Origin of the sequence: Streptomyces sp. NPDC006294, assembly GCF_042870895.1 — a bacterium.
Taxonomy (GTDB): domain Bacteria; phylum Actinomycetota; class Actinomycetes; order Streptomycetales; family Streptomycetaceae; genus Streptomyces.
This window is the reverse complement of sequence record NZ_JBIAHV010000001.1, coordinates 57,672-170,006: the sequence shown is the minus strand read 5'-3', so window position 1 is coordinate 170,006 and position 112,335 is coordinate 57,672. Positions and strand designations below refer to the sequence as shown.

General features: G+C 70.1%; 104 protein-coding genes, 2 tRNA genes, 1 other RNA gene, 2 pseudogenes and 1 riboswitch (1 of these 110 cut by a window edge). Of the genes and pseudogenes, 37 read left to right on the top strand and 72 right to left on the bottom strand.

All coding sequences use genetic code 11. The annotated features are described in order from the left end of the window. Positions 1-195: 195 nt before the first annotated feature. Complete coding sequence (locus ACFYOP_RS00755; protein WP_356889468.1) at positions 196-1,311, top strand: substrate-binding domain-containing protein; 1,116 nt, start codon at positions 196-198, stop codon at positions 1,309-1,311. A gap of 21 nt (positions 1,312-1,332) precedes the next feature. On the opposite strand, the gene ACFYOP_RS00750 is transcribed toward ACFYOP_RS00755, so the two are convergent. Further along, positions 1,333-2,100 carry a class E sortase gene (locus ACFYOP_RS00750; protein WP_356889466.1) on the bottom strand — a complete coding sequence of 256 codons (768 nt, stop codon included), beginning with the start codon at positions 2,098-2,100 and terminating at the stop codon, positions 1,333-1,335. A gap of 126 nt (positions 2,101-2,226) precedes the next feature. Between ACFYOP_RS00750 and ACFYOP_RS00745 the strand changes: the two genes are divergently transcribed. Continuing rightward, positions 2,227-3,246 (top strand): SEC-C domain-containing protein, encoded by a 1,020-nt coding sequence (locus tag ACFYOP_RS00745; RefSeq protein ID WP_356889464.1) that lies wholly within the window; start codon positions 2,227-2,229, stop codon positions 3,244-3,246. A 273-nt stretch (positions 3,247-3,519) separates the two neighbouring features. Here the strand turns inward: ACFYOP_RS00745 and ACFYOP_RS00740 are convergent, their stop codons facing one another. Together ACFYOP_RS00740 and ACFYOP_RS00735 are read right to left on the bottom strand one after the other, a co-directional pair. Further along, a complete protein-coding gene (locus ACFYOP_RS00740; RefSeq protein WP_356889462.1) occupies positions 3,520-4,611 on the bottom strand; it encodes an MrcB family domain-containing protein in 1,092 nt (363 codons plus the stop codon). Positions 4,612-4,672: 61 nt separating this feature from the next. Next, the gene (locus tag ACFYOP_RS00735; RefSeq protein ID WP_356890212.1) at positions 4,673-5,311 is read right to left on the bottom strand and encodes an ATP-binding protein; all 639 of its coding nucleotides are present in this window, start codon (positions 5,309-5,311) and stop codon (positions 4,673-4,675) included. A gap of 183 nt (positions 5,312-5,494) precedes the next feature. Between ACFYOP_RS00735 and ACFYOP_RS00730 the strand changes: the two genes are divergently transcribed. The 3 genes from ACFYOP_RS00730 to ACFYOP_RS00720 are packed head-to-tail and all read left to right on the top strand — an operon-like array spanning position 5,495 to position 7,126. Further along, the gene (locus ACFYOP_RS00730; protein ID WP_356889460.1) at positions 5,495-6,343 is read left to right on the top strand and encodes a helix-turn-helix transcriptional regulator; all 849 of its coding nucleotides are present in this window, start codon (positions 5,495-5,497) and stop codon (positions 6,341-6,343) included. Then, positions 6,340-6,558, top strand: coding sequence for a DUF397 domain-containing protein (locus ACFYOP_RS00725; RefSeq protein WP_356889458.1), 219 nt, complete (start codon positions 6,340-6,342; stop codon positions 6,556-6,558). Before ACFYOP_RS00730 ends, ACFYOP_RS00725 begins: the two co-directional genes overlap by 4 nt. A gap of 46 nt (positions 6,559-6,604) precedes the next feature. After that, positions 6,605-7,126 (top strand): HD domain-containing protein, encoded by a 522-nt coding sequence (locus ACFYOP_RS00720; RefSeq protein WP_356890210.1) that lies wholly within the window; start codon positions 6,605-6,607, stop codon positions 7,124-7,126. Here ACFYOP_RS00720 and ACFYOP_RS00715 read toward each other — a convergent pair. Both ACFYOP_RS00715 and ACFYOP_RS00710 read right to left on the bottom strand, forming a co-directional pair. Continuing rightward, positions 7,114-7,581 (bottom strand): NUDIX domain-containing protein, encoded by a 468-nt coding sequence (locus ACFYOP_RS00715; protein ID WP_356889456.1) that lies wholly within the window; start codon positions 7,579-7,581, stop codon positions 7,114-7,116. The genes ACFYOP_RS00720 and ACFYOP_RS00715 overlap by 13 nt on opposite strands. Further along, the gene (locus tag ACFYOP_RS00710; RefSeq protein ID WP_356890208.1) at positions 7,568-8,341 is read right to left on the bottom strand and encodes an XRE family transcriptional regulator; all 774 of its coding nucleotides are present in this window, start codon (positions 8,339-8,341) and stop codon (positions 7,568-7,570) included. Before ACFYOP_RS00710 ends, ACFYOP_RS00715 begins: the two co-directional genes overlap by 14 nt. A gap of 95 nt (positions 8,342-8,436) precedes the next feature. On the opposite strand from ACFYOP_RS00710, the gene ACFYOP_RS00705 reads away from it, so the two are divergent. The 7 genes from ACFYOP_RS00705 (at position 8,437) to ACFYOP_RS00675 (ending at position 14,178) form a co-directional block, all read left to right on the top strand. Next, positions 8,437-9,162, top strand: coding sequence for a haloacid dehalogenase-like hydrolase (locus ACFYOP_RS00705; RefSeq protein WP_356889454.1), 726 nt, complete (start codon positions 8,437-8,439; stop codon positions 9,160-9,162). Between the two features lie 73 nt (positions 9,163-9,235). Continuing rightward, entirely contained in the window at positions 9,236-10,138 is a 903-nt protein-coding gene (locus tag ACFYOP_RS00700) for a radical SAM protein (RefSeq protein WP_356889452.1), read from the top strand. Further along, on the top strand, positions 10,131-10,772 hold the full coding sequence (locus ACFYOP_RS00695) for a hypothetical protein (RefSeq protein WP_356889450.1): 642 nt from the start codon (positions 10,131-10,133) through the stop codon (positions 10,770-10,772). The genes ACFYOP_RS00700 and ACFYOP_RS00695 overlap by 8 nt, the downstream gene beginning before the upstream one ends. Further along, positions 10,690-11,367, top strand: a complete 678-nt coding sequence (locus ACFYOP_RS00690; protein ID WP_356889448.1) for a class I SAM-dependent methyltransferase — start codon at positions 10,690-10,692, stop codon at positions 11,365-11,367. The genes ACFYOP_RS00695 and ACFYOP_RS00690 overlap by 83 nt, the downstream gene beginning before the upstream one ends. Then, positions 11,364-11,951 (top strand): class IV adenylate cyclase, encoded by a 588-nt coding sequence (locus ACFYOP_RS00685; RefSeq protein WP_356889446.1) that lies wholly within the window; start codon positions 11,364-11,366, stop codon positions 11,949-11,951. The genes ACFYOP_RS00690 and ACFYOP_RS00685 overlap by 4 nt, the downstream gene beginning before the upstream one ends. Positions 11,952-12,542: 591 nt before the next feature. Continuing rightward, the gene (locus tag ACFYOP_RS00680; protein ID WP_356889444.1) at positions 12,543-12,917 is read left to right on the top strand and encodes a DUF1304 domain-containing protein; all 375 of its coding nucleotides are present in this window, start codon (positions 12,543-12,545) and stop codon (positions 12,915-12,917) included. A 61-nt stretch (positions 12,918-12,978) separates the two neighbouring features. Then, positions 12,979-14,178, top strand: a complete 1,200-nt coding sequence (locus ACFYOP_RS00675) for a damage-control phosphatase ARMT1 family protein (protein WP_356889442.1) — start codon at positions 12,979-12,981, stop codon at positions 14,176-14,178. Between the two features lie 173 nt (positions 14,179-14,351). Here the strand turns inward: ACFYOP_RS00675 and ACFYOP_RS00670 are convergent, their stop codons facing one another. Beyond that, a complete protein-coding gene (locus tag ACFYOP_RS00670) occupies positions 14,352-15,314 on the bottom strand; it encodes a hypothetical protein (protein ID WP_356889440.1) in 963 nt (320 codons plus the stop codon). A gap of 151 nt (positions 15,315-15,465) precedes the next feature. Here ACFYOP_RS00670 and ACFYOP_RS00665 point away from each other — a divergent pair, with 151 nt between their 5' ends. Continuing rightward, positions 15,466-16,290, top strand: coding sequence for an excalibur calcium-binding domain-containing protein (locus ACFYOP_RS00665; protein ID WP_356889438.1), 825 nt, complete (start codon positions 15,466-15,468; stop codon positions 16,288-16,290). A gap of 25 nt (positions 16,291-16,315) precedes the next feature. Here the strand turns inward: ACFYOP_RS00665 and ACFYOP_RS00660 are convergent, their stop codons facing one another. Next, positions 16,316-16,930 (bottom strand): hypothetical protein, encoded by a 615-nt coding sequence (locus ACFYOP_RS00660; protein ID WP_356889436.1) that lies wholly within the window; start codon positions 16,928-16,930, stop codon positions 16,316-16,318. Positions 16,931-17,191: 261 nt separating this feature from the next. Between ACFYOP_RS00660 and ACFYOP_RS00655 the strand changes: the two genes are divergently transcribed. Together ACFYOP_RS00655 and ACFYOP_RS00650 are read left to right on the top strand one after the other, a co-directional pair. Beyond that, positions 17,192-18,130 (top strand): CHRD domain-containing protein, encoded by a 939-nt coding sequence (locus tag ACFYOP_RS00655; protein WP_356889434.1) that lies wholly within the window; start codon positions 17,192-17,194, stop codon positions 18,128-18,130. A 140-nt stretch (positions 18,131-18,270) separates the two neighbouring features. Next, on the top strand, positions 18,271-18,573 hold the full coding sequence (locus ACFYOP_RS00650; protein ID WP_356889432.1) for a hypothetical protein: 303 nt from the start codon (positions 18,271-18,273) through the stop codon (positions 18,571-18,573). A gap of 331 nt (positions 18,574-18,904) precedes the next feature. On the opposite strand, the gene ACFYOP_RS00645 is transcribed toward ACFYOP_RS00650, so the two are convergent. Beyond that, entirely contained in the window at positions 18,905-20,359 is a 1,455-nt protein-coding gene (locus ACFYOP_RS00645; RefSeq protein ID WP_356889430.1) for a DUF445 domain-containing protein, read from the bottom strand. A 113-nt stretch (positions 20,360-20,472) separates the two neighbouring features. Between ACFYOP_RS00645 and ACFYOP_RS00640 the strand changes: the two genes are divergently transcribed. Beyond that, positions 20,473-21,717, top strand: a complete 1,245-nt coding sequence (locus ACFYOP_RS00640) for an SGNH/GDSL hydrolase family protein (protein ID WP_356889428.1) — start codon at positions 20,473-20,475, stop codon at positions 21,715-21,717. 350 nt (positions 21,718-22,067) lie between these two features. On the opposite strand, the gene ACFYOP_RS00635 is transcribed toward ACFYOP_RS00640, so the two are convergent. Next, the gene (locus tag ACFYOP_RS00635; protein WP_356889426.1) at positions 22,068-22,769 is read right to left on the bottom strand and encodes a DUF1707 domain-containing protein; all 702 of its coding nucleotides are present in this window, start codon (positions 22,767-22,769) and stop codon (positions 22,068-22,070) included. 170 nt (positions 22,770-22,939) lie between these two features. Here ACFYOP_RS00635 and argG point away from each other — a divergent pair, with 170 nt between their 5' ends. Further along, the gene (gene argG, locus ACFYOP_RS00630; protein WP_356889424.1) at positions 22,940-24,388 is read left to right on the top strand and encodes an argininosuccinate synthase; all 1,449 of its coding nucleotides are present in this window, start codon (positions 22,940-22,942) and stop codon (positions 24,386-24,388) included. A gap of 82 nt (positions 24,389-24,470) precedes the next feature. Here the strand turns inward: argG and ACFYOP_RS00625 are convergent, their stop codons facing one another. Genes ACFYOP_RS00625 through ACFYOP_RS00615 form a run of 3 tightly spaced genes read right to left on the bottom strand, consistent with a single transcriptional unit; the run spans position 24,471 to position 27,031 of the window. After that, a complete protein-coding gene (locus ACFYOP_RS00625) occupies positions 24,471-25,427 on the bottom strand; it encodes an ATP-binding cassette domain-containing protein (RefSeq protein WP_356889422.1) in 957 nt (318 codons plus the stop codon). Positions 25,428-25,434: 7 nt separating this feature from the next. Beyond that, complete coding sequence (locus tag ACFYOP_RS00620) at positions 25,435-26,238, bottom strand: ABC transporter permease (RefSeq protein WP_356889420.1); 804 nt, start codon at positions 26,236-26,238, stop codon at positions 25,435-25,437. After that, positions 26,231-27,031, bottom strand: a complete 801-nt coding sequence (locus ACFYOP_RS00615; RefSeq protein ID WP_356889418.1) for an ABC-2 family transporter protein — start codon at positions 27,029-27,031, stop codon at positions 26,231-26,233. Before ACFYOP_RS00615 ends, ACFYOP_RS00620 begins: the two co-directional genes overlap by 8 nt. A gap of 224 nt (positions 27,032-27,255) precedes the next feature. On the opposite strand from ACFYOP_RS00615, the pseudogene ACFYOP_RS00610 reads away from it, so the two are divergent. Continuing rightward, positions 27,256-29,784: pseudogene (locus ACFYOP_RS00610) on the top strand (transglycosylase domain-containing protein); the annotation flags it as partial. 50 nt (positions 29,785-29,834) lie between these two features. Here ACFYOP_RS00610 and ACFYOP_RS00605 read toward each other — a convergent pair. The 3 genes from ACFYOP_RS00605 to ACFYOP_RS00595 all read right to left on the bottom strand — a co-directional run bounded on the left by ACFYOP_RS00605 (position 29,835) and on the right by ACFYOP_RS00595 (position 31,038). Beyond that, positions 29,835-30,155 carry a multidrug efflux SMR transporter gene (locus tag ACFYOP_RS00605; RefSeq protein ID WP_356889416.1) on the bottom strand — a complete coding sequence of 107 codons (321 nt, stop codon included), beginning with the start codon at positions 30,153-30,155 and terminating at the stop codon, positions 29,835-29,837. Positions 30,156-30,195: 40 nt separating this feature from the next. Beyond that, positions 30,196-30,262: riboswitch (guanidine-III (ykkC-III) riboswitch) on the bottom strand. Positions 30,263-30,317: 55 nt separating this feature from the next. Next, entirely contained in the window at positions 30,318-30,674 is a 357-nt protein-coding gene (locus ACFYOP_RS00600; RefSeq protein ID WP_356889414.1) for a co-chaperone GroES, read from the bottom strand. 43 nt (positions 30,675-30,717) lie between these two features. Beyond that, positions 30,718-31,038, bottom strand: coding sequence for a DUF3618 domain-containing protein (locus tag ACFYOP_RS00595; RefSeq protein ID WP_356889412.1), 321 nt, complete (start codon positions 31,036-31,038; stop codon positions 30,718-30,720). A 144-nt stretch (positions 31,039-31,182) separates the two neighbouring features. Between ACFYOP_RS00595 and bcp the strand changes: the two genes are divergently transcribed. The 3 genes from bcp (at position 31,183) to ACFYOP_RS00580 (ending at position 32,413) form a co-directional block, all read left to right on the top strand. After that, positions 31,183-31,650, top strand: coding sequence for a thioredoxin-dependent thiol peroxidase (bcp, locus tag ACFYOP_RS00590; RefSeq protein ID WP_356889410.1), 468 nt, complete (start codon positions 31,183-31,185; stop codon positions 31,648-31,650). A gap of 420 nt (positions 31,651-32,070) precedes the next feature. Next, positions 32,071-32,286, top strand: a complete 216-nt coding sequence (locus ACFYOP_RS00585; RefSeq protein ID WP_356889408.1) for an HNH endonuclease — start codon at positions 32,071-32,073, stop codon at positions 32,284-32,286. A 54-nt stretch (positions 32,287-32,340) separates the two neighbouring features. Further along, a tRNA-Leu gene (locus ACFYOP_RS00580) sits at positions 32,341-32,413 on the top strand. Positions 32,414-32,474: 61 nt separating this feature from the next. Here the strand turns inward: ACFYOP_RS00580 and rdgB are convergent. The 4 genes from rdgB to ACFYOP_RS00560 all read right to left on the bottom strand — a co-directional run bounded on the left by rdgB (position 32,475) and on the right by ACFYOP_RS00560 (position 34,855). Continuing rightward, positions 32,475-33,077: an RdgB/HAM1 family non-canonical purine NTP pyrophosphatase gene (gene rdgB, locus ACFYOP_RS00575; RefSeq protein WP_356889406.1), complete on the bottom strand. Its 603-nt coding sequence runs from the start codon at positions 33,075-33,077 to the stop codon at positions 32,475-32,477. Between the two features lie 8 nt (positions 33,078-33,085). Continuing rightward, on the bottom strand, positions 33,086-33,472 hold the full coding sequence (locus ACFYOP_RS00570; RefSeq protein ID WP_356889404.1) for a hypothetical protein: 387 nt from the start codon (positions 33,470-33,472) through the stop codon (positions 33,086-33,088). A 222-nt stretch (positions 33,473-33,694) separates the two neighbouring features. Beyond that, positions 33,695-34,429, bottom strand: coding sequence for a ribonuclease PH (gene rph, locus ACFYOP_RS00565; RefSeq protein ID WP_356889402.1), 735 nt, complete (start codon positions 34,427-34,429; stop codon positions 33,695-33,697). Between the two features lie 93 nt (positions 34,430-34,522). Next, a complete protein-coding gene (locus ACFYOP_RS00560) occupies positions 34,523-34,855 on the bottom strand; it encodes a PTS glucose/sucrose transporter subunit IIB (protein WP_356889400.1) in 333 nt (110 codons plus the stop codon). 154 nt (positions 34,856-35,009) lie between these two features. On the opposite strand from ACFYOP_RS00560, the gene ACFYOP_RS00555 reads away from it, so the two are divergent. Then, entirely contained in the window at positions 35,010-36,281 is a 1,272-nt protein-coding gene (locus ACFYOP_RS00555) for a PTS transporter subunit EIIC (RefSeq protein ID WP_356889398.1), read from the top strand. Positions 36,282-36,540: 259 nt separating this feature from the next. Next, positions 36,541-37,809 carry a PTS transporter subunit EIIC gene (locus ACFYOP_RS00550; RefSeq protein ID WP_356889396.1) on the top strand — a complete coding sequence of 423 codons (1,269 nt, stop codon included), beginning with the start codon at positions 36,541-36,543 and terminating at the stop codon, positions 37,807-37,809. An 83-nt stretch (positions 37,810-37,892) separates the two neighbouring features. Here ACFYOP_RS00550 and ACFYOP_RS00545 read toward each other — a convergent pair whose 3' ends face one another. The 8 genes from ACFYOP_RS00545 to clpS form a co-directional block, all read right to left on the bottom strand. Continuing rightward, positions 37,893-38,645 (bottom strand): MBL fold metallo-hydrolase, encoded by a 753-nt coding sequence (locus ACFYOP_RS00545; protein WP_356889394.1) that lies wholly within the window; start codon positions 38,643-38,645, stop codon positions 37,893-37,895. Positions 38,646-38,836: 191 nt separating this feature from the next. Continuing rightward, on the bottom strand, positions 38,837-39,787 hold the full coding sequence (locus ACFYOP_RS00540; protein WP_356889392.1) for a cysteine synthase: 951 nt from the start codon (positions 39,785-39,787) through the stop codon (positions 38,837-38,839). A gap of 6 nt (positions 39,788-39,793) precedes the next feature. Continuing rightward, positions 39,794-40,081: a MoaD/ThiS family protein gene (locus ACFYOP_RS00535; RefSeq protein ID WP_356889390.1), complete on the bottom strand. Its 288-nt coding sequence runs from the start codon at positions 40,079-40,081 to the stop codon at positions 39,794-39,796. Between the two features lie 104 nt (positions 40,082-40,185). Further along, positions 40,186-40,308 carry a putative leader peptide gene (locus ACFYOP_RS00530; protein ID WP_356889388.1) on the bottom strand — a complete coding sequence of 41 codons (123 nt, stop codon included), beginning with the start codon at positions 40,306-40,308 and terminating at the stop codon, positions 40,186-40,188. Between the two features lie 87 nt (positions 40,309-40,395). Next, complete coding sequence (locus ACFYOP_RS00525; protein ID WP_356889386.1) at positions 40,396-40,818, bottom strand: M67 family metallopeptidase; 423 nt, start codon at positions 40,816-40,818, stop codon at positions 40,396-40,398. Between the two features lie 180 nt (positions 40,819-40,998). Next, positions 40,999-42,585 carry an alanine/glycine:cation symporter family protein gene (locus ACFYOP_RS00520; protein WP_356889384.1) on the bottom strand — a complete coding sequence of 529 codons (1,587 nt, stop codon included), beginning with the start codon at positions 42,583-42,585 and terminating at the stop codon, positions 40,999-41,001. Between the two features lie 415 nt (positions 42,586-43,000). Beyond that, the gene (locus tag ACFYOP_RS00515) at positions 43,001-43,594 is read right to left on the bottom strand and encodes a DUF2017 domain-containing protein (RefSeq protein WP_356889382.1); all 594 of its coding nucleotides are present in this window, start codon (positions 43,592-43,594) and stop codon (positions 43,001-43,003) included. Next, a complete protein-coding gene (gene clpS / locus ACFYOP_RS00510; RefSeq protein WP_356890206.1) occupies positions 43,594-43,890 on the bottom strand; it encodes an ATP-dependent Clp protease adapter ClpS in 297 nt (98 codons plus the stop codon). The genes ACFYOP_RS00515 and clpS overlap by 1 nt, the downstream gene beginning before the upstream one ends. A 145-nt stretch (positions 43,891-44,035) precedes the next feature. On the opposite strand from clpS, the gene ACFYOP_RS00505 reads away from it, so the two are divergent. Together ACFYOP_RS00505 and ACFYOP_RS00500 are read left to right on the top strand one after the other, a co-directional pair. Beyond that, on the top strand, positions 44,036-45,364 hold the full coding sequence (locus tag ACFYOP_RS00505) for a nicotinate phosphoribosyltransferase (RefSeq protein WP_356889380.1): 1,329 nt from the start codon (positions 44,036-44,038) through the stop codon (positions 45,362-45,364). 179 nt (positions 45,365-45,543) lie between these two features. Further along, positions 45,544-46,128, top strand: coding sequence for an isochorismatase family protein (locus ACFYOP_RS00500; RefSeq protein WP_356889378.1), 585 nt, complete (start codon positions 45,544-45,546; stop codon positions 46,126-46,128). 250 nt (positions 46,129-46,378) lie between these two features. On the opposite strand, the gene ACFYOP_RS00495 is transcribed toward ACFYOP_RS00500, so the two are convergent. Together ACFYOP_RS00495 and ACFYOP_RS00490 are read right to left on the bottom strand one after the other, a co-directional pair. Then, positions 46,379-46,684, bottom strand: a complete 306-nt coding sequence (locus tag ACFYOP_RS00495) for a hypothetical protein (RefSeq protein ID WP_356889376.1) — start codon at positions 46,682-46,684, stop codon at positions 46,379-46,381. A gap of 122 nt (positions 46,685-46,806) precedes the next feature. After that, positions 46,807-49,224 (bottom strand): immune inhibitor A domain-containing protein, encoded by a 2,418-nt coding sequence (locus tag ACFYOP_RS00490; RefSeq protein WP_356889374.1) that lies wholly within the window; start codon positions 49,222-49,224, stop codon positions 46,807-46,809. A 376-nt stretch (positions 49,225-49,600) separates the two neighbouring features. Here ACFYOP_RS00490 and ACFYOP_RS00485 point away from each other — a divergent pair, with 376 nt between their 5' ends. After that, positions 49,601-49,912: a hypothetical protein gene (locus ACFYOP_RS00485; protein WP_356889372.1), complete on the top strand. Its 312-nt coding sequence runs from the start codon at positions 49,601-49,603 to the stop codon at positions 49,910-49,912. Here ACFYOP_RS00485 and ACFYOP_RS00480 read toward each other — a convergent pair. After that, positions 49,898-50,590 (bottom strand): RDD family protein, encoded by a 693-nt coding sequence (locus tag ACFYOP_RS00480; RefSeq protein ID WP_356889370.1) that lies wholly within the window; start codon positions 50,588-50,590, stop codon positions 49,898-49,900. The genes ACFYOP_RS00485 and ACFYOP_RS00480 overlap by 15 nt on opposite strands. A gap of 86 nt (positions 50,591-50,676) precedes the next feature. Beyond that, positions 50,677-52,254 carry an RDD family protein gene (locus ACFYOP_RS00475; RefSeq protein WP_356889368.1) on the bottom strand — a complete coding sequence of 526 codons (1,578 nt, stop codon included), beginning with the start codon at positions 52,252-52,254 and terminating at the stop codon, positions 50,677-50,679. A 224-nt stretch (positions 52,255-52,478) separates the two neighbouring features. Here ACFYOP_RS00475 and ACFYOP_RS00470 point away from each other — a divergent pair, with 224 nt between their 5' ends. Further along, on the top strand, positions 52,479-52,949 hold the full coding sequence (locus ACFYOP_RS00470; RefSeq protein ID WP_356889366.1) for an SsgA family sporulation/cell division regulator: 471 nt from the start codon (positions 52,479-52,481) through the stop codon (positions 52,947-52,949). Between the two features lie 34 nt (positions 52,950-52,983). On the opposite strand, the gene ACFYOP_RS00465 is transcribed toward ACFYOP_RS00470, so the two are convergent. Next, positions 52,984-54,351, bottom strand: coding sequence for an FAD-linked oxidase C-terminal domain-containing protein (locus ACFYOP_RS00465; protein ID WP_356889364.1), 1,368 nt, complete (start codon positions 54,349-54,351; stop codon positions 52,984-52,986). Positions 54,352-54,460: 109 nt separating this feature from the next. On the opposite strand from ACFYOP_RS00465, the gene ACFYOP_RS00460 reads away from it, so the two are divergent. Beyond that, positions 54,461-56,089 (top strand): tetratricopeptide repeat protein, encoded by a 1,629-nt coding sequence (locus ACFYOP_RS00460; protein ID WP_356889362.1) that lies wholly within the window; start codon positions 54,461-54,463, stop codon positions 56,087-56,089. 191 nt (positions 56,090-56,280) lie between these two features. On the opposite strand, the gene hppD is transcribed toward ACFYOP_RS00460, so the two are convergent. Next, entirely contained in the window at positions 56,281-57,426 is a 1,146-nt protein-coding gene (gene hppD, locus ACFYOP_RS00455) for a 4-hydroxyphenylpyruvate dioxygenase (protein ID WP_356889360.1), read from the bottom strand. A gap of 121 nt (positions 57,427-57,547) precedes the next feature. Between hppD and ACFYOP_RS00450 the strand changes: the two genes are divergently transcribed. Further along, a complete protein-coding gene (locus ACFYOP_RS00450) occupies positions 57,548-58,027 on the top strand; it encodes an Lrp/AsnC family transcriptional regulator (RefSeq protein ID WP_356889358.1) in 480 nt (159 codons plus the stop codon). A gap of 37 nt (positions 58,028-58,064) precedes the next feature. Then, a complete protein-coding gene (locus ACFYOP_RS00445; protein ID WP_356889356.1) occupies positions 58,065-58,712 on the top strand; it encodes an MFS transporter in 648 nt (215 codons plus the stop codon). Here ACFYOP_RS00445 and ACFYOP_RS00440 read toward each other — a convergent pair. The 6 genes from ACFYOP_RS00440 to ACFYOP_RS00415 form a co-directional block, all read right to left on the bottom strand. Continuing rightward, the gene (locus ACFYOP_RS00440; protein WP_356889354.1) at positions 58,651-59,439 is read right to left on the bottom strand and encodes a S16 family serine protease; all 789 of its coding nucleotides are present in this window, start codon (positions 59,437-59,439) and stop codon (positions 58,651-58,653) included. The genes ACFYOP_RS00445 and ACFYOP_RS00440 overlap by 62 nt on opposite strands. Positions 59,440-59,836: 397 nt before the next feature. Continuing rightward, positions 59,837-60,478, bottom strand: coding sequence for a helix-turn-helix domain-containing protein (locus ACFYOP_RS00435; RefSeq protein ID WP_356889352.1), 642 nt, complete (start codon positions 60,476-60,478; stop codon positions 59,837-59,839). Positions 60,479-60,747: 269 nt separating this feature from the next. Continuing rightward, on the bottom strand, positions 60,748-62,532 hold the full coding sequence (locus tag ACFYOP_RS00430; protein WP_356889350.1) for a DEAD/DEAH box helicase: 1,785 nt from the start codon (positions 62,530-62,532) through the stop codon (positions 60,748-60,750). A 191-nt stretch (positions 62,533-62,723) separates the two neighbouring features. After that, positions 62,724-63,092 carry a Fic family protein gene (locus ACFYOP_RS00425; protein ID WP_356889348.1) on the bottom strand — a complete coding sequence of 123 codons (369 nt, stop codon included), beginning with the start codon at positions 63,090-63,092 and terminating at the stop codon, positions 62,724-62,726. Then, the gene (locus tag ACFYOP_RS00420; protein ID WP_159691605.1) at positions 63,092-63,289 is read right to left on the bottom strand and encodes an Arc family DNA-binding protein; all 198 of its coding nucleotides are present in this window, start codon (positions 63,287-63,289) and stop codon (positions 63,092-63,094) included. Before ACFYOP_RS00420 ends, ACFYOP_RS00425 begins: the two co-directional genes overlap by 1 nt. 32 nt (positions 63,290-63,321) lie before the next feature. Then, positions 63,322-64,830 carry an MFS transporter gene (locus tag ACFYOP_RS00415; RefSeq protein WP_356889346.1) on the bottom strand — a complete coding sequence of 503 codons (1,509 nt, stop codon included), beginning with the start codon at positions 64,828-64,830 and terminating at the stop codon, positions 63,322-63,324. A 172-nt stretch (positions 64,831-65,002) separates the two neighbouring features. Between ACFYOP_RS00415 and ACFYOP_RS00410 the strand changes: the two genes are divergently transcribed. From ACFYOP_RS00410 to ACFYOP_RS00400, 3 genes and pseudogenes are all read left to right on the top strand, one after another. Continuing rightward, positions 65,003-65,077 (top strand) — tRNA-Cys (locus tag ACFYOP_RS00410). Positions 65,078-65,262: 185 nt separating this feature from the next. Next, positions 65,263-66,183 carry a serine/threonine protein kinase gene (locus tag ACFYOP_RS00405; RefSeq protein ID WP_356898157.1) on the top strand — a complete coding sequence of 307 codons (921 nt, stop codon included), beginning with the start codon at positions 65,263-65,265 and terminating at the stop codon, positions 66,181-66,183. Positions 66,184-66,247: 64 nt separating this feature from the next. Then, a pseudogene (locus tag ACFYOP_RS00400) lies at positions 66,248-66,726 on the top strand (protein kinase); the annotation flags it as partial. Between the two features lie 501 nt (positions 66,727-67,227). Here the strand turns inward: ACFYOP_RS00400 and ACFYOP_RS00395 are convergent. From ACFYOP_RS00395 to ACFYOP_RS00385, 3 genes are read right to left on the bottom strand one after another with little or no spacing between them, the layout of a single operon-like run. Beyond that, on the bottom strand, positions 67,228-67,917 hold the full coding sequence (locus tag ACFYOP_RS00395; protein WP_388450457.1) for a hypothetical protein: 690 nt from the start codon (positions 67,915-67,917) through the stop codon (positions 67,228-67,230). 8 nt (positions 67,918-67,925) lie between these two features. Then, positions 67,926-70,265, bottom strand: coding sequence for a hypothetical protein (locus ACFYOP_RS00390; protein ID WP_356898155.1), 2,340 nt, complete (start codon positions 70,263-70,265; stop codon positions 67,926-67,928). 11 nt (positions 70,266-70,276) lie between these two features. Next, the gene (locus ACFYOP_RS00385; RefSeq protein ID WP_356898154.1) at positions 70,277-70,702 is read right to left on the bottom strand and encodes a hypothetical protein; all 426 of its coding nucleotides are present in this window, start codon (positions 70,700-70,702) and stop codon (positions 70,277-70,279) included. Positions 70,703-71,020: 318 nt separating this feature from the next. On the opposite strand from ACFYOP_RS00385, the gene ACFYOP_RS00380 reads away from it, so the two are divergent. Both ACFYOP_RS00380 and ACFYOP_RS00375 read left to right on the top strand, forming a co-directional pair. Continuing rightward, on the top strand, positions 71,021-73,177 hold the full coding sequence (locus ACFYOP_RS00380; RefSeq protein ID WP_356898153.1) for a PQQ-binding-like beta-propeller repeat protein: 2,157 nt from the start codon (positions 71,021-71,023) through the stop codon (positions 73,175-73,177). 41 nt (positions 73,178-73,218) lie between these two features. Beyond that, on the top strand, positions 73,219-75,273 hold the full coding sequence (locus ACFYOP_RS00375; protein WP_356898152.1) for a PQQ-binding-like beta-propeller repeat protein: 2,055 nt from the start codon (positions 73,219-73,221) through the stop codon (positions 75,271-75,273). A gap of 15 nt (positions 75,274-75,288) precedes the next feature. Here the strand turns inward: ACFYOP_RS00375 and mycP are convergent, their stop codons facing one another. From mycP to ACFYOP_RS00315, 12 genes are all read right to left on the bottom strand, one after another. Beyond that, on the bottom strand, positions 75,289-76,500 hold the full coding sequence (mycP, locus tag ACFYOP_RS00370) for a type VII secretion-associated serine protease mycosin (RefSeq protein WP_356898151.1): 1,212 nt from the start codon (positions 76,498-76,500) through the stop codon (positions 75,289-75,291). Positions 76,501-76,523: 23 nt separating this feature from the next. Further along, positions 76,524-78,026 carry a hypothetical protein gene (locus ACFYOP_RS00365; RefSeq protein WP_356898150.1) on the bottom strand — a complete coding sequence of 501 codons (1,503 nt, stop codon included), beginning with the start codon at positions 78,024-78,026 and terminating at the stop codon, positions 76,524-76,526. 42 nt (positions 78,027-78,068) lie between these two features. Then, positions 78,069-78,590, bottom strand: coding sequence for a hypothetical protein (locus ACFYOP_RS00360; RefSeq protein WP_356898149.1), 522 nt, complete (start codon positions 78,588-78,590; stop codon positions 78,069-78,071). A 97-nt stretch (positions 78,591-78,687) separates the two neighbouring features. Then, positions 78,688-81,003, bottom strand: a complete 2,316-nt coding sequence (locus ACFYOP_RS00355; RefSeq protein ID WP_356898148.1) for a molybdopterin cofactor-binding domain-containing protein — start codon at positions 81,001-81,003, stop codon at positions 78,688-78,690. Beyond that, positions 81,000-82,649 carry a 2Fe-2S iron-sulfur cluster-binding protein gene (locus ACFYOP_RS00350; protein WP_356898147.1) on the bottom strand — a complete coding sequence of 550 codons (1,650 nt, stop codon included), beginning with the start codon at positions 82,647-82,649 and terminating at the stop codon, positions 81,000-81,002. Before ACFYOP_RS00350 ends, ACFYOP_RS00355 begins: the two co-directional genes overlap by 4 nt. Next, positions 82,646-83,542, bottom strand: a complete 897-nt coding sequence (locus tag ACFYOP_RS00345) for an FAD binding domain-containing protein (RefSeq protein ID WP_356898146.1) — start codon at positions 83,540-83,542, stop codon at positions 82,646-82,648. Before ACFYOP_RS00345 ends, ACFYOP_RS00350 begins: the two co-directional genes overlap by 4 nt. Before the next feature lie 293 nt (positions 83,543-83,835). Next, complete coding sequence (locus tag ACFYOP_RS00340) at positions 83,836-85,476, bottom strand: beta-N-acetylhexosaminidase (protein WP_356898145.1); 1,641 nt, start codon at positions 85,474-85,476, stop codon at positions 83,836-83,838. 4 nt (positions 85,477-85,480) lie between these two features. Then, entirely contained in the window at positions 85,481-86,332 is an 852-nt protein-coding gene (locus ACFYOP_RS00335) for a carbohydrate ABC transporter permease (RefSeq protein ID WP_356898144.1), read from the bottom strand. Then, the gene (locus ACFYOP_RS00330) at positions 86,329-87,306 is read right to left on the bottom strand and encodes a sugar ABC transporter permease (protein ID WP_356898143.1); all 978 of its coding nucleotides are present in this window, start codon (positions 87,304-87,306) and stop codon (positions 86,329-86,331) included. Before ACFYOP_RS00330 ends, ACFYOP_RS00335 begins: the two co-directional genes overlap by 4 nt. A gap of 4 nt (positions 87,307-87,310) precedes the next feature. Further along, positions 87,311-88,615 carry an extracellular solute-binding protein gene (locus ACFYOP_RS00325; RefSeq protein ID WP_356898142.1) on the bottom strand — a complete coding sequence of 435 codons (1,305 nt, stop codon included), beginning with the start codon at positions 88,613-88,615 and terminating at the stop codon, positions 87,311-87,313. Positions 88,616-88,843: 228 nt separating this feature from the next. Further along, positions 88,844-89,143 (bottom strand): DUF3039 domain-containing protein, encoded by a 300-nt coding sequence (locus ACFYOP_RS00320; protein ID WP_264243803.1) that lies wholly within the window; start codon positions 89,141-89,143, stop codon positions 88,844-88,846. 89 nt (positions 89,144-89,232) lie between these two features. Beyond that, positions 89,233-89,793, bottom strand: coding sequence for a YqgE/AlgH family protein (locus ACFYOP_RS00315; RefSeq protein ID WP_356898141.1), 561 nt, complete (start codon positions 89,791-89,793; stop codon positions 89,233-89,235). Positions 89,794-90,083: 290 nt separating this feature from the next. Here ACFYOP_RS00315 and murA point away from each other — a divergent pair, with 290 nt between their 5' ends. Next, entirely contained in the window at positions 90,084-91,424 is a 1,341-nt protein-coding gene (gene murA / locus ACFYOP_RS00310; RefSeq protein WP_356898140.1) for a UDP-N-acetylglucosamine 1-carboxyvinyltransferase, read from the top strand. Between the two features lie 512 nt (positions 91,425-91,936). On the opposite strand, the gene ACFYOP_RS00305 is transcribed toward murA, so the two are convergent. From ACFYOP_RS00305 to ftsE, 17 genes are all read right to left on the bottom strand, one after another. Continuing rightward, positions 91,937-92,218 (bottom strand): HU family DNA-binding protein, encoded by a 282-nt coding sequence (locus ACFYOP_RS00305; protein ID WP_004571953.1) that lies wholly within the window; start codon positions 92,216-92,218, stop codon positions 91,937-91,939. A gap of 353 nt (positions 92,219-92,571) precedes the next feature. Continuing rightward, positions 92,572-94,005 carry an NAD-dependent malic enzyme gene (locus ACFYOP_RS00300; protein WP_356898139.1) on the bottom strand — a complete coding sequence of 478 codons (1,434 nt, stop codon included), beginning with the start codon at positions 94,003-94,005 and terminating at the stop codon, positions 92,572-92,574. A gap of 388 nt (positions 94,006-94,393) precedes the next feature. Beyond that, entirely contained in the window at positions 94,394-96,811 is a 2,418-nt protein-coding gene (locus ACFYOP_RS00295) for a UvrD-helicase domain-containing protein (protein ID WP_356898138.1), read from the bottom strand. Between the two features lie 188 nt (positions 96,812-96,999). Continuing rightward, positions 97,000-97,839: a zf-HC2 domain-containing protein gene (locus ACFYOP_RS00290; RefSeq protein WP_356898137.1), complete on the bottom strand. Its 840-nt coding sequence runs from the start codon at positions 97,837-97,839 to the stop codon at positions 97,000-97,002. Further along, a complete protein-coding gene (locus tag ACFYOP_RS00285; RefSeq protein WP_356898136.1) occupies positions 97,836-98,429 on the bottom strand; it encodes a sigma-70 family RNA polymerase sigma factor in 594 nt (197 codons plus the stop codon). The genes ACFYOP_RS00290 and ACFYOP_RS00285 overlap by 4 nt, the downstream gene beginning before the upstream one ends. Before the next feature lie 92 nt (positions 98,430-98,521). Continuing rightward, positions 98,522-99,154, bottom strand: a complete 633-nt coding sequence (locus ACFYOP_RS00280) for an ABATE domain-containing protein (protein ID WP_356898135.1) — start codon at positions 99,152-99,154, stop codon at positions 98,522-98,524. A gap of 89 nt (positions 99,155-99,243) precedes the next feature. Beyond that, the gene (locus ACFYOP_RS00275; RefSeq protein ID WP_356898161.1) at positions 99,244-100,395 is read right to left on the bottom strand and encodes a uroporphyrinogen-III synthase; all 1,152 of its coding nucleotides are present in this window, start codon (positions 100,393-100,395) and stop codon (positions 99,244-99,246) included. A gap of 128 nt (positions 100,396-100,523) precedes the next feature. Beyond that, the gene (locus ACFYOP_RS00270) at positions 100,524-101,876 is read right to left on the bottom strand and encodes a nitrate/nitrite transporter (protein ID WP_356898134.1); all 1,353 of its coding nucleotides are present in this window, start codon (positions 101,874-101,876) and stop codon (positions 100,524-100,526) included. 73 nt (positions 101,877-101,949) lie between these two features. Next, a complete protein-coding gene (locus tag ACFYOP_RS00265) occupies positions 101,950-103,107 on the bottom strand; it encodes an acyltransferase (protein ID WP_356898133.1) in 1,158 nt (385 codons plus the stop codon). Further along, on the bottom strand, positions 103,104-105,299 hold the full coding sequence (locus tag ACFYOP_RS00260; RefSeq protein WP_388450440.1) for a glycosyltransferase: 2,196 nt from the start codon (positions 105,297-105,299) through the stop codon (positions 103,104-103,106). Before ACFYOP_RS00260 ends, ACFYOP_RS00265 begins: the two co-directional genes overlap by 4 nt. Then, positions 105,300-105,938: a hypothetical protein gene (locus ACFYOP_RS00255; RefSeq protein ID WP_356898132.1), complete on the bottom strand. Its 639-nt coding sequence runs from the start codon at positions 105,936-105,938 to the stop codon at positions 105,300-105,302. Between the two features lie 407 nt (positions 105,939-106,345). Beyond that, positions 106,346-107,443, bottom strand: coding sequence for a class I SAM-dependent methyltransferase (locus tag ACFYOP_RS00250; RefSeq protein ID WP_356898131.1), 1,098 nt, complete (start codon positions 107,441-107,443; stop codon positions 106,346-106,348). Positions 107,444-107,647: 204 nt separating this feature from the next. Continuing rightward, positions 107,648-108,017: a transfer-messenger RNA gene (ssrA, locus tag ACFYOP_RS00245) on the bottom strand. 101 nt (positions 108,018-108,118) lie between these two features. After that, positions 108,119-108,598 (bottom strand): SsrA-binding protein SmpB, encoded by a 480-nt coding sequence (gene smpB, locus ACFYOP_RS00240; protein WP_356898130.1) that lies wholly within the window; start codon positions 108,596-108,598, stop codon positions 108,119-108,121. 18 nt (positions 108,599-108,616) lie between these two features. Next, entirely contained in the window at positions 108,617-109,771 is a 1,155-nt protein-coding gene (locus tag ACFYOP_RS00235) for a S41 family peptidase (RefSeq protein WP_356898129.1), read from the bottom strand. 67 nt (positions 109,772-109,838) lie between these two features. After that, on the bottom strand, positions 109,839-110,756 hold the full coding sequence (gene ftsX / locus ACFYOP_RS00230; protein ID WP_356898128.1) for a permease-like cell division protein FtsX: 918 nt from the start codon (positions 110,754-110,756) through the stop codon (positions 109,839-109,841). 40 nt (positions 110,757-110,796) lie between these two features. Beyond that, positions 110,797-111,486 (bottom strand): cell division ATP-binding protein FtsE, encoded by a 690-nt coding sequence (gene ftsE, locus ACFYOP_RS00225; RefSeq protein WP_005316903.1) that lies wholly within the window; start codon positions 111,484-111,486, stop codon positions 110,797-110,799. Positions 111,487-111,740: 254 nt separating this feature from the next. Here ftsE and ACFYOP_RS00220 point away from each other — a divergent pair, with 254 nt between their 5' ends. Then, complete coding sequence (locus ACFYOP_RS00220; RefSeq protein WP_356898127.1) at positions 111,741-111,932, top strand: hypothetical protein; 192 nt, start codon at positions 111,741-111,743, stop codon at positions 111,930-111,932. Positions 111,933-112,034: 102 nt separating this feature from the next. On the opposite strand, the gene ACFYOP_RS00215 is transcribed toward ACFYOP_RS00220, so the two are convergent. Further along, on the bottom strand, positions 112,035-112,335 hold the 3' portion of the coding sequence (locus ACFYOP_RS00215; protein WP_356898126.1) for a hypothetical protein. Its footprint extends 539 nt past the window's final position; the window shows 301 of its 840 coding nt (coding positions 540-840); the start codon falls outside the window, past its right edge; it ends in the stop codon at positions 112,035-112,037.

Sequence of the window (112,335 nt, the reverse complement as noted above, 5' to 3'; positions counted from 1 at the left end):
CACACCCCGCCACCCCCCCCGTCACGCCGCGCGGCGACCGACCCTCGAACACAATTGTTTGAACGGTTGATTACGCAGAATCACGTTGCGGTCACGTTCGTCATGCAGCCCTTGACGCTTCCATCCCCACAGAGTTGGCTTTCGGCCACCTTGGCTGCAAATGATGCAGCCTGTCAGGGAGGTTGGATTCAACCAATGAACGCATTTCTGCGTCGTGCCGCCGTCGCAGCCGCCGCCACCGCCGTGCTCATACCGCTCTCCGGCTGCGGTGGCACCGACGCGGAGCCTGGTGTCAGGCTCACCGACGACATCGTCGTCGGGCTGCTCCTTCCGGAGAACCAGGCCGCTCGCTACGAGCAGTTCGACAAACCGGTCATCGAGGAACGTATTGCCCGCCTCACCAACAACAAGGGCAGGGTCCTCTACGCCAACGCCGGGCACGACGCCGGTCTGCAGACGCAGCAGCTCGAAGCCATGATCGAGGACGACGTCGACGTACTGATCGTGGACGCGGTGGACTCCAAGGCCATCGCCGGCGCGATCGAGAAGGCCGACGAGGCCGCCATCCCCGTCGTCGCGTTCGACCGCCTCGCCGAGGGCCCGATCGACGGTTACGTCTCCTTCGACAACGAACAGGTCGGCCACATCCAGGGCAAGGCCCTGCTGGAGGCCCTCAAGAAGCGAGGCGAGGCCGGCTCAGGCGCCGCGTCCGGCAAGATCGTGATGGTGAACGGCGCCCTGACCGACCCGAACGCCGCCATGTTCAAGAAGGGCGCCCACACCGAGCTCGACGGCAAGGTGGAGATCGGCCTCGAGTACGACACCGAGGACTGGAAGCCCGAGAACGCCAAGGCCAACATGGAGACCGCGATCGCCTCCCTCGGCAAGGACGCCATCACCGGCGTCTACTCCGCCAACGACGGCATGGCGGGCGGCATCATCGAGGCCCTCAAGTCGGCCGGCGTCACCGACCTCCCGCCCGTCACGGGCCAGGACGCCGAACTGGCCGCGGTGCAGCGCATCGTCGCCGGTGATCAGTACATGACGGTCTACAAGCAGTACGCGCCGGAGGCGGCGGCCGCCGCCGAGATGGCCATCCTGCTCGCCCGGCACATGTCGCTCGGGGCGGCCGCGCACACGGACATCGACACCCCGACCGAGGAGTCCGTCCCGACCGTGCGCATCCCGGTCATCGCGCTGACACAGGAGAACATCGAGGAGACCGTCGTCAAGGACGGCCTCTACACGGTGGACCAGATCTGCGTCCCCGAGGTGCGCGCGGCGTGCAAGGAGATCGGGCTCACGTCGTAGCCCGCCGGGCGCCCACCGTGCTCACCGCGGCCGTACGGCGGCCAGCCGCCCCCACACCACCAGCCGGTATCTGGAGCTGAACTCGGGCGTGCACGTCGTCATCGTCAGGTAGTGGCCCGCCGCTCGGTATCCGGCGGCGGGCCGCACCGAGCTGCGCGGGACCGGGTCGATCACACCCGTGTCGCCGGGCAGGGTCCGCGCGAGCGTCCGGCCGACGGCGTACACGTACACCCCCTCCCGGGTCTCCACCTCCACGGTGTCGCCGGGGCGGAGCCGGTCGATGCGCCGGAAGCGCTCGCCGTGGGTGTTGCGGTGCCCGGCGACGGCGAAGTTCCCGGCCCGGCCGGGCTGCGCGGTCGCCGGGTAGTGCCCGACGTACCCCTTGTCGAGGACACGGCGCTTGCCGACGCCCTCGGCGACGGGGGCGACGACGCCGAGCCGGGGAATGCGGAGGACGGCGTACGCCTGGTCCCAGCGGGGCGCGTGCGAGGGTTCACGCTCCCGCGCGGGGGCGGGGCCCGGTTCGGGGGCGGCCTCCGGGGGCTCCCGCACCCTTCCCCGCTCCGCCGGCTCCCGATCCTGCGCCCAGCGCTGCTCCAGGGCCCGCACCTGCCGCTCGGCGCCCCGGTCGGCCTGCCGGTTGGTCCACCACAGCTGGTGGACGACGAGGAGCAGCACGACGACCCCGAGCGTGACGGCGGCCTCCGCGGCCGTCCACAGCCCGCGCGCCAGCCACACCCGCCTGCGCTCCCGATGCCGTGCCCGCCGCCGCTCCCGCTGCCTCCGCACGCGCGCAGGGTAGGGCCGCGGCCCTCAAGTCACCAGCATCGCGACCCGCGAGGCAGCCGGGCGTGCCCGTCACCGGGACCGGGTCGGCCTGCCGGCCGTACCCCGTACGGCAGTACGGTGTGCTGCATGCGCCCCGACACGCCTGCTGACCACATCGCCGAAGCCGAGCGCCTGCTGCGTACCGCCGAGCAGTATCCGGAAGACGCCGAGCCGCTGCTCCTCCAGGCCGCAGCCCACCTGGAACTCGCCGGCGAACGCGGCCGAGCCTCCACCCTCTACGACCGCCTCCTGGCCTCCGTGCTGCCCGGGCAGCCCGAGCACCCTCAGCTCGTCAAGGCGCTGCAGGCCGCCAACCTCTGGGAGTACGGCCACGAGGCCGAGGCCCGCGCCCTGATCGACGGGGTCCGCGCGGCCGCTCCGACCGAGGCCGCGCCGTGGGAGATCATCGCGGAGACGCTGGAGCACCACGACGAACTCGAGGCGTCGCACGACTGCTTCACGACGGCGCTGACGATCCTCCTGGCCGACGGCGACGAGGACGTCCCGTACGCCACCCGGTCCCTCCTCTCGGGCCGCCACCGCGTCCGCCGCCTGCTGGGCCTGCCCCACGACGACTGGGACTCCACGGCCGACCGGGTCCACGCCGCCCACACCCCGGACGTCACGCTCGACGAACTCCACGACCCCAACCGCCTGTGGGCGCTGGGCTCCGACAACCCGGCCGAGTTGAAGGCGGAGATCACCCGCCTCCGCTCCGAACTGGGCTCCTACCGCTCGGCGCTGTCCCGCCCCTTCCCGGTCGCGGTCCTCCACTGGCCGGAGGCGGAACTCACCGAGCTGCTGGAGGCGTACCCCCAGCTCGAGTCCGAGTACCCGAGCCACAAGGCCCACCTGTCGGACATCGAGGCGTCCCTGCGCGACCTGTCGGCGACGGGCACGGAGAACCTGGGCATCGTGACGGCGACGGTCCCCTCCTACGAGGCCTTCGCGGCCTCCGAACAGTCCTCCCCCGCGAACACGGACCTCCTCCCCCAGTACGCCACCACCCTCGCGGCCCGCGGCCGCGCCACCTCCTGGCCCCCGGCCAAGGGCGCACCGTGCTGGTGCGGCTCGGGGACGGCGTACCGGGGGTGCCACGGGGGGTAGTCACAGCCACGACGCGTCCCCACCGTGGCAGCACACCGGCAGCGGCCACGGCTTGGGGCGCCACCGTCTCCGGTCCACGGCGGCGAAACCCCTCGGCCCGCCGGTGAGCTACGGCTTCAGTAAGGCAGCCTCATCCGGGCCGAGGGCCAGCAGGCGCGCTAACACGTCATCCCTGAAGAAGGCCACGCACACCCTCAAGGTCCAGCGCTCTCGTTCATACCGACGAACACACCCGTGCCCCGGACACAGTGATCACGTTCTGTGCTTGAAGTGCTAGCCGGAGGTCATCCCCCACCCCTGCGCTGTGGAGGAGCCGCCCCATCCGGCACCATCCCGCCAGATTGAAGCGATTCCTCGCTCCTCGAGGTACGGTGCGTAAACGCCGATCTCCTCAGAGAACAGCCCTATGAGGAACGGCTCAAGCTGTCTCTGATAGAGGAAGTGGCGGTACTCGTAGAGCTGTCCGACCGCCTCGCGGACCGCGGTAGTCGAGTTTCCGTTGCGAACGACTTTGGCTTCGACCAGCCACTCTGCGCCCTGCTCCGTCGCGGGTTGCCGGAGCACAAGGTCCTTGGGGTGCTGCCCCACCGTTATGGGGGCATATCCACACTGTTTGATGTAGTGGCCGAAGTCCTCGATGAGCTTTTCGTGACTGCGCTGCTTGACCTGTTGGCGAGCCTTGATCTGTACCACGTACTCGCTGCTGCTCTTGGGCTGGAAGCCGGCGAGCGGATCGGGGGTCGGATGGGCGTGGCCGCCAGGATCGTAGGACATTTGGAGGGCGTCTGAGTCGTCGCTCATCCACCAGATGCGATCGGCCTCCTCTGCTCGCCGTAGCGCCTCGATGGCGACCAGCAGGTCCTCCATCAACGTGACGTCACTAGGAAGGGCAGTCGTGTCGTAGGGCTTAGCGATGACACTGGCAGCCTCGTAGGCTCGGGGGCGCGCAGCCCTATCTCGAAGCTCCGGCTCGTTTATCCAGCCCTGCCGGTCCTGCCGCCTCACGGCCCGACGGAGCCGGGTCGCGTGACGGCGAAGGTGCGCCTCGCGGGCGATGCCCTTACCCAATCGCTCTTCCAGCCAGGTAATCCCTTGCTGCAGGGTGAGAGTCACGTTCCTGAGATCAGCGCTGAAGATATAGGCAAGATACAAGCCCATCTTGGGATCGCTCTCGCCACGCTCATCGAAGATGCCGATCCAGGGGGTGGCCGCCGGAGTCGTTTGTCCCCCGTGCCCCTTGGCGATGAAACCTGGTGGCAGCGCCAGATCGGTACGGCTCGCGACCTCACGCAATAGCTGCTGCCCCTTCACATCGCGCCTCGAACCCGCAGTGCGGTCGTACGTGTTCGCGACCTCGCTGAGCATGTCTCTAATCCCCATGTGGAGAATCTAGATCAAGTACGTGCGCCGCACACTGAATCTCGCCTCATCTCGTCACGCACCACAAGCCGGACTCGAACCGTGCCTGAGCCATGTCCAGCACATCATCAGCGTCGAAGCCGTGGGCCACCATCCAGTGGAGGAGATCCACGACCACATCGATCGCCGCGTCCTTGGCCACAGTCACGGTCAGCCGACTCGCGTTCGCCGCACGAGGGGATGCCACCGCCCCGTACAGGGAGATCATCGCTTCCGCCCGCGTGACACGAACACCTCCCGAGTGCCCGTTCGGCGTGGACAGATCGGTCGCGATCTCGCACCACGTCACCTTGTGGTCGGACCCGAGCAGAACACCCCAGCGGTCAGCCACCGCATCCACGAGCGCTAACCCACGTCCCGACTCAGCGTCAGGGCCAACCGCGATCAATGTCGGCAGCGCCCTGGAGTCGGGATCGCGTACCTCAACGCGCAGGTATGTGCCGCTCATAGAGAGACGGAGCGCAGTCGGCGTCCCGGTGCCCACGTGCCGGATTACGTTAGCGACGAGTTCACTGACACAGAGTTGAGCCACTTCTTCCTGCCGTGGCAATCCCCACGCCTTCAAGTGGAGCCGCACGATGCGCCGAAGCGCTGCCACTTCCTGGGGCTCAGCCAAGAAGGGAAGCTCCCACGACCTCCGAACCATGCACCCGTCCTCGTTCACACCAGTCCTCCAAGCCTCTCACCATCACGCAGCGCTCCGACTCGCTAGCATTGCGCCGCGTATCCCCCCATGCAATATGCATCAGGGGATTCCCACCATCGAGTGATTGGCAAGCCCGCACTGTGGCGCGGAGACTGAACGCCCGCTACCGCAAGGAGGCATGACATGGCTGGTTCGCCTACGGCACGTCGCCGACGACTATCGATCGAGCTGAGGAAGCTTCGTGAAACCAACGGATTCACGTGTACCCAGGTCGGAGAGGCGCTCGACTGGAGCGGGTCCAAGGTCAACCGCATGGAGACGGGCACTGGTCGGGTGCAGCCCTCAGACGTCGATGCGCTCTGCCGCTTCTACAACACCAATGACGAACTTCGGGACTTCCTCAAGTCGCTGGCACGACAGGCGAAGACGAAGGGTTGGTGGCAGGTCCACGGCAACGGGATCCCCTCCTGGTTCTCCATCTATATCGGCCTGGAACAGGACATCTCCACGTTTCGGCAGTACCAGTGCGAATTCCTGCCTGGGCTCATGCAGACGCCCGCCTACGCTGTCGAGCTACATCGCGCCACGAACCAGATGACGGCGGACGACATCCAACGAGCCGTACAGGTACGGATGGAGCGCCAAACGATGCTCACCAGGACGGACGCGCCAGACGCCTGGTTCGTCGTCCACGAGAGCACACTGCGGAATGTCATCGGTGACCAGGCGTTGATGCGGGAGCAGCTTGAACGTGTTCTCGACTCGGTGGAGCTACCGAGCGTCACCCTGCAGGTGCTGCCCTTCGACGCCGGGCCCTATCCCGCCACGGGTTCGTTCACGCTGATGGGCTTCCCTGATCTCGGAGACCCGGACATCGTGTACCGGGATGGCATCACGGATGCCATCTACCTGGAGGGAGACGACGATGTACGTGAGTACACGAGAGCCTTCGACAACCTGCGTGCCGCTGCGGCGAGCCCTCACCGTTCTATCCAGCTGATCAAGTCACTCCTGAAGGAATACTCGAGATGATCACCACGACCGCCTTGGTTAGCCCCTCGCCTCAGTGGTTCAAGTCCTCTTACAGCAACGGATCCGGCGGCGAGTGCGTCGAGTGCGCGAGGACCCACACAGGCACGCTCGTCCGGGACTCGAAATGCGTCGAGGGACCCGTACTGACAGTGGGGGCGGAAGCATGGCGAGTGTTTCTCGTGACAGCGACGATAGGTGGTTTCCGTGCGAAGTGAGGTGGCGAAGGCTCCGACGGTGGGCCGGGCGTCACGTGTGGCCGAGATGGAGCTCAGTGGCGTGCTGCCGCGCCGATGGGCGCACACCCAAGGGGTCGCTGCCCGGGCGGCCGAGGTTGGGTGGATCATGGGGAAGGATGCCGACCTGCTGGTCGCCGCTGCGACACTGCATGACGTGGGATACGCACCCCGTCTGGCCCTCACAGGGTTCCATCCGCTCGATGGCGCACGCTTCCTACGTGATGCGCATGGCGCTGACCAGCGGCTGTCGCGATTGGTCGCCAACCATTCGTTCGCGTTGCTGGAGGCCGAGGAGCGTGGGCTGCGAGAGGAACTGGCTACGGAGTTCCCCCTGCTTGAGGAGTCTCTCCTGGTGGATGCGCTGGTGTACTGCGACATGACGACGACGCCTGACGGCGGCCGGACCACCGCGCAGGATCGGGTGGCCGAGATTGCCGGCCGCTACGGGGCCGATTGCATCGTCGGACGGTTCATCCGTCGAGCGGCGCCGGAGATTTTCGCCGCTGTTGAGCGAGTGGAGGCGGCGCTGGCGGTTCAGCCAAGGTAGGGGTACGTCCCGGCGAGATAGTCGCCGATCTGCTGGCGCATGCTGGGGTGGACGTCGTACTGGTCGAGCTCTGCGGGCTGGATGAAGCGGACGCCGTCGGCCTCGTCGTTGACAGTGGGCGCACCGCCGATGGGTCGGCCGATGTAGGTGTTCTCATACTGCTGGCGGATCTCGCCATCGGTGTAGGCGACGATGTGGTTCGGGTTGGTGTAGACGCCGAGGAATCCGGTGATCTCGGCAACGATCCCGGTCTCCTCCAGGCATTCCCGGACTGCGCACTGGGCCGCCGTCTCGCCGATGTCCTGGGCGCCGCCGGGGAGGGCCCACTGGCCGGTGTCGCGGCGGCGCTGGAAGAGGATCGCGCCACTGTCGTCAACGACGAGCAGATTGCTGGCGGGGATGAGGGTGTTGGCCTTGGGCGCGTCGGGGTCGTTGTAGTACTCAGTCCTGCCCATGTGCGGCGGTCCCCTCCTGGTCGGGTGTCCAGGGCCGTGCGGTGACCCAGACGGCTTCGAAGCTCTGAGCGTAGTTGTCGAACCATCCTGCGCCGACAGTCCTGTGGAGGTGGAGCAGGGGGTTGGCGCTGGCCGGTTGGCCCCACACGTGTGGATTGACCAGCAGGTTGTCGTCGTAGCGGAACAGAGACGTGTAGAGCGTGGTGTCGTGCAGCCGAACCTCGCATCCAGCCTCGGACAGCAGGGGGCGGTAATACGTCAGGGAGGCACGGATCTTGGCGGCCAGAGTGTCGCCGATGCCTTCCTCCCGGCCCCGGACGCCGACCGCCTGGCCTTCCGGGTCGCCAAAGCACAGGCGCACCTGGACGCCGTCGGCGGCACGCTCGGCAAGCATCTTGGCAACATGCGGATTGGACTGCGCGAAGAACGTGCCAGAGAAGACGAGCACGCCGACCTCTGACCGGGCCTCCCGCAGTAGAGAGAGCCACATGTCCCGCGGGACACTCGCGCGGTCCTGATAGGTGCCCACGAGCTCGCTCCCTAACCCGTCACCGGATCGCCCGGCTCTCCGTGGAGGTGAGGGCCAGAGGAACGTCTCCTCCACTCTGAGGTGGCGAGCGACCTTGAAACGATGCCGTGGGTGAGGAACACGCCCTCCGAGCCACCGGCTTACCGTCTTGGGGTCCACCTCGCAGACTTCCGCAAGCGATTCGGGTGGGACGCCTCGCTGGGCGAGTACGGAGTGCAGTCGCTCGTTCACAGAGGTTATCGAAGCGGCGGTCGGCGTGATCACGCAAGGACGTTGTGGGACGTTCGTGCGGGATCCTGTCGCGTCAGGTTCCCTACGCTGGCGGTATGGAGCTCATCGTCCTGTGGGACATCGACCACACCCTCATCGAGAACGCGGGGGTGACCAAGGAGATCTACGCCACCGCATTCTCGGCACTCGCGGGACGCCGGCCGACCGGGCCGGCGCGGACCGAGGGGCGCACGGACCGTCTGATCATGCGCGACATGTTCCTTCGAGACGGTCTTCCCGAGCCGGACTGGCCCACTGTCGAGACCGCCCTGGCCAACGCCGGAAAGCGGCACCTCGTCGATCTCCAGGTACGGGGCACAGCTCTTCCAGGCGTGCGCGATGCCCTCAAAGCGGCCTCGGCACACGAGGCATGGGTGTCTTCGGTCCTGACCGGCAACATCGCGGCCAACGCCCGCGTGAAGCTGTGCGCGTTCGGTCTCGATCCTTTGCTTGACCTCTCCGCAGGGGCATACGGCGCGGACGCCGAGCTTCGTCCTGACCTTGTGGCCGTCGCACGCGAGCGCGCAGGCTGGCTCCACAATGTGCCGGCGGACGTGCCCGCGGTGCTCGTGGGGGACACACCGCGAGACGTCGAGGCCGCCCTCTCCACAGACTCCGGGATCATCGCGGTCGCCTCGGGCATACACAGCGCCGAGGAGCTGAGCGCCGCCGGAGCTTCCGTGGTGCTGCCGGATCTGTCTGACACCGCGCAGCTTCTCGGAATTCTGGAGACCTTCACTGCGCAGGGCAAACGTCCCAGGACGTCCTCGAGCTGTCCCTAGACGCGGTAACGCGGTCCCCGGAGGCTCAGCCACTATCAGGGCTCTCATCAGGCAACGAGCCAAAGGAGCCCACGTGATCGGGGAAGTTACCGGGATCCGGAAAATCCGGATGCTGTACCTCCAGCTGCTGTACCGCTGCAACTTCGAATGCCTGCACTGCTTCCACGGCAAGAGGCTCCAGCACGCCGACGCCTTCAATGCTGAGCAGGCCGTCAACCTTCTCACCCTGATGCGTGAGCGGTACGGCACCGAAGCAGTCACACTGCTCGGTGGGGAGCCGTTCGTCTACCGGGACCTCGCCCAGGTCGTCCAGTACGCCAAGGAGGAACTGGGGCAGCGCGTCGAGATCTGCACCAACGGGTACCGGATCGAGCGCCGCCTGACCGAAATCGCTCCCCACCTGGACTTGTTGCGAGTCTCGCTGGAAGGCGTCGGCTCAACCAACGACCGCGTCCGCAAGTTCGGCAGTTATCAGGCAGTGCTCAGCGCACTCAACCTCGCGCGAGAACTCGGCGTGGCAACGGGCGCGACCATGACCGTGACGTCGCGGAACATCGACGAGGTGCTGCCGCTGGCCCGCATCCTGCAGACGTTCGGGGTCCAGCAACTGAAGCTGCACCACTTGAGGGCAGTCGGCAACGCCACAGACCACCCGGAACTGCTGGTCACCGATCCGGCCGCCTACAGCAGGCTCCGCGAGAAGCTCCAAACCGCCAGACTTGCCATCGAGATCATCATTGACGAGGACCTGTCCGAGCAAGGTGCTCCGGAAGTTTGTGCCCCGGCGCCTGACCCGGGCGAGATCGAACGGATCGAAGCCGACCCGCGCGGCGCACTCACCCTGTCCTGCAAGGCTGTCGGCAAGGACTCGCACGCCTTCTGGTACGAGAAGTCCGCCAACCGCATCGTCCACCGGCCCTCCACCACGGACGAACTCACGCTCGCAGTGCCGAACGTGGTGTACACCCGTGCCTGACCATCCCCTTTTCGAGAGCCTCGAAGGCCTACGGGGCACCGGCAAGTCGACCATCGCGCCGATGTTGGCCGAGGCCCGCCAAGCCGTTCTCGTGCCCACCGTGCCCGCGGTGTACCAGCCCTTGAGGCATGAGGTGGACAAGCGGGCGAATGCCGAGGCAAGGGTGTGCTTCTACCTCTCCGCACTCTTCACCGCAGCCGACGAGATACGGCGCCACCTGACGGCCGGTGTCCCCGTCGTTGTCGAGAGCTATTTCGCCCGCTGTCTGGCCAGCCACCGCGCCGTCGGCGCCGACCTCGACATCACATTGCCGCCCACCCTGCCCCAGCCCGTCACCTACCACCTCGTCTGCGCCGAGGACGAGCGCCGACGCCGCCTCACAGCGAGGGACAAGCCGGTCTCCCACTGGGACGCCCTCGTCGAGACCGCCTCGGACCGCGTGACCAACGCCTACGCCCTCTTCCCGATGCACCGCGTGGACACCACGGACCTCAGCACCGACGAGGTCCTCCAGGCGATCCTCGCCCCCGACACGCCAGGAGCACACTCCCGTGCAGACACAGAGTTTGTGGGAGCACACCCTCACCTTCTTCCCCCAGTTCCTCGCCAGGCTGAGCGAGCGGGTCTCCCCTGACGCCACCGTCGCGGTCGTCGGCGCGAGCGACGGCAAGTTCGTCCTGCCCCTCGCCGCCGCCGGGTACCGCGTCATCGCCATCGAACGAGACCCGCTCGCCCTGCACGGTGGCGAGGTCAGTCTCCCGGGTGGCACGCAAGCCCACGCTATGGGCCTGATCGACCGGCTCAAGCTCGAAGAGCGTTCCAGCCAGGTGCACGTCGTGGAAGAGGACTTCCTGCAAAGCGCGCCGCTGAACGTGCCCTGCGACGCGATCTGGACGAGCTGCTCGTGGCACTACAGTGCCAACCACCACCGCCCGCTCGCCGAGTTCGTCGAGCGCATGCAGCGCTTGATCCGCCCGGGCGGGCTGTTCGGCGCGGAGTTCATGATGCCCGTCGAGAAGCGCCACTACCTGGTCGAGCACTACACGTCCCCCGAGCGCCTGCGGCACCACTTCATTGGCGACTGGGACGTGCTGCTCACGCTGCGCACGAACGAGTTCTCCGAGCGGGCACACATCGGACAACCCCGAGACCACACCCACCGCATGGGCCTGTTCCTAGCGGCCCGTACATCCGCCCTTCACCACCGATACGGAAAGCAGGGCTCATGAAGCACGAGTACGAGGCGAAGTTCCTGGCTATCGACGTCGCCGACCTTCAGAAGAAGCTCACAGCCCTCGGCGCCATCCAGGCGTTCCAGCGCACCCTTCTCACTCGGAAGATCTTCGAGAACGACTCCCTCGACGGCGGAGCGTGGCTCCGCCTGCGGGACGAGGGCACCCGCTCAACGCTTACGCTCAAGCAGGTCACCGACGCCACCACGATCGACGGCACCACAGAGATCGAGACCGAGGTCACCGACCTGCACGCCATGGCCGACATCCTCCGCCGGCTCGGCCTCACCGAAGTCCGGTACCAGGAGAACTACCGCGAAGAGTGGCGCCTGGGTGAGGTCGCCTTCGACTTCGACACTTGGCCCGACCTCCCCACCTTCGTTGAGATCGAAGGTCCCGACGAGGCATCCGTCCGACAGGCCGCTGCCCTGCTGGAACTCGACTACTCCGAGGCACGGTTCGGCAGCGTGGATGAGATCTACAAGAGCGAGGCCGGCCGCGACATCCTCGCCGAGCCCACCCTCCTCTTCGCTGATGCCGAGAAGGAGAAGACTTCACCCGCGACGGTCCGAGGCAATTGATCCTGAAGGCGGAGAGGCAATGCTTCCGGAACTCGCGCTACCACACAGGGTGATCCCCTGGATCACCGAATTCGCCCGCGGAGGTCTGCCCGCGCCGGCCTCCACGGACGACGGCAACCAGTGGGTCGACGGCTTCTGCTGGCTCTACTGCGGGCAGCGGCGGACCCGTGTCCTGTGGATCGGCCCTGCAAACGTCGCCGGTGCCCAGGCTCCCATGTACGCATGCGGGGCCTGCATCCGCGAGCTTCAGGAACGGGTCTGGCGGTCCCTCCTCAACAAGGACGAACCGGCTCTGCCTCGTCGGTCGAACGAGACCGCCGAAATGGAACCATCCCCCGCCCGGCGTACAGGCAGGCACCGGGGACAAGGCAGGTTCCTGCGCCGGACTTGAGCCCCCGCCCTGGCCACTGAAACGCCTGCTCACCCCTCGGCGTGACCTGACCAGGGCGGTCAGGTCATGCGACGACGGCTCCGGGCCATGATGTCCGCCTTACATCCCACTCGGGGAACTCATGTGCCCGCGCCCGTCCGGCGGGTGACCCGGCAGAGTGTCGGCCCCGCGGCCCGGCATGCGCCCCGGACCATGGACCCATGAACGTCGTCAGTCAGGTCTTCGCCCTGATCGCCGCGGCCGTGCACGTCGTCGTGTGGCCGTTGGAGAGCTTTCTCTACGGGCGGCCGCAGGTTCGGGTGTTTCTCACCGGGAGTACCGCTGACGCGCCCGAGGTACGGCTGTGGCGGTTCAACGTCGGCTTCTACAACCTGTTCCTCGCGCTGGGCCTGATCGCCGGGTTCGTCGCCCTGCACCTCGGGCACGAGACGGTCGGGCGGACGCTGATCGTCTACCTCTCGTTCTTCATGATCGGCGGAGGCATCATGCTCTTCGTCTCCGACCCGAAGCTGTGGCGCGGCGCGCTCGGGCAGGCCGTGCCCCCTGCCGTCGTCCTGCTCGCGGACGTCTTCTGAACCCCGGCCCCCGCCCAGTCGTCATGATGGAGGGGCAGCCGACCGAGGAGTACGTGACGCCATGCCCGTAAGCGACGACGACGCACCCGTGATCCTGAGCAGCGAGCCCGGGTCGTTCGCCTGGGGGGTGCTGGCCAAGCGGCATCCGGCGCTCATCGAGCAGGTCCGCGAGGCGTTCCCCTGGGGGCCCGCGCAGCACGCGGCGCTCGACGAGCTGCTGGAGGAGACCGCCGGCGGGGTGATCGAGCCGCTCGACGCGGACGCGCACGACCGCGAGCGGTGGGCGGCGTGGGGGCGGGGGTACTTCGGGCGGTCGTGGTTCGACGTGCCGTTCCTGTGGGCCGAAAGCTACTTCTACCGCCGGCTGCTCGGCGCGCTCGGTCACTTCGAGCCCGGCCCGTGGCAGGGGATCGACGTCTTCGGGCCCTTCAAAGCCGCCGAACTGCGCAGTGCGACCGTCGACGACGAGCTCGCCGCGCTCGACGACCTGGCCGGGCGGCCCGCCGACGTCCAAGGGCCCGCGCTCCTGGGCGCGTCCCTGTGGGGCAACCGCGCCGACCTCGGGTTCCGGCTCGACTCCGGCGGCGCCCACGAGTCGACGGGCACCGGGCCCGACTCGCGGCTCGTCGCCGACGACAGTGCGCGGCTGTGGTCCCTTCTGCCGCCCGGCGGCGTGGCGGCCGTGCACCTCGTCGCGGACAACGCGGGCCGGGAGCTCATCCCCGACCTCGTCCTCGTCGACCATCTGCTGCACTCGGAGCGGGCCGCGCACGTGGTCCTCCACGTGAAACCGCACCCGTACTACATCTCAGACGCGACCATGTCGGACGTCGTCGACAGCCTGCGCCGGCTCACCCAGGCGCCCGCTGCCGGTTACGCCGCCCTGATCGGGCGGCGGCTGTGGGACGCGATGGCCGACGGGCGGCTCACCGTACGGGCACACGAGTTCTTCTGCGCGCCGTTCGGGTACGACGCGATGCCCGACGGCCTGCGTGAGGAGTTCGCGGCCGCCACCATGACCGTGTTCAAGGGCGATCTGAACTACCGCCGCCTCGTCGGCGACCGGCTCTGGGAGCCGACCACGCCCTTCGCCGAGCGGACCGCGTACTTCCCGGGCCCGGTGGCGGCGCTGCGCACCCTGAAGTCGGACGTCATCACCGGCCTGGACCAGGACGTCCTGGCCACGCTCGAGGGGAGCGGCCAGGCATGGCGCACCAGCGGAACCCATGCCTTGGTTCAGGTCGCCGCCCCGTCCCGCTGAGAGGGCTCAGCGGTGGCTCAGCACCTCGACCGCCTGCCCGTTCGGGTCCCGTACGAAGAACCGGCGCACGCCCCGCTCCTCAGGAGTCGTGTACAGATACGTCGGTCGTCGCGGACTGTCGGTACACGACTCGGCTCCCCGGGCCCAACAGAGGAACACCCCAGGCCGCGCGCTCACCCCGTCTCTTGCACTTCCCGTACCACCACGCCCTCCACCGGAGCGCCGCCCGCCAGAGCGTCCTGGATGGTCGCCAGGACGTGCCCCGGGGTCTCGCGAAGCTGCGACGGTGACACGGACAGGACCCTCAAGCCGTGACGGGTCATGAGGTTGCGCCGCGCCATCGTGCGTTCCCACCCCTCGGGGTTCAGGTGCCATTCGCGGGAGTCGACCTCCAGTACCACGCCTCCGTGCGGCCAGTAGGCGTCGGGGCAGGCCAGAAACGTGCCGTCCGCCAGGTGGAGAAGCGGATTCCACAGTGGCGGCGGGATCGGGGACGCCCGCAGCACAGCGCGGGCGTCGGATTCGGCGATCGAGCGGACACCGGCCGCGAGACCTTCCATCGTCGCCACCACTCGAGGGTCGCTGCAACGGTGAACGGCCCGCAGTGCCTCGGCCAGTTCCGGTACCGTGCAGCGGCGCTGCTGGACGACCTCGGCCAGGAGCGCGGTGACCTCTCGCTGATCGGCCAGGTAGGGAACCGCGTCGGCAGACGCCCTCGCGGGCGTGGCGCAGGGCAGCCCTTCGATACGGCGGCCTTGCAGGGAACGACGGGTGCGATGGACCCGCACGTACCCGGCGCCCCGCGGATTGCGGCCGTCCGACACGACTACGTCCACCGTGTCGGCCCGCTCTCGCGGGCCCGCCGCGCGGACGCCGTACAGCCTGAGCGCAGCCCGGCCGGTGAGCAGTGCGTGGTCGCCCGCGTACAGCACCGCCGTGTGTAATCGCTGGCGAGGGCTCGGGCGTCCCGTCTGCAGCAGGACCACGCGTGGCAGCAGGCGCCGCCACGGGCCGTCCGGGCGGCAGCGGTCCGAGATGGTCGAAGGGGCGCAGCCGAGGGTGGTCAGTTGGCGGTAGGTCGCGAGGCCGTCCTGGGTTCGAGCGAGGCGAGCGACCGGGGCGAGGCGTGTTCGCATGATCGCCCCCTACCCTTTCCACACACGCTTTCATCACGGATTCATCATCATGGGCACATCTTCTTCACCAAGGTGGCACGCTCAGGCTCTCGTTCATCTTTCGGACAGCCTTGGGGGGCACATGAGAGCAAGAGGGATACGTACACGGGTCGTGCCGGTCGTCTGCGGGATCGGGCTGGCGGCGGCGCTCGTCGGGTGCGGTGGGGACGGCAAGGACGTCAAGCCCGCCGCCGCGACCTCGAGCGCCACGCCCTCCCCGTCGCCGACGCCGACCGCCTCGCCACAGCCCGATCTGGGCCTCGAGGACGACGTGGAGAGCGCCGAGGCCGGCGAGGAGATCGTGGTAGAGGCGCTGGACAACGACACGGTCGCCCTCTCCGGAGCCCCTGCCGGACCGCTCGCGGACGCGTGGGACAGCGCGGAGCACACGCTCACCGTCGACAGCCCGCCCGGTCACGGAACCGCCGCGGTCGACGGCACCGGCATCACGTACACGCCCACCGCCGGGTACGGCGGCGAGGACGAGTTCACGTACCGCGTCGAGGTGAAGGGCGTGGACGGCGGCGAGGCCGTCTCGGCCACCGCCGTCGTACGGATCACGGTCGCGAAGCCGGCGCCCAAGCCGACGCCCACCCCCACTCCGAAGCCCAAGCCGAAGCCCGAGCCGGCGTTCATGTACGACAACTGTGACGCCGCCCGCGCCGCCGGAGCCGCTCCCGTCCGCAAGGGTGAGTACGGGTACGGGCCGCACCTCGACCGCGACGGCGACGGCGTCGGCTGCGAGCCGTACAGCGGCGGCGGCACAAACGGCGGGAGCAGTGGCGGCAGCGGCGGGACCACCGGGGGCGGGTCGGGCAGCACGTACTACGCCAACTGCACCGCCGCGCGGGCCGCCGGGGCCGCGCCGGTCCGTGCCGGGGACCCCGGATACGGACGGCACCTGGACCGCGACGGGGACGGGGTCGGCTGCGAGTAGCAACTCCGGCCGGGCCGCGGGCTGGTCACGCTTCGGACTTGATCAGCTTGCCGTCGGTCGCGATCACGAACCACTCCCCGTCCAGGCCCTGGCCGTTGACGTCCCCGGCCGTCACGTCGCCCACGTAGTAGTAGAGCGGCCAGTCGCCGTAGACCGCCTGCTCCGCGCCCGCGCCGAGCTTGACCTCCTTGAGGAGTGACGCGTCGGCACCGCCTTCCGCCGTCACGTCCTTGGGCGAGATCAGCGCGGGCCACACCGCGATGCAGTCGGCGTCGCAGTTGGCCTGGCCCGGCTTGTCCTTGGTGAAGCCGTAGAGGGTGCGGCCCTGGTCGTCGACGAGGATCGTGCCGAGTTCCGACTCGGCCGTCCGGACCGAGACGGAGGGGGCGGGCGCCTGCTTGGCCGGCTGGTCGGCGCCCGTGGCGGGCTCGTCGCCGGTGGACGGGGCGGCGTCGGCGGGCGCGTCCGCGGGCGGCTCGGCCGGGGCCTGCCGGTCCGCCGACTCCCCGGCGGCACCGGCGCCGTACGAAGAACCGGACCCGCCGGAGTCCTCACAGGCGGTCACGGTCAGCAGTACCAGCGCGGTCAGCGGTGCTGCGATCAGGGCCTTGGTCCGGGCACTTTTCCGGGTGCTGCGCATGGTGTGTCCTTCGGCTTCCGGTGCGGTGACGGGCATTGCGTACGACGGCGTTGCGTACGACGGCGCTCCGTACGACGGCTTGCGGACAGCCGCGTCGCGTAGGCGAGTGGTGCGTCGTCGTACGGCGGGTGGTACGAGGGCAACTGCGCGGCCGTTCAATGGGATTCGGCGGCTTTCCGGATTGAACGGCCCGCGCGGGCGTCGCGTACAAGACGGCGACCGACCGGACCGGGTCGGCCCCCAATGAGAGGTCCATCCGCAATGCACAAGCGCACTCTCGCCGTGCCGGCCGCCGCCCTCGCGCTGGCCGTGACCGGTGTCGTCCCAGCCGTCGCGAACGACAGCCACGGAGGGGGGCGAAGTACGTCGCAGACCGCCGCCACGTTCACGAAACCCAGTCACGGGAAGGCCGTCACCTTCGCCGTCGTCATGACGGGCGCGCACGAGGTGCCCGACGCGACCGGCGCCGCCGTGAACGATCCCGACGGGAAGGCGGTGGCCCTGATGCAGGTGAAGGGCGACCGCGTGGTCTTCGCGATGCAGTGGGAGGGGTTCGTACCGAGCCAGGGCCACATCCACCAGGGCGCCGCGGGGCAGAACGGCGACGTCAAGGTGCCGCTGTTCGGCACCGCGATGCCCGACTCGCTGCACTCGGCCGCCGGGCACACCACCTTCACCGACGCGGCGCTCGCGAAGAGCATCGTCGAGCACCCGTCCGGCTTCTACATGAACCTGCACAGCGAGGAGTTCCCCGGCGGGGCCGTGCGCGGCCAGCTGAAGCTGCTGCACGAGAACATCAACCCGCTGCACATCATCAAGGGCGGGAAACTGCGGGCCCTGGCCAACGGCGCGCAGGAGGTCGCGAACAACGACGCGACGAAGGTCAACGACCGGGACGGCAAGGCGGTGACGTTCCTGCACCCCAAGGGGAAGACGGTCGACTTCTCACTCGCCTGGGTCGACATCAAGGCTCCCAGCGCCGCGCACATCCACAAGGGCGAGTTCGGCAAGAACGGCGACGTGGTGCTGGGCTTCTTCGACAAGCCGGTGCCCGAGGGGCTGTTCGCGGTCTCCGGGCGGCTGAACGACCAGCACGCCGGAGTCGTGAAGGAGATCCGCGACAACCCGTGGGCCTTCTACTCCAACATCCACACCGAGGAGTTCCCGGACGGGGCGGTCCGCGGCCAGCTCTTCCACTAGGCCGATCCGCCCGCCCGACCCAGGCGACGAGGGCACGAGGGCGACGAGGGCACGAGGGCGACGAGGGCACGAGGGACGAAGAGGACGACGCTCTACGCTCGGGACGAACGGTGACAGCGACAACGCGAAAGGCGGCAGCGATGGCCAGGGTTCCCGCGGCAGTGGTGGCGGCAGGCGGACTCGTCGGCGGGTACGGGGTGGCCCGATGGACGAGGCAGCGCCCCCTCGGCGGGCTCGCCCTCGGCGCGGCCGGAGCGGTGGCCGCCCGGCAGTGGCACCAGGACGCCGGGCCCGGTGCGGCGGCCGGGCTGAGCGCCGCGTACCTGGCCGCCTTCGCCGGGTCGCATCCGCTGGCCAAGAAGGTCGGCGCGTGGCCGGCGGTGTTCACGGTCGCCGCCGGCGTGGCGCTGGCCTCGTGGACGGTCACCCGGCGCGGTCACTGACCGGCTACGGAAGCGGCCCGGGCCGGGATGCCGGCCCCCGGACCGGGCCGAACGCACTGCCGCACCCGAAAGCGGTGGAGCCCGGCCCCCGGACCGAGGCCGAGCCGGAAGCCTCGGAATATGGTCCCCGCGGACCGGGCCGAGCCGGAAGCCCGTTCCGGGTGCCCGGAAGCCGCGGAGCCTGGTCCCATCAGATCCGACCCAGGGCCAGACGCGGAATTCCCGGATTCAATGATTCCCCGGACCCGGCTGAACGCTTCCGGCCCCCCGTACGTATTCATCGGTACCTCCCCATGAGGCGCTGGGCGCGCGACCGTCGGGCAGGGACCGGTCACGCGCCCAGCGCATGGGCGACGGTGTAGATGACCAGGCCGGCCAGCGCGCCGACCACCGTGCCGTTGATCCGGATGAACTGCAGGTCACGGCCGATGTGCGCCTCGATCTTCCGGGACGTGTGCTCCGCGTCCCAGCTGGCGACTGTCTCCGAGATGAGCGAGGTGATCTCGCCGCGGTACGTCGTCACCACGTACACCGCGGCGTCCTCGACCCAGCCGTCCACCTTCGCCTGGAGCCGGCTGTCCGTCGCGAGGCGCGAGCCGAGGGAGAGCAGCGAGGCCCGGGCCCGCAGGCGCAGCTCGCTGCGGTCGTCCTCGGCCGCCGAGATGATCATTGCGCGTACGGAGGACCAGGCCGACGCGATCACGTCCTGGACCTCGGAGCGCGACAGCAGCTCCGACTTCATGCGCTCGACGCGGGCGCGGGTGTCCGTGTCGGACTGGAGGTCGGCGGCGAAGTCGCCGAGGAACCGGTCGATCGCCCCGCGCGCCGGGTGGCCGGGCATGTCACGCATCTCGGCGAGGAAACGCAGCAGCTCCCGGTACACGCGGTCGCCGATCTTCCGGTCGACGAAGCGCGGCGTCCAGCCGGGCGCCCCGCCCTCGACCGCGTCCATCACGGAGTCGGAGTGCAGGACAAGCCAGTCGTGCGCACGGGAGCAGATCAGGTCGACGGCGCGGCGGTGGGCGCCGTCCGCGACGACCTTCTGGAGTGTCTTGCCGAGGCCGGGCGCGATCTCGGCGGCCTCGGCGCGGCGGGTGATCGCCTCGCCGACGACCGCCTGGACGTCGGAGTCCCGCAGCACGGTCATCGCGCCGCGCAGGGCGGTGGACAGCTCGGCGGTGACCCGGTCGGCGTGGGCGGGCTCCGCGAGCCAGGCGCCCAGCCGGCTGCCGATGCCGACGGCGCGCAGCCGGACCCGTACGACGTCCGAGGAGAGGAAGTTCTCGCCGACGAACGAGCCGAGGGAGGCGCCGAGCTGGTCCTTCTTGTTCGGGATGATCGCGGTGTGCGGGATGGGGATGCCGAGGGGGTGACGGAAGAGGGCGGTGACGGCGAACCAGTCGGCGAGCGCGCCGACCATGCCGGCCTCCGCGGCGGCCGCGACGTAACCGGTCCAGTCGCCCAGGCCCGCGTTCTTCGCCCAGGTGGCGAGGACGAAGACCAGTGCGACGAGCCCCAGCAGCGCGGTCGCGGTCGTCTTCATCCGGCGTACGCCGCGGCGCTTCTCCTCGTCGGCCTCGGTGTACGCGAACGAGGGCAGCGCGGTGGAGGGCGCGGGCCGGGTACCGCGGACGCCGGCGCCCACGGCCCCGTCCTCCATGTGCACGCCCCCGTCGCGCCCGACGCCGACGCCGGCGGCCCGTTCGCCGTCGCCCGGCTCCCCCGCCTCGCCCGGCTCCCCCGCCTCGCCCGGCTCCCCCGGCTCGCCCGGTTCTCTTCGTTCCATCCGCTCCACCCGTCCGCGACCGCGTCCGTCCGTGACGCCCCTGCCACTCGTCCCTACATCAGGTACTCCCGGGCCGCGCATCGAGTTCCCGGACCGTGCGAGATGATGTGTGCATGAATAAGCGTCGGGGGTATGTGAACCTCGCAGCCCTCATGACCACAATTGCCCTCATATGCGGTGGAATCTACCTCGGTGTCGGCGCCGTCAAGAAGAAGCCCGAGGTCCGCACTCCCCCGGCGGCCGTGCCCGAGTGGATCGGCACCTGGTCGGCGAGCCCCGTCGACGCCGCCCCGGCCAATTCCGTGGTCGGCAGGCCCAGCGGACGCGACGGCCGCTCCGTACGGAACGTGGTGCACACCAGCATCGGCGGCACCGCCGCCCGCGTCACCTTCTCGAACCTGTACGGCACCGAGCCGCTGCGGATCAGCGGCGCGTCGCTCGCCGTGCGTGCGGGCGCCGGCCCGGCCGCCGTCGAGGGCAGCCTGCGCCGGATCACCTTCGGCGGAGCGTACGAGGTGACCGTCGACCCGGGCGGGCGGATCGTCAGCGACGCGGTCGTACTGCGTATCCCGTACGACGACGACCTGCTGGTCTCCGTCCACACCCCCGGGCCCGGCGGGCCGGTCACCACCCACCCGTACGCCCTCCAGACGTCCTACGTCGCGGACGGCGACGCCACGCAGGACGAGACGGGCGCCGGGTACGAGGACCTGACCAGCTCCTGGCACCACGTCACCGCCGTCGACGTGCTGACCTCGCAGGCGCGCGGCGCGATCGTCGCCGTCGGCGACTCGATCACCGACGGCGCGCTCTCGACCCCCGGCTCCAACCAGCGCTGGCCCGACGTCCTCGCCGACCGGCTCGGCGGCCGCTACGGGGTGCTCAACCAGGGCATCAGCGGCAACCGGCTGCTCGAGTACGGGCGCGGCCCCAGCACGCTGGAACGCTTCGACCGCGACGTCCTGACCCGGTCCGGCGCACGGACCGTGATCGTCGCCATCGGCATCAACGACGTACTGCGCGCGCCCCACGCGCCCACGGCGGAGAACGTCACCGCGGGCCTGACGGAACTCGCCGACCGCGCGCACGCCCGCGGCTGGCGCGTGATCGGCTCCACGCTGACGCCGTGCGGCGGCCACCCGCGGTGCACGGCGGCCGCGCAGGCCGAACGCCTGAAGATCAACACGGCGATCCGCTCGGGCGGCATCTTCGACGCGGTCGTCGACTTCGACGCGGCGCTGCGGGATCCGTACGCGCCGGGGCGGATGAAGGCGGTGTACGACTCGGGGGATCATCTGCATCCGAGCGACGCGGGGTATGTGCGGATGGGGAGCGTGGTGGATGTGAGGGCGCTGTAGGGGGCGGCGGGTGCGTGGCGCCTGCGGCGAGCTTGACCCCTACCCTCCCCCTGCGGCCTGGCGGCCGCGGGGTGACCCCCACCTTCCCGAAACCGGCGGCTCCGCCCCCGGACCCCGTACCGCGCTCCGCGCGGTGGCCTCAAACACCGGCCGGGCTTGAGTTGCCCGGCAAGTTCCAGCCTCGCCGGCGTTCGAGGCGCGGGGCTCGGGGCAGCGCCCCGACGAGACGGGCAAGTTCCAGCCCCGCCGGCGTTCGAGGCGCGCGTCCGGGCAGAGCCTGGTCTCGGGAAGGGGCGGGGAGGGGAACACGCCCCGCGCAGCGGACACGCCCCGCAGCGCGACCCGCGCGGCTACGCCTCGCCCAGTTCCTTACGGTCGTTCCCCTTCGTCAGCTTCCGCTCCCGCTCCCGCTCCGCCTTCAGCCGCTGCTTCTCCGCTCTCGTGAGCTTGCGCTCCACACCCACCCCGCCCATCAGCGCCAGCCCTCTGACGATCACGCGGGGCGCGGCCGGGTCCGGGTCGGCGTCGACGCGGCCGTGTTCGTCGAAGCCGCCCATCAGGCCGATGCCCTTGACCTCCACGTTCAGGCCGGGCGGCACGGTGACCTGGATGCCGCCCATGATCGCGATGCAGTCGATCACGGTCACGGCGTCCTCGAAGCGGGCTTCGCGCAGGTCCAGCTCGCCGCCGCCCATCAGTGTGAACGCGGTGAACCTCCGGCCGATCGTCCAGCTCCCCCGGCGCCCGAAGCCCCCGCAGAACGAGAACGCGAACTTCGACGTCGCCGGGCTGCCGACGCGCCCGGACCAGGAGCCGCGGTCCGGCACCGGTCCGGAGGCGGGAGCGACGGTGGCGCCGGAGCCGGCCGGTGCGGGCAGGTCCCGTACCAGCGGTTCCAGGTCGCCGTGCGTACGCGCCCGGTACGCCGCGTCCAGGCGCTGATCGAACTCGTCCATGTCGAGCCGGCCCTCGGCGACGGCGTCCCGCAGCCGTTCGGCGACCCGCTCCCGTTCGGCATCGGAGGCACGCATCTCGGGGAGTTCGCTCGTCATACGGTCAGCCTAGTCAAACCGGCCAAGAAATTCGCCGGGCAGAGCGGTTCGGCGGTTTCCTGCCGCAGTCCCGCGTGTTGGACCCAGGCGCCGCCTTCGAAAGAGCCTCTCGGTCTCGTCTCTGCCGACCGCATATTGCATGATCATGCGAGACCATGCATACTCTTACCATGTCCAAGGTCCTCACCTCACTGCCCACCGGCGAGCGTGTCGGCATCGCCTTCTCCGGCGGCCTCGACACCTCGGTCGCCGTCGCCTGGATGCGCGACAAGGGTGCCGTCCCGTGCACCTACACCGCCGACATCGGCCAGTACGACGAGCCCGACATCGCCTCGGTGCCCGGCCGCGCGAAGGCGTACGGCGCCGAGATCGCGCGTCTGGTCGACTGCCGGGCGGCCCTGGTCGAGGAGGGCCTCGCCGCGCTCGCCTGCGGCGCCTTCCACATCCGCTCGGGCGGGCGCGCGTACTTCAACACCACGCCGCTCGGCCGCGCCGTCACCGGCACCCTGCTGGTCCGGGCCATGCTCGAGGACGACGTACAGATCTGGGGCGACGGTTCGACGTTCAAGGGCAACGACATCGAGCGGTTCTACCGCTACGGCCTGCTCGCCAACCCCCACCTGCGCATCTACAAGCCCTGGCTGGACGCGGACTTCGTGACCGAGCTCGGCGGCCGCAAGGAGATGTCGGAGTGGCTGCTCGCCCACGGGCTGCCCTACCGCGACAGCACCGAGAAGGCGTACTCGACCGACGCCAACATCTGGGGCGCCACCCACGAGGCCAAGACCCTGGAACACCTGGACACGGGCGTCGAGACCGTGAACCCGATCATGGGCGTGCGGTTCTGGGACCCCGCGGTGGAGATCCCCGCCGAGGACGTGACGATCGGCTTCGAGCAGGGCCGGCCCGTGACGATCAACGGCAAGGAGTTCACCTCCCCCGTCGACCTGGTGATGGAGGCCAACGCGATCGGCGGCCGCCACGGCATGGGCATGTCCGACCAGATCGAGAACCGGATCATCGAGGCCAAGAGCCGCGGCATCTACGAGGCGCCCGGCATGGCGCTGCTGCACACGGCGTACGAACGCCTCGTCAACGCGATCCACAACGAGGACACCCTCGCCCAGTACCACAACGAGGGCCGGCGCCTCGGCCGGCTGATGTACGAGGGCCGCTGGCTGGACCCGCAGGCGCTGATGGTGCGCGAGTCGCTGCAGCGCTGGGTCGGCTCGGCGGTCACCGGCGAGGTGACACTGCGGCTGCGGCGCGGTGAGGACTACTCGATCCTCGACACCACCGGCCCCGCCTTCAGCTACCACCCGGACAAGCTGTCGATGGAGCGCACCGAGGACTCGGCGTTCGGCCCGGTGGACCGGATCGGCCAGCTCACCATGCGCAACCTCGACATCGCCGACTCCCGCGCCAGGCTCGAGCAGTACGCGGGCCTCGGCATGGTCGGCACCGGCCAGGGCGCGCTCGTCGGCGCAGCGCAGGCGGCGTCGACCGGGCTGATCGGGGCGATGCCGCAGGGTGGCGCCGAGGCGATCGCGTCCCGCGGCGAGGTCTCCGGCGACGAGGAGATGCTCGACCGCGCCGCGATGGAGTTCGGCACCGACTGAGCGCCTCGCCCGGTGAACAGGCCTTGTGTGCGGGCCACGGCCGGTCCGCACACAAGGCAGAGCCGAGCCGCCCGCACGCCCGTCACCCCGCCCGCTCCGCGTACATCTTCGCGATCACCGCCTCGATGTCCGGCTCCCGCACCGACAGGTCCACCAGCGGATACCGCTGCGCCAGCTCGGCCACCAGCGGCGCCGCCGACGCCGAGGCGGGGAACGCCAGCCACTGCCGCGGCCCCTCCACCTTCAGCGTCCGCGCCGACGCCAGTTCGATCGGCGGCAGTTCCCGCTCCAGGTCCACCACCAGGGTCCGCTCGCTCTCGCCGATCTCGTGCAGTCCGGCGAGCGCCCCGTCGTACATGAGCCGCCCGTGGTCGATGACCATCACACGCTTGCACAGCTGCTCGATGTCGGTCAGGTCGTGCGTGGTCAGCAGGACCGTCGTGCCGCGCTCCGCGTTCAGGTCGCGCAGGAACTCCCGGACCTTGGCCTTGGAGATCACGTCGAGCCCGATGGTCGGCTCGTCGAGGTACAGCACCTCCGGGTCGTGCAGCAGCGCGGCCGCGATGTCGCCGCGCATCCGCTGCCCCAGCGACAGCTGACGCACCGGCACGTTCAACAGCTCGGCCAGGTCCAGCAGTTCGACGCAGCGGTCCATGTTCCGCCGGAACACCGGGTCGGGTATGCGATACATACGGTGCATCAGCCGGTACGAGTCGCGCAGCGGCAGGTCCCACCAGAGCGTGGTGCGCTGCCCGAAGACCACGCCGATCCGCTGCGCGAGGCGGGTCCGCTCCTTCGCCGGGTCGATGCCCGCGACCCGGAGCCGGCCGCCGCTGGGGGTGAGGATGCCGGTCAGCATCTTGATGGTGGTGGACTTGCCGGCGCCGTTCGGGCCGATGTAGCCGACCATCTCACCGCGCGGGACGGTGAAGCTGATCCCGTCCACGGCCCGCACCTGGTGCCTCTCCCTGCGCAGCCGGCCCTTCTTGCGCCGTACGTCGAAGACCTTCTCGACGCCGTCGAGTTCGATGAAATCCACTGTGCCCTCAACTTCCCGTACTGCGGTACGAACGGAGCCCGGCCCGCCAGGCCAGCGTCGCGAGCCCGAGGCAGCCCGCCGCGACGACGGGCGGCAGCAGCGCGAACCAGTCGGGCAGGCCGATCGGGTCGTCGCGGCCCAGCACGTACAGCGACGGCACCCAGTTGACGAAGGCCAGCGGCACGACGAACGTCACGCCGCGCACCAGGTCCTTCGCGAAGATCGACGGCGGATACTGGAGCAGGGTGTTCCCGCCGTACGTGAACGAGCTCTGCACCTCGGCGGCGTCCTGCGCGAAGAACTGGAACGCCGCGCCCGCCACGAACACCGACGCGAAGATCGCACTGCCGCTCAGCAGCATGAGCGGCATCATCGCCGCCTTCGCCGCCGTCCAGTCGATGTCGAGGCTCACCAGTGCGTACGCGAGCACCAGCAGCCCCTGCGTGATCCGCCCGAGCCGGCGCAGCGCGAACCGGTCCGCCGCGACCTGTGCGAGCACCGGCACCGGCCGCACGAGCAGCGTGTCGAGCGTCCCGTCGCGTACGCGGCGCCCCAGCCGGTCCATCGACCCCATCACCAGGTCGGCGAGGCCGAAGGCCGTGCTGGTGGTCCCGTACAGGAACGCGATCTCCGGCAGCGTGTAGCCGCCCAGCGTGTCGACGTGCGAGAACATCAGCAGGATCGCGACGAAGTCCAGGCCGGTGGCCGCGAAGTTCCCGAGAGCCGTCATCGCGAACGACGCCCGGTACGCCATCGTGGAGCGCACCCACATCGCGACGATCAGCCCGTACGCCCTGAGCGCGTCAGCCACCCTGGACCACCACCCGGCGCGTCGCCACCGACTGGAGCATCCGCCCGGCCGCCAGCAGCGCCAGCGCCCAGCCGCCCTGGAAGGCGTACGCCTGGAGCAGGCCCCAGCCCGTGTACGTACCGAGGAACACGTCGGCGGGGACCTGGAGCAGCGACGACCACGGCAGGGCTCTCGCCACCTCGCCGAGCAGCCCGGGGAAGAGGTTCAGCGGCAGCAGCATCCCCGAGAAGAACAGGCCGGCCAGCCAGCACATCTGCATCACCCCGGCGCCGTCCATCAGCCAGAACGCCGACAGCGCCACCAGGAACCGCACGGCGAAGCTCACCACCACACCCAGCGCCACCGACACCAGGAAGGCCAGCCACGTCAACGGCGAGGCGGGCAGCGCCAGGTCGAAGGCCAGCGCGCCGAGCACCATCGGCGCGATGCCCCGCCCCAGCAGATGGAAGGCCGCCCTGCCCAGGTCCCCGGCCAGCCACCACAGTTGGAGGTCGGCCGGGCGGTAGAGGTCGATGGCGATGTCACCGGTGCGGATGCGCTCGATCAGCTCGTCCTCGAAGCCGCCGCCCATCATGGCGCAGGTCATCAGCAGCGCCTGGCCCAGCCACACATAGGTGAGCGCCTGGGACTGGTCGTATCCGCCCAGCTGCGGACGCGCGTCCCAGAGGGCTGTATAGGTGTACGCCAGGATGAAGCCGAAGACGGTGTTGGTGAACACCCCCGCCGCCGTCGCCACCCGGTACGTCGCATAGCGCCGGAACCCACCCGCCGCGACGACCGCATAGAGCCGCACGACCACTCCCCCTCCACGCGACCACCCGGGCACCAAGCGCACGACCCCAGGGCCTCTCGTTCGGATCTTGCCGGGCTCGCGTGCCCTGGCACCGCACCTCGCTGATCCGGCCTGATCCAAACGGAAGACCCTAGCCGAGCACGGTCGGCCACCGCGAGGGGATTTCCGGTGCCGGGAGCGCCGGAATACGGGGGATAACAGGCGAAAAAGTGCAGTATGGGTTCATGAGCGACGAGCCGCAGCAGCAGGGCTGGACACCCCGGGACGCGACGGCAGCCGACCCGTCCGACAAGGCCGAAGCCAAGGAGAAGACCCCTGACAAGGGGAAGGGCGGCAAGGCCGAGGACAAGAAACCCGAACGCGGCGCGGACGAGGCCCCCGACGCCGAGAGCGGACCTGCGGCCGCCGAGGACCCCGCCACGAACCCGGCCCCGGACCCCGATCCGGACACCCCCGAGGACTCCGCCACGGCCGACGCCATCCCCCCGGCCGACGACCCCGACGCGGGAACCAAGCCCGGCGACGACGGGCCGCCGGCCGCCGGAGCCACCGCCACCGCGGGCGCGAAGAAGACCCGCAAACGCCGCCCCCGGCGCACCGGCTGGCGCCGCGCCGTCCCCACCTGGCGCATCACCGTCGGCAGCCTGCTCATCGCGTCGCTGCTCGCCATCGGCGCCCTCGTCACCGGCTACCTGCTCGTCGACATCCCGCCCGCCAACGCCGCCGCCACCGCCCAGACCAACGTCTACCTCTACGCGGACGGCACCCACATCGCCCGTGACGGCGACATCAACCGCGAGAACGTCTCCCTCGACAGGATCCCGCTCCCCGTCCAGCAGGCCGTACTCGCCGCCGAGGACCGCGACTTCTACAGCGAACCCGCCATCGACCCCCAGGCCATGGTCCGCGCCGCCTGGAACACCGTCACCGGCAAGGGCAAGCAGTCCGGCTCCACCATCACCCAGCAGTACGTCAAGAACTACTACCTCGGCCAGGAACAGACCGTCACCCGCAAGGTGAAGGAGTTCTTCATCGCCATCAAGCTCGGCCGCAACCAGAGCAAGCGCGAGATCCTCGAGGGCTACCTCAACACCAGCTACTTCGGCCGCAACGCCTACGGCATCCAGGCCGCCGCCCACGCCTACTACGGCAAGGACGTCGAAGACCTCGACGTCGCACAGGGCGCCTACCTCGCCGGACTCCTCAACGCGCCCAACTCCTACGACGCCGCCACCCACCCCGAGAAGAAGGACGCGGCGGTCGCCCGCTGGAACTACGTCCTCGGCGGCATGGTCAAGGAGAATTGGCTCAGCCGCGAGGACCGCAGGAACCTGACGTTCCCCATGCCCCGTCAGGCGAGGCCCTCCAGCGGGCTGTCCGGCCAGGGCGGCTACATCGTCCAGGCCGTCGAGGACCATCTCGCCGCCCGCGGCATCCTCGACGAGCAGACCCTGGCCACCGGCGGCTACCGCATCACCACCACACTCCAGCGCGCCAGACAGGACGCGCTCACCGCCGCCGTCAACGACCGGGTGATCTCGAAACTCGACAGCGAACGCGAGGCCGACCGCGACGTCCGCGTCGGCGGCGCCTCCATCGAACCGGGCACCGGCAAGGTCGTCGCCATGTACGGCGGCATCGACTACACCCAGCAGTACGTCAACAACGCCACCCGGCGCGACTACCAGGTCGGCTCCACCTTCAAACCGTTCGTCCTCGCCGCCGCCTTCGACAACCACGCCGTCACCCAGGAAGGCCGGCCCATCGCCCCCAACGCCATCTACGTCGGCGACAGCAAACGCCCCGTCCAGGGCTGGAACGGTCCCCGCTACGCCCCCGAGAACGAGGACGACGTCTCGTACGGCCCGATCACGGTCCGCGAGGCCGCCGACAACTCCGTCAACGCCGTCTTCGCACAGATGGCCGTCGACGTCGGCCCCGCCCGCGTCATGAGCACCGCCATCGCCCTCGGCCTGCCCAGCACCACCCCGGACCTCAGTCCCTCCCCCTCCATCGCCCTCGGCCCGGCCACCGCCGGCGTCCTCGACATGACCGGCGCGTACGCCAGCCTCGCGGACCACGGCAGGCACACCCCGTACACCCTCGTCGAGAAGATCACCAAGAACGGCGTCGACGTCGCGATCCCCGAAACCCGCACCGTGCGGGCCGTCAGCCGCGAGGCCGCCGACACCACCACCTACGTCCTGCGCGGCGTCGTCGACGGCGGCACCGGCTCCGCCGCCCAGTCCGCCGGCCGGCCCGCCGCCGGCAAGACCGGCACCGCGGAGGAGGACAGAGCCGCCTGGTTCGCCGGCTACACCCCGGAACTCGCCACCGTCGTCGCCGTCATGGGACAGAACCCGAAGACCGGCACCCAGACATCGCTGTACGGGGCGCTCGGCATGTCACGCATCAACGGCGGCGGCGCACCCGCGGAGATCTGGGGGCAGTACACCGCGGCCGCCCTCGAAGGCACCCCGGTACGCGACTTCGAACTGCGGCTCGCGCCCGGCGCGGACGACCCGCCCCCGGAGCGGCGGGACCCCAGCGACCCGAACGACCCGAGCGGCTCCGGCGACCCCGAGGAGGCGTACCGGCCCCGCGACCCGGGCGAACAGGCCGGCGAAGGACGCGACAGCGGCCCGTACGGCTCCGGCGGTGCCCGGCCCGACACCAGCCGGCACCCCGGCGCACCCGGAACCTCCCCCGAAGGGACCCCGGGCAGCACCACACCGACCGGGCCCACCGCGACACCGCCGACGCCGTCCGCTCCTGGCGAGGCCGCCCGGCCCGCCGGGCAGACTCAGCGACCCGAGGTCGCCTTCAGACCGACCACCGCGACCAGCAGCAGACACACGAAGAAGATCCGGGCGGCGGTCACCGGCTCGTTCAGCACCACCATGCCGACCACCGCCGCACCCGCCGCCCCGATCCCGACCCACACGCCGTAGGCCGTACCGATCGGCAGCGTCTTCGCGGCGTGCGACAGCAGCAGCATGCTCGCGACGATCCCGGCACCCGTGAACACGCTCGGCCACAGCCGGGTGAACCCGTCGGTGAACTTCATCCCGATCGACCAGCCCACCTCGAGCAGACCGGCGACAACGAGCAGAACCCAGGCCATGACGGCACCTCCGAGACGCGGAACAACGCGAACGACAACGGGTGCGTCGTCTTTGCCTGCCCGGTACGGCGCGTCTCGTCGGGGTCCCTCCAACGTAGCAAGCGACCCGGCCCGGGCAGCACGAAGGGCCGGTGACCTCGGCCACCAGCCCTCACGCCGCCGCTACAGATAGAGCCCGGTGGAGTCCTCCGACCCCTGGAAACGGTCCGCCGCCACCGCGTGCAGATCCCGCTCCCGCATCAGCACGTACGCCACGCCCCGCACCTCGACCTCGGCCCGGTCCTCGGGGTCGTACAGCACCCGGTCCCCCGGCCCCACCGTCCGCACGCTCTGCCCGACCGCGACCACCTCGGCCCAGGCCAGACGCCGGCCCACCGCGGCGGTCGCCGGGATCACGATGCCCCCGCTGGAACGCCGCTCCCCCTCCGGAATGTCGGTCCTCACCAGGACCCGGTCGTGCAGCATCCGAATGGGCAGCTTGTCGTGCTGGGGGCTGTGCTCATGGCTGTTGGCGCTCACACGACGAACTTACCTGCCCGGCGGCCCCCGAAGCGCCGCAGGGTCACGAACGGCGCCTGCGCGCCGACACCGCGAGCAGACCCACCAGACCGACCGCCACCAGCGCCACCGGCACCACCCGCTCCAGCCTCGGCGACCCGTCCTCGGACACGAACTTCTCCTTCGCGTCCGAGACGGTCCGGTTCACCGCGACGAACGCGCGCCCCGCCGTCCGGTCCACCGCCCCGGCGACCTTGGCCTTCGCGTCACCCATGACCGTCTTCGGGTGCATCCGCACACCGATCTCGTCGAGCGTCTCCGCGAGCTGCTCGCGCCTGCGGACGATGTCCGCCTCGATCTGCGCAGGGGTCCTGGCATCCGACACCGCGCTGCCTCCGTGGTCGTGTCCGGTAATCCGTCGTCGACAGTCTGTCAGCTGAGCCACGACTGCACCCGGCGGCACCCCCATTACGCTCGACGCCGTACACCGATTCCGACCGCGCGCACCGCAGCCCCACCGAGGAGACCCATGAGCGAGCGACTCCAGCCCGGCGACACCGCCCCCGCTTTCACCCTGCCCGACGCCGACGGCAACGAGATCTCCCTCGCCGACCACAAGGGCCGCAAGGTGATCGTGTACTTCTACCCCGCCGCCCTCACCCCCGGCTGCACCAAGCAGGCCTGCGACTTCACCGACAACCTCGAACTGCTGGCCGGCGCCGGCTACGACGTCATCGGCGTGTCCCCGGACAAGCCGGAGAAGCTCGCCAAGTTCCGCGAGAAGGAGGACCTCAAGGTCACGCTCGTCGGCGACCCCGCCAAGGAGGTCCTCACCGCGTACGGCGCCTTCGGCGAGAAGAAGCTCTACGGCAAGACCGTGACCGGCGTGATCCGCTCCACGATCGTCATCGACGAGACCGGCAAGGTCGAGCGCGCCCTCTACAACGTCAAGGCGACCGGCCACGTCGCCAAGATCATCAAGGACCTCGGCATCTGACGCCTTCCATGGCCCGCCCCCAGCAAGCGGGGCGGGCCGTTCCGTTTCTCCGGACGTGACCGTCCGACAGTCGGTTCGTTACTCCGTACGAGGCCGCGAACACGCAGGCGGGGCGGAGAGGACGATGCAGGCAAGTCGGTACACGCGGGAGTTGCTGGCCGAGGCAGCGAGCTCGTCGCGGACGCTGAGTGAGGCGCTGGTGAAGCTCGGGGTGGCCCCGAAGAGTTCGACACGGCGCTACATCCTCGATCGCATGCGACCAGAAATCGTGCGCAGTTCCGTCGGCTTGTCGCCGAGCACGGCATCGACACGTCACACTTCCTGGGTCAGGCCCATCAGCGAGGGAGGCCCAACAGCGCGGCCAAGTCGGCGGACGAGGTGCTGGTCAAGCGTCACGGCGGGCGTCGCACGAAGACGGCTGTGTTGCGTCGCGCCCTGAAGGAGGTCGGCATCCCCGAGCAGTGCGACGAGTGCGGGACCGGGCCGAAATGGTTCGGCCTTCCGATGACGCTGGAGATCGACCACGTCAACGGCGACCGGAACGACGACCGCCGGGAGAACCTGCGGCTGCTGTGTCCCAACTGCCATGCCGTCACCAGCACTTGGTGCCGAGGTGGACGAGGAAGGACATCGTAGGCGGGTTCGACTCAACCGCGTCGACCCCGCCCAGTACAGTAGTCGCGCGTGCATGCGCCCGTACGCCAAGGGCTGAGCGGCGATCTTTAGGTGGTCGTGTTTGTCGGTTCGAATCCGACCGGGCGCACGTATGCCGAGGGCCCGGTTCGCGAGTGTCGCGAACCGGGCCCTCGGCATTGCACCGGGCGTCAGCCCAGGAGTTCCCGCACCACCGGGACCAGCGCCCGGAAGGCCTTGCCGCGGTGGCTGATCGCGTTCTTCTCCGCCGGGGCCAGTTCCGCGCAGGTGCGGGACTCGCCGTCGGGCTGGAGGAGCGGGTCGTAGCCGAAGCCGTTGGTGCCCTGCGGGGAGTGGCGGAGGGTGCCGGTGAGACGGCCCTCCACGACGCGTTCCGTGCCGTCCGGGAGGGCGAGCGCCGCCGCGCAGGCGAAGTGGGCGCCGCGGTGGGGGGTGTCGATGTCCTGGAGCTGGGCGAGCAGCAGCTCCAGGTTTGCCCGGTCGTCGCCGTGGCGGCCGGCCCAGCGTGCGGAGAAGATGCCGGGCGCGCCGCCGAGGACGTCGACACAGAGGCCGGAGTCGTCGGCGACGGCGGGCACGCCGGTGGCCCTGGCGAGGGCGTGGGCCTTGAGGAGGGCGTTCTCGGCGAAGGTGACGCCGGTTTCCTTGACGTCGGGGATCTCCGGGTAGGCGTCCGCGCCGACGAGGTCATGGGTGAGACCGGCGTCGGCGAGGATGGCCCTGAGTTCGGTGATCTTTCCGGCGTTGCGGGTGGCGAGGATCAGTCGGGTCATGGACTCGATTATCCGGGCGTGCAGACCTTGCCGATCTCGGTGGCCGCGTCGGTGACGGGGCTGATGTCGGGGGTGGCGTCGCCGTTCTCGATGGACTTGCGGACATTGTCGACGCCGGCGCCGAGGTCGTCGACGGCCTTGCTGAGGTCGGCGTCGTCGGACTTGTCGCCGAGGCTGTCGAGTTCGCGGTCGATGTCGTCGAGCGCTTCGCGGGCCTTGGTGGGGTCCTCGGTGGCGGTGGAGGCGGCTTCCTGGAGTCTGCTGACGCTGGTGGCTATCGCGTCGGCCGTCTCGACGCAGTCGAGCGCCTTGTCGAGGGCGCTGCAGCCGACGGCGGCGGGCAGGATGAGGGCAGCGGCGGCGATGGTGAGTGCGGTGCGGCGGCGCGCAGACATGTGGAACGGTCCTCCCCGGGATACGGCCGGGCGCACGGTTCGGCCCGTGCGCCCGTGTGTACTACGACGCCCATGGGGGCGTTCTTGGTTGCTTCTTTACCCTGCGGTGCGGCTTTGCCCTGCGGTGCGGCTTTGCCCTGCGGTGCGGCTTTGCCCTGCGGTGCGGCTTTGCCCTGCGGTGCGGCTTTGCCCTGCGGTGCGGCTTTACCCTGCGGTGCGGCTTTACTCCGCGGTGCGGGCGAGCGCCTCGACCTGGAGTGCGGCGAGGTCGGCGCAGCCGCCGGTGGCGAGGTCGAGGAGCGCGTTGAGCTCCTTGCGGTCGAAGGGCTCGGCCTCGGCGGTGCCCTGGACCTCGACGAAGCGGCCGTCGCCGGTGCAGACGACGTTCATGTCGGTCTCGGCGCGTACGTCCTCCTCGTAGCAGAGGTCGAGGAGGGGGGTGCCGTCGACGATGCCGACGCTGACGGCGGCGACGGTGCCGGTGAGGGGCTGCCTGCCCGCCTTGATGAGCTTCTTCGTCTGCGCCCAGGCGATGGCGTCGGCGAGGGCGACGTACGCGCCGGTGATGGCGGCGGTGCGGGTGCCGCCGTCGGCCTGGAGGACGTCGCAGTCGAGGACGACGGTGTTCTCGCCGAGGGCCTTGTAGTCGATGACGGCGCGCAGGGAGCGGCCGATGAGGCGGCTGATCTCGTGGGTGCGGCCGCCGATCTTGCCGCGTACGGATTCGCGGTCGCCGCGGGTGTTGGTGGAGCGGGGCAGCATCGAGTACTCGGAGGTGACCCAGCCTTCGCCGCTGCCCTTGCGCCAGCGGGGGACGCCTTCGGTGAAGGATGCGGTGCAGAAGACCTTGGTGTCTCCGAAGGAGATGAGGACGGAGCCCTCGGCGTGCTTGCTCCATCCGCGTTCGATGGTGACCGGGCGGAGCTGTTCGGGGGTGCGGCCGTCGATTCGAGACATGGTGCCGAGCCTATCGGCAGACGGGTGAGGGGCCTGTTCCGGTCGGTCGAATCAGGCCCCTCGTGGTGCTGCCGTGGTGGGTGAGGGGTCAGCTCACATCATGTCTTCGATGTCGGCGGCGATCGGGTCGGCGTCGGTTCCGATGACGACCTGGATGGCGGTGCCCATCTTGACGACTCCGTGGGCGCCGGCGGCCTTGAGCGCGGCCTCGTCGACGAGCGCGGGGTCGGCGACCTCGGTCCGCAGACGGGTGATGCAGCCCTCGATCTCCTCGATGTTCTCGATACCGCCGAGCCCGGCGACGATCTTCTCAGCCTTGCTGGCCATGTCTTTCTCCCTGCGTTCGGAGCGTTGAGCGCTGCTTGGCCCACCGCCACGGGCTGCCGCCCCGACCCACCGTAGGCCGGGTTTGTCACGGTAACGCACGGTTGGCCCATCTTCACGGGCGAGTAACCGTCTTGTACCGAAAGATGACGATCACCGGCGCCCTGTCGTGCGACCGGGCCCCAGGACCGTACCGCGACTGGTCTACACCAGTCTGCAACACCTGCCAAACCAGGCCTGTTCCGGGAGGACCCCGATGAGCTCCGAGAGCGCGGCCGCGCCGCGGAAGAAGCCACCGAAGAAGTGGTGGAACGGCCTCTTCCAGGGGCTTCAGAAGGTCGGCCGCAGCCTCCAGCTCCCGGTCGCGGTGCTGCCCGCGGCGGGGCTGCTCGTCAGCCTCGGCCGGCTGTTCGAGGCGTATCTCGGCGGGGCCTTCTGGGACAAGACCTCGGAGGTCCTGATCCTGGGCGGGGGCGGCATTCTCGACGGCAGCCTGGGGCTTCCCCTTCTCTTCTGCATCGGAGTCGCGATCGGCTTCGCCAAGAAGTCGGACGGTTCGACCGCCCTCGCGGCGGTCGCCGGTTTCCTCGTCTACTACAACGTGCTCAAGGCGTTCCCGGTCGACGGCACGGTGACCGCGGAACTGCCGGAGGGCACCCCGCAGAACCCGGGTGTGCTCGGCGGCATCCTGATCGGTCTGCTGACGGCCGTGGTCTGGCAGCGCTACCACCGCACCAAGCTCGTCGACTGGCTCGGCTTCTTCAACGGCCGGCGGCTCGTCCCGATCATCATGGCGTTCCTGTGCTGCGTGCTGGGCGTGCTGTTCGGCCTGCTCTGGGACCCGGTCGGCGACGGGCTGACGGCCTTCTCGAGGGGGCTGATCGACCTGGGCGCCTGGGGCGCGGGGATCTTCGGTCTCGCGAACCGGCTGCTCATCCCGATCGGCATGCACCAGTTCCTGAACACCTTCTTCTGGTTCCAGGCGGGCGAGTACCGGGGCGCGGACGGCGAGCTGGTCCAGGGCGACCTGACCCGTTTCTTCGCGGGCGATCCCGACGCGGGCCTTTTCATGTCCGGCTTCTTCCCGATCATGATGTTCGGCCTGCCCGCGGCCGCGCTGGCCATCACCCACTGCGCGCGCCCCGAGCATCGCAAGCGGGTCGGCGGTCTGATGTTCTCGGTCGGCCTGACGTCGTTCGTGACGGGGGTGACGGAGCCGATCGAGTTCTCGTTCATGTTCGTGGCGCCCCTGCTGTACGGGCTGCACGCGCTGCTGACCGGCGCGTCGATGGCGATCACCTGGGCGCTGGGCGCGCACGCGGGATTCAGTTTCTCGGCGGGGCTGATCGACTACATCGTGAACTGGCATCTGGGTACGAAGCCCTGGCTGATCCTGCCGATCGGCGCGTGTTTCGCGGTGATTTACTACGTCGTCTTCCGACTGTCGATCACTTTCTTCAACATTCCTACGCCCGGCCGGGAGCCGGAGGAGGTCCAGGAGGAGATGGAGCGCGACGCGACGAAGTAACCGCCCTGCCGCCCATAAGGGCAGGTGAGCGAACCCCCGGACCATGACGGCCCGGGGGGTCTTCGCGTGGGTTGTCCGGATCGTTATCCGGTCCGGAAAATCCGAAGGTTCCTTATCTAACCCCCACCGTGCTACAACAGGTCTACACCACTGAGTGGTGTAGACCATGCGGTCCAGACCACAGGCCGCATTCCCCTTGAGACGCCGCCCTCCCCGTAGTCATGTCCTCCGGCGGCGCCTTGCCCACAGGAGGAAGTTGATGTCCACGGCCAGCGCCGCCCCCGAGGCGGACAAGAAGAAGACGGGCACGCGGGTGATGGCTGTCATGCAGCGCATCGGCCGCAGCCTGATGCTGCCGGTCGCCGTGCTGCCCGCCGCCGCGCTCCTGGTGCGCTTCGGCCAGCCCGACATGCTCGGCAGGGAGTCCTTCCCGGACTTCATCAACAAGATCGCCGGATACATGTCCGCCGGCGGCGGCGCGCTCCTCGAAAACATGGCGCTGCTGTTCGCCGTCGGCATCGCGATCGGATTCGCGAAGAAGTCGGACGGTTCGACGGCGCTGGCGGCCGTGGCCGGATACCTCGTCTTCAAGAACGTACTGGCCACCTTCACGGACAGCAGCCTGCCGAAGAAGGAAGCCATCGCCGACGGCAAGATCGTCATGGTGGAGCAGGCGGTCGACGCCAAGGTCCTCGGCGGTGTCGTCATGGGCATCGTGGTCGCGCTGCTGTACCAGCGCTTCTACCGCACCAAGCTGCCCGACTGGGCCGGCTTCTTCGGCGGCCGCCGTCTCGTCCCGATCCTCTCCGCCTTCGCGGGTCTGCTCATCGGCATCGTCTTCGGGCTGATCTGGCCCTGGCTCGGCACCGGTCTGCACAACCTCGGTGAGTGGCTCGTCGGTTCGGGCGCCGTCGGCGCGGGCATCTTCGGTGTCGCCAACCGTGCGCTGATCCCGGTCGGCATGCACCACCTGCTGAACTCCTTCCCGTGGTTCCAGGCCGGCACCTACGAGGGCAAGAGCGGCGACATCGCACGGTTCCTCGAGGGCGACCCGACCGCCGGACAGTTCATGACCGGCTTCTTCCCGATCATGATGTTCGCCCTGCCGGCCGCCTGCCTCGCGATCGTGCACTGCGCCCGCCCCGAGCGCCGCAAGGTCGTCGGCGGCATGATGTTCTCCCTCGCGCTGACCTCGTTCGTCACCGGTGTGACCGAGCCGATCGAGTTCACCTTCATGTTCATCGCCCCGGTGCTGTACGCGGTCCACGCGGTGCTGACCGGTGTCTCCATGGCGCTGACCTGGGCGCTCGGCATGAGGGACGGATTCGGCTTCTCCGCCGGCGCCGTGGACTTCTTCCTCAACCTGGGCATCGCCTCGAACCCGTGGGGTCTCGCCCTGGTCGGTCTGTGCTTCGCGGCGGTCTACTACGTGGTGTTCCGCTTCGCGATCACCAAGTTCAACCTTCCGACGCCGGGCCGCGAGTCCGACGAGGAACTCGCCGAGCTGCAGAAGGCAGAGGCGAAGTAGGCCGCACGGCCTGGTGAACGCCTCGGCCCCCGTCCTGGAGAACAGGGCGGGGGCCGAGGCGTTCGTACGTCGAAGGGGCGGCGTCAGACCTCGTACACCGCGCCCGGACGGGCCACGTCCGTCGGGCCGGTGTAGACGGCCGTGGCGTCGCTCCGGGTGCGGCGGGGGTCCGTCCACGGGGGGATGTGGGTCAGCACCAGCCGGCCCGCGTTCGCGCGCTGCGCGTAGGCTCCCGCCTCGCGGCCGTTGAGGTGGAGGTCCGGGATGTCCTCCTTGCCGTGCGTGAAGGAGGCCTCGCACAGGAAGAGGTCCGCGCCCGCGGCCAGGTCGTCCAGGCTGTCGCAGACGCCGGTGTCGCCGGAGTACGTGAGCGTCCTGCCGCCGTGCTCCAGCCTGATGCCGTACGCCTCGACGGGGTGCGCCATCCGCTCGGAGCGCACGGAGAACGGGCCGATCTCGAAGTGCCCCGGCTTCAGGGTGTGGAAGTCGAACACCTCGCTCATGGAGGAGGCGGAAGGCGTGTCGGCGTATGCCGTGGTCAGCCGCTGTTCGGTGCCTTCGGGGCCGTGGACCGGGATGGCGGGGCAGCGGCCGCCGTCGTGGCGGTAGTAGCGGGCGACGAAGTACCCGCACATGTCGATGCAGTGATCCGCGTGCAGATGGCTGAGGAAGATGGCGTCGAGGTCGTAGAGACCGCAGTGGCGCTGCAGCTCGCCGAGGGCGCCGTTGCCCATGTCGAGGAGCAGCCGGAAGCCGTCGGCCTCTACGAGGTAGCTCGAGCAGGCCGATTCCGCGGACGGGAACGACCCGGAGCAGCCGACGACGGTGAGCTTCATGGAGCTGGAACCTCCGTGGACGGGGAGGGCTGGGGGAAGGTCGTGCGGTCCGTCGAGCGTAAGGCGCGAAAGGGCCGGTCGCTCCTCGGCCGCCCCGTGTTGTGTGCGATGTCACCCCCCGTCCCAGAGGCGGGACGAGGGGTGACATCTCACAGTTCGTATGAAGTTGTGACCGGTGCGTACCGGTGCGATCAGGCCCAGAGCTGGCCCTGCAGGGTCTCGATCGCCGCTTCGGTGGTTTCCGCCGTGTAGACGCCCGTCGACAGGTACTTCCAGCCGCCGTCGGCGACGACGAAGACGATGTCGGCCGTTTCGCCCGCCTTGACCGCCTTCTTGCCGACGCCGATCGCGGCGTGCAGCGCCGCACCGGTGGAGACGCCGGCGAAGATGCCCTCCTGCTGGAGGAGTTCGCGGGTGCGGGTGACGGCGTCCGCGGAGCCGACCGAGAAGCGGGTGGTCAGCACGGAGGCGTCGTAGAGCTCGGGGACGAAGCCCTCGTCGAGGTTGCGCAGGCCGTAGACGAGGTCGTCGTAGCGCGGTTCCGCGGCCACGATCTTCACGTCGGGCCGGTGCTCGCGCAGATAGCGTCCGACGCCCATGAGCGTGCCCGTGGTGCCGAGGCCGGCGACGAAGTGGGTGACGGACGGCAGGTCGGCGAGGATCTCGGGGCCGGTGGTGGCGTAGTGCGCGCCCGCGTTGTCCGGGTTGCCGTACTGGTAGAGCATCACCCAGCCCGGGTTCTGCCCGGCGAGTTCCTTGGCGACGCGGACCGCGGTGTTGGAGCCTCCCGCCGCGGGGGACGGGATGATCTCGGCGCCCCACATCTTGAGCAGGTCCCGGCGCTCCTGGGAGGTGTTCTCCGGCATGACGCAGACGATGCGGTAGCCCTTGAGCTTGGCCGCCATCGCCAGCGAGATGCCGGTGTTGCCGCTGGTGGGCTCGAGGATGGTGCAGCCAGGGGTGAGACGGCCGTCCTTCTCCGCCTGCTCGACCATGTGGAGCGCGGGGCGGTCCTTGATCGAGCCGGTGGGGTTGCGGTCCTCGAGCTTGGCCCAGATCCGGACGTCACCGGAGGGCGACAGGCGCGGGAGCCGGACCAGGGGCGTGTTGCCCACGGCCGCCAGCGGGGAGTCGTAGCGCATCGGGGATCAGACCATCCCGCCGGCGACGGCCGGGAGGATGGTGACGCTGTCGCCGTCGGAGAGCTTGGTGGAGATGCCGTCGAGGAAGCGGACGTCCTCGTCGTTGAGGTAGACGTTCACGAAGCGGCGCAGCTGGTCGCCGTTGGTCTTGTCGACGATGCGCTCCTCGATGCCGTTGTGGCGGCTCTCGAGGTCGGCGAAGAGTTCGGCGAGCGTGTCCCCGTTGCCCTCGACCGCCTTGGCGCCGTCGGTGTAGGTGCGGAGGATGGTCGGGATGCGGACCTCGATGGCCATGACAGGGGCTCCTGTTGTCGTGGTGGCGTAGGGGCGCGCGGCTCTGGCCCCCGCGCGTGGGGGTCGTGCTGGCTGGTGGTGCGCTCGTACGTCAGGCTGAGCTGTTACGGGCGAACGGGGCGCAATTCCGTACACATCGCGCTGGCGAGGCGGCACAGGTCGACGTGCAGCCGCGCAACGAGCAGCAGGGTGCTCGGCGTCTTGTCGCTCACGTCAGGGAGAACCATGCGCTCATCGTATCGATTCCCGGTCCGCATCCCGGAGTGTGATCTCGCATCGTGGACCTTGGCCGCTCAGTATGCGGGCAGGGGCGTTCAGTACGCCTCGACGACCTTGACGTCCTCCTCCGTGATCACGCCATCCACGATGCGGAACGAGCGGAACTGGAACGGTCCCGCGTCGTCGGTGTCGGCGGTGGAGACGAGTACGTAGTGGGCGCCGGGCTCGTTGGCGTAGCTGACGTCGGTGCGCGACGGGTACGCCTCGGTGGCAGTGTGGGAGTGGTAGATGATCACCGGCTCCTCGTCGCGGTCGTCCAGCTCACGGTAGAGCTTGAGCAGGTCGCCGGAGTCGAACTCGTAGAACGTGGGCGACCGGGCCGCGTTCAGCATCGGGACGAAGCGCTCGGGACGGCCGGTCCCCTCCGGTCCGGCGACGACGCCGCAGGCCTCGTCGGGGTGGTCCTCGCGGGCGTGGGCGACGATCTGGTCGAAGAGGGCCTGGGTGATGGTCAGCATGCGCTCAGGATAAGCAGACGGCGATGCCGTACCGATGGGCGGTACGGCGGTGCCCGGATGGTGGACCACAAGCCCGCGGTACGGCGCCCGACGCGGCCCCGGAACGGCCGCCGGGCCCCGTCCGCACCGATGAGGGTGCGGACGGGGCCCGGCGGACACGAGCCGCGGAGGTGCTTCGCGTCAGTTGGCGACCGCCTGCGCGCGGGCGGTCTCCTCGGCGAGCTCGGAGGCCTCGATCTCCTCGTCGCTCTCCCCGGCGTCCCTGCGGCGGACGTAGGCGAGAACCTTGACGAGCTCCTTCTTGACCACGGGGGCCAGGAAGTAGAGACCGATGATGTTGAACAGGGCCGCCATGAAGAGGAAGGCGTCCGACATGTCCACCAGGGTGCCCAGCGAGAGCAGCGCACCGGCGACGACCATCACCGAGAAGACGATCTTGTAGCTGGTCTCGGAGGCCTTGCTCTTGCCGAAGAGGTGCGTCCAGCACTTCTGGCCGTAGTAGCCCCAGGTGATGACCGTGGAGAAGGCGAACAGCACCACGGCGACCGTCAGCAGGTACGGGAACCAGGGCAGCGCGGTCTGGAAGGCGTCGGAGGTGATGGCGATACCGACATTCGCGGCGTCCGGGTCCACGTCGCCGGCCGAGCCGCCGCCAGCGACGAGCTCACGGGCCTTCAGGTACTTCGGGCCGCCCGCGATGACGATCGTCAGCGCGGTCATGGTGCAGATGACGACGGTGTCGATGAAGGGCTCCAGCATGGCGACCAGACCCTCGGTGGCGGGGCGCTTGGTCTTCACCGCGGAGTGGGCGATCGGCGCGGAGCCGATGCCGGCCTCGTTGGAGAACGCGGCACGCTGGAAGCCGACGATCAGGGCGCCGATGAGACCACCGGCGACACCGCTCGGGTCGAAGGCACTGGTGAAGATGGTGCCGATCGCGGCGGGCACCTCGGTCACGTTGAAGCTGATGACCAGGAGACAGGCGATGACGTACATGATCGCCATGGCCGGCACGAGGCGGCTGGTGACCTGACCGATGGAGCGCATACCGCCGATGAGCACCAGGGCGACCACGGCGGCGATCAGCAGACCGTAGAAGAGCGCGCCGCCGGAGCTGGCGAAGAAGCTCTCCTCCTCACCGGTGACCTCGACGACCTGCGCCAGCGACTGGTTGATCTGGAAGAGGTTGCCGCCGAAGAAGGTGAAGAAGAGGATCATGATGGCGGACAGGGTGGCGAGCACCTTGCCGAGCGCCGGCTTGCCGAGTTCCGCGAGGCCCTTGCGGAGATAGAGCATCGGCCCGCCGGAGACCTTGCCGTTCTCGTCGATCTCCCGGTACTTCACGCCGAGGGTGCACTCGACGAACTTGGTGGCCATGCCGAGCAGACCGCAGAGGATCATCCAGAACGTGGCACCGGGACCACCGATGGAGATGGCGATGGCGACACCGGCGATGTTGCCGAGTCCGACGGTGCCGGAGACCGCGGAGGTCAGCGCCTGGAAGTGGTTGACCTCACCGGGCGCGCCCTTCTGGTCGTACTTGCCGCGGACGAGTTTGAAAGCGGTCTTGATGTGGCGCAGTTGCGCAAGGCCGAAGTACGCGGAGAAGAAGGCACCCGCCACGACCAGCCAGCCGACGATCAGCGGAAATTCCGTTCCGAAGACAGGAACGGTGTAGAAGACCACATCCATCAGGAAGGTCGAGACCGGATCGAAGAAACCGCTGACGGCCTCATCGATGTTCTGGGCGATGCTGTCAAGTGACATCTGCTACCTCGGGGGGAGGGGTGCCGCTGCGCGCATGGCGCAGCGACCGGCCTTACGGGGCTGGTGTTGAGCGAACGCCGTTGTCCGATCGGCGACTGGGGCACCGGCAGGCATCCGCGGACATCGGACGCCGGTGCAACAGGTCGTACGCCGGTGGAAACCGGCCACTGCTCCGCGGTCGAGGGGACACGTTCGCGGAACGAGTTGCGAAGTTCTACCACGCACGCCGCACGGGGGTTAGTGACGCAGATCACACGTCTCGGCGTCAAGGGCCTGTACGCAGGGGAAACCCGGGATCGGTGATGGGATCGTTATCCGGATTTGAGCATTCGCTGAGCGAACGGACACATCAGTTGCCCTATGCACGAATACCGGACGGCGACGACCGGTATCGGCCACCGCCGGCCGGCGGCTCTCAGGGCAGCAGCGTCTCGACGAGCGTCTCCTGGAGCGCGCCGAGCCACAGGTAGGCCATGACCATGGGCTTGCGCGGGTCGGAGTCGGGCAGGCGGTACAGCGCGTCGTTCTCGTCGTCCTCGCCGACGTCGAGGCGGGTGCCGATGGTCAGCCGCAGGTCGTTGAGGGCGCCGAGCCAGTGGAGGCAGTCATTGGAGTCCAGTTCCAGCACAGCGCCGTCGTCGCCGACGGGGGCCAGGGAGTCCAGGGTCTTCACGACCGCGAGGGCGTCCTCGCGCTTACGGGTGCGCAGGTCGTTCTCGGTGAAGCGCCGGAACTCGGACGACGCGGCCCGCAGCTCCTCGTCGGGCACGCCGGCCTCGGGGTCCGCGTAGGCCTCCGGGAAGAGGCGGGCGAGTGCCGGGTCGGAGGGCGGCTCGCTCGGCCCCTCGGCGAAGAGGGCGGCCAGCGGGTCCTCGCCCTCCGCGGGCTCGTCGCCGGGCCCGATGAGTTCCAGGAGCTGGACGGCGAGCGAGCGCAGGATGGCGACCTCGACCTCGTCCAGGCGTACGGCCGCCCCGCCGCCGTCGAGCGGCTCGAAGTGAGAGCTCATCAGCCGCGGTCCTGGGTGAGCGTCGCCCACAGTCCGTATCCGTGCATCGCCTGCACGTCACGCTCCATCTCCTCGCGGCTGCCGCTGGAGACGACGGCGCGCCCCTTGTGATGGACGTCGAGCATCAACTTGTGCGCCTTGTCCTTCGAGTAGCCGAAGTAAGCCTGGAAGACGTAGGTGACATAGCTCATCAGATTGACCGGGTCGTTGTGCACCAGCGTCACCCAGGGCACATCGGGCTCGGGGACGACGTGCGTCTCCTCCGCCGACTCCGGTCGTTCGATCTCTACGGGCATCGTCACTCAACCCATGCTGCCACCCGGGGGGCCGCATCGCACAAACGGCCCGGCCGGGACGGGACGACCCGTCAGAAACGGGATACGGAACCCGCTCCGCGGCGACATCTCGTCAGAGTGACGAAATGTGCGCTAGCATCGCGTCATGAACGCTGCAGACCTTGGGCTGCCGGTCGACGTGCCGTCCACCGCGCTCTTCACGGACCAGTACGAGTTCACGATGCTGCAGGCGGCGCTGAAGGCCGGCACCGCCGAGCGGCGATCCGTCTTCGAGGTCTTCACCCGCCGCCTGCCCGAGGGCCGGCGCTACGGCGTGGTCGGGGGAACCGGGCGGGTGCTGGACGCCGTCGAGAACTTCCGCTTCGACGCCGGCGTCCTCGGCTTCCTGCGGGAGCAGCGCATCGTCGACGAGCCCACGCTCGAGTGGCTCGCCGGCTACCGCTTCCGCGGCGACATCTGGGGCTACCCGGAGGGCGAGGTGTACTTCCCCGGTTCGCCGATCGTCCGGGTCGAGGGTTCCTTCGCCGAGTGCGTGCTGCTGGAGACCGTGATCCTCTCCATCCTCAACCACGACTCCGCGATCGCCGCCGCCGCGTCGCGGATGTCGGCGGCCGCGGGCGGGCGCCGGCTCATCGAGATGGGCGCGCGCCGCACCCACGAGCTGTCGGCCGTCGCCGCGGCCCGCGCCGCGTACGTCGGCGGCTTCGACTCCACCTCCGACCTGGCGGCCGGCTTCCGGTACGCCATCCCCACCGTCGGCACCAGCGCGCACGCCTTCACCCTGCTGCACGACAGCGAACGCGGCGCGTTCCAGGCCCAGGTCGACTCGCTCGGGCGGGGCACGACCCTGCTGGTCGACACCTACGACGTGGCCGAGGCCGTCCGTACCGCCGTCGACATCGCCGGCCCCGAGCTCGGGGCCGTACGCATCGACTCCGGCGACCTGCTGCTCGTCGCGCACCGGGTGCGCCAGCAGCTCGACGAGCTGGGCGCGACCGACACCAGGATCGTGGTCACCTCCGACCTCGACGAGTACGCGATCGCCTCGCTGGCCGCGGCCCCCGTCGACGCGTACGGCGTCGGGACCCAGCTGGTCACCGGCAGCGGCCATCCCACCTGCTCGATGGTCTACAAGCTCGTGGCCCGCGCGCGGTCCGCCGATCCGGCGGCGCCGCTGGAGCCGGTGGCCAAGAAGTCCCTCGGCGGAAAGCTGTCGGTCGGCGGCCGCAAGTGGGCGGCCCGCCGCCGGGACGCCGACGGGAGCGCGGAGGCGGAGGTCGTCGGCGTCGGCGAACCGCCCGCGGAACTCGCCGACCGGCAGCTGCTGGTGGAGCTGGTCAAGAACGGCGAGGTCGTCGCCCGCGAGCCGCTGGACGCGGCCCGCGACCGGCACATCGCGGCGCGCGCCGGGCTGCCGATGTCGGCGATCCAGCTTTCCCGGGGCGAGCCGGTGATCCCGACCGAATACGTATGAGGCCGGCGGTGCGGGCGGGGCGCATGAAGCGTCCACGTTCGGGCAGGTGCAGGCCGCGGGGCCGTGACTCTCCCCTACGGGGTGGCGAGTGTCTAGGCTCGGTAGTTCCGTGCGTTCCGCTCGTGTCCTGACCCTTTTCTCGTCTCCCCTCTCCCCTACGCCACCGAAGGAAGCCCGCCATGCACCGCGCCTTGATCGTCGTGGACGTTCAGAACGACTTCTGCGAGGGCGGCAGCCTCGCCGTGGCGGGAGGCGCCGATGTCGCGGCCGCCATCACCGAGCTGATCGGCCACGCCCAGCCGGGCTACCGCTATGTGGTCGCCACCCGCGACCACCACGTCGAGCCGGGCTCCCACTTCTCCGAGAACCCGGACTTCGTCGAGTCGTGGCCGCCGCACTGCGTGGCCGGCACGGAGGGCGTCGGCTTCCACCCGAACTTCGCGCCGGCCGTCGCCTCCGGCGCGGTCTCCGCGGTCTTCGACAAGGGGGCGTACGCGGCGGCGTACAGCGGCTTCGAAGGCACGGACGAGAACGGCACGACGCTCGCGCAGTGGCTGCGGACGCACCAGGTCGCCGAGGTGGACGTGGTCGGCATCGCGACCGACCACTGCGTCCGGGCGACGGCGCTGGACGCGGCGCGGGAGGGCTTCACGACGCAGGTGCTGCTCGACCTGACGGCGGGGGTGTCGCCGGAGACGACGGCGCGGGCGCTGGAGGAGCTGCGGGGCGCGGGCGTCGAACTGACCGGCAAGCCGGTCGTCTGACCCCGCCGCTCCGCCGCGCGGAGCCTGTCCCCGTCCCCGCCCCTTCCGTGAGCCCCCGGCGAGGCTGATGCCGCGGAGCGAAATCCAGCCCGCCCGGCTTTTGAGGACACCGCGCGGAGCGCGGTACCGGTGTCCGGGGCCTGCCCCGCCACGCGGCGGAGCCGCACATCCGGTACAGCGGGAAGGGGAGGGGACAAGCCCGCCGCAGGTGGCACGGGGCCGCAGCGGCCCCTTGAGGGCCGCCCCGTCGTCAGGCCGGGTCGCGGAGGAGGGCGCGGGCCGGGTGCCAGAGGGGGGAGACCGCCTGGGTGGGGCGCCACAGCAGGCCCTCGGGGTGGTGGAGCACCGCCGTGATCTCGTCCGGGGTCGGCGGCTCCGCGTTCCCCCGCAGATACACCGCCCGAAACCCGAGATTCCGCAGCCGCGTCAGCGCTCGCGCCCGGTTCGCCGCGTGGACCAGGAAGCGGACCGTGCCGCCCCCGACGGCCGGGCTCGGCAGGCTCAGCGCGACGACCACGCTGCCGTTCGGCAGCTTGCAGAAACCTCCGCCAGGCATGCGGAACCACTCCCCCGTCAGTCACTGTCAATAAGAACCTCGGTCAGACGCACCTAAACACGATCGGCCGCCGCCCGCTAGAGGGCGACGGCCGATCATGCTTTGACCTGCGGTGTTACGAATTACTTGGTCGACGGACCGACCTTGACCGTGATCGTCCGGCCGTGGCGCGGCTCGTCGACGATCGAGATCTTGGTGTTGGTGTCAGTTACCTTGACGCTGCCCGTCGGGTTCTCGGGGTACCAGTAGGTCCCCTTCCGGTCGTCGAAGACCGGGTTGCCGCGCTGCGAGGAGATCCAGTGCGGCTGGTCCGCGTTGTGCAGCCAGAAGCTGTCCGTGCGGTACCGGCTGAACGTCGAGTCGAACGACTGCATCCGGTTGCGGAGCAGCTTGCCGTCCGACCACTTCATCGGCTTGGCGTGGGCGTCGATCGGAAGGAGCAGACCCTGCCCGTGGTGGGCGCTGGTGTTGTTGTCCTTCTGCGAGGTGTCCCACTGCCAGATGAGCAGACCGTTCTGGTACGGGTAGTGCTCGACCCAGCCGTCGCGGGGCGCCTTGAAGCCGAAGTTGTACGGGCCGACCGCGAGGGTCTTGTCGTACGACACGTACTGGCGGTTCTCGGCGATGTAGTACTGCTCGTACTCGAGCGTGAACGACTCACCGATGCGGTTGAAGCCGTTCGCGGTCCAGCCCTCGACCTCGCCCTCGGCGTTGTCGGTGAAGACCGGCGCGCCGTCGGCCGTGACCGTGATGGCGTCGGCCGCGAAGCCCTTGCCGGCCACGCCGCCGTCCGTCTGGTAGCGGAAGCGGACGTCGACCTTCTGGCCCGCGTAGGCGTCCAGCGAGTAGACGAGCTTCTGGTGGCCCGTGGAGGGGCCGGTCAGAGCCGGCTTGTCGCTGGCGTCACGGGGGATGGCCTGGCCGTCGGCCGTGCCGTCCACCGGCGTCCAGTTGGCGCCGCCGTCCGTCGACACCTCGGTGTAGAGGTAGTCGTAGTCGGCCTCGATGTCCCACCAGCCGTCGAGCTCCAGGGAAGCCGTGGACTTGCCGGTGAGGTCGACCGAGCGGGACAGGGTGTTCTTGAGGTCGTCGCCCATGTCGCTCCACCACTGCATGGAGCCCTCGGCGGGCTTCACGACAGTCGTGGTGACGGCCTTCTTCGGCAGCTCGACGACGAGCGCCTGCGGCTTCTTGGTGTTGTACGCCGACACACCCAGGGTGTGGGTGGACTTCGTCGCCGCCTTGGCCGTCTCGTAGTTGAGCCAGCCGAGCTGCAGCTTGTCCCAGGCGGTCATGTCGCCGGGCATGTCACCGATGGTGTCCTTGCCGGCGCCGAGCCAGGAACCGGACGACATCAGGGTCCAGAAGCCGGTCGAGTTCTCGCCGCCGCCGGAGGTGTCGTAGTGGTCCGGCAGACCGAGGTCGTGGCCGTACTCGTGGGCGAAGACGCCGAGGCCGCCGTTCTCGGGCTGCACGGTGTAGTCGCCGACCCAGATGCCGGTGTCGCCGATCTGGGCGCCGCCGGCCTTGTTCTCCGCCGGGCCGGAGCGGCCCGCGTCGGTGCCGTAGGCGTACCAGCGGTGGGCCCACAGGGCGTTGGGGCCCTGGGCGCCGCCGCCGGCCGACTCGTCCTCGCCCGCGTGCACGAACTGGAAGTGGTCGATGTAGCCGTCGGGCTCGTTGAAGTCGCCGTCGGCGTCGAAGTCGTAGCGGTCCCACTTGTCGTACTCGGCAAGTGTCGCCTTGATCTCGGCGTCGCTCCGGCCCTTGGCCTTCTGGTCCTCGACCCAGGCGTTCACACCGTCACGGACGGCGTCCCAGGCGTTGGCGCAGTTGGACTGGCCGCAGTAGTTCGAGCCGTAACGGGCCTCGTTGTAGTCGACCTTGACCCAGTCGGAGACCGTGCCGTCGACCGTGTAGCGGCCGGAGGAGGTCTTCTCGTAGTAGCTCTTCAGGGAGTGCTTCGGCTGTCCGTTCTCGTCCTTTCCGGTGCCGAAGTACAGGTCCTGGAAGTGCTGCTGGTCGTAGTCCGCCTGCCAGGCGGTCGAGTTGTCCTTCGACCGGTCGGGCTCGGCGATCTCGTTGTGCAGCGGACCCGGCTCGCCGCCGTACTTCTTGACGGGCGGCTTGGGGCCGTCGGGCCCGTCCGGGTCGTACATCGTCGTGTCGTCGACCTTGTCGCCGAACTCCACGAGGATGGTGAAGATCTTGTCGGACTTCTCGCGCTCGAGCTCGACGTACTTCTTGTCGTCGAGCTTGACGACCTTGGAGCCGCCACGCGTCTGCACATCGGCGTCGCCCGCTATGACCTGCTCGAGAGCGGCCTGACGCTGACTTTCCTGCTTCTTGCTGAAGGGTCCTTCGAGGTCGTGCTCGACATAGCCCTTGTTCGGTGCCGGGTCGTGCCTCTCGATGCCCGCAGGGTCCGCCGGCTTCTGGCCGTCGGCCTGCGCACTGGTGAACGCCGAGGCGGTCGCAGTGGTCGCGGCAAGGGCCACGAGCACCGCGGACGCTCTGAACGTCCGTCGCTTGCTGGTCACTTGATGGTGTCCTCCCCCGCGTCCCGTTGCTGCTGCGGACCGGATTGTGGGGTCGTCCGCGCGCACGGTATCGCGTCTCAAGTGACGACATTCGACCGGAGTTGACGAAGAAAAGACAGACCTTGACTTGGACAGGCCAACTGCACTATGCGGAGCACGGATCCGCTATCCGGACGATGGCGAATCAGGACAAGAGGCGCACAATTTCAGCCACTTGGGTGGACGAATGAACCAGTGCGCCCCCCATGCACCGGCACCGTGGGTTAGGTCACGCTTACTGCCGGTTCCGTACGGGCATCCACCGTCGTAGAGTCTCGCGTCAGCGCGAACTTCGCCGAGACTTCGCCCTGCCCCTGTCCCGAGGACGGATACCGTCATGCCGCGTCCGACTGCCGCACAGCTCGCCTACGGTTCGGCCACCGTCGTCTTCTCGACCGTCGCCCTCCTGCTGCTGACCCGCACCACCAACGGCGTCGCGGTCGCTGCGATCGGCATCGCCTCGCTGGCCCTGGGACTTCTGGTCGCGGTGTCGCTCCCACAGCGCCGCAGGACCGGGCCGGCCGGGTCCGCCGCTGCGGACCCGGCCGTGTCGAGCGCCGTCCCCGACCCACTCGGCCACCGTGCCCCCGCGGCGCGTACGCACACCGGGGCCGAGGTCAGGGTCGGCGAGCACTCACTGCGCCGCTGACACCACGACGGTCTTGCCCGCCTTGTCGTGCAGGCCCTGCCGGTACGGCTTGTCGGTGAACACCGTGATGACGATGACGAGCCACCAGACGCAGTAGCAGCACACCAGCGCGGGCACCCACAGCACTGCCGCGCGCAGGAGCGAGGAGCCGACGTCCGGCACGCGCCCGTCGTTGATCATCGCGGTCCGCAGCTTCATGATCTTCTTGCCGACGGTCTGCCCGTTGTTCTTCGCCGTCATGAGCGTGTCGTAGCCGATGTAGGCCACCAGACTGATGAGCGACCACAGCCACTGCTCACCGGAATTCACCCGGTCCGTGACATCGTCCCAGTCGTCGCCGCCGTAGTTCCCCTCGATGCCGCCGAAGATCAGCGAGATGAGGATCAGCGGCACGAAGACGATGATCATGTCGATCAGCCTGGCCAGCACCCGCTTGCCGAACGGGGCGAGCGGCGGCATCCCCGCGAGCGGATCGGCGCCGTACGGGCCGCCGGGGGCGCCCGCGCCGTACGGAGTGCCGCCGGCGCCTCCGTACGGGCTGCCGGCGGGTGTGTCGTACGGCGAACTGCCTCCCGCGGGAGGCGGTGTCGGCTCGCCGGACCCCTCCGGCTCCTGCGGCCTCTTGCGCAGCGGGTCCTCGTCGGGCGGCGGTCCGGTCGGCGGCTGATCGTTGCTCATGGGGGCAGTGCATCCCGGCCTCAAGGGCCCCGCAACGGCTCACGTGCGTTCGGGGGAACCGCCCCGGGCCCCCTGCGGCAACGGGGTCAGCCGGTCACGAACGTGTGCGCCGCCTTGTCGTGCCAGCACTGCCGCCACGGCCGGTCGAAGAGGCACCAGAGCACATTGAGCAGACCGACGACGAGGATGCCGAGCACGCTGTAGAGGAGCCAGCGGCGCAGCGCGGCGCCGAACATGGGCGGCTCGTGGCTCTCGATGTCCACCACCGTCAGCCCGCAGAGCTTCTTGCCGAGCGTCCGGCCCCACCTGGCCGTCGGCAGCGACTCGTACAGCACGCCGAGGACGAGCAGGGCGCCGAGGACGATACCGAGGTGGACGGCGGTGGTGCCGTCGAGCAGCCAGACGGTCACCGTCTCGCCGGACAGCTTCGCCGCCTCGATCTTGTCGTCGATGTGGGCGCGCGTCCGGGCGAGGACCGGGACGGCCACGCCGCCGACGAGCGCGCCGAGCAGCACCGTGTCGATCAGCCGGGCGGCCAGCCGCTTGCCGAGGCCGGCGGGGCGGGCGGCCGCCTGGGCCTGCGCGGCGGCCAGGAACGGGTCGTTGACCGGGGGCTTCCACGGAAGGACCGGTTCGCCGGCGGCGGCCCCCGGGGACCCGGCGAGCTGGTGCGCCTGCTGCGCCCAGGAGGCGGCGCCGCCGCCGGCGCTGCTGGTCACCGGCGGCTGGGCCTGTGCGGGCGCCTGGGGCTGCACGGGAGCCTGTTGCGCGGCGGGGGCGGGTGCGGCCGGCTGGGGCTGGTACGCGGCCGGGGCGGCCTGTGCCCGGGGCGCGGGCGCCGGGGTCGGGCCCGCGGCCGACGCTCCGGTGGCGGACCGCGGGCCGGGCTGTGCCTCGGCGTCACTGCCGACGGGGCGGACCGTGGGCGCGCCGTCGGCCTGTCCCGGGCGCTGCGCCCGGATGGTGACGGTGTTCTCGGCCGGCTGGTGCGACTGCCCGGGCGTGCGGGGGGCGGACGGCTCCTGCGCCGCCTGCCGCCCTGTGCCGGCGGGAGCGGGCCCCCGGCCCGGACGGACGGCGCGGATGGTGACGGTGCCGTCCGCCGGCGGCTCGGCCCCGGAGGACGCGCTCACCGGACGGACGCCGCCGGGGACCTCGTCGGCGGGTCCGGCCTGGCGGCCCACGGAACGGACGCCGGGCAGCCGGCCGCCGGTCGGATCGACGGGCTGGGCCGGCTCTGCCGGGCGGCGCGGATCGGCCGGTGTGCCGGAGGACGCCGGCCGGTCGGCGGTGCGGGGATCGCCGCCCCACGAGACCCGGTTGTCGAGATCGCCGCCGAAACCGGCCTGCCGTGACGTGTCGGCCTGCCACGCGGTGGCGGGTTCGGGGCGGGACGGCTCGTCCGGGGGATCGTCGTCCAGGAAGACCGGACCCGTCTCCTCGACGGCGGGCGCGGACGGGGCGGGGGTTGCCGCCTCGGGTGCGGCAGAGGCCGCCGCACGGGGCGGCGCGGGCATCCCCTCGCCCGACTCGGGGGCGGGCCTGCTGGTGCCCGGCACCCATGCCGAGCCGTTCCAGTACCGGACATATCCGGGAATGGACGGGTCCGGGTAGTAGCCGGGTGTGGGGCTGCCGTCGCCGGTGGCCGGGGTTGGGGCGCTCATCACCGTGGTCCCGTATCTCTTGAGACTCAATACAAGGCACCACATCTATCAGACCCGCGAGTGCCCCTGGGCCGGTCCTGCCGTAACGACCCCTTTCAGGTCACTTCGTGGTCACGGAAAGTTATGACGGAAAGTCGCGTCATGACCGCGGGGCAGCGCGCTCTCTTCCTGTGAGGCCCGCTCACCGGGCCGCCGCAGCAGGCGCAGAAGAAGGGAAGAGACCCATGGACACCGTGGTGGAACGCGAACTCGAACTGAAGCTGGTGCTGTCGCCGGAGCGCAGCGTCCCCGTACCGGCCCGGCTGATCTACCGGTCGAAGGACCCCTATGCCGTGCACATCGTCTTCCACGTCGGCTCCGAGCATCCCGTCAACTGGACGTTCGCCCGCGAGCTGCTGATCGAAGGGGTGTTCCGGCCGTGCGGCGCCGGGGACGTACGGGTCTGGCCGGCGAAGAGCGAGGGGCGCGGCGTCATCCTGGTGGCGTTGAGTTCACCCGATGGTGACGCTCTGCTGGAGGCGCCGTCCGGGGCGGTGTCGGCCTGGCTGGAGCGGACGCTGCGCATCGTCCCGCCGGGGTCGGAGTCGGCGGCGCTCGGGATCGACGAGGCCCTGGCCGAACTGCTCGCCCCGGCCAGGGCGGACGAGCTGCGGGCGCACGGCTCCTCCGGTGACCCGCAGGACGGCGATGCCTGAGAGGTACGCGGCGGAGCGGTCCGCCCGGGAGGCGTCAGAAGAGCTTGCCCGGGTTGAGGATGCCCAGCGGGTCGAAGGTCTGCTTGATGCCGCGCTGCAACTCGAGGCTGACCGGCCCGAGTTCGCGGGCCAGCCACTCCTTCTTGAGGACCCCCACGCCGTGTTCGCCGGTGATGGTGCCCCCCAGTTCCAGACCGAGCGCCATGATCTCGTCGAAGGACTCGCGGGCGCGCCGCGACTCGTCGGGGTCGAGGTGGTCGAAGCAGACGACGGGGTGGGTGTTGCCGTCACCGGCATGGGCGCAGACGCCGATGGTCAGGTCGTACTTCTCCGCGATGGCGGACGTGCCCTCGATCATCGCGCCGAGCTTCGAGCGCGGTACGCAGACGTCGTCGATCATCGTCGCCGACTTGACGGTCTCCAGTGCCGTGAGCGACATCCGGCGTGCCTGGAGGAGGAGTTCGGACTCGGCGACGGTGTCCGCGGGCACCACCTCGCTCGCGCCCGCGGCCTCGCACAGCGCGCCGACGGCGGCCAGGCCGGCCGCCGGGTCGGGGGTGTCGAAGGCGGCGAGGAGCAGGGCCTCCGTCGTCTCTGGAAGGCCCATGTTCGCCAGCTTGTTGACCGCGCGGACCGTGGTGCGGTCCATGATCTCGAGGAGGGACGGGGTGAGTCCGCGTTCCATGATCGCGCAGACGGCGTCGCAGGCGGTGGCCGCCGACGGGAACTCGGCGGCGAGCACCAGCTGGGCCGGCGGCTGCGGCCGTAGCGCCAGGACCGCTTCCACGACGATGCCGAGGCTGCCCTCCGAGCCGACGAAGAGCCGGGTCAGGTCGTATCCGGCGACGCCCTTCGCGGTGCGCCGGCCGGTGTTGAGCAGCCGTCCGTCGGCCAGGACGACCTTGAGGCCGAGGACGTACTCGGCCGTCACCCCGTACTTGACGCAGCACAGGCCGCCGGACGCGGTGCCGATGTTGCCGCCGATCGTGCACGTCTCCCAGCTGGAAGGATCCGGCGGGTAGTACAGACCGTGCTCGCCCACCGCCCGGGACAGCACGGCGTTGACGACGCCCGGTTCGACGACGGCGATCCGGTCGACCGGGCTGATCTCCAGGATCCGGTCCATCTTCGTCAGGGACAGCACGATGCAGCCGTCGGACGCGTTGGCCGCGCCCGACAGGCCCGTGCGGGCGCCCTGGGGCACGACCGGCACGCGCAGCGCCGTGGCGGTGCGCATCACGTGCTGCACCTGCTCGACGGTGCGCGGCAGGACCACGACGGCGGGGGTGCCCGCCACGCAGAAGCTCGCCATGTCGTTGCCGTACGACGCGGTGACGTCCGGATCGGTGATGAGGGCTTCGGCGGGCAGACCGGCGCGCAGCCGATCGAGGAGATCGTCCATGATCCCAAGCCTCGCACCGGGGGCCATCGGTGTGAACCCGTCTGCGTTCCGCTCCGCGGGTCAGAGTGTGTTCTTCGTATCGGCTGCCCGCTGCCGCACAGTGAGCGCCATGAAGAGCGAAACCCTGAAGAACGCCGCTGTCAGCACGCTGGTGGGCGCGACACTGGTCACCGGGGTGATCATGCTCGCGCCCGGTTGGGGGAAGGACGCGCCACCGCCGGCCCCCGGCCCCGTGGCCAGGGCGATGGCCGCGGCGGACACCGGCGCGCCGGCCTCGCTCGCCGACCTGGACGCGCTGATCCGCGACCGGGAGCGCGTCGTACGCGACCATCCGGGTGACCGGCGGGCGTGGGCGGCGCTGGGCTCCGCGTACGTGGAGCGCGGCAACCGGCTCGGGGACACGGCGTACTACCCGAAGGCGGAGCGCGCGCTGAAGCGGTCGCTGGACGGCGTGCCCGCGGCCAAGGGCGACGTCGACGCGCTCGTGGGGATGGCGGAGCTGGCCAACGCCCGGCACGACTTCGCCGCCGCGCGCGGCTACGCCGAGCAGGCCAGGAAGCGGCAGCCGGAACGCTGGACGGTGTATCCGGCGCTGATCGACGCCTACCACGGGCTCGGCAGGTACGCGGCCGCCGGCAAGGCCATGGACCGGCTGCTGGAGCTGCAGAGCGGGCCGCGGGTGCAGGGGATGGAGGCGCGGGTCTACTGGAACAAGGGCTGGCGCGAGGACGCGGCGGCCCTGGCGTACGGCGCGACGGCGAACTCGCGCACCCCCGCGGAGAAGGCCGTCGCCCTGCACCGCGAGGGTGAGCTGGCGTGGGAGCGCGGCGAGGCCGCGGACGCGGTGGAGCACTACACGAAGGCGCTCAAGGCCGTGCCGGACAGCCACCGGTCGCTGGCCGGCCGGGCCCGCGCGCTGACGGCGCTGGGCCGCACCGACGAGGCGCTGGACGACTACCGGACGGCGCTGGCGAAGGTCCCGCTGCCCGAGTACGCGCTGGAGTCCGGCGAGCTGTACGAGTCGCTGGGGCTGACCGGGGACGCCGCCACCCGGTACGAGCTGATGCGGGAGCAGGTCACCCGTGCCGGTGAGCACGGCGTCAACGGGAACCTGGTGCTGGCCCGCTACGAGGCGGACCACGGGGACCCGGCCGCCGCGGTGCGCCGGCTGCAGGGCGAATGGCGGCGCGGCCACCGCAGTGTGCAGGTCGCCGACACCATGGGGTGGGCGCTGTACAAGGCGGGCCGGGCGAAGGACGCGCTGCCGTTCGCGAGGCTGGCGACCGACCAGGGGCTGCGCAGCGCCCTGTTCTCGTACCACCTCGGCGAGATCGAGCGTGCGCTCGGCGACCACGGGCCGGCGCGGCGGCACCTCGACGAGGCGCTGCGGACGAATCCGAACTTCTCGCCGCTGCTGGCGCCGCGGGCGCGGGAGGCGCGGGACGCGCTCGGCGAGCCCGCGGCGGGCGGGCCGTCGGACGTGGTGGGTGACGGGCCGTCGCCCATCGACCCGCCGTCGGCGTCCCCGTCGCCGTCGCCGTCCGCGTCGTCGTCCGAACCGGCTCTGGTGTCCGCGTCACCGTCGGCCGTCGCGTCTGCGGCCGCGGCTCCATCCCCTTCGGTCTCTTCCGGTTCCGGCGGTACGGCGGCGTCGCCGGCCGCCGCGCCGCCCGCGCCGGCGCTGCGGCCGGTGCAGCGCTCGGCGACCGCGGCTTCGCCGGCGGCCACGACGGGCTGATTGGCCTGGCGGGACCCGGCGTGGCAGGTCGGGCGGCCGCCCGCGGCGGGACCGGGTGGCGGCCCCGGCAAGCGGTATGAGGCAGCGGCGCGGCGGGACCGGGCGGCCGGCCCCCGGCAGGCGGTACGCAGCACCGCGGCCCCACGGGTCAGGTCCGTGGGGCCGCGGTGTCAGCAGGGCGGGGCGACGTCTCAGAGGTTGCCGCGCTTCTCCTGCTCGCGCTCGATCGCCTCGAAGAGCGCCTTGAAGTTGCCCTTGCCGAAGCCCATCGAACCGTGTCGCTCGATCATCTCGAAGAAGACCGTGGGACGGTCCTGGACCGGCTTGGTGAAGATCTGCAGCAGGTAGCCGTCCTCGTCGCGGTCGACGAGGATCTTCAGCTCCCGCAGCGTCTCGACCGGCACCCGGGTCTCGCCGGCCCACTCGCCGAGGGTGTCGTAGTACGAGTCCGGGGTGTCGAGGAACTGGACGCCCGCGGCGCGCATGGAGCGGACGGTGGCGACGATGTCGTTCGTGGCGAGCGCGATGTGCTGGACGCCGGCGCCGCCGTAGAACTCGAGGTACTCGTCGATCTGCGACTTCTTCTTCGCGATCGCCGGCTCGTTGATCGGGAACTTCACCTTGAGGGTGCCGTCGGCGACGACCTTCGACATGAGCGCGGAGTACTCGGTGGCGATGTCGTCGCCCACGAACTCCTTCATGTTGGTGAAGCCCATGACCTTGTTGTAGAACGCCACCCACTCGTTCATCCGGCCGAGCTCGACGTTGCCCACGCAGTGGTCGATGGCCTGGAAGGTGCGCTTGGCCGGCGGCTCGACGATCGGGTCGGCGGCGGCGAAGCCGGGCAGGTACGGGCCGTCGTAGCCGCCGCGCTCGACGAGGGTGTGGCGGGTCTTGCCGTAGGTCGCGATGGCGGCCATGACGACGGTGCCGTGCTCGTCCTTGACCTCGTACGGCTCGGTGATGCCGGTGGCGCCGTGCTCGACCGCGTACGCGTACGCCTTGCGGGCGTCGGGCACCTCGATGGCCAGGTCGACGACGCCGTCGCCGTGGGCGGCGACGTGGTCGGCGAGGAAGTGGCCCCAGTCGGTGGACGGCTTGATCACGGAGGTGAGGACGAAGCGGGCGGCGCCGTTGGACAGGACGTAACTCGCGGTCTCGCGGCTGCCGTTCTCCGGTCCGGAGTAGGCGACGAGCTTCATGCCGAAGGCCGTGGAGTAATAGTGCGCGGCCTGCTTGGCGTTGCCGACGGCGAAGACGACCGCGTCCATTCCCTTCACCGGGAAGGGGTCGGCCTGCCGCGCGGTGTCCGGGGTGTGATCGATGGTCTCAGTCATAGGGGAAGGCTCCCGCCGATCCACAAGGTGCGCAATAGTTCGTCTTCCGGCTGCGCAATCTGCCCAGCCGTGGTCCGCATCCGCCGGACGTTGTGTACAGGATGACCACCGGGAGGCTTCCATGGCGATCGATCATCTGGACGGGCGGCTCATCGTGCTGCTGGCGCGCGAGCCGAGGATCGGCGTACTGGAGGCGTCGCGGCGGCTCGGTGTGGCGCGCGGGACGGTGCAGGCGCGGATGGACCGGCTCCAGTCGCAGGGGGTGATCCGGGGCTTCGGGCCGGACGTCGACCCGGCGGCGCTCGGATATCCGGTGACGGCGTTCGCGACGCTGGAGATCAAGCAGGGGCAGGGCGCGGATGTGCGCGCACATCTGGCGACCGTCCCCGAGGTGCTCGAACTGCACACCACCACCGGGCACGGGGACATGCTCTGCCGGCTGGTCGCCCGCTCCAACGCCGACCTCCAGCGGGTGATCGACCGGGTCGTCGGCTTCGAGGGGATCATGCGGGCGTCCACGGCGATCGTGATGGAGAACCCGGTGCCGCTGCGGATCATCCCGCTGGTGGAGCAGGCGGCGGAGGACTCCCGGGGCTCCTGAGGCTCACGGGACCCTCTGGATAGTTGCAAAGAAGTGGTTGCACAAAAAGCGTTGCAAGGTCACCAACGGCCTCGACCAGGGTTGGAGTTCGGTCCTGATGCCCGTACACGCCAGGGAGAACCTGGGCGCCGCACGGGACTTGGGCCTGCTCGCCGCCGTCTTCGGCGGCTGTGCACTGCTCGGCGCCCTGCTCTACGCGGCCGTCGGGCACCGCTTCCGGCGGTGGGTGCTCTTCACCGTCGCGTTCCTGATCGTCGGGCTGCCGCGGTACGTCGTGGCGGCACTCGTCGACGGCACGCTGCCGCTGGCCGTCACCATGGCGGTGAGCGGACTGGCCGCCGGGATGCTCAACCCGATCCTGACCACGGTCATGTACGAGCGGATACCGGACCACCTGCGCAGTCGCGTCGCCAGTGCTGTCACGGCCGGGGTGCTGATGACCATGCCGATGGGCGGCCTGGCGGCCGGCTACCTCGTCGAACGGACCGGGCTGGCGACGGCCCTGCTCACGCTGGGCGGGCTGTACTTCCTGACGACGCTCGCCCCGGCCGTGTTCCCGCGCTGGCGCGAGATGGACGCGGGGCGCGAGCCTCTTCGCGGGCCTCGCGACGACGGTCCGCCGGTCAGCAGCCCGGGACCTTCCCGCCCTGCTCCAGCGAACGCAGCGACTCCACCGCGCCCTTGAGCGTCGACACCGGGATCAGCCGCAGACCCTCGGGCAACTCCGCCCGGGCATCGGAGCATTCGGCCTCCGGCACCAGGAACACGGTCGCCCCGTCGCGAGCTGCCGCCTGCGTCTTCAGCGACACCCCGCCGACCGCGCCGACCTTCCCGTCGGCGGTGATCGTCCCCGTACCCGCGATACTGCGGCCACCGGTGAGGTCACCGCCGGCGCCGTCGCCCTTCAACTTGTCGATGATCCCCAGGGAGAACAGCAGACCGGCACTGGGCCCGCCCACGTCGGCGAGCCGCAGCGAGACCTTCACCTCGGCCGGGTCCTCACCGAGGTACGCCAGTGCGGCGCGGGTCGCGACGTTCTGCGACTCCCTCATGTCCTCGGCGTTGTGCCGCTCGACCTCCTTCTCCGACTTGCCCGCCGGGTAGACGGCGTCGCGCGGCAGCACGGCCCGGTCCGTACGGAACCAGCCGTCGGCCACGTCCCCGAGATCCACGTCGGCGCCCGGACCGGTCGCCACGATCGTCGTCATCCGCAGCGCCCCCTCCGTCTTCCGGGTCGGCGCGCCCTGGATCGTGATCACCTGCGTCCCCTGGTGCTCGCCGAGCACGTCCGCGGTCATCCCGGGCTGAGCGACGACGAACGGCAACGGCGCGAGCCCGGCGACGCCGAACAACGCGACGACGGGCAGGGCACAGAGAGCGAGGGCGCGGGGGCGCGTGAGACTGGAGAGCACGCTGCCAATGTATCGGGGCGGGCCGGCCCGGTCGGGGCGCGGCCCGGCAGGCGGGGGCGTCTCCCCGTGGGCCTGTCCGGTGGCGGGTGCGGCGTCCCCGGGGCGGGCGCGCTGCGCCGGTGATGGGTGCGGTCTCGGCGGTTGCGCCCCGGTGGGCTACCGGTGGGCTACCGGTGGGCTACCGGTGGTGGGTGCGGGTGCCGGGGCCTCCGGAGGGGTACCCCGGACTACCTTCCCGTACCTGCGCCCAAAGCGGCACCCGGACACCGAACGACACGGACCGGGCCCCCGCCCGGACACGTAACCCGGACCCACCATGCCCAGCCCAAGGACGTACTCGGGGCCGGGCCGCGCCCGGATCACGTAACCCGGGTCCACCGGGCCGTGCCCGGAGACGTCAGCGGAGGGCGTCCGCCACCTCGCGGGCCGCGTCGACCACGCGCGGGCCGACCCGTTCCGGGACGGAGTCCGCGAGCATCACGACGCCGACGCTGCCCTCTATCCCCGTCACCCCCACGAGCGCCGCCGCCGCCCCGCTCGCGCCCGCTTCGAGTTCGCCGTGGGTGAGGGTGTATCCGGGCTCCGTGGACTTGGTCTGGCGGGCGGCGAGTATCGCCTTGCCGGCCGCGCCCCGGTCCAGCGGGTGACGGAAGCCGGCCCGGTACGCGACGTGGTAGTCGGTCCAGGTCGGTTCGACGACGGCGACCGCGAGGGCCTCCGCCCCGTCGACCAGGGTGAGGTGCGCGGTGGCCCCTATGTCCTCGGCGAGGGAGCGCAGCGCCGGCATCGCCGCCTCCCGCACCAGCGGGTGGACCTGGCGGCCGAGGCGCAGCACGCCGAGGCCGACCCTGGCGCGGCCGCCGAGGTCGCGGCGGATGAGAGCGTGCTGCTCGAGGGTGGCGAGCAGGCGGTAGACGACGGTCCGGTTGACGCCGAGTTTGTTGGACAACTCGGTGACGGTCAGCCCGTGGTCGGTATCGGCGAGCAGCTTGAGGACACGTAGTCCCCTGTCGAGCGTCTGGGAGGTCTCCGCGGTCACGACGCCCTCTCCTTCGGAGTGAGTGACGGCGGTCCTCGCGAGGGGTTGCCGCGGCACCGGTCCCATCGGCGACGCACCCAGAGGCCGCCGGCAGGCCATGGCACACCGACTGCGCTCCGCGGCGACGCTGCCACGGGGCGTTTGTATTGCGGGGACAGTAGCGACCGGCACCGCTCAGCGGAAGCCCTCGTCCAGAATCCGGGCGCCGGGCCGTCGGCGATGGGTTGTTGATCCCTGTTCGTGACGTCCCGGCGGTGCGCGGCGGCCGGTCAGCGCATGCGCGTGGCCCACTCCTGGACCTTTTTGATCCGCTCCCGGATCTGACCGGCCGTCGCCTCGGCGCTCGGCGGCCCGCCGCACACCCTGCGCAGCTCGGTGTGGATGACGCCGTGCGGTTTGCCGCTCTGGTGGACGTACGCGCCGACCATGGTGTTGAGCTGCTTGCGCAGTTCCAGCAGCTCCTTGTGGGAGACGACGGGCCGCCGCTCGGCCGGCAGTTCCAGGAGGTCGGCCTCCTCGTCGGGTTTCTTGCGGCTGTGCGCGATCTGGCGTGCCTGCCGCTTCTGGAGCAGCAGTTGGACCTGGTCCGGTTCGAGCAGCCCGGGGATGCCGAGGTAGTCCTGCTCCTCGTCGCTGCCGGGGTGCGCCTGCATGCCGAACTCGGCGCCGTCGTAGAGGACCCGGTCGAAGACGGCGTCGGACTCGAGGGCCTCGAAGGGCAGCATGTCCTGCTCCCCGGTGTCCTCGTCCTGCTGCTTCTCGGCCTCCGCCATCTCCTTCTCGGACTCGGCGTACGGGTCCTCCTCGCCGTCCTTCTTCGGCTTGTCGAGGACGTGGTCGCGCTCGACCTCCATCTCGGAGGCGAAACCGAGGAGGTTCGGGATGGTCGGCAGGAAGACGGACGCGGTCTCGCCGCGCCGGCGGGACCGTACGAAACGGCCCACCGCCTGCGCGAAGAACAACGGGGTCGAGATCGTCGTCGCGTACACGCCCACCGCGAGGCGCGGCACGTCGACGCCTTCGGACACCATGCGGACCGCGACCATCCAGCGGGAACCGTCCTCGCTGAACTCCTCGATGCGCTTGGACGAGGCCGTCTCGTCGGAGAGGACGACGGTCGCCTTCGTGCCGGTGATCTCGCGGATCAGTTTGGCGTAGGCGCGGGCCGAGTCCTGGTCGGAGGCGATGACGAGGCCGCCCGCGTCGGGGATGCCCTTGCGTACCTCGGTGAGCCGCTGGTCGGCGGCGCGCAGCACGTTCGGCATCCAGTCGCCGCGGGGGTCGAGCGCGGTGCGCCAGGCCTGGGAGATCGCATCCTTGGTCATCGGCTCACCGAGCCGCGCGGCGATCTCGTCGCCGGCCTTGGTGCGCCAGCGCATGTTGCCGCTGTAGGACAGGAAGATCACGGGCCGGACGACGCCGTCGCCGAGGGCGTTCCCATAGCCGTACGTGTAGTCGGCGGCGGAGCGGCGGATGCCGTCGTTGCCCTCCTCGTACGTGACGAAGGGGATCGGGTTGGTGTCCGAACGGAACGGGGTGCCGGTGAGGGCGAGCCGGCGGGTCGCCGGCTCGAACGCCTCGAGGCACGCCTCGCCCCACGACTTGGAGTCACCGGCGTGGTGGATCTCGTCGAGAATGACGAGCGTCTTGCGCTGCTCGCAGCGGTTGCGGTGGAGCATGGGGCGTACGCCGACGCCGGCGTAGGTGACCGCGACCCCGTGGTACTCCTTGCTCAGCGGTCCCGCGCTGTACTCGGGGTCCAGCTTGATCCCTATCCGCGCCGCCGCGGCCGCCCACTGCTTCTTCAGGTGCTCGGTCGGCGCGACGACGGTCACCTGCTGCACGACGTGGTGGTGCAGCAGCCAGGAGGCCAGGGTCAGCGCGAAGGTCGTCTTGCCGGCGCCGGGCGTGGCGACGGCGAGGAAGTCACGCGGCTGCTCCTGGACGTACTTCTCCATCGCGCCCTGCTGCCAGGCGCGCAGCTTGTTGGCGGTGCCCCAGGGGGCGCGGCCGGGGAAGGCGGGTGAGAGATGGTGGGAGGCGGTAGTAGTCACGGTCTCCGGTTTGGAACAATTGGGCCGGGCGCAGCCCGTCAGGCAGGGCGGCGGTGGGCGACGGGCGGGCTCTCGGCTGACGTGGGCGCGGGTCGTTACGTACGACAACCGGGCCACCCTACCGGGGGTCCGGTTGCGGCCGGGGCGGGATGCCCCTCGCCGCACGGAGTGGGAGGCGCCTCACATCCGGGTCATTGCGCGAACCGCGGCAACTGCTCGGCGATCTTCGGCACGTCGAGCAACCCCTGGCGCACGTTCAGCACGAACTGCTCGGCCTCGTCCACGTCGAACCCCGGACTCAGTGGGTGCCCGTTCATGTGCAGGAAGACCCATGTCGCATACCAGGCGATGCGTTCGTTGCCGTCGACCAGTGCGTGATTGCGGGCCAGCGACTCCATGAGCGCCGCAGCTTTCTGCCAGATGTCCGGATAGGCATCCTGGCCGAACACGCTCGACTGCGGTCGGGCAAGGACCGAGTCCAGCAGCCCGTAGTCGCGCACCTCGTCAGCCCCGAGACGCTCAGCCAGCTTGAGCAGCTCGGGAAGCGTGAGGTAGTTCATCAGGCGAGCCTCCGGTTGAGCTCCTCACTCGCCTTCAGAACGTGGTCCGCCGCTTCGTTGAAGAGACGTGAGTGCTCGTTTATGGCAGTGATCACGGCGTCGTGCGCAAAGGACTGCATGCTTCGGCCTTCCGCCTCGGCACGCTCGCGCAGGGCGTTCAGCTCTTCCTCGGTGAACCTCAGATTCAATCCGGCCATGACCTGATGGTACCAAGCGGTACCATCAGGTACTACCGGCTTGTCACCCGCAGCCGCGTCGCCACCCACGCCCCCACCAGCGCCACCCCGGCCATCGGCAGGAACACCGCCGCGAACGCGACGGGGTGCGCGGCCGCTCCGCCCGACGCCCCGCCTGCCACGGCGTGGCCGGCGCCCACCGCGCCGCCGCCCAGCGCGGCGAACGCGGCGCCGCCCGCCGCGAGCAGCAGCACATTCGACAGCGCGTCCGAGATCTGCAGCGCGGCCGAGTTCGCGCCCGCCTCCTTGGGCGCGGAGAGCTTCAGCAGGAGCACGCTCGTCGAGCCGATGACCAGCCCCATGCCGAAGCAGCCGAACGCCCACGCGACGGCGACGGTCCAGACCGGCACCGCCGCGATCAGCACGCTCGGCGCGGTCGCGATCGACGCCGCGACCAGCAGCATGCCGAGGACGACCAGCCGCTCCCGGTACGGCTCGGTCCGCGGCCGGGACTGGACGTACGAGCCCAGCGCCCAGGTCGCGCCGCCGACCGCGAGCGAGAGTCCGGCCATGGTCGGGGAGAGCCCGCGCTGGGTGACGAGCATCAGCGGTACGAAGGACTCGGCCGCGATGAAGGACCCGGCGGCGATGCCGCGCAGCAGGACGACGGACGGCAGTCCGCGCGCCGCCCGGTACGTCCCGCGCGGCAGCAGACCGAGCGCGGACGGCACGAGCAGCGCCGCGCCGGCGGCCGCGGGCAGCAGGGAGAGCCAGCGCAGGTCCTGACCGGCGTACTGCAGCAGACCGGCGCCGAGCGAGATGGCGAGGGCGAGACGGATCCGGCGCCGGTCGAAGGCCGCCGCGGACGCGGCCGGGTCGGCGGGCCCGGAGGCCGTACGGCGGATCGCGGGCAGCGCGAGCGCGAGCGGCAGCACGACGAGCGCGGGTATGCCGAGGAACACCCAGCGCCAGCCGAGCTGTTCGGTGACGGTGCCGGCGGCGAGCGGTCCGACGACGGAGGGAATCACCCAACTCGCCGCGAACGCCGCCATGATGGACGGCTGCAGCCGCTGCGGGTAGGCGCGGCTGACGACGACGTACAGCGCGACGATGACCAGCCCGCCGCCGAGGCCCTGGACGGCCCGCCCGAGCACGAACACCCACATGGCGCCCGCGGTCCCCGCCAGCAGCAGCCCGGCGGCGAACGCGCTCATGCCGCCCGCGAGCGCGCCCAGCGGTCCGCTGCGGTCGGCCCACTGACCGGAGAGAACCATGCCGAAGAGGCTGGTGGTGAAGTACGCGGAGAAGGCGAAGGCGTACAGCGGGATGCCGTGCAGTTCCCGGGCGGCCACCGGCATGGCGGTACCGACGGCGGTGGCCTCGAACGCGATGAGGAGGACGACGGAGACGATGCCGATGCTGAGCGCCCGCAGGTCCCGCCCGAGGACCCCGTCCTGCCGGGCGGCGGGGGTGGCTTCGGGTGTCGCCGGGGGGTCCGTCGGGTGCGGGAGGTCCGCGGCGTGCGGCGTGACGTCGGCGTCGCGCGGTTCGAGGGCGGTCATGGCCCCAAGAGTAAGGGGCTAGGTGCTGGATGGCCCCTGTCGTGGGGCGGGGCCGGGCAGGGCCCTTGGTCGTACGACCATGAACGGCGTGTGGCAGTCGTGTTGCGGCCCCGACCGGTCCCTTGAGCCGCGCCTCACCGCCGGCCTACGGTCGAGGAGTTGGAACACACACGGCCGTGTACCCGAGTGGCTCAGGGACTCGACTGCAAACCGAGTGACGCCGGTTCGAATCCGGTCACGGCCTCCACGGTCCGACATCGCGGCGACGGCCGCCCCTCACGGCGAGGGGCGGCCGTCGCCGCGATGTCGCGAGGTCAGCCCCACCGCCCCCGCCCGCGCCCCCGCCCGCGCCGGATCCGACGGCGGCACCGGGGCGCGACGGGTGCGCCGGTAGGCTCCTGTGGCGTTGTCATGCCTAGGGGGATTTCGCGGATGGAACGAGCGCAGACGCAGCGCCCACGTCCGGGCGGACCGCGCCGGATCGGCCCGTACCAGCTCATCACCCGGCTCGACCCGGCCGGCGACGGCTTCCCACCAGTCCCGGAACGCCGTTTCATCGCCCGCAGCGCGGACGGTGAACGCACGGTCCTCGTCAGCGCACCCCTCGACGGAGCCGACCCGGGGCGCTTCCTCGTCGAGGCGGACGCCGCCCGCGGGCTCGCCGGCCCGTGGACGCTGCCCGTCGCCGAACTGTCGCCGACGCCGCAGTCCCCGTGGTACGCCACGCCCTACCTGCCCGTACTGCCCCTGCCGGTCGCCCTGGCCGTGCACGGCGGCCCGCTGCCCGAGCGCACCGTACGGGCCGTGGGCGCCGCCCTCGCCGAGAGCCTCGCGGGCGCACACGCCGCCGGCGTCACGCACGCGGGCCTCTCCCCCGCCGCCGTACTGCTGGCCTGGAACGGACCACGCCTGACCTGCTTCGGCGCGGCACGCGCGGCAGCGCCGGACGGCGTGGCCCGCACCGGTCTCGCCGGGCTCGAACCGGGCAGCCTCGCCCCCGAGGCCGCGGCGGGCGGCCGCCCCCGCCCGCCGGGCGACATCCACGGCCTCGGCGCCGTCCTCGCGTACGCCGCCACCGGCCACACGGTCCCGGACAGCGCCGAACTCCCGGAGTCGCTGGGGCCCTTGATCTCCCGCTGCCTGGCCCGCGACCCGGCGGCCAGACCGACGGCCGCCGAACTGCTGCACGCCCTGCCCCCGCCCTCCACCGCGCCGACGTCGACGGCCCTGGACTCGGCCGGCTCCCTCCTGGGACCCGGCTGGCTGCCGGGCCGGGTGGTGGCGGCCATCGCCCGCCAGTCGTCGGAAGTCCTGGCTGCCGAGGTCCGCGCCCCCGAGACGTCTGGAGTCTGACGGCGATGCTCTCCCTCTGACACACGACGATCCGGTCGAGATCGCCGGCCACCGCCTGCTCCGGCCGCGGATCATCGACTTCGGCATCGCCCGCCCCGAACACGGCCTGACGCTGACGACGACGGGCCAGGCGCCGGTCACCCCGGCTACGGTGCCCCCGAGCAGGTCCTGGGGCAGCGGGTCGGACCGCCCGCGGATGTGTTCTCCCTCGGCGCCGTGCTCGTCTACGCGAGCACCGGCGAGCAGGCGTTCTCCGGCACGCACGTCCCGGCGGTGCAGTACGAGGTCGTGCACGACGCGCCCCGACTGGAGCATGTGCCGCAGCAGCTCGCGTCGTTGGTCGCTCCGTGCCTCGCCAAGGACCCCGCTCAACGGCCGACACCCGCACAGATGTCGGCCGTCCTCACCGAAACACGCGGCGCTGACCGCATCTGGCGGCACGGTCCGCTGGCCGCCGACATCACACAGCGGGAGCGCACGGTCCACCGGATGACCACCGTGCCCTCGGGCGCGGGCGCATCGCGGAACATCTCCCGGCGCCGCCCGGTGTCCTTCCGGCGAACGCCGGCAGCTACGGGGTGAACGGGGCCGGAACCCGCCTCTTCGTGGTGGCCGGGGAGCAGCTCACGGCACTGCCTGTGTTCGGATGATGCTTCCCGTGGGGTGACGTGATCATGTGGGTCTAGGAGGCATCCCGGAGTCCGCGGTCAAGAGGGCGGAGCAGGACACGGCACAGGAAGTTCGCCGTGAGTCGGCCGCTGACTATGCAGACTCCGAGCTCGCCGCGAAGGGTGCAGCCGCAGCAGTTGTGAGCACCGGTGCGCGGGGATCCCGCTTCACTCCGCAAGGAATCGATGAGCATAACTTTCGAAAGGCCACGACCCCTTCTGACGGCCGTGCGATGCAACTGGTCCGCCTAGGCTTGTTGTCCGCCGCGCGCGCCGAACGACGTCGAGTCCGGCGGTCTGCGCCGGTGCAATGATCGGTGTGCGAACCGTCCCGATCACAATGGAGATGGAGAGGATGGCGCCGTCCAGGCCGGCCCTATCCGCGCTGCTTGGGTGTGGGCTTGTCCTCCAGACCGCCGAGATCGTCGCACGCCAGCTGCCCGGCAAGCGCCACCGCCGCGGAGTGAAGCACCGTGGCGTTGGCGTCACGCAGCTGCCCGGCGTCGCCGTCGGGCTCCAGCGCGTTGCGGATCTCGGTCTGAATGTACGCCGGGTTCTCCTTCGATCCGGCGAGCTGTTCGCTCGTGCAGGAGAACCACAGGAACCCGTACTGCGTGCCCACAGATGCGTGTTCGCCCATCTCGTACGGCGTGAGGGCCTTCGAGATCTCGTGTCCTCCCTTCGCCGTCTCGGCGTCGGAGAAGCCGAACTTGATGCGTACGTCGGCGGGACCGTTGCCCCAGCTCTCGTTCGAGGAGACTGCGCAAAGATCCGCTTCGACGTCGTCCCCGGGCGGCGCACTCAGCGGCTTCCACTCTGCGACGAGCGTCTCGGTGACACTCCGAACGTCGTCCTCATCCGTAGAGCGAAGCTCGGAACTCCCTGTCAGGCGTGTCAGCGCCTGCTGGGCCTCAGAAGAAAGAGCTCCACCGCAGATCTCGGCGGCGGCCGACGTGTTCTCGTCGGCCGGCCCTTCCTCCCCGCTCCCGTTGCCGCATCCTGCCGCGCAGGCGCAGAGGACCGCAACGACGGTCAATGCACCCAGCACGCTTCTACGGTTCTTCACGCGATCCCCTAGCCACCGGTCTCAGGGTCCTGACCCTGCTGGTCTTCCTTCGAGTTGCCCTTGATGTAACCGAGGTCGGCAGCCTGCTTCAGGTCCATTCCGAAGTCACTGTCAGGCTTGATCCGGTGCCGACTCATGAAGTCGTCGAGAGCGGCCTGGGAGTTGTCCTCACCGGCAGTGTAGATATTGGTCCGCTGCTCTCGGATCTGATCCTCGATCTCGTCCTTGTGTTCTTCCTGTGCAGCCTGTGACCAGTCGCCGATGAACTGCCCGGCTAGCTCCTCAGCGGCTGCACTGCCTTGGTCAATGGCAAGCGGGACGAGAATCGCAGCCGCGCCGGCGGCGGCTGCCGTCGCCGGCAGGAAGGCGACACCTGCCGCGATGGCAGCTCCGGTGCCGAACTGGATCCACCCGGACTTCTGCTCAAGGGCCTTGTTGTATTCCTCGTCCTTCTTCATGTTCTCTGCGGTGACTTGGTCCGCACGGGACTGGTCGAGCATGCCCTGCACTTCCGCTCCGGTGTAGATCGCGGACCTGGCTGCGCCCGAATCGACCTTGCCGTCGGGACCTACCGCCTGGGTGTCCAGCATCCCGTTGGTGTAAATACGTTCGGCCGTCGCGATCGAAGCGTACGAGTCGGGGTGCTGTCCCATTGTGCTGAGGAAGCTCCGGGCGTCGCTCCGCCCGAAGATTGCATGCTTGTCCTCCTCGCCCGGCTTCGGGGCGTACATGCTGTCCGACTTGTTCTCATTGAGCGCCCAGTTGATGTCGTCGATGTATCCGGCGCCCATCCGGCCCAGGCTGTCGGCCATCGCTTCCTGGTCCTTCAGCAGCCCGGCGTCACCGCCGTACTTGGTGACGACTTCCTTCATGATCGCAGCGGTCGTCTCGTCCCGGACCAACTTCGGACTCGGGTCGTCGTAGGCGTGACCGAGCGTCGCGGACTCCAAGGCATGCCCGAAGGCGTCGGGCATGTAGTTCATGGACTCCTTCGCGTCATCGGGGTCATGTCCCACGATGTCGGGGAATGACTTGTAGTCCTTGTTCCCGAAGTAGTCCAGGTAGCTGTTTATCTCCTTGCCGTCCGCGTCCTTCGGAGCACCGCCCTTGTAGGTACCGTCCTCGTTGTACGTCTTGGGCTCGGAGGAGAAGAACTCCTTTGAGGCCTCCGGGCTGTGTCCGAGCGCCTCCAGCATGCTGATGACAGGGTCGTAGCCGGCCCCGTTCTTCCCTGAAGGATTGAAGGGGTGCTTGTCGTAGCTGAGCATATTCTTCGTGTCGGCGAACATGTACGGGTCCTTGGCATGCAGCTGGACCACGTGTTCGGCGATCGGGTTGAGGAACTTCGCGTCGTAGTTGCCGTACCGCATGATGCCGCCGAGCAGCTGGTACCCGTACGGACCGTTGTAGTCGTGCTTGGCCAGCGGGATGCGCTCAGTTCCCAGCTTGCGCATCTCGTCGCCCCACCGCTGGGTCCACTTGTCGTCCTTGCCGGTGGGGTCCGTCGCCGTGGCAAGGTTGAGCCCAAGGTTCTTCTGGAGCTCTTGTACGTCCTTCAGACGCTCCTTGTCCTGCTTCGACATGTCGTACGTGTCGGTCGACAACTGACCGAAGAACTCAAGTGAGCCCTTCGGTCCGAGACCGTCGTAGAAGGTCCGGGCGAAGACCTTGGATTCGTGGTTGTCCTTGAGGAGCTCGTTGAGCTGCTCAAGCTCCTTGTGCGAGAGCTCTCGCCCCTTCTTGGCGAGGTCGATCGCCCGCTGGGCCTCTTCAGCGTCGATGCTGCTGTACTTCGGAGCGCTGAAGTTGTGCTTGTCGGCAGTGATGTTCGCCTTGAGCGCGTTGGACACGGCGATGTCAGCGTCGTCGCACGTCTCGATGATCGCGTCGACACGCTTCTGCATGGCCTCGATCTTCGCCCGCTGTACCCGCAGCGCCTCCGGGTAGTCGGGGTCGTGCCTGGCGCCCTGGTCTTTCTCCAGTGGATACGAGGCCTCAACCTTGCCCTGCGCGGTGATCACCAGGTGCTGCGCCGGCGCCTCCGTGTCCATCAGCTTCTTCAGGTCGTCCTTCGCCTTCTTGAACGCCTCGTACCCGTCCGACAGGATTTGTTTGATCCCCTTCGCAGCCTTCGCCGCGTCGTCGAACTCCTTGGCGGTCTTGTCCACGAAAGGCTTTGTCACTTCCGCGTTCACACCACGCCAGTAGTCGTCTTTCGCCTTCGCCGCCATGGTCGACCGGGCGTCGGTGGCCAGCGTCTCCAGATCGGTCGTCATCTGCGACCAGTCGTCCACCGATGCCTTCAGCTTGTCGAGCGGAGCGTGATACACGTTGTCGAACGTCAGCATGGCAATCAGCCCTACTTCAGGTAATCGTTGATCTTCGACGTACTCAGAGACGCCGCAATGTCCTTCTCGTCCTTCGCGTGAGAAGCAGCACTGTAATCAAGATGATTCGAAATGTTCGCGCAGGCATCGAGAAGCGTCTTCAGTTGAGAGCCCCACGTCTCGTGCACCGTGGACATCGCGGCGCCGGTGCGAAAGCCGTTGGCTGTCATCATCGTCGCCGCTTCCGACGTGCTCGCGTTCGCATGCTTCCCGGTCGTGTTCAGCCGACCGTGCAAGGCATACGCGGCACTGCCGATGGCGCCCAGCTTGTCCTGGTTGACGCCCAGGTCGGCGGCACTGCTCCCACCACCGCCCTGTGTGGGCGACTGGTTCAGACGCGTGCTGACATTCGAGGTCGACTCGGTGCGGACCGACGACCACTCGGTATCGAACGACATGAATCCCCCGGAACGTGTGCAAACGAAAGATGGCGTGCCAATGGGCAGTCGGACCGAACCACCCTACGACGGAATCCGGGTGGACCAAATGGTCCGCCCATCATCTCTACATCCAAGCGGTGCCTGACCTGTGCCGGGTAACGGCATGCCCTCGAGCAGGATGCTGCGGGATGCGCCGGTACGCTTCTTCGGCGTAGCCATGCCTCGGGGGGATTCACAGATGGAACGTGCACCCATGCACCGGCCGAACCGTGTACCGGCCCGCACCGGCCGAAACTCGCAGGATGCCGTCCGCCGCATGTTCGGAGTCTGACGGCGATGCTCTCCCCTCTGACGCACGACGATCCGGTCGAGATCGCCGGCCACCGCCTGCTCGCCCGGCTCGGTCACGGGGGCATGGGCACCGTCTACCTCGCCCGTACCACCGGCGGACGCGTCCTCGCGCTGAAAACCATGCACGCCGCCATCGCCACCGACCCGGCCGCCCGCACCCGCTTCCACCTCGAAACCGACGCCGCCCGCATCATCGGCGACCACCACGGCGCAGCCGTCGTCGACGCCGACCCCACCGCGGAAATCCCCTGGCTCGCCACCGAATACGTCCTCGGCCCACCCCTCGACGACGCCGTCGACCTCTGCGGCCCCCTCCCCGAAACCTCCGTCCGCGCCATCGGCGCCGCCCTCGCCGGAGCCCTGACCCAACTCCACACCTCCGACGTCGTCCACCGCGACCTCAAACCCTCCAACATCATGATCACCGCCTACGGGCCCAAGATCATCGACTTCGGCATCGCCCGCGCCGCCGGTGACGACCGCCTCACCCGCACCGGCACCGCCGCAGGCACCCCCGCCTACATGTCCCCCGAACAAGCCACCGGAAAAAACCACACCCCCGCCGGCGACACCTTCGCCCTCGCCGGCGTCCTCACCTACGCCGCCACCGGCCACCCACCCTTCGGCACCGGCCAGGCAGCCGACCTCCTCTACCGCATCCGCTACACCGAACCCGACCTCACCCGTCTCCCGCCGGCCCTCGCGCACATCCTGGCCCGCTGCCTCGACAAAAACCCCGGCCAACGCCCCACCACCCAAACCCTCGCCACCCAACTCCACAACGGGCAAGGCCACTTCGCCGACCACCTCCCCCACCCACTCCTCACCGACATCGCCCGACGCGCCACCGACGTCTGGCAACACCCACCCCACCGGCTGCCCGCACCGGCACATTCCTCGGTCATCGTGGAAACAGTCACCGCACGCGCAACGGTCTCCCGTCGCACCCTGCTCAAGCGCGGCGGAGGAGCTGCCGCAGGGGCAGTCGCTCTCGGCGCCGGTATCTGGACCTGGCTCGACAGCCGCGGTACGAACACCACCAAGGACACCGCTGCGCCGTCTCCCGCCTCTGAGGTTCCCGAACTGCCCGGCGCTGTCTGGACCAGGGGCATCTCCAGGAACTCACAGGAGGTCGACACTGCTCCGTTGCTGGCGGGTGACTGCCTGGCGATCACGACAGTCGATGGGCTGATCGGTGTCGACGTAGCGACGGGAGAGGAGAGGTGGGTCCGCAAGGAAATGGTGTCGGCCAGTGCGGTGACAACCGATGGCCGGCGCGTCTTCGCGATCACGCCGGACCCGAATGAACTGACCCTCTGTACGGTGGACCTGGCGGACGGCTCCCTCGAACTCGTACTGGTACTCGACGACTTCAACAGCGCCCTCCAGAACGGGAAACTGCTCTGCGTCTCGGACGGCACCGCCTTCCTTGTCGCCGGCCAGGGGGAGACCGATGCCCACGCCACCTGGTATCTGGTCGCCGCCGACGTCACTTCCGGCGAGGAGCTCTGGCGCAGCGAGCTGGGCCCTCTGGAGAATCCGGTTCTGAAGTCCTTCTACGCCGCACGCTCCCTCGCGGGGAGCTTCCTGATGACGGTCGGCGACTCTGAGAGCGAGGCGCGCCTCGAGTGCTACGACGTCACGACCGGCGCTTTCCGCTGGGCGGTCAAGCCCGATGCCCCTCTTGTCGCCGGCATCGTGATGGATGAGAGACATGTGTACCTGGGCGCCAATACCTTCGGTCTGAGCACCGAACGCCATCAGGTCATCGCCGTACGTCTGACAGACGGAAGAACGGTGTGGGAGTACGGCGAGGACGTCCCCCAGGACCTTCCACATCCGGTCCTGGGCGGGGACGTGCTGTACACCATGCGCTTCGGCGGGATCGTCACAGCGATCGACGCTGCCAAGGGGGGTCTCGTCTGGGAGTCGTCTCCCGTATCGGACCGCTACGGCGTCGCCTTCGTAGGCGAACAGGATCTCTACATCATCGGCAGGTCCGGGCTCGAGGTGATCGACCTTCGTACGCGCCGCACGCGCGACAGCGTGACGATGCCGCAGGACGCCCGCTACGTCCGCGGGGACAACGGCATGTTCGTCGCTGTACAGACGGACGTGATGGCCGGCTACTCCGTGGAGTGACGTACTTCCTCGTTCCCCTTCCCTACACGGAAAGAGTCTCGATGCAGCCCCTCGGCCCCGGCGATCCGATTCGACTCGGCCCCTACCGGCTCCTGGGAGTCCTGGGAGCCGGGGGGATGGGAAGGGTGTACCTCGGTCGGGACGGTTCGGGTCGGACCGCCGCGGTGAAGGTGCTGCACCCCGGCCTCACGAACGACCGGAATCTCACCCAGAGGTTCGTGCGTGAGGCGGAGGCAGCACAAGCGGTGACGAGCCCCGGTGTGGCCCGGTTGCTCGCCGCTCAGACGGAGGCCGGGAGGCTGTGGATCTCCACCGAATTCCTGGCCGGACCGACGCTCGACAGTGCCGTGGAACGCCACGGCTCGTTCGATGAGCCCGCGCTGCGCCATCTGGCCCATTCGCTGGCGCGCACCCTCTGCGACATCCATCGCGCGGGCCTGATCCACCGGGACATCAAGCCGTCCAACATCGTCCTCACCAGGACCGGTCCACGCATTATCGACTTCGGGATCGCTCGGCCCGAGCACGGCCTCACTCTCACGACCACCGGGCAGGCACCCGCAACACCCGGGTACGGCGCGCCGGAGCAGGTGCTCGGGCAGCGGGTTGGCCCTTCGGCCGATGTGTTCTCGCTGGGCGCCGTTCTGGCCTACGCGGCCAGCGGGCGCCGCGCGTTCGACGGCGCGCACATCGCAGCTGTGCAGTACGAGGTCGTCCACGGGCAGCCGCAACTCAACTCCGTACCGCAGCAGTTCCGCGGTCTTGTTGAGTCCTGTCTGTCGAAAGTCCCCGGAAACCGCCCTCTGCCTGAGCAGATTGCACAGGCATTCACGACTCGACGAGGGGACGACAAGAGCTGGCGTGCCGGCACCCTCGCAGCCGACATCAAGGAACGCGAGGTCAAGGCAAGGCGCTTCGTCACAGCCGTCGAACCTCAAGCGACAGCACGGCCGTCGCGGCGCAGGTTCCTCGTTGCGTCGTTGTCGGTCGGAGGGGTCGTGCTGGCCGCAGCCGGCGGGACCACGGCCTGGTGGCTGAAGCACATCGCGGGCGGGCCGGTTGCGATCCCACCGGACGCGGACCCTGTGGCAATCCAGGAATACGCCGACGGAAGGACCCCCCGGCCGTTGTGGGGGCCGCTGGATGTGGCGGCACAAGGCACGGTCCCTCCGCCGATCGCAATGCATGGAGTAGTGATCTTCAGCGCTCGTGACGGTGGCCTGGCCGCGCGCAAGGCCGTGGACGGCAAGGAGGTGTGGAATCTTTCTGAAGCGTCCGGCACCGCGGGCATGCTCCAACTATCAGCGACGCACTTCATCGCAGTGACGGACGGCGGCGACGTGGCTTCCCTGGACGCCTCCACAGGAGAGCAGCAATGGGCAGTGTCCGCGGAGGCGGTCCAGCTGCTCGCTCTTGACGAAACATGCGTCTATGTACTTACACAGGCCGAGGAGATCCGTGCTGTGGAGATCTCCGGGCGCAAGCCATCGTGGACGGTGACTGCGCCGGAGGGCATGCGGTCTGCCGACCGACCGCTCGCTGCGGCCGGTGCCGAGCGTCTAGTCGTCTCGGGTTCGAACGGAGTCGTCATCGCCCTCAGCACGGACACCGGCCGTGAGGTCTGGCGGCGTAGCCAAGGGTTCGGGCCCGCCATGCCGGCCATCGACCGGTCCAGTGTGTATCTCGGAGGCAGAGAACTCGCCGCTCTGATGGTGGCGGACGGCACGGAGCGGTGGACCGTCTCCGGCTACGCCTCCTCCGCCGCGGACGGATGGGGCGCGCCGTGGGTCAAGGAGCTGAACGTCTGTGCCATCGTCGGCGGCAGGCCACAATCGGTGCGCACGTCGAATGGAGACACGGACTTGATGGGGGACGACGCGATGGAAGCGGACGTGTTGAGCAGCCTTCCGCCCGTGGCCGAGGGCAGAAGCCTCCTGCTCGCCGGAGCTGAGGGGGTGTCGGTCTTCCACGACCCTCCCTCCACGCGTGCCTGGGTCTACAAGTCCGACACAGGGGCGCCGACCGTGATGGCGGGAGCCGGCCGTCGGGTGTTCCTTGTGAGCGACGGAAACGTGACAGCTGTGCCTGTCCTGTAGTGGCGCGTCTTCGCTTCAGCGTCGACGTGCCCGGACGGCCGGAATGACGACCGCGGCTCCGATGAGCAGGGCCGCAGCCACCCCCAGCCCGATCCACATGCCTGAATTGCTCTCGTCCTCGGGCGCAGAAGCTCCGACGGCCGGTTGCTCCCTGCTGTCCTCGCTTCCGGCAGCAGGCTTGGATTCGCCGGGCGACGGCGTCGAGGACGGAGAAGCGGCCTCCGCAAGGTCGGGCAACGGATACTCGTCGGCGGGACCGGGGTCCCCAGGCGACTTGAGCGCGACACGCGGGCGGACGACGCCGTAACCGATCGAGTCGTTGCGCTTGTTGCCACTCCGAGGGCCGCCTGCGGTGTTGAGCATGACCCGCAGGACCTGGTTGTTGGTCCAATCCGGGTACTTGGACCAGATCAGGGCGGCGGATGCGGAGGCGAGGGCGGTGGCATCACTCGTACCGCTAGACACACAGTAACGGCCTGGACCGGCCTCCTTACAGGCCGAGACGATATCCACACCTGGCGCAACCAAGTCGACTTCCGGACCGGTAGCCGACTCAGCCGTCTTGTTCACCTTCTTGTCCACACCGCCGACTGCCACAACGCCAGGTACCGCTGCCGGGTATTCGACGAATGAGGTTCCTGAATTGCCCGCGGCGGCAAAGATCAGCTTGTTCTTGTCGAGGGCGTATTTCACAGCCTCCTCAACAACCTTGGACTGCATGACTCCGCCCAGGGAAATGTTGATGACCTTGGCGGAGGAGTCGGCGGCGTAGCGGATGGCCGCTGCTTCGGCTCTCTCCGCATCCATACCCATTTGCTCGCCGTCCTCCTTCCAGAGGCGGATGGGAAGGATCTTCGCGCCGGGCGCGAGGCCGTAGCTGCCGCCTCCCTTCCCGGTTCCGGCGATCAAGGCCGCCATGCTGGTTCCGTGGCCGTCGACATCGTCGGCGTAGGTCCCCGCTTCAGGTGAGAAGTCCCGTCCCTCCAGGACCTGACCACGCAGGTCAGGAAGGCCTGGGTCTACTCCTGTGTCGATGACTGCGACAGTTACGCCCTCGCCGGTACTCGTCTTCCACATCTCATCGGCATCCATGGCATCGAGATGCCATTGCTTCGACCGAAGAGAGTCCGCATGAGCGGGTGTAGCTGCGACGCCGACCAGCAGCAGTCCCAGAGTGGCCGAGAGCGCTCGGCCAAGCCGAAGCTGTTGACGGCTGCTGGTGTTCATCCTCATCCTTCGCTCTATCTGCTTCAGTCGATGACAGGCGGAACGACCCGCCGAGCGCCCTGCTGCCAGGTCTCGTCGTCCTCTGACAGGTAGTCGGGGCGCTCACCACGCTCATCGTCCCGACGCCGGCTACTGCCGTTGGTTCCGGTGCCCATCGCGCCCGTACGTCCTACTTGGCCTGACCCGGCCCCGCCGCTGGCGGGCGTTCCACGCACCAGGCCAGACCCACCTGCGGTGAACGGGCGGCCTCCTGCCTGACCTGTTTGGGGCGGGCGGCCACCGATCACGCCACCGCCCTCCGAAGCCAGACGACGGCCGCCGAAACCACCACTCTGCCCCGCACCGGTGGGGCCCGACATTCCTGGCGTGTGCGCCATGCCGCGCCCCAACGGTCCACGGGCGGTCGAGTTACCTTCACCGCCGATGACGTTGGTGCGGGGAATCCCGCCTGTCGGCCGACCGGCGGAAGGCGGGACAGGGCGGCCACCTGTGATGCCGCTGTCTCGGGGCATTCTGGAATTGATGCCGCCCCCACTCGGCGATACGACGTTCCTAGCGTTCGGGAGGCCCTTGCCGCCACCCGGAGGCGTAGAAGCGGGTCCTGCGGTCTTACCCGTCTGCGTCGGCGGGATGCCCACAACCGTTGGGAGAACGTTTGTTTCCGGCCGACCTGTGGGTGACGGCCCCACGGGCGTCTGGGGAAGCTGTGTCTGAGGAGGCAACGTATCCAGGCTGTCGATTTCCATTCCGACAGGCCGCTCTTGCTTTGGCGCAATCACATCGGTCTGTACAGCAGTGGTGGAGTCGGGCCGCCCCCCCTTGAAGTCAGAATTCGAAACAGGCACGTACTGGTCAGCGGTTCCGCGATCCATCCCGATGCTGCGATCGCCAGTGCCACCGATGTACTTGCTGTGCTTGGGCTCAGGCGGCACGAATTCGCCCGGCGGCGGCGGAAACGTCGGCGGCTCCGCTGCGCTGATCACGAACGTCGAGAACGAGTAGGACTGGGCCAGCTTGTTCATCTGCTGCACAGCCTGAGCGTGGTCCTCGGTCATCTTGGACCACGCCTCGCGCCTGATGTCCTCGGAGTCGGGGTCGTTGCGGTACTTGACGGCGGCGTCGTAACTGGCTTGGGCAGTCGCGTCCTTCTCGGGAAGGTTGGCCTTCACCTCTCGGAGTGTCTGAGCAGCGTTGCCGATCCACGTACCGCCGACAGTGCTGTACGTCCCGAGCTGGAGCGTCGCCTTCCATGCCTGGTCGCCCCATGTCTCCATGGCCTTACCGGCTTCACCCTCCCAGTGGACGCCTTTGATGTAGGCCCTGAGGTCTTCGCCGATCTCTGTGATCGTCTTCCCGGCGTCGGTCAGCTGGTCGGACAGATTCTTGAGCGTCTCCGGGTTCGCCGCCTTCACCATGGCGAGCATCTGTTCATGCGTCTTGGACTCGAAGTCGGTGGTTCCGAAAAAGAGACCCAGGATTCCCAGCGGAGGCATGACCACTCCGCCGCCCTCGCTCGGTTCAGCCATTGTTCTTCCCCACCCTTCCCCGTGGCTTCATGTCTGCCGACATCAGAAGTCCGTGCCGCCCGAGGAGTCGCCGTGGCCCGCCTCGTCCTTCGGCTTTTCGTCCTTGGGCTTCTCAGCCTCGCGTCGTTCCTGCTCACGCCGATCGACCTCTGCTTGAGCGTCGGCACTGATGCGCCGCATGCGCTCTTTGATGTCGTCGTCGATGTTCTGATAGCCCTTGGACGACCCGTCCACCGCGATGCCCAGGCCTTCGATCTGACCCGCGAGCCCCTTGGACAGGTTCTTGAGCTCTGCGTGCACCCGCTGATAGATACCGAAAAGTGCCTTGGCCTCGCTGAAGCCCGTGCCCATGTCTCCTTCGGGAATCTCTCCGTCAGCGAGCTTCCCCGGTGCCGCCGGTGACCCGTCGAGCCGCAGAAGGAGCTTGTCCACCCGCCCCTTGAACGCGGCGAGTTCCCCAGCATCGACATCCAGATCCTTGCCGCTGCCACCCCCGCTCGGCGCACTCGGCCTCGGCATCGGCGGGCCGTACACCGGCCGCCCCGTCCCGTCGTCCTCCGCCACGAATGCCTCCCCGTTTACACACGTCTGCAGGGATCACTGTACCGAGTGGGCATGACACGACGCACCCCTGGATTGCACTAGCAACCCGCCAAGTACGTCACGAGTTCGGAACAGCCACCGCCGCCTGCGGTCTGATCGGGAGGCGGTTGATGGGGCGGCCGGTGGCGGCGCGGACCGCGGAGGCGACGGCGGCCGGGGAGGTGACGACCGGGGCCGCGCTGGCGGGTTTGGCGCCGAAGGGGGCCACGACGTCGCGTTCCTCGACGAGTTTCACGATGCGAATGTCCGGCGCGTCCAGGGCCGTCGGCAGCGCGTAGCCGGTGAGGTCGGGGTGGCGGATCAGGCCGCGGGCCGTGCGGAGGTTCTCGGTGAGGGCCGCGCCGACGCCCTGGGTGACGCCGGCTTCTATGCGGGTGGCAAGTTGGGACGGGTTGAGGACGCGGCCGACGTCCTGGGCCACGGCCATCTCGACCACGCGTACGGAGCCCAGTTCGATGTCGACGTCGACCACCGCGCGGATCGCACAGAAGGCGAGGCCGACGAAGGCGTCGCCCTGGCCCGACTCGTCCAGGGGCTCGGTGGGGTGCGGGCGGCACTGGGCGGTGGCCCAGAGTTCCTTGCCGTCCATCGCTTCGGTGACCGTCGTCGACAGCACCCCGTCGTACGACGTGATCTTGCCGTCGGTGATCTGGAGGAGTTCGGTGGACATGCCGAACTGGTGGGCCAGCGGCTGGAGAAGCTGGGTGCGGACCATCTTGGCGGCACGTTCGACCGCGCCGCCGGACACCCAGGTGTGGCGGCCGTGGGCGGCCGGGCCGGCCGGGGGCTGGTCGGTGTCGACGGCGGCGACGCGGACGTCGTCCACACCCAGCGTCTCCTGCACGATCTGGCGGGCCAGCGTGGAGAAGCCGGAGCCCGTCTCCACGGCCGCGCAGATGACGGTGGCCACGCCGTCCTGGACCCTGACCGTGGCGGTGGAGACCTCGTCGGTGCCTTCCGCGCCGAGCATGTGGACCATGCCCAGGGCGTAGCCCACGCCGCGGCGCACCGCGCCCGGTTCGCCGGCGCCTTCGGGGCCGCCGGGGAGGAGCCAGTCGTCCTCCGGGGAGTCCTTGGGGAGCGGTGGGAGGGGGAAGTCGCGTACGGCCCGGAGCAGTTCGGCGACGGGCGCCGGGCAGGTGACGGTCTGGCCGGTGGGCAGGATGTCCCCGGTGGCCAGGACGTTGCGCAGGCGGATCTCGGTCTGGTCCAGGCCCAGTTTCACGGCGAGCTTGTCCATCTGCGCCTCGTACGCGGCGCAGACCTGCATCGCGCCCTCGCCGCGTACATGACCCGACGGCGGGTTGTTGGTGCGGACCGCCCAGCCCTCGATGTGGGCGTGCGGGACGACGTACGGGCCGCAGGCGAAGGCGACCGCGGCGGCCAGCGACTCGGAGGAGGCGTCGGCGTACGCGCCCGCGTCGAGCAGCAGTTGCGCCTCGACCTTGACCAGGTGGCCCTCGGCGTCCGCGTGGTGGCGGTAGCGCAGCAGCGTGGGGTGGCGGTGGGCGTGCCCGAGGAAGGACTCCTCGCGGGTGGCGGTGAGTTTGACCGGGCAGCCGGTACGCAGCGCCAGCAGGCCGAGCGGGAGCTGGAAGCCCGGGTCCTCGCGGTCGCCGGTCGCGCCGGGGATGCCGGTGACGACGACCTTGACCCGCTCCGGCTCCAGGCCGAAGCAGGAGGCGGCCAGGTCGCGGTCGGTGTGCGGGTCGGTGGAGGCGACGTAGAGCTCGACGCCGCCGTCGGGGCGGGGTACGGCGAGGCCGGCCTCGGCGCCGATGGGGGCCGGGTCCTGGCGGCCGATGCGGTACAGGCCCTCGACGATCACCTCGCCGGTGGCGTCGGGGTCGCCGTAGCTCAGCGGGATGTGGCGGATGAGGTTGCCGTCGGGGTGCAGTGGCTCGGCGGCGAATGCCTTCTCCGGGTCGGTGACCGGTTCGAGGAGCTCGTACTCGACCGCGATCGCCGCCGCCGCGAGGCGGGCGGTGTCGGGGTGGTCGGCCGCGACGGCGGCGATCGCCTCGCCGTGGTGCCGGACGATCTCGGAGGCGAAGACGGGCCGGTCGGCGATGCGCCTGCCGTACGAGCCGTCGCCGGGGACGTCCGCGTGGGTGATCACCGCGTGCACGCCGGGCATCTCCAGCGCGGCGGAGGTGTCGATGGAGACGATGCGGGCGTGCGGGTGCGGCGAGCGCAGCAGCGCGGCCCACAGCAGTCCCTCCGCCCACAGGTCGGACGCGTAGGGGAAGGTGCCCTCGCTCTTCGCGCGGGTGTCGGCCGGGGGGAGCGACGCGCCGAGGCCGTGGGCAGGAGGTTCCGGCTGGGGGCCGTCGACCTGCTGCGGCGTCGCAGTGGTGGCCGCGTCGTTGCTCACGCCATGCCTCCGTCGTGCGGGTGAATCTGCACACTACCCGCGCCGGGGGGCGCCTGGTGCGGGATGCGGGCTTCGTCAACGGCGGCCGGGGTTTCGGGGGCGCCCGCTTCGGAGACGGCGGCCGCGCTCGCCGCCCGCCCGGCGGCCACCTCGCGCACGGCGTCGAGGACGCCTCGGTAGCCGGAGCAGCGGCAGAGGTTGCCGCACAGGGCCTGGCGGGTCTCCAGCTCGGTGGGGGCGTGGTTGCCCTCGAGGAGGTCGTGGATGGTCATGGCCATGCCGGGAATGCAGAAGCCGCACTGGACGGCTCCGCAGGCGGCCAGGGCGCGCTGGACGTCGGAGGGTTCGCCGTCGGTGGCCAGGCCCTCGACCGTACGGACCTCGGAGCCGGCGGCGGTCGCCGCCGGGACCAGGCAGGACGCGACGAGGCGGCCGTCCACCTGGACGTTGCAGGCGCCGCATTCGCCCTGGGAGCAGCCGTCCTTGGCGCCCGCGAGGCCGAGACGCTCCCGGAGCACGTAGAGGAGGGACTCGCCTATCCAGGCGTCGCTGACGGGGCGGTCGGTGCCGTTGACGCGCAGGACGTACGAGGTCGGCGGGTGCTCCTCGTTCCCGGTGGGCAGCACGTCCGCCGGCGCGGCGGTGGGCTCGGCGGCGGCCGCGGGGTCCTGGGCCCGGCCGGAGTCCTGGGCCTGGCCGGGGTCGTGGTCGGACTCCGGGTCCTGGGCGGGCTCCGCCTCGGCGACCGGTTCCGGCTCGGCCCCGGGCTCGCCGGACGGCTCGCCGGACGCGTCCGCGAACTCCTGGGACTGCGCGGCGGCTTCCGGGCCCGCCCCGGCGGGGTCCGGAGCGGGGACCGGGTCGGGCATGGGTCCGGGAGCCGGGGCCGGGGCGCTGTCGTCGGCCGTCGGCGCGGCGACCGACGGCTCAGGCCCGGAACCCGCGGTCTCCGGCTGCTCCTGCGCCCACGGCGCCGCCGCTCCGCCCGGCAGCGTCGCCCACGGCGCGGGCGCGCCTCCGGGGAGCGTGGCGGGCGGGGTCGCGGCGTGCCACGGCTCGTCCTCGCGCGGCGGCAGTGGGAACTCGCCCGAGTCGCCCTCGGACGCCACGGAGCGCCCGGTCTCCTGGAAGAAGGACCACTGGCCGGTGCCGCCCGCCTCCGCGGGCTCGCCCGTGCCCTGTGCGGCGTCCGGCGAGGCGTCCTGCGCGGCTGGGTCCTGCGCAGCGGGCTCCGGCCACTGGGGCGGCGGCGCCCAGCCGCCCGTCGACGCCGGGTCGGTACCGGCGGCCGGCGTCAGCGGCGTGATCATCGGAGGTACGTAGCCGTGTCCGGGGGCCTCGAGCGGCGCGGTGTCGGAGGCGAACTCGGGCGGCAGCTGGAAGAACGCCGTGGCCTCGCCGTCGTACTCGCCGCCCTGCGGCGTCGGCTGCCACCCGGCGCCGCCCTGGTCGGCGTACGAGCCGTACGAGTCGTAGGCGCCGGAACCTGCGCCGTACGGGTCGTACTGCTCGCCCTGCGCATGTCCGTCCGGGTGCTGAGGCTGATCGTTGCCCTCGTAGTGCTCGCCGCCGTGGTCCGGCTCGAAGCCCTCCTGCGGCTGCCGGAACTCCGGCGGAAGGCCGTGCGGGTTGTCCTCGTTGCTCACGACAGCGCCCTCCCCAGTGCCCGTCGGGCCAGCGCGGCGACCGTGCGCCGCAGATGCAGTACGGCCGGTGACAGCACCGGTTGTTCCTCGCCCTCCGCGGCCGGCGCCGGGTCGGGGATGCACGCGGCGGCGACGTACTCGCCGAACGCAGTGAGCGCCTCGCCCGCGAGGCCGCGCTCGCCGTCCCAGTCGATCAGCGAGGCGATCCAGCGCTCCGCCTCCAGGGGCCGCAGCGGCATCGGCGCGATGGCGCCGACCGCGCAGCGCACCCCGCGCCGGGCCGGGTCGAGCACGACGGCGACGGATGCCGTGGCGCGGCCGGGGCCGGTGCGGCCGGTGGCCTTCAGGAAGACCTGCGGGGCGTGCAGGAGCGGTACGCGTACGAAGCCGATCAGTTCGGCGGGGCCGAGCATCTCCCGGCCGGCTAGCAGGTGCGACACGGGGACCTCGCGGCGGGCGCCGCCGGGGCCCGCGACGACGAGGTCGGCCTCCAGGGCGGCGAGCACCGGCAGGGAGTCGTTGGTCGGGGCGGCGCCGGCGATGTTGCCGCCCAGCGTGCCCGCGTTGCGGATCTGGGGCGGGCCGGCCGCGCGGGCCGACGCGGCGAGCGCCGGGATGAGCGCCGCGAAGTCGGGGCGGCCCATCCGGGCGTGGGTCAGTCCGGCGCCGAGCAGCGCGTGCCCGTCCTGGTAGCGCCAGCCGCGGATCTCGCTGATGCGGCCGAGACCGACCAGGCCGGCGGGGCGCAACTGGCCCCGGTTGACCGCCACCATGAGGTCGGTGCCGCCCGCCACGGGTACGGCGGCGGGCATGGCGCTGAGCGCCGCCACGGCCTCGTCGAGCGAGGCCGGCAGCGTCACCGACTGTGCCGTGTGCGGTGCGTGCGTGGTCACCAAGCTGCCCCTTCCCGGTGTCCGGGCTGTCCCGCCTGTGTTGCCGTACCGTACGTGCTCACAGGCTGGACGTGGCAACTCTGGCACATCTTCCGGGCGGACCGGCGGGAGGGTCCACGAAGGGTGGATTCAGCCCACACATACGAAACCCCACCAATGGTCCGGTTTCGTACCCGAATGTCGCCAAGCGTGCGTTGCGGTGCTTCTACAGCGGTTGTACGCCTTGTTCCTCGCGGTGCCACGGGTCCACGGTCCCAGGGGCCGGGCCGCGGGGTGGCCGGCTCGGGCCGGGCTCACACGTTCGGGGGCGTCCCGTCGATCGGGCGTCCGGCGACACCGGGGCGCCGCTGCCACGGCAACGGGCCGCCGGGCGGGCGGTAGCGGACTCCGAGAACGTCAAGGCGCGCGTAGTGGGCGGTCATCCGGCGTTCGAACTCCGCGAAGTCGCGCTCGGCGGGCGCGGGCAGCGCGGACCAGGCGACCTCGGCGAACGCGGCGAGCCGCGGGAAGACCTGGTAGTCGACGCGGGCGCCGTCCTGCATCACCTCGGTCCACACATTGGCCTGGGCGCCCAGCACATGCGCGGCGGCCTCCGGCGCGAGCCCGGGCGGCACCGGCTCGAAGCGGTAGACGTCCTCGAGGGTGCGCACGTAGCCGATGGGCATCGGCTCGTCGTCGCCGGCGGCCTGCCGGTGGTCCAGATAGACCTGCTGCTCGGGGCACATGACGACATCGTGCCCGGCTTCCGCGGCGGCGATGCCGCCGCGGTAGCCGCGCCATGAGGAGACGGCCGCGCCGGGCGCCAGCCCTCCTTCGAGGATCTCGTCCCAGCCGATGAGGCGGCGGCCGCGCTCGGTGAGCCAGCGGTCGAAGTGGCGGATGAACCACGACTGCAGCTCGTCCTCGCCCGCGAGCCCGAGCTCCTTGATGCGCGCCTGGGCGGTGGCCGACGCCTTCCACTGGTCCTTGGGGCACTCGTCGCCGCCGATGTGGACGAACGCGGACGGGAAGAGGCCGAGGACCTCTTCGAGCACTCCCTCGTAGAAGCGGAGGGTGTTGTCGGTGGGTGCCAGTACGTTGGGACTGACGCCCCAGTTGTCCCAGACGGTCAGGGAGGTCGTGTCGATGACGTCGGTGTTGCCCAGTTCCGGATATGCGGCGATCGCCGCCTGCGAGTGCCCGGGGACGTCGATCTCGGGGACGACGGTGATATGCCGCTCGGCGGCGTAGGCGACGATCTCGCGGATGTCGTCCTGGGTGTAGTAGCCGCCGTGGGGCGTGTCGTCCCACAGCGGTGAGGCGCGGTGCCCGTGCTTGGTCCGTGCCCGCCAGGCGCCCGCCTCGGTGAGCCGGGGGTGCCGCTTGATCTCGATGCGCCAGCCCTGGTCGTCGGTGAGATGGAAGTGGAAGACGTTGAGCTTGTGCGCGGCGAGCAGGTCGAGGTAGCGCAGCACGCCCTCCTTGGGCATGAAGTGCCGTGCGACGTCGAGCATGAGGCCGCGCCAGGGGAAGCGGGGCGCGTCCTCGACGAAGGTCCCGGGCACCTCCCAGCGCCGGGCGGTGTCGACCGGCGCCCGGCGGTACGCGTCCGGACCGAGCAGCTGCCTGAGCGTCTGAACACCCCAGAAGACGCCGGCGGCCCCACCGCCGTGCACCGCGATGTCGTCGCCGTCGACGTACAACTTGTAGCCCTCGGGACCGAGATGCCCGGCGTCAGGCAGGTCGATACGCAGCCGGATCGTCTCTCCGTCATCGCCGGCTCCGGGTGCCAACGGCAGCCCGGTGGCCGCGCCCGCAGTACGGCGCAGCCATCGCGCGGCCGCCTCCGTGCCGGGGCCCGCGTCCACGACGGTCGACTCGTCGAGGACGAAGCCGCCCGCGGACGGGACGGAGCGCACGACACGCGGCGCCGGGATCAGGTTTGCGGAAGTCATCGCGTCAGTCCTTCACCGCGCCGCCCAGGCCGGAGACCAGACGTCGCTGTACGAGTACGAAGAAGACGAGCACCGGCACGGTCATCACGGTCGACGCGGCCATGATCCCGCCCCAGTCGTTCTCGTCCGGCTTGAAGAAGACCAGCAGGGCCATCGGCAGCGTCGACTGCGAGGTGTCGCTGATGATGAACGACTTGGCGAACAGGAAGTCGTTCCAGGTCGAGATGAACGAGAAGACGCTGGTGGCGACCAGTCCGGGGAAGACCAGTGGGAAGAGGATCTGCCACAGGAAACGGGTGCGGCTCGCGCCGTCGATGTACGCCGCCTCCTCCAGCGCCTCCGGAACGGCCTTGACGAAGCCGCGCAGCATCCAGATCGCGAACGGCAGCGAGAAGGCGATGTGCGGCAGGATCAGTGAGCCGAGGGTGTTCAACTGCCCGAAGTCGCGCATCAGGAAGAACAGCGGAATCGTCAGCGCCTCGATCGGGACCATCTGCGCCACCAGGAACATGATGAGCAGCGTCGTACGGAACCTGAAACGGAACCGGGTGACGGCGGTGGCGGCCAGGAAGGCGATCAGCGCGGAGGCGACGACGACCGTGCCGGCGACGATCAGGCTGTTGACGAAATACCGGCCGAATTCCTCCTGTTGGAAGACCCGGCGGAACGAGTCGAGCGACGGGGAAAGGGTCCACGGCTTCGCGTCCGTCGACTGGATCTCCCCGGCCGGTTTGAACGCGGAGAGCACCATCCAGTACAGCGGGAAGGCGACGACCACCGCGATGACCAGCGCGGCGGCCTCCGCCAGCAGCCGCCCGGGGCGCCGCACCCTCAACGGCGTGGGGATCGGGCTCATACCTCTTCTCCCTGACGTCGCAGCAGGCGCAGATACACGAGGGTGACCGCCAGCAGAATCAGCAGCATGACGACGCCGATCGCGGACCCCAGGCTGTACTGCGAGGACGCGAAGGCCTTCTGATACGCGTACACATTGAGCACGAGATTCTGTCCGGCGATGCCTCCGCCGTTCGTCATCACATAGATCTGGGTGAAGACCTTGAAGTCCCAGATGATCGACTGGATGGTGACGACCACGAGAATGGGCCGCAGCATCGGGGCCATGACGGAGCGCCAGGTCCGCCACTGCGACGCGCCGTCCATCGAGGCCGCCTCCAGCACCTCCCCGGGGATCGCCCTGATGCCCGCGTACACGGTCACCATCACGAACGGGAACGAGCACCACACGACCTCGAACAGGACGAGCGCGAAGGCGCTGAGGCGTCCGTACGTCCAGGAGAAGTCGCCGAGGCCCAGGATCCGGTTGACCGGGCCGTGGTCGGGGTCGAAGAGGAAGACCCAGACGGTGGAGCCGGTGATCGCGGGGGTCGCCCAGGCGCCGAGTGCGGCGAGCATCAGCGCGAGCCGCGGCAGTGCGCGCACCCGGGTCAGCAGGACGGCCAGTGCGCAGCCGACGGCGAGGGTGGCGGCCACGCACGCCGCCGCGAAGAGCAGGGTCGCCAGGAGCACCTGCCAGAACTGGCTGTCGGCGAAGAGCGTGCGGTAGTTGCCGAGCCCCTGGAAGGTGGTCGGTTCGCCACCGCTGACCTGGGCCTGGGTGTATTCGAGGAGGGAGATCAGGCCGAGCTGGTAGACCGGGTAGACCAGCAGTGCGGCGAGCACGACCAGGGCGGGCGCCAGATAGAGCCACGGTGTCCGGGCGTCTCGGTGCCGCCGCTGCGTCGCCACGGACCGCGGGTCCGTGCGTGGCGGTCGGGCCGCGGCCCCCGTTGGGACTGCGGCCGGCTCGGCGGCGGCCGTCTTGTGCGCCATGGGTTCAGCCCTCGTCGGCGAAGGCGGCGTCCATCTTCCCCGCGGCGTCGGCGGCGGCCGCGGCCACGTCCTTCTTGCCGCTGACGATCTCCTGGAACATGGTCGGCAGGACGAGCGAGGCGTCGATCCGGCCCCACGCGGGCGAGGCGGGCACGAACTTGGCGCCCGCGCCGAGGGTCTCGATGAAGGGCTCGACGAACGGCTGCTTCTTCGCCGCCTCGGCGCGCACATCCGTGTACGTGGGCAGGAAGCCCATCGCGTCGAAGAGCTTGCCCTGTGTCTCCTTGCCGGCGAGTTGCTTCATCAGCTCCACCGCCAGGGTGCGGTGCGAAGTGCTCTTGAGGGCCCCGAGGTTGTTGCCGCCCGCGAAGGCGGGGGCGATCTCGCCGGCCTTCACGCCGGGCAGCGGTACGACGGCGTACTTGCCCTTGACCGCGCCCGCCTCGACGGCCTGGTGACTGAAGTCGCCGCCGATCGCCATGGCCGCCTTGCCGGAGGCGAAGGCGGTGACGGTGGCGTTGCCGCCCATGGAGGCGCACTTGGCGGCCGGGCAGTTGTCGTCGCCGAAGAGGGACGTGTACGCCTCGATGCCCTTGCGCGCCGCGGCGCTGTCGACGGCGGAGCGGTAGGAACCGCCGCTCTCCTCGGCGAGCTCGCCGCCGTGGGACCAGATGAAGGGCATCGCGCCGTAGGTGTAGGCGCCGCCGACGGCGAGACCGTACAGGTCCGGCTTCTCCCGGCGGATCTTCTTGGCGGTGGCGATCAGTTCGTCCTGCGTCGTGGGCGCCCCGATGCCGAGGTCGTCGAAGACGTCGGTGCGGTAGTAGAGCGCCCGCACGCCGACGAAGAGCGGCGCCCCGTAGATCTTGCCGTCGACGGTGACGGACTGCCTGGCGGTCGGGTCGGCGTCCGCCGCCTCGTCCCAGGCGTCGAACTCGGCGGTGACGTCGGCGAGTCCGCCGTCCTTGACGTATCCGGCGGTGTCGGTGTTGCCGTACTCGATCAGGTCGGGGGCGCTCGAGGGGTCGTTGAACGCCGCCTTGATCCGCTGGGCGCGGCTCTCCACCGGTATGTACTCGATCTCGACCCGGGCGTCCTGGTGCGTTTTCTCGAACGCGGCGACCGCGGCGTCGACGACCTGCTCCTTGGGCTTGTTGTTGACCTCCTGGAACAGCCACACCCGCAGCGTGCCGCTCTTGTCGTCCCGCTGTGCGCCGTTGTCGGAGGTCTGGGGCGCGCACGCCGTGGCGGTGAGACCCGCCAGCACGAGTGCCGCGGCCGGGGCGACGATTCGGGAAATGAGGTTCATGCGGCCGTCCCTACGAATTGAGCATTGCGGCATCTGCAACGCGTATTTCGCTCTGCACAACACGCAGGAGGCTAGGTCGGGCCGATGGGCCGGACAAGGGGACGGGAAGAGGTCTCTACCACTCTGTGACCGGGTGGAGCATTCCGTGCAACGCTCCCCGCAACGCGAACGGCCCCCCGGGCGCGCCGAAGCGCGCCCCAGGGGCCGTTGCGGACCGGGCGACAGAGGCTACTTCTTGTCCTTGCCGCTCTTGCCCTTGTCCTTGTCCTTGTCGCCGCCGGCGCCCATGGACTCGTAGATCTCCTTGCACATGGGGCAGACGGGGTACTTCTTGGGGTCACGCCCCGGCACCCAGACCTTCCCGCACAGTGCCACCACGGGAGTGCCGTCGAGGGCGCTCGCCATGATCTTGTCCTTCTGGACGTAATGGGCGTAGCGCTCGTGGTCGCCGTCGCCGTGCGACACCTGTGGTGTCGGCTCCACGAGGGTTCCCGTGCCTGTCCCGCGCTCGGGCTCAAGAGTGCTCATGGGCTCCAAGGGTACCTACGACGCGGTGCGTCCGGGAGCAAGGCCGTGCGCGCCTTTCCGTGACGGGCCCGCGCGGTCCCGCACGCCGGTCAGTTCAGGCTCGGATCGTCCGGGTACGTGGCGAACATCGCCAGCTCGCTGCGCTGGCGTCGCAGCACCGAACGCCACAGGCTCTCCGGGTTGGGCGAGGAGACGTCCCCCGGCTCCGACTCCACGACGTACCAGGCGCCGTCCCGCAGCTCGTCCTCCAGCTGCCCGGGGCCCCAGCCCGCGTAACCCGCGAAGATCCGCAGGGAACCGAGGGCGCCGCCCAGCAGTTCCGGCGGGGCCTCCAGATCGACGAGACCGATCGCGCCGTGCACCCGCCGCCAGCCGAGCGGGCCCTCGTCGCCGGGGATCACGGCCAGGCCGAGCGCGGCGTCGAGCGAGACGGGGCCGCCCTGGAAGACGACGCCGGGCTCACCGGCCAGCGCGCCCCACGCCTCGAGGATGTCCTCGACGACCACCGGGGTGGGCCTGTTGAGGATCACGCCGAGGGAGCCCTCGTCGTCGTGATCGAGCAGCAGGACCACCGCCCGGTCGAAGTTCGGGTCCGCCAGGGCGGGCGCGGCGACGAGCAGCCGGCCTGTGAGCGAGGACACCTCGGTCATGCGAGACATGATCCCGCATCTCGGCCGTCCGCGGAGCCCCGGCGGAGCCACTGTCCGAACCGGCCGCATGGCCGCAGCTCACGGGCCGGGCGGGCGGCGGCGGGCCGCCGCGCGGGCGGTGACGGTGTGCGAGGCGTGGCGGACGCTGCGTGTTGTGCCGAATTCATTACGTACGAGAACCGTACCGGGCCATACAGAAGCGGCCCTGCGCCCCCTTACCCTTTCTCTGTCCCCCGACCGACTCTCCCCCTCGCTCCACTGAGGGGGACACCCTCCGGAACGCGAGATTCATGACCGGCACAGACGATGTACTGCTTGTCCACGGCGGAACCCCGCTCGAGGGCGAGATCCGCGTCCGCGGCGCGAAGAACCTCGTGCCCAAGGCGATGGTCGCCGCCCTGCTCGGCAGCGAGCCGAGCCGGCTGCGCAATGTGCCGGACATCCGTGACGTCAGAGTCGTACGCGGACTGCTGCAGCTGCACGGTGTGACGGTCCGCCCCGGTGACGAGCCGGGCGAGTTGGTCCTCGACCCGACGTACGTCGAGAGCGCGAACGTCGCCGACATCGATGCCCACGCGGGCTCGTCGCGCATCCCGATCCTCTTCTGCGGGCCCCTGCTGCACCGCCTCGGCCACGCCTTCATCCCCGGGCTGGGCGGCTGCGACATCGGCGGGCGGCCCATCGACTTCCACTTCGACGTACTGCGCCAGTTCGGCGCGACGATCGAGAAGCGCGCGGACGGCCAGTACCTGGAGGCCCCGCAGCGGCTGCGCGGCACCAAGATCCGTCTGCCGTACCCGTCGGTCGGCTCCACCGAGCAGGTGCTGCTGACGGCGGTGCTCGCCGAGGGCGTCACCGAGCTGACGAACGCGGCGGTCGAACCGGAGATCGAGGACCTCATCTGCGTGCTGCAGAAGATGGGCGCGATCATCTCCCTGGACACCGACCGGACGATCCGGATCACCGGCGTGGACAAGCTCGGCGGCTACGCGCACCGGGCCCTTCCGGACCGCCTGGAGGCGGCGTCCTGGGCGTCCGCGGCGCTGGCCACCGAGGGCGACATCTACGTACGCGGAGCGCAGCAGCGCTCGATGATGACCTTCCTCAACACGTACCGGCGGGTGGGCGGCGCGTTCGAGATCGACGACGAGGGCATCCGCTTCTGGCACCCCGGCGGGCGGCTCAAGTCCATCGCGCTGGAGACGGACGTGCACCCCGGCTTCCAGACGGACTGGCAGCAGCCGCTGGTGGTGGCCCTGACGCAGGCGACGGGGCTGTCCATCGTGCACGAGACGGTGTACGAGTCGCGGCTCGGCTTCACGTCGGCGCTGAACCAGATGGGCGCGCACATCCAGCTCTACCGCGAGTGCCTGGGCGGCTCCCACTGCCGCTTCGGCCAGCGCAACTTCCTCCACTCCGCGGTCGTGTCCGGCCCGACGAAGCTCCAGGGCGCGGACCTGGTCATCCCCGACCTGCGCGGCGGCTTCTCCTACCTGATCGCGGCCCTGGCGGCGCAGGGGACGAGCCGGGTGCACGGGATCGACCTGATCAACCGGGGCTACGAGAACTTCATGGCGAAGCTCGAGAAGCTCGGCGCGAAGGTGGAACTGCCGGGCGGCTCCCTCGTCTGACGGTCCTGCGCACGGACGGCCCCCGCGGGTGAATCGGCGGGGGCCGTCCGCTTGCGCGGGGCCTTTCCCCCACCCCGCCCCTCCCCGAAACCGGGGCAGGCCCCGGACCCCGTACCCCGTACGCCCGCGGCCGGCAGACCGGGGACAGCCTTGGGCCCCTCCCCGCCGGCCGCGGCGCGCCTGTGCGCACTTCCGGGCCGCCAACGGGCTCCGGGCCCGGGCAGGTAGGCACCCTGACCGGCACGAGGAGCCCGGAGCGTGGGCAGGTCCAGCCCTCGCCGCGATTGAGGCACCAGACGTGTCGGGGCGGAGCCCCGACAAGACCGGCCAGGCTCCCAACCCCCGCAGGCCATCCAGGTGCCCGGCTCAGAGGCCGCGTCCCGACAGGCAACCCCAGCCCCGCCGACGTTTGAGGCGCGCGAGGCCCAGGGCTCGGCCCCCGGTGGGCCTCCGGGCGTGCCGAAAGGCGGCCACCCGTGCCGGGTGGCCGCCTTTCGGTTCGTGCCGGGGGCTTACTTGCCCTTGGCGGCTTCCTTGAGCTTCGAGCCCGCGGAGACCTTCACGCTGTAGCCGGCCGGGATCTGGATCGGGTCGCCGGTCTGCGGGTTGCGCGCGGTGCGAGCGGCACGGTGGGTGCGCTCGAAGGTCAGAAAGCCGGGGATGGTGACCTTCTCGTCGCCCTTGGCGACGACCTCGCCGACGGTCTCGGCGAGAGCGGCCAGAACGGCGTCGGCGTCCTTGCGGGTCACCTCGGCGCGGTCGGCCAGCGCGGCCACCAGCTCACTGCGGTTCATTTTGTTACTCCCGTGTTCTTCTTGCCTGTGAGGCGTGGATCGAAGCCGATGCTGCCAGGGCCCTCGGACAGTCCCCGGACCCGGGTCTGCTGTCAGACCCCTCCGCGCCCGCGGGGGCTGCCCCCAGGACGCAGGTCCTCGGGGAAGCATCCTGCCCCCACCAGCGGCGGGAAAGCCAATCCGGCACCCTCCGGTGTCACCCCGGAGCCGTGCGAAATCCACCACTGCCTCGTCGTGGTGACGTTCCGTCGACTCCCTCGGGACTCGTCGGAGCGGGCGGGCCGGGCCGCGTACTCCTGATCCGCCACCCTAAAGGGGGGTTTGCGAGCCCGCGACCCGCGACGCGCCGTATGTCAGACGGACGTGGGGCCTGTCACAGCCCCGCTCGCCGCCTTCGCCGCGTCCCGCACCGCTCCCGCGACCGCTCCGGCGACCTTGTCGTTGAAGACGGACGGGATGATGTAGTTCGGGTTGAGCTCGTCCTCGGTGACGACGTCCGCGAGCGCGGCCGCGGCCGCGAGCATCATCTCCGTGTTGACGGTACGGGACTGCGCGTCCAGCAGACCGCGGAAGACGCCCGGGAAGACCAGCACGTTGTTGATCTGGTTCGGGAAGTCCGAGCGGCCGGTGGCCACAACTGCCGCGGTCTGGCGTGCGATTGCCGGGTCGACCTCGGGGTCGGGGTTCGCGAGCGCGAACACGATCGCGCCGTCCGCCATGGCCGCGACATCATCCGCGCCGAGCACGTTCGGCGCGGAGACGCCGATGAAGACGTCGGCTCCGACGACCGCTTCCTTCAGCGTGCCGGTGACGCCCTCGGGGTTGGTGTTGTCGGCGATCCAGCGCAGCGGCGAGCCCGGGGCGGCGGCCACCAGGTCCTCGCGGCCGGCGTGCACGACACCGTGGATGTCGGCGACGACGGCGTGCTTGACGCCCGCCGCGATGAGCAGCTTGAGGATCGCCGTACCGGCGGCGCCGGCGCCGGACATGACGACGCGTACGTCGCTGACGCTCTTGCCCACCACGCGCAGGGCGTTGGTCAGCGAGGCGAGCACGACGATGGCGGTGCCGTGCTGGTCGTCGTGGAAGACGGGGATGTCGAGGGCCTCGCGCAGCCGGGCCTCGATCTCGAAGCAGCGGGGCGCGGAGATGTCCTCGAGGTTGATGCCGGCGAAGCCGGGGGCGATCGCCTTGACGATCTCGACGATGGCGTCGGTGTCCTGGGTGTCGAGGCACAGCGGCCAGGCGTCGATGCCGGCGAAGCGCTTGAAGAGGGCCGCCTTGCCCTCCATGACCGGCAGCGCGGCCTTGGGGCCGATGTTGCCGAGGCCGAGGACGGCGGAGCCGTCCGTCACCACTGCAACGGAGTTGCGCTTGATGGTCAGCCGGCGGGCGTCCTCTGGGTTCTCCGCGATCGCCATGCAGACCCGTGCCACACCGGGGGTGTAGATCATGGAGAGGTCGTCACGGTTGCGGATGGGATGCTTGGACGCCATCTCGATCTTGCCGCCGAGGTGCATCAGGAACGTACGGTCGGAGACCTTGCCGAGGACGACGCCCTCGATGTCCCGCAGACCTTCGACGATCTCTTCCGCGTGTGCCGTGGAGCTGGCCGCGATCGTGACGTCGATCCGCAGCTTCTCGTGGCCGGACGCGGTCACGTCCAGACCGGTCACCGAGCCGCCGGAGGACTCCACGGCCGTGGTCAGCTGGGAGACCGCGGTTCCGCTCGCGGGCACCTCCAGCCGGACCGTCATCGAATACGAGACGCTGGGCGCCGTTGCCATGACCGGGTTCCTCTGCTTTCCCTAGCTTCGTTGCTAAGCGGCACCGCGCCTGGAGGCCCGGCAGCGCTGTGAAGATGGTGACACCTACCTGCCGGTAGCAGGTAATGCGGTCATATTGTTTTCGGAAACTGTTTTCCACCATACGAGAAACGTTCCGGAAACTGAAGAGGCCCGCGTCACCGGTCCGGTGACGCGGGCCTCTCGAGCGGAGGGTCCGCGGTAGCTGGGTGGCACCGACCCGCCATGCTCGCCTCGCGGCAAGTGGTCCCTCTGAGGGACGAAGGTTGGGCCCGGGGGCTTGGATCGGGCCGGTGCCGTATCCAGGCTAACGCACGCTCCCGGGAAGTGATTCCCGTACGCCGCGCCGGCTTCGAGGACGGTCGCCCGTTCAGTCCCGCAGCAGGTCCGGCACCCCGTCCCCGTCGGGCTGGTCGCGGCGGCCGGAGACCACCGTGAGCTGCTGGGTGGCGCGGGTCAGCGCCACGTACAGGACCCGCAGGCCCGCGGGTGACTCTCCCCGAGAGACTTCGTCCGGGGAGGTGCCCCCAGCGATCTCAGCCGGTGAGACGATCACGGTCGCGTCGTACTCCAGCCCCTTCGCCTCCAGCGAGCCGAGCGCGACGACCCGCTCTCCCAGCCCGGCCAGCCAGCGCGCCGCCTGCTCGCGCCGGTTCATCGCCACGACGACGCCGACCGTGCCGTCGACCTGCTCCAGCAGCCGCTCGGCCTCGGCCCGTACGACCCCGGCCAGGTCGGCGCCGTCCGGGACGACCGCGAACCGCGGCCGCACCCCCGTGGAGCGCACGGCGGACGGGGACCGCATGCCGGGCATGGCGAGCCTGAGCACCTTGGCGGCCAGTTCGGCGATCTCGGCCGGGTTGCGGTAGTTGACGGTCAGCTCGAAGCGGCGGCGCGGGCGGGTGCCCAGCGCCTCGTCGCGGGCCTCGGCCGCCTCGTCCGGCGAGGACCAGGACGACTGGGCCGGGTCGCCGACGACCGTCCAGGTGGCGTGCTGGCCGCGCCGGCCGATCATCCGCCACTGCATGGGCGTCAGGTCCTGCGCCTCGTCGACGATCACATGCGCGTACTCGGTGCGCTCCGCCGCGAGACGCTCCGCCCGCTCGCGCTGCGACTCCTCGCGCTGCGGCATCAGCTCCTCCAGCCCGGTCAGCTGGTCCAGCGGGTCGAGCTCGCGCCTTCTGCGGGGGCGAGCGGGCGTGCCGAGCAGGGTGCCCAGCTCGTCCAGGAGGGCCACGTCGTGCACGGACAGGCCGTCGCGGCGCAGTGAGCGGGCCAGCCTGCGCACCTCGCCCGGGTTGAGCACCCGGCGGGCCCAGCGGCCGAGGCGGCGCTCGTCGGCCATGGCGGCGAGCACTCCGCGCGGGGTCAGCTCGGGCCACCAGGCGTCGAGGAAGGCGGTGAAGCCGTCCTCGCCGGTGACGTCCTCGTCGAAGGAGGAGCGCAGCTCGGCGGCGAGCTCCGCGTCGCCGGCGTGCCGGGCGGCGGCGCCGGACTTGGCGTACAGGGCGTCCAGCAGGAGGCGGCGGGCGCGCGGGCGCAGCAGGTTGACGGGGGCGGTGCCGCCGAGCACGGTGTGGCGGATGCGCTGCAGTTCGTCGGCCTCCAGCTCCAGGCGCCGGCCGAAGGCGACGACGCGCAGCCGGGTGGGCGCGGCGGCGAGGGCCGGGGCGTCCTCCGGCTCCTCGCCGAAGGCGAGCTGTCCCTCCGGGGCGGCACCGGAGACCTGGGGCGCGGACATCTCCAGGGCGCCGCGGGCGGCCTTGCGGAGCACCTTCAGCATCCGGGAGGAGCCCTTGACGCGGGCCACGGCCGGCTCGTCGTAGACCGTCGCCTCCGCCCCGTCGACCAGGGAGCCGACCGCGCGGATCGCGACCTGCCCCTCCTCGCCGAGCGAGGGCAGCACGCCCTCGGTGTAGGCGACGAGCAGCGGCGTCGGGGACACAATGAGGATGCCGCCCGCGTACCGGCGGCGGTCCTGGTAGAGCAGATACGCGGCCCGGTGCAGGGCGACGGCCGTCTTGCCGGTGCCCGGACCGCCCTCCACGTAGGTCACGGAGGCGGCGGGAGCGCGGATGACCAGGTCCTGTTCGGCCTGGATGGAGGCGACGATGTCCCGCATCGAGTGGCTGCGGGCCTGCCCGAGCGCCGCCATCAGCGCGCCGTCGCCGATGACGGGGAGCTTCTCGCCGTTCAGCGTGGCGGTCAGCTCCGGGCGCATCAGGTCGTCCTCGACGCCGAGGACCTTGCGGCCCTTGGAGCGGATGACGCGGCGGCGCACCACCCGTCCCGGGTCGACCGGGGTGGAGCGGTAGAACGGCGCTGCGGCCGGCGCGCGCCAGTCGATGACGAGGGGGGTGTAGTCGGAGTCGAGGACCCCGATCCGGCCGATGTGCAGGGTCTCGCCGATCTCGGCGGTGTTGTCGGGCCGTACGGCGTCGTCGGCGGGCTCGACGGAGGTGTAGGCGCCGTCGGGGCCCTTCTCGCCGTCCTTGCCGTACAGCAGGTCGATCCGGCCGAAGAGGAAGTCCTCGAACTCGTTGTTGAGGCGGTTGAGGTGGATGCCGGCCCGGAAGACCTGGGCGTCCCGCTCCGCGAGCGCGCCGGGGGTGCCGACCTGCCCCCTCTTGGCGGCGTCGTTCATCAGGAACTCGGCCTCGTGGATCTTCTCCTCGAGGCGGCGGTACACCTGGTCGAGGTGTTTCTGTTCGACACCGATCTCTCGGTCTCGCACCGTGTCGGCGGCGGAGCCGACCACGGATTCGACAGCGGCATCCTGCGCGGCCACCGGGCCCCCTTCTGACGTGCACTGGGCAGCCGTCAACCGTACGGCAAGGGGGGAGGATATTGCACCTGTCCGGGCCGCGGTGCGGGGGCCCCGGCCGGGCGGCCTCCGGGGACCGCGCGGACCGGGGGCCGCGGACATGCGAAGGGGGCCGGGGGCCGCACAGCTCCCCGGCCGCGATGCGGCGTCCGCTACGCGTCGATCTCGACCAGCCGCTCGCCCTCGAACGTGCGGACCTCGAAGTGGTCGATGTCGTTCCGTTCCATCGCCGAGCCGCCGTGCACGTACAGCGGGTTCTTGCCTTCCTTGCTGGGGCTGTCGGGGATGCCGTAGCCCCACTTGGGGACGGCCCAGGAGGTCACGACCTCCTCCTCACCGGTCTTGGAGACGGCGATGAGGTTGCACTTGAGCGGTCCCTTGACGTTCTTCAGCTCCAGGACGGCGTGGGTGCCCCAGCCCTTCTTCTCCATCCCGACGACGGCGCTGACCTTGGTGGTCGCGTCCGTGGCCTGCACCTTCTCGTCCATGTGGTGGAAGAAGGCGTCCTCCGCGGGGCTGGTGGGGTGCGGGTCGGCGCCCGCCACGTTGCTCCCCGTGCCGTCCGCCGTCACCACGACCGCGACGGCCGGGCCGCCGATGACCAGCGCGGCGGCCGCGGCGATGAGGTACATGCCGCGCCTGCGCTTCTGGGCGCGCTTGACGGCGACCTCGTTCAGCAGGCCGTCGAGCACCTTGGGGCTCGGGGCCGTGGGCACCACGGGCACGGGCCGGGGCGGCGGGAAGTCCTCCATGCCGCGCATCCCGGGCAGGCTGTAGACGTTGCCCTGCGGTGGCGCGGCGGCCGGGGCCTCCGCGAGCATCGCGAGCATCGCGAGCATCGGCTCCATCCCCGAGAACTCCTCGAGGTGGGCGGCACAGATGTCGCACCCCGCCAGATGCGCTTCGAAGGCGGAGGCGTCCGCTTCGTCCAGTACGCCGAGCACATATGCGCCGACGGCGTCGTGCACGGATTCCTGCTCGTACATGGTCATGCCGAGACCCCCCTCTCCTCAAGAGCGAGCTTCATGGAACGGAGTGCGTAGAACACTCGGGACCGCACGGTCCCGCTGGGTATGCCGAGCGTTTCGGCCGCCTCATTGACCGTACGCCCCTTGAAATACGTCTCGACAAGAACTTCCCTGTGGGCGGGCGTCAAATCATCGAGCGCATCTGAGAGCGTCATCAGCCACAACGCCTTGTCGATCTCGTCCTCCGCGGGCATGACCTCCAGCGGCGACGGATCGACCTCCTGCGGCCGGGCCTGCCGGCTGCGGTGACCGTCGATGACGATGCGCCGGGCGACCGTCACCAGCCAGGGTCGGACAGAGCCGGTCGCACGGTTGAGCTGGCCGGCGTTCTTCCAGGCACGGATGAGCGTCTCCTGCACGACGTCCTCGGCACGCTGGCGATCGCCGGCGACGAGACGCAGTACATAGGCGAGCAACGGTCCCGCGTGTTCGCGGTAGAGAGCACGCATCAACTCCTCGTCGGGCACAGAGGGGTCGATACGTGGCTTCTCACTGCGATGGCGGGCCCGTTGCGGACGGTCATCGGCCACGGCGGCATCCTTGCGCACCTGCACCTCCCGGTCGAGACCCCGTGTTCGTCGGCTGAGCCGCCAGGCGTCGCTGGGGCGTGGCCTGGTCCCTCTTCACTACGGGGACGGCGGGAGGTTCACTCAATACCGGCGGAAGAAACTTCAAGATCTTTTACCGAGGTCCGCCTGCGGTGCCTGGCCACGCGCTCCCGGTTCCCGCACACCTCGCTGGAGCACCAGCGCCGCCGCCTGCCCCGTGACGTGTCCAGATAGACGCGGCGGCAGTTGTCGCCCTCGCACTGCCGCAGCCGCGAGCGCGCGACGGGATCGGTGAGGAGGTCGACCGCGTCCCGTGCGACGACCGCGAGGAGCGCGGCGCAGCCGGGTTCGGAGCTCAGCGCCCGTACCAGGCGGCCTTCTTGGTCGGTCACGGCCCTGATGCCCGGCGGGGCGCTCTGCGCCCGGTAGTTGAGGACCTCCAGGTCCCGCTCCGCGCAGCGGTCGGCGGGTCGGGTGCGCACCAGGCGGTCGACGCAGTCGCGCAGTTCGGCGAAGGCGGCCACCCAGTCGCCGTCCACCCCGGCCGGCTCGGTCCCCGCGGGGACGAGACCGGCGCCGGTGAGCCAGCTCGTCAGCCTCCCGGGGTCCGCGAGGGGGTCGCGCCCGCCGGGCCGCCGGGCCGCCTCCTGTGCCGTCGCCACCAGGTCCAGGCAGATCCGACCGGAGTCGAACCGCCACGGCTGCGCGTGGGACCCGCCCGCCGCTGTCATGCGCCTGTCACCGCCTCGGGATCACCGTCGGGTGTTCCCACCAGAGTGCCCGCCGGCGGGTGCCGCCGGAAGACCTCATCGGGACGCGGTCAGGTGTCGTTGTCGGCGTACTTGGCGTCGGACGCGGTGTCGAGGGCGAGCCGGTAGCCGCGTTTCACGACCGTCTGGATCAGCTTGGGCGCACCCAGCGCCGTGCGCAGCCGGGCCATGGCCGTCTCGACCGCGTGCTCGTCCTTGCCCGAACCGGGCAGGGCCCGCAGCAGATCGGCGCGCGAGACGACCCAGCCGGGCCGCTCGGAGAGGGCCCGCAGCAGGGCCATGCCGGCGGGCGGCACCGGACGCAGCTCGTCGCCGACGAGGACGGCGTGGCCGCGGATCTCGACGCGGTGCCCCGCGGCCGGGAACGCACGGGCCCGGGCGGGCAGTTCGGCGCCGAGGAGCTGTACCAGCGGGCCGAGTCTGAACCGCTGCGGCTGCACCGTGGTGACGCCGGCGGCCTGCAGCGGCACCGCGGTGACCGGGCCGACGCACGCCGCGAGGACGTCGCGGTCCAGGGCGCCCAGCAGGTCGGACAGGAGGCCGCGGCTCTCGGCCCGGTTCAGCAGGGAGGCGGCGGCCGGGGCGCTGGTGAAGGTGACGGCGTCCAGGCCGCGCGCGATCGTCGCGTCCAGCAGCCGGTCGAGCGGGGTGATGTCCTCGGGCGGCATCCAGCGGTAGACGGGTACGAGGACGACGTCCGCGCCCGCCGCCCGCAGCGACTCGACGAACCCGGGCAGCGGCTCGCCGTGGAGCTGGAGCGCGACCCGGCGGCCCGCCACGCCCTCGCCGAGCAGCCGGTCCAGGACCTCGGCCATGGACTCGGACGGCGGCGACCACTCCTCTGTGAGCCCGGCCGCCCGGATCGCGCCCTTGACCTTGGGGCCGCGTGCCAGCAGCTCGGCGCCGCGCAGCCGGCCGAGCAGCTCCTCTCCGAGCCCCCAGCCGTCGGCGGCCTCCACCCAGCCGCGGAAGCCGATGGCGGTCGTGGCGACGACCACGTCGGGGGTGTGGTCGATCAGCTCCTTGGTCGCGGCGAGCAGCTCGGTGTCGTCGGCGAGCGGAACGATGCGCAGCGCGGGGGCGTGCAGGACGGCCGCGCCCCGCCGCTGCAGCAGTGCGCCCAGTTCGTCGGCGCGCCGGGCGGCGGTCACGCCGACGGTGAAGCCCGCGAGGGGGCCGTGCGATTGGCCTTGGTCGTGCATCTCGGTCGTCCCCACTTAAGTGCCCCATCGGCGGTGCCATCGGACGGTGAACGGGCGACCGAGCCTGTCAAAGGCGCGTGACAGGCCCGGTTCGCTCATATTTCACCGTGGTTACGGACTCCGCTCGCTCAGACCCGTGCGTAGTCCCGCTCGGGCTCCGTCTGCGTGTCCGCCGTGCGGACCGGCACCGCGACGGGCCGGCGAAGGTATACCGCCCAGGTGACGGCCGAGCACACCGCGTAGAAGACGAGGAAGGAGACGAAGGCGGCGGTTCCGGTGCCGGCGGTCTGGAAGGACTGGCGGAAGGCCAGGTTGATGGCGAGCCCGCCGACCGCGCCGACGGCGCCGATGAGCCCCATGGAGGCGCCGGACAGCCGGCGCCCGTAGGCGGCCGCGGTCTCACCGGTCAGGCCCTTGGCGAGCGCCTTGTTCTGGAAGATGCCGGGGATCATCTTGTAGGTCGAGCCGTTCCCGAGGCCGGTGAGCACGAACAGGGAGATGAAGCCGACGAGGAACACCGGCAGGGACTCCTGGACGGAGGCGGCGACGACCAGGGCGGTCGCGGCGGCCATGCCCACGAAGTTCCACAGGGTGATGCGTGCCCCGCCGAAACGGTCGGCGAGCGCACCGCCCAGCGGCCGGATCAGCGAGCCGAGCAGCGGGCCGATGAAGGTGAGGGAGGCCGCCTGGAGCGGGGTGCGGCCGAACTGGGTCTGCAGCACGAGACCGAAGGCGAAGCTGTAGCCGATGAACGAGCCGAAGGTGCCGATGTAGAGGAAGGCCATGATCCAGGTGTGGCCGTCCTTGGCCGCGTCGATCGCCGCGCCGGTGTCGTTCTTCACCGGTGCGAGGTTGTCCATCCACAGCGCGGCGCAGACCGCGGCGACGACGATCAGCGGCAGGTAGATGCCGAGCACCAGCCGCGGGTGGGCCGCTCCCGCCGTGCCGATGATCAGCAGGGAGACCAGCTGGATCACCGGTACCCCGATGTTGCCGCCACCCGCGTTGAGGCCGAGCGCCCAGCCCTTCTTCCGCAGCGGGAAGAAGGCGTTGATGTTGGTCATCGACGAGGCGAAGTTGCCGCCGCCGACACCCGTGAGGGCGGCGACCGCGACGAACGTCGTGTACGAGGTGCCCGGCTCCATCACCGCGTACGCCGCGCCCGTCGGCACCAGCAGGAGCAGCGCGCTGAAGATCGTCCAGTTGCGGCCGCCGAACTTCGCGACCGCGAAGGTGTACGGCACCCGGATCACGGCGCCGACGAGGGTCGCCGTGCCGATCAGGAAGAACTTGCCCGCCGGGTCGATGCCGTACTCCGGTCCCATGAAGAGGACCATCACGGACCACAGGCTCCAGACCGAGAAGCCGATGTGCTCACTGAGCACCGAGAAGGCGAGGTTGCGCCGTGCGACCCGCTCTCCCTTGGTCTGCCAGAAGGTCTCGTCCTCTGGGTCCCACTCTTCGATCCATCGGCCTGCCATCACGCGCCTCCACCTGTTTCCGATCGTGGGGGCGACGTTATGGACGGCGCGTTTCAGGGCCGGTGGCTACACGTCACCGGTGCGAAACCTTGCTCTCACCCGAGGGCCGGGCGGGGTGTGAGCGGCCGGTCCCCTGACCGTTCGGCCACAGCCGCGGACGGCGCTTCGCCGCCAGGTCCTCGGCCCAGCCGAAGAGCAGGACGCACACGGCGATCAGCCCCCAGGCGGCCAGCAGCACGGGCACCCAGCTCTCCAGCAGCCAGGGCGCGTGTTCGGCGAGCGCGTCGATCTCCCACATCCGGTCCCAGAGGGCCGCGGCGAGCAGGATGCACACGTTGTGCCAGAGGTAGACGGTCACGGCCCGGGCGTTGAGCAGAGTGATCACGCTGTCCCACTGGCGCAGCTTCGGCGGCCAGGACTCCCAGGACGGGCTGACGTGCATCAGCAGCATCACCGCGCCGAGCGACCAGAGGGCGGCGGCAGGCGGGATGCCGTCGAGCCCGTCGCCCGAGGGGAAGCCGTGGCGCACGGCCCACCAGAGCCCGGCCCCCATCACGATCGGCGACAGCGAGGGCACGACGTAGCGCGGCAGGCGGGCGAGGACGCCTTCCTGGCGGGCCATGCCGAGGAGCCAGCACGCGCCGAAGGTGGTGAAGTCGGTGAGCGCCGAGTCGATCCGCTCCGGGGTGGAGAGGTGGCCGGTGGCCAGCACGAAGGAGAGGACGAGGGGTGCGGCGAGGGTCGCCCACGGCAGCCTGCGCAGGCAGCGCAGCAGCAGCGGCGTCAGGAGCACGAACCACAGGTAGGCGCGCAGGTACCAGAGCGGCTCCGCCATGTCGCCGGCCCAGCCGGCGGCGAGGTACGGCGGGTCGCTCAGCGGCAGGATCCAGAAGACCGCGGACGGCCCCGGGCGCCATCCCTCGATGAGCATCGCGGGGACGGCCACGGCTCCCAGCACCCACAGCGGGGGCAGCAGCCGCCGTATCCGGCCACGGATCACCCGGAGCGCCGGGCGGGCGAGCGAGCGGGCCATCAGGGAGCCGGCCAGCGCGAACATCACGCCCATGGAGGGGAAGAGGAGCGGCAGCCAGGCCCAGCCCACCAGGTGGTAGAGCACGACCCGGAAGAGAGCGAGCGCCCGCAGCAGGTCGAAGTAGCGGTCCCTGCCGCCTGCGGGGACCGGAGAGGTCCCGCCTGCGGGCGTCGCCGTCCGCGGTGACGTGGCCGTCATGCGACCGACCTCCGCTCCGCGGCGGCGCGCTGCCGCTGGTTCTGGGCGACCCCCGGGGCCTCGACCGCCCCGGTGCGCCGCAGCTTCTGCCAGCGCAGCCGGCCGCCGGTCAGGGCGGTGATCCACGACTGCAGGAGCACCACGTACATCAGCTGGCGGTAGAGGATCTGCTGGAGCGGCAGGGAGAGGAGGTGGACCATGCGTTCCTTGTCGAGTCGGAAGGCGTAGGCGGCACAGACCGCCTGGATCGCGAGCACGCCGAGCCAGGCGGCGATGGTCTTCTGGGTGGGGCCGAAGACCAGCCCGTACAGCAGGAAGACGTCGATCAGCGGGGCCAGCAGCGGCGCGAGGACCATGAAGAGGGAGACGAGCGGCAGGCCGACCCGGCCGAAGCGGCCGGAGGGCCCGCGTTCGACGAGGGCGCGGCGGTGCTTCCAGATCGCCTGCATGGTGCCGTAGCTCCAGCGGTAGCGCTGGGACCACAGCTGCTGCACGGACTCGGGGGCCTCGGTCCAGGCGCGGGCCTTCTCCGCGTAGACGACCTTCCAGCCGTCGCGGTGCATGGCCATGGTGATGTCGGTGTCCTCGGCGAGGGTGTCCTCGCTCATGCCGCCGACCCGCTCCAGCGCGGTGCGGCGGAAGGCGCCGACGGCGCCGGGGATGGTGGGCATGCAGCCGAGCAGGTCGTACATGCGCCGGTCGAGGTTGAAGCCCATCACGTACTCGATGTGCTGCCAGGCGCCGATGAGGGTGTCGCGGTTGCCGACCTTGGCGTTGCCCGCGACCGCGCCGACGCGCGGGTCACCGAAGGGCTGCACGAGCTCGCGGACGGTGGCCGGCTCGAAGACGGTGTCGCCGTCCATCATGACGACGATCTCGTACCGGGCGTTCCTGATGCCGTTGTTGAGGGCGGCGGGCTTGCCCGAGTTGGGCTGCCGTACGACACGGACGCCCCGCAGCCCCATCGCCTCGACGATGTCGGCGGTGCCGTCACTGGAGCCGTCGTCGATGACGATGACCTCCAGCGGATGGTCGCTGGCCATCAGCGAGCGGACCGTGTTGGCGATGCACTCGCGTTCGTTGTACGCGGGGACCAGCACGGACACCGGCCGGGTGATCGGCGGTCCCCAGCTGAAGTTCCTGCGGCGGACCTTGCGGGCGTGGGCGAAGGACAGGATCAGCATCAGCCCGAAGCGGGCGAAGACCAGCACGCCGATCACGGCCAGGCAGACGACCAGGACCTCGGTGGTGTTCTCGGAGACGGCCACGGCCCCGACGAACGCCTTGCCCTTCCACAGCTCCGGGCCGCTCACCCCGGTGTGGGCGCTGGGGACGCCGAGGGCCTCTGTGAGGTTGGTGAACCGGTAGCCGCGCGCCTTCATGTCCGGCAGGAAGCGGTCGAGGGCGGCCACGGTCTGGGAGCGGTCGCCGCCGGAGTCGTGCATCAGCACGATGGAGCCCTCGGTGCCCTTGGGGGTGACGCGCTCGATGATCGCCTCGACGCCGGGGCGCTTCCAGTCCTCGGAGTCGGTGTTGTTGAAGGCGGTGATGTAGCCGCGGGTCCCTATGTACTGGGTGACCGGCCAGGACTCGTCGTCGAGGGCGTCGGAGAAGGAGGAGTACGGCGGCCGGAACAGCGAGGTGCGGATGCCCGCCGCGCCGGCGATGGCGAGCTGGTTCTGCGACAGCTCCCAGTCGATGCGGTCGGTGGACTGGAAGGAAAGATCGGGGTGGTTGAACGTGTGCAGGCCGATCTCGTGGCCCTCTCGCACCATCCGTTCGACCAGGTCCGGATGGCGGGAGGCCATGGTGCCGGTGACGAAGAAGACGGCGTGCGCGTCGTGTTCCTTGAGCTCGTCGAGGACCTTCGGCGTCCAGACCGGGTCGGGGCCGTCGTCGAAGGTCAGCACCAGCCGCCGCTCGGGGATGCTGAGCGCCTTCGGGTTCTGCTTGTCCCGCGCGTCGATGACGGGGCCGCCCGCGAGTATGTGCTCGGGGACCTGCTCCGTGGGGGCCGGGGGGCGGACGCGGTGGTCGGCGAGGATCTCGCTGTGCACATAGCCGCGCAGCATCAGCATCGCCAGCAGGGCGACCAGAGAGAGCGCGGGCAGCAGATAGCGCATCGGCAGTCTGCGGCGTGCGACTCGCTTGGGGCTCCGCCGGGGCGGAGCCCCTGGGGTGGGAACGGTCATTTACGGTGCGCCTTCTTGCACGGGCTGTACGGGGGCGTCGACGGGCTGTACGGGGGCGTCGCTGGTGGGAGCAGCGGGCTCGGAGGGCTCGCTGCCACCGGACGGAGTGGTGTCAGGGGTGGGCGCGCTGCTGGCCGGGGCCGCGGGGCCGCCGCCCGGGTCCGCGCCGGTGCCACTGCTCGCCGGCCGTGGGGCCGGCGTCGCGGCGGGGGGCGGCGCGGACCCGGGCGGCGCGGTGGCCGGCGAACTGCTGCCGGCGGAGCTGTCCGAGGGCCGGGGCACGGTGCCGACCGAGTCTTCGGGGGCGGGCTTCCCGGACGGGGCGCCCGGCGTCGCCACCGCGGACTCACGGTCGGTGGGCGCGGGTTGGATCTCTACGTGCTCGGGCTTCTGATCCCCCGCCTGACCGAGGCCGGGCATCCAGGGCGCGCTGGAATCGCCGCCGATGAGGGCGGCGGCCAGGGTGATGGCGTAGCAGGCGCAGGCGGCGGCCAGCACCCAGCCGATACGGCGGAGTTTCTTGCTGCGCCGGCCGCTCTCGTCGACGAAGACCGGCCCTTCGTCGCTCTCCTGGACGGCGATGGGCTCGACGGGCAGGTCCCGCAGCTGCCGTCCGAGGCCGTCGAGTTGAATCGTCACCTCGTGCGGCTCGTGCGTGTGACCGGTACCGGCGTTTTCTTGCCAATTCTCCATGGCGTGTGGCACATCCCCCCACTGACTGGATTCGGGTGCGCGCACAGCTCCCCGGCTGCTTTCGGACGCGGTCCCCGAACCCTGTCCGAGCGCTTCTACCCCACTCACTCACCCGGTCCATGAATGTAGCGCACCCTGTCGCACCCGGCTCACCGCAGCTGGTTCTTGTCACACATCAGGGACATATCTCGTTTCGGCAACCGTCGACATGCGCGCTTTCCGGCCAGCCTCCGGGCACGTCGAAGCCGGCGGTCCGCGGCGCCGTCCGGCGCGCGCCCCCGTCCACGGCTTCGCCCGCACCGGCCTGTACGGCTTCGCCGGCGCGGGCGTTCAACCAGATCGCGAAGAACCGGCTACGGACGGGCTTCGAGCACCATGTTGAAGGGCGTCTCCGTGGCCCGGCGGAACCGGGTGAACCCGGCCTCCTCCGCCACCTCGCGAAGCCTCTTCTCGCCGGCCTGCGCCCCGAGCCCGGCGGCGACTTCCTGCGACAGCGACGACGGGGTGCAGATGACCGTCGACGCCGCGTAGTAGATGCGGCCCACCGGATTGAGGTTGTCCGCGAGCTCGTCGTTGGCGAACGGCTCGACCAGCATCACCGCCCCGTCGGGGGCGAGGACCTCGCGGGTGTGCCGCAGCGCTCCGACCGGGTCGCCCATGTCGTGCAGGCAGTCGAAGAAGCAGACGAGGTCGTATCCCTCGCCGGGGAAGTCCTTCGCAGAAGCGGCGGCGAAGACGGTGTTGTCCGAGACGCCCGCCTCGGCCGCGAGCGCGGCCGCCTTGTCGACCGACGCCCGGTGGTAGTCGAACCCGTGGACCGTGGACGCCGGATACGCCTGGGCCATCAGGATCGTGGACACGCCGTGGCCGCAGCCGATATCGGCCACCTTCGCACCGGCGCGCAGCTTCTCCGTCATCCCGTCGAGGGCGGGGATCCACTCGGCGACGAGGTGGGTGCGATAGCCGGGCCGGAAGAACTGCTCGGTGCCGCGGAACAGCTCGGGATCGTGCTCGTGCCAGCCGAATCCGCGCCCGCTGCGCAGCGCTTCGGCGATCCGGTCGCGGTCGCGGTAGACGGAGGCGACGATGTGGTAGCCGCCGACCAGGTAGACGGGGCTGTTCTCGTCGGCGAGGACGAGCGCCTGCTCGGGCGAGAGGGTGAACGTGCCGCCGCCCGCGTCGTAGTCGACATTGCCGCTCGCCGCCTGGGCCGCCAGCCACTGGTTCACGTACAGGACCGGCACACCGGTGCGCTCGGCGACCTGCGCCGCCGTCAGCGGTCCGGCGTCCTTGAGCGCCGACCACAGGCCGAGCTCCGCACCGATCATGACGAGCACGCCGTTCATGGCGGCTCCCATGTCGGTGACCGCCTGCCCGAGTAGCTGTTCGAGGCGCGCCGAGTCGAGAGCCTGCTCGCCGGTCGCGCGACCGGTCTCTGCTGCTGTTGCCATGAGGACCGCCTCCAGAGAGAGGCCGACGCGACTGCATCAGCCCCACAAATGAGGCTAGTTCACTACAAGTCGGACAACAACGGTCAAACCGGTTCCGGGAGGCGCACAGAGAGGCACGGGCAGGTCCGGCGAGACACAGGCGCAGCGCACATGAAAGACCTCCGGCCCGCGGAGGTGTCCGCGGGCCGAAGGTCTACATGGGATGAGTGGAGATGGCGGGAATCGAACCCGCGTCCAACGGTGCAGAATCAGGGCTTCTCCGTGTGCAGTTCGCTGCGATTTTCTCGGCCCCGGAGATCACGCGAACAAGTCTCCGACGGGCTCAGTCACTGTTTGATTTCCCTCTACGCCCCGTGACCGGGCTTAGAGGTTTAGTTCCCTAGCTGATGCCAGGATCCGGGTCGGGAACAGCCCCGGGCTGACACTTCGCAAATCGCTACTTAGGCAGCGAGGGCGAAGGAATCGCGCTTGGTGTTGGCGATTATTGTTTGCGACATATGGTTTACGAGATCATTGCCGCTTCCTCGACACGCTTCCCCTGCTTCGACATCCGCTGTCGAAACCGATCATCCCCATGTGTATTTTTCAAGCCCCTGGAGGGGCGGCGCCCCGCTCGGCGGGACTGTTGCCATCGTACGTGACCAACGCACCCCGATGCCAGCGTATTCCCCGGGGTCAGCCCCGTGCCCTCCGGCGGACCGCCGACACCGCGCGCTCCGTCTCGCGGCGGTCCTGCTTCTCCCGCAGCGTCTGACGCTTGTCGTACTCCTTCTTGCCCTTCGCCAGCGCGATCTCGACCTTCGCCCGGCCGTCCTTGAAGTAGAGCGCCAGCGGGACGATCGTGTGCCCGGTCTCCTGCGACTTCGACTCGAGCTTGTCGATCTCCATCCGGTGCATCAGCAGCTTCCGCCTGCGGCGGGCGCTGTGGTTGGTCCAGGTGCCCTGGCTGTACTCCGGCACGTGGACGTTGTGCAGCCATGCCTCGTTGCCGTCGATCTGCACGAAGCCGTCCGCCAGCGACGCCCGCCCCTGGCGCAGCGACTTCACCTCGGTACCGGTCAGCACCAGACCGCACTCGTAGGTGTCGAGAATGTGGTAGTCGTGCCGCGCCTTCTTGTTCTGCGCGATCAGTTTGCGCCCTGTTTCCTTAGCCATAGTGCGGTCATTTTCGCACTACGACCCGCCCCCGAGGCCACTCAATACCGTCTGGGCCCGTTTTTCTGCGCCCTCGGGCGCCACCAGGTCCGGGACGATGCCCTTGCCGTCGACACTGTGACCCGAAGGCGTCCGGTAGTGACCCACGGTGAGCTCGGCGACCGACCCGTCCGGGAGCCTGCTCGGCATCTGCACCGAGCCCTTGCCGAAGGTGCGGGTACCGACCGTGACAGCACGGCCCCGGTCCTTGAGCGCCCCGGTGACGAGCTCGGCGGCGCTCATGGTGCCCGCGTCGACGAGGGTGACGACGGGCCGTCCGGTGTCGCCGCCCTGCTCCGCGTGGAGCGCCCGCTGCCGGCCGTCCACGTCGTACGTGGCGACGAGGCCGCCGTCGAGGAAGGCCGAGGCGGCGGTGACCGCCTCCGACACCAGGCCGCCTGCGTTGCCCCGCAGATCGAGGAGGACGCCGGCGCCCTCGGGGGCGTCGTGCACGGCCCGCCGCACCCGCTCGCCGGAGCCCTTGGTGAACGACGAGATCCTGATCACGACGGCGCCGTCCGCGTACTCCACGGTGACCGTCTCGGTGCTCAGCAGGGCGCGGGTCAGCTTCTTCGACCAGCTGCGCCCGTCACGCTCCAGCTCCAGGACCACATCGGTGCCGCTGCCGCCGCGGAGCAGCGCCACGACCTCGGTGACCGGCCGCCGGGCGACGTCCTTGCCGTCGACCGAGAGAAGCCGGTCGCCGGCCCTGATCCCGGCCCGCGCCGCGGGGCTGTCCCGCTGCACCCGGGCGATCTCCACCGTGCCGCCGGCGGCGCGTCTCGCGCCGAGGCCGACGCCGGTGTACTCGCCGTCGAGCGCCTTGCGGAACTCCTCGTACTCCTGCTTGTCGTACACGGCGCCCCAGCGGTCGCCGCTGCGGCTGACGACCTCCTCGGCCGCCTTCGTGCCCGACTTGCCCTTGGCCGCGGCCTCGGCGGCGGCGCGCGCCACGTCCTCGCGGTCCACCGTCGCCGCGGCGGCGCGGGCGGAGAGCGCGGGCCGTGCGGAGGCGTCGTCCTGCGGCAGGCAGTTGGTGACCGCGGCCGTGGCCACGACGACTCCGAAGACCAAAGTCAGGGCAGCCCCGCGGCGAATACCGTGGGGCCTGAGACTGAACTCGGGGCCGGACATGGCGACGAGTCTAGGACAAGCAAAGGGCGCCGTACGGCGGTTGCCCGCACGGCGCCCGGGGCGCTTGTCACACCTTCAGATACTTGCGCAATGCGATGAAAGCGGCCACGGCGGGCATCAGCAGCCCGATCGCCAGCACCAGGGGCAACTTGGTGATCACGGCGTCCCAGCCGATGAAGTTGACCAGCTGCATCTTCTCGGAGAGCGCCAGACCGTGGTCGATCAGGAAGTAACGCCCCACCAGAAGCATCAAGGAGGCGACCACACCGCCCAACAGGCCCGCGAAAGCGGCCTCCATGATGAACGGCATCTGGATGTAGAAGCTCGATGCGCCGACGAGCCGCATGATGCCGGTCTCACGCCGACGGCTGAACGCGGAGACGCGCACGGTGTTGACGATGAGCATCAGCGCAATGACGAGCATCAGTCCCATGACGAAGATCGCCGCCACGTTCATGCCGTTCATCAGGGAGAACAGGTTCTCCAGGATGTTGCGCTGGTCCTGGACCGACTGCACGCCGTCCCGGCCGGCGAACGCCGTCGCCACGACCTTGTACTTCTCCGGATCGTCCAGCTTCACGCGGAACGACTCCTGCATCTGGTCCGGGGTGATCGTGGACGCGATGGGGGTGTCGCCGTACTGCTCGCGGTAGTGCTTGTACGCCTGTTCCGCCGTCTCGTGGTGAACCTTGTCGACGACGTCCATCTTCTTCAGATCGGCCTCGATCTGTTCCTTCTGCGCCGCGGTGACGGCCCCCTTGGAGCACTGGGGCGAGGTCGCCGCGTCGTTCTTGTTGCAGAGGAAGATGGAGACGTTGACCTTGTCGTACCAGAAGTCCTTCATCGTGCTGACCTGCTCGCGCATGAGCAGCGCACCGCCGAACAGGGCGAGCGACAGGGCTACGGAGACGATCACCGCGAAGGTCATCGTGAGATTGCGGCGGAGACCGACCCCGATCTCCGACATCACGAACTGGGCGCGCATGGCGTGCTGTCAGCCTTTCAGTCTTGCAGTCTGTCCGGGCTCAGTGCTGATAGCCGTAGACGCCGCGGGCCTGGTCGCGGACGAGACGGCCCTTCTCGAGCTCGATGACGCGCTTGCGCATCTGGTCGACGATGTTCTGGTCGTGCGTCGCCATGATCACGGTGGTGCCGGTGCGGTTGATCCGGTCGAGCAGCTTCATGATGCCGACGGAGGTCTGCGGGTCGAGGTTTCCCGTCGGCTCGTCCGCGATGAGCAGCATGGGGCGGTTGACGAAGGCCCGGGCGATCGCCACGCGCTGCTGCTCACCACCGGAGAGCTCGCCGGGCATCCGGTCCTCCTTGCCGCCGAGGCCGACGAGGTCGAGCACCTGGGGCACGGCCTTGCGGATCTCGCCACGCGGCTTGCCGATGACCTCCTGCGCGAACGCCACGTTCTCCGCGACGGTCTTGTTGGGCAGGAGCCGGAAGTCCTGGAACACGGTGCCCAGCTGGCGGCGCATCTGCGGCACCTTCCAGTTGGAGAGCCGGGCCAGGTCCTTGCCGAGGACATGGACCATGCCCTGGCTCGCGCGCTCCTCACGGAGAACCAGCCGCAGGAACGTCGACTTGCCCGAACCGGACGAGCCCACGAGAAAGACGAACTCGCCCTTCTCGATCTCGAGGGAGACGTCACGCAGGGCAGGACGGTTCTGCCGGGGGTATGTCTTGGAGACGTTGTCGAATCGGATCACGGGTGCACCACGGTCGGCCGGGAGTAGGTGAGCGTGACCTTACGCGACTGCGCCGCAGCCGCGCAGTCCCCGTCCTGACTTGCGTATTTTGTCCGTTCGTCGTTCGAGGGCAAATCCGGCGGCCCGCGCCTAAAAGCGCGCGAGCTGGCACAGTGGTAGGGGAACAGTCGCGTTTCCCTGTGCGTTGTCGGGAGAGAAATGTGCTTGCGGTCCGCGCTCCTTGCGGCCCCGGCGCGCGGTGAGGAGGAGAGCGCATGACCTATGACCGATTGGTGTGCGCCAACTGCGCTGCACCTGTCACCGAGGGCCGCTGCCCGGTCTGCCGGGCGAATCGTGAGCGACTGCAGCAGGAAGGGCCGCTCGGCGGCCTGAACCCGGCTGCGCTGCTTGCCCTGCTGGTGCTGCTGGTGGCCGCGGTGGCGCTCCTGGCGGCGCAGACCGCCTAGGGGCACGCAGGGCGCGCTGCGCGCGCGAGACATGGAAGAGCCCGGGACCATCGGCCCCGGGCTCTTCTCGTGGTGCGTTACCGCTTGCGCACGCTCTGTCGCTTAGGCGACGGTGCGGCCACCGGCCACCAGACGCGGCAGCATACGGAAGCCGATGCCACCGGCGATCATCGTGGCGGCGCCGACCAGCAGGAAGGTCGTCTCGGCGGCGCCGGTCTCGGCCAGCTCACCGCCGGTGCCCGTGCCCGTACCCGTACCGGTGCCCGTGCCGGCGTCACCGGAACCGGCCAGCTCTTCCTTGCCCTGGCTCTGCTCGATGGGCTTGGAGCCGGCATTGTCGGTGTCGGTGCCGTCACCGTCACCGTCGATCACACCGCCGCCACCGTTGCCGCCGCCGCCGCTG

Coding starts and splice junctions, on each gene's coding strand:
- ACFYOP_RS00500 (WP_356889378.1), top strand. CDS start 45,544: ATGCACCGCGCCTTGATCGTCGTGGACGTTCAGAACGACTTCTGCGAG.
- ACFYOP_RS00660 (WP_356889436.1), bottom strand. CDS start 16,930: ATGCGCAGCACCCGGAAAAGTGCCCGGACCAAGGCCCTGATCGCAGCA.
- ACFYOP_RS00675 (WP_356889442.1), top strand. CDS start 12,979: ATGCCCGTAAGCGACGACGACGCACCCGTGATCCTGAGCAGCGAGCCC.
- ACFYOP_RS00465 (WP_356889364.1), bottom strand. CDS start 54,351: ATGGACGATCTCCTCGATCGGCTGCGCGCCGGTCTGCCCGCCGAAGCC.
- bcp (WP_356889410.1), top strand. CDS start 31,183: ATGAGCGAGCGACTCCAGCCCGGCGACACCGCCCCCGCTTTCACCCTG.
- ACFYOP_RS00415 (WP_356889346.1), bottom strand. CDS start 64,830: ATGACCGCCCTCGAACCGCGCGACGCCGACGTCACGCCGCACGCCGCG.
- ACFYOP_RS00335 (WP_356898144.1), bottom strand. CDS start 86,332: ATGAGCCCGATCCCCACGCCGTTGAGGGTGCGGCGCCCCGGGCGGCTG.
- ACFYOP_RS00300 (WP_356898139.1), bottom strand. CDS start 94,005: ATGGCAACGGCGCCCAGCGTCTCGTATTCGATGACGGTCCGGCTGGAG.
- ACFYOP_RS00730 (WP_356889460.1), top strand. CDS start 5,495: ATGGCTGGTTCGCCTACGGCACGTCGCCGACGACTATCGATCGAGCTG.
- ACFYOP_RS00475 (WP_356889368.1), bottom strand. CDS start 52,254: ATGAGCGCCCCAACCCCGGCCACCGGCGACGGCAGCCCCACACCCGGC.
- ACFYOP_RS00425 (WP_356889348.1), bottom strand. CDS start 63,092: ATGAACTACCTCACGCTTCCCGAGCTGCTCAAGCTGGCTGAGCGTCTC.
- ACFYOP_RS00495 (WP_356889376.1), bottom strand. CDS start 46,684: ATGCCTGGCGGAGGTTTCTGCAAGCTGCCGAACGGCAGCGTGGTCGTC.
- clpS (WP_356890206.1), bottom strand. CDS start 43,890: ATGCCCGTAGAGATCGAACGACCGGAGTCGGCGGAGGAGACGCACGTC.
- ACFYOP_RS00385 (WP_356898154.1), bottom strand. CDS start 70,702: ATGTCGTTCGATACCGAGTGGTCGTCGGTCCGCACCGAGTCGACCTCG.
- ACFYOP_RS00540 (WP_356889392.1), bottom strand. CDS start 39,787: ATGCGCTACGACTCCCCGCTGGCGGCCGTGGGCAACACGCCCCTGGTC.
- ACFYOP_RS00735 (WP_356890212.1), bottom strand. CDS start 5,311: ATGGTTCGGAGGTCGTGGGAGCTTCCCTTCTTGGCTGAGCCCCAGGAA.
- ACFYOP_RS00470 (WP_356889366.1), top strand. CDS start 52,479: ATGGACACCGTGGTGGAACGCGAACTCGAACTGAAGCTGGTGCTGTCG.
- ACFYOP_RS00720 (WP_356890210.1), top strand. CDS start 6,605: ATGGAGCTCAGTGGCGTGCTGCCGCGCCGATGGGCGCACACCCAAGGG.
- ACFYOP_RS00450 (WP_356889358.1), top strand. CDS start 57,548: ATGGCGATCGATCATCTGGACGGGCGGCTCATCGTGCTGCTGGCGCGC.
- ACFYOP_RS00655 (WP_356889434.1), top strand. CDS start 17,192: ATGCACAAGCGCACTCTCGCCGTGCCGGCCGCCGCCCTCGCGCTGGCC.
- ACFYOP_RS00265 (WP_356898133.1), bottom strand. CDS start 103,107: ATGACGGCCACGTCACCGCGGACGGCGACGCCCGCAGGCGGGACCTCT.
- ACFYOP_RS00330 (WP_356898143.1), bottom strand. CDS start 87,306: ATGGCGCACAAGACGGCCGCCGCCGAGCCGGCCGCAGTCCCAACGGGG.
- hppD (WP_356889360.1), bottom strand. CDS start 57,426: ATGACTGAGACCATCGATCACACCCCGGACACCGCGCGGCAGGCCGAC.
- ACFYOP_RS00705 (WP_356889454.1), top strand. CDS start 8,437: ATGGAGCTCATCGTCCTGTGGGACATCGACCACACCCTCATCGAGAAC.
- murA (WP_356898140.1), top strand. CDS start 90,084: ATGACCGGCACAGACGATGTACTGCTTGTCCACGGCGGAACCCCGCTC.
- ACFYOP_RS00520 (WP_356889384.1), bottom strand. CDS start 42,585: ATGTCACTTGACAGCATCGCCCAGAACATCGATGAGGCCGTCAGCGGT.
- ACFYOP_RS00530 (WP_356889388.1), bottom strand. CDS start 40,308: ATGGTTCTCCCTGACGTGAGCGACAAGACGCCGAGCACCCTGCTGCTC.
- ACFYOP_RS00305 (WP_004571953.1), bottom strand. CDS start 92,218: ATGAACCGCAGTGAGCTGGTGGCCGCGCTGGCCGACCGCGCCGAGGTG.
- ACFYOP_RS00635 (WP_356889426.1), bottom strand. CDS start 22,769: ATGACGAGCGAACTCCCCGAGATGCGTGCCTCCGATGCCGAACGGGAG.
- ACFYOP_RS00755 (WP_356889468.1), top strand. CDS start 196: ATGAACGCATTTCTGCGTCGTGCCGCCGTCGCAGCCGCCGCCACCGCC.
- ACFYOP_RS00320 (WP_264243803.1), bottom strand. CDS start 89,143: ATGAGCACTCTTGAGCCCGAGCGCGGGACAGGCACGGGAACCCTCGTG.
- smpB (WP_356898130.1), bottom strand. CDS start 108,598: ATGGCTAAGGAAACAGGGCGCAAACTGATCGCGCAGAACAAGAAGGCG.
- ACFYOP_RS00525 (WP_356889386.1), bottom strand. CDS start 40,818: ATGCTGACCATCACCCAGGCCCTCTTCGACCAGATCGTCGCCCACGCC.
- ACFYOP_RS00640 (WP_356889428.1), top strand. CDS start 20,473: ATGAATAAGCGTCGGGGGTATGTGAACCTCGCAGCCCTCATGACCACA.
- ACFYOP_RS00270 (WP_356898134.1), bottom strand. CDS start 101,876: ATGGCAGGCCGATGGATCGAAGAGTGGGACCCAGAGGACGAGACCTTC.
- mycP (WP_356898151.1), bottom strand. CDS start 76,500: ATGAACACCAGCAGCCGTCAACAGCTTCGGCTTGGCCGAGCGCTCTCG.
- ACFYOP_RS00420 (WP_159691605.1), bottom strand. CDS start 63,289: ATGGCCGGATTGAATCTGAGGTTCACCGAGGAAGAGCTGAACGCCCTG.
- ACFYOP_RS00570 (WP_356889404.1), bottom strand. CDS start 33,472: ATGTCTGCGCGCCGCCGCACCGCACTCACCATCGCCGCCGCTGCCCTC.
- rdgB (WP_356889406.1), bottom strand. CDS start 33,077: ATGACCCGACTGATCCTCGCCACCCGCAACGCCGGAAAGATCACCGAA.
- ACFYOP_RS00480 (WP_356889370.1), bottom strand. CDS start 50,590: ATGAGCAACGATCAGCCGCCGACCGGACCGCCGCCCGACGAGGACCCG.
- ACFYOP_RS00390 (WP_356898155.1), bottom strand. CDS start 70,265: ATGCTGACGTTCGACAACGTGTATCACGCTCCGCTCGACAAGCTGAAG.
- ACFYOP_RS00220 (WP_356898127.1), top strand. CDS start 111,741: ATGACCTATGACCGATTGGTGTGCGCCAACTGCGCTGCACCTGTCACC.
- ACFYOP_RS00340 (WP_356898145.1), bottom strand. CDS start 85,476: ATGACTTCCGCAAACCTGATCCCGGCGCCGCGTGTCGTGCGCTCCGTC.
- ACFYOP_RS00380 (WP_356898153.1), top strand. CDS start 71,021: ATGCTCTCCCCTCTGACGCACGACGATCCGGTCGAGATCGCCGGCCAC.
- ACFYOP_RS00260 (WP_388450440.1), bottom strand. CDS start 105,299: ATGACCGTTCCCACCCCAGGGGCTCCGCCCCGGCGGAGCCCCAAGCGA.
- ACFYOP_RS00680 (WP_356889444.1), top strand. CDS start 12,543: ATGAACGTCGTCAGTCAGGTCTTCGCCCTGATCGCCGCGGCCGTGCAC.
- ACFYOP_RS00290 (WP_356898137.1), bottom strand. CDS start 97,839: ATGACCATGTACGAGCAGGAATCCGTGCACGACGCCGTCGGCGCATAT.
- ACFYOP_RS00740 (WP_356889462.1), bottom strand. CDS start 4,611: ATGCTCAGCGAGGTCGCGAACACGTACGACCGCACTGCGGGTTCGAGG.
- ACFYOP_RS00460 (WP_356889362.1), top strand. CDS start 54,461: ATGAAGAGCGAAACCCTGAAGAACGCCGCTGTCAGCACGCTGGTGGGC.
- ACFYOP_RS00515 (WP_356889382.1), bottom strand. CDS start 43,594: ATGAGCTCTCACTTCGAGCCGCTCGACGGCGGCGGGGCGGCCGTACGC.
- ACFYOP_RS00485 (WP_356889372.1), top strand. CDS start 49,601: ATGCCGCGTCCGACTGCCGCACAGCTCGCCTACGGTTCGGCCACCGTC.
- argG (WP_356889424.1), top strand. CDS start 22,940: ATGTCCAAGGTCCTCACCTCACTGCCCACCGGCGAGCGTGTCGGCATC.
- ACFYOP_RS00555 (WP_356889398.1), top strand. CDS start 35,010: ATGAGCTCCGAGAGCGCGGCCGCGCCGCGGAAGAAGCCACCGAAGAAG.
- ACFYOP_RS00275 (WP_356898161.1), bottom strand. CDS start 100,395: ATGCACGACCAAGGCCAATCGCACGGCCCCCTCGCGGGCTTCACCGTC.
- ACFYOP_RS00325 (WP_356898142.1), bottom strand. CDS start 88,615: ATGAACCTCATTTCCCGAATCGTCGCCCCGGCCGCGGCACTCGTGCTG.
- ACFYOP_RS00645 (WP_356889430.1), bottom strand. CDS start 20,359: ATGGAACGAAGAGAACCGGGCGAGCCGGGGGAGCCGGGCGAGGCGGGG.
- ACFYOP_RS00545 (WP_356889394.1), bottom strand. CDS start 38,645: ATGAAGCTCACCGTCGTCGGCTGCTCCGGGTCGTTCCCGTCCGCGGAA.
- ACFYOP_RS00535 (WP_356889390.1), bottom strand. CDS start 40,081: ATGGCCATCGAGGTCCGCATCCCGACCATCCTCCGCACCTACACCGAC.
- ACFYOP_RS00235 (WP_356898129.1), bottom strand. CDS start 109,771: ATGTCCGGCCCCGAGTTCAGTCTCAGGCCCCACGGTATTCGCCGCGGG.
- ACFYOP_RS00280 (WP_356898135.1), bottom strand. CDS start 99,154: ATGACAGCGGCGGGCGGGTCCCACGCGCAGCCGTGGCGGTTCGACTCC.
- ACFYOP_RS00650 (WP_356889432.1), top strand. CDS start 18,271: ATGGCCAGGGTTCCCGCGGCAGTGGTGGCGGCAGGCGGACTCGTCGGC.
- ACFYOP_RS00725 (WP_356889458.1), top strand. CDS start 6,340: ATGATCACCACGACCGCCTTGGTTAGCCCCTCGCCTCAGTGGTTCAAG.
- rph (WP_356889402.1), bottom strand. CDS start 34,429: ATGTCTCGAATCGACGGCCGCACCCCCGAACAGCTCCGCCCGGTCACC.
- ACFYOP_RS00745 (WP_356889464.1), top strand. CDS start 2,227: ATGCGCCCCGACACGCCTGCTGACCACATCGCCGAAGCCGAGCGCCTG.
- ACFYOP_RS00250 (WP_356898131.1), bottom strand. CDS start 107,443: ATGGCAACAGCAGCAGAGACCGGTCGCGCGACCGGCGAGCAGGCTCTC.
- ACFYOP_RS00505 (WP_356889380.1), top strand. CDS start 44,036: ATGAACGCTGCAGACCTTGGGCTGCCGGTCGACGTGCCGTCCACCGCG.
- ACFYOP_RS00365 (WP_356898150.1), bottom strand. CDS start 78,026: ATGGCTGAACCGAGCGAGGGCGGCGGAGTGGTCATGCCTCCGCTGGGA.
- ACFYOP_RS00405 (WP_356898157.1), top strand. CDS start 65,263: ATGGAACGAGCGCAGACGCAGCGCCCACGTCCGGGCGGACCGCGCCGG.
- ACFYOP_RS00315 (WP_356898141.1), bottom strand. CDS start 89,793: ATGACCGAGGTGTCCTCGCTCACAGGCCGGCTGCTCGTCGCCGCGCCC.
- ftsX (WP_356898128.1), bottom strand. CDS start 110,756: ATGCGCGCCCAGTTCGTGATGTCGGAGATCGGGGTCGGTCTCCGCCGC.
- ACFYOP_RS00685 (WP_356889446.1), top strand. CDS start 11,364: ATGAAGCACGAGTACGAGGCGAAGTTCCTGGCTATCGACGTCGCCGAC.
- ACFYOP_RS00715 (WP_356889456.1), bottom strand. CDS start 7,581: ATGGGCAGGACTGAGTACTACAACGACCCCGACGCGCCCAAGGCCAAC.
- ACFYOP_RS00375 (WP_356898152.1), top strand. CDS start 73,219: ATGCAGCCCCTCGGCCCCGGCGATCCGATTCGACTCGGCCCCTACCGG.
- ACFYOP_RS00550 (WP_356889396.1), top strand. CDS start 36,541: ATGTCCACGGCCAGCGCCGCCCCCGAGGCGGACAAGAAGAAGACGGGC.
- ACFYOP_RS00605 (WP_356889416.1), bottom strand. CDS start 30,155: ATGGCCTGGGTTCTGCTCGTTGTCGCCGGTCTGCTCGAGGTGGGCTGG.
- ACFYOP_RS00670 (WP_356889440.1), bottom strand. CDS start 15,314: ATGCGAACACGCCTCGCCCCGGTCGCTCGCCTCGCTCGAACCCAGGAC.